Genomic DNA, 109462 nt, shown 5'->3' on the forward strand with positions numbered 1-109462 from the left:
AGCCGTCCCGGCCGCGCCGCCGCCCGCCGCTGTCGCGAAGGCCGCGCCGCCTCCTGCCGCTCCGGCGGCGCCCGCGGCCGCGGCTCCGGCCGGCGGCTCGCCGGCCGCCGCCCCGACCGCCACCATTCGCGTCGACCTGGACCGGGTCGACCGCCTGATCAACGCCGTCGGCGAGCTGGTCATCCAGCAGGCGATGCTGTCCCAGCGCGTGCTGGAAAGCGGCCTGGCTCGTTCGTCCAATGTGGTGCTTGGCCTGGAAGACCTCGAGCTGCTGACGCGCGAGATCCAGGACAGCGTCATGGCTATCCGCGCCCAGCCGGTGAAGAGCGTTTTCCAGCGCATGCCGCGCCTGGTCCGCGAGGTCGCCGACATGGTGGGCAAGCGCGTGAAGCTGGTCATGGAAGGCGAAGGCACCGAGGTCGACAAGACCGTCATCGAGCGCCTGACCGACCCGATCACCCACATGCTGCGCAACGCCATCGACCACGGGCTGGAGACGCCCGAAGGCCGGGCCGAAGCCGGCAAGCCGGCCGAGGGCGTGGTGCACATGCGCGCCCTGCACCGCGGCGGGCGCATCGTCATCGAGATTCAGGACGACGGCCGCGGCATCAACCGCCAGCGCGTGCGCGGCATCGCGGTCGAAAAGGGCCTGATCGCCGAGGATGCAGTGCTGTCGGATGAAGAAACCGACAACCTGATCTTCCTGCCCGGCTTTTCGACCGCCGAGACGATCTCGGACATCTCCGGCCGCGGCGTCGGCATGGACGTGGTCCGCCGCTCGATCCAGGGCCTGGGCGGCCGCATCTCCATCTCGTCCGAGCCCGGCAAGGGCTCCAAGTTCACCATGTCCCTGCCCCTGACCCTGGCGGTCCTGGACGGCATGGTGGTGACCGCCGCCGAGCAGACCCTGGTCGCGCCGCTGTCGACGATCATCGAGAGCCTGACCCCGCGCCCCGAGGACGTGCACTATGTCGGCGGCAAGGACGCGGTGATCCGCATCCGCGAGACCTTCGTGCCGCTGATCGACGTCGGCGTCTCGCTGGGCTTCCGCGACACCCCCACCGAACCCTCCCAGGGCGTCGCCGTCCTGGTCGAGAGCGAGGGCGGCGGCAAGGCGGCCCTGCTGGTCGAGGCGATCCAGGGCCAGCGCCAGGTCGTCATCAAGAGCCTGGAAGCCAACTACCAACAGATCGAGGGGATCGCGGCGGCGACCATCCTGGGTGACGGCCGCGTCGCCCTGATCCTCGACGTCGACGCCCTTGTGACCACGCAGCACCGGCGCAAGCCGGCGCCGCGCAGTGAGAAGCGAATGGCCGGATGAACATGTCCGAAACCCTCACCCAGACCGGCGCCGGCAGCCGGCGCGAACTGATCGCCTTCCGCATCGCCGACCAGGAATTCTGCGTCGATATCATGCAGGTGCGCGAAATCCGCGGCTGGACTCCGGCCACGCCCCTGCCGCGCACCCCGTCCTACATGAAGGGCGTGATCAACCTGCGCGGCGCGGTGCTGCCGATCGTCGACCTGGGCGCGCGCCTGGGCCTGACCACCAGCGAGCCCAGCGCCCGCCACGTGATCATGGTCGTCAACGTCGGGGGCCGCACGCTCGGCCTGCTGGTCGAAGCGGTGAGCGACATCATCAACGTCAGCGACGACATGGTGCAGCCGACTCCGGACGTCGCCTGCGACCAGGTGAAGACCTTCGTGAAAGGCCTGTTCGCCATCGACGGGCGCATGGTCAGCCTCATCTCGCTGGACCGCGTCCTGCCCGAAACCGAGGCGGAGGCCGCATGACGAGCCCGGTCGACACGCGCGCCAGGGGCGGCGCCGCGGCCGGATTGGTCGAAGGCGAGTTCCTGTTCACCGAGGACGATTTCAAGAAGATCGCCCAGATCCTGCACAGCCACGCGGGCATCGCCCTGGCCGAGGGCAAGGCGGCGCTGGTCTATTCGCGCCTGGCCAAGCGGCTGCGCTCGCTCGGCCTGCGCTCGTTCCGCGAATACTGCGCCCTGGTCGAAGACAAGCAGGGCGTGGACGAGCGCCAAGCCATGATGGCCGCCCTGACCACCAACGTGACCCGCTATTTCCGCGAGCCGCACCACTTCGACCACCTGCGCGACGTGATGATGCCCAAGCTGGCCGAGCGGGCCCGCAGGGGCGGCCGGGTGCGCCTGTGGTCCGCCGCCTGCTCGAACGGGCAGGAACCTTATTCGATGGCGATCACCGTCCTGGCGGCGCTGCCCGAGGCGGCGAAGCTGGACGTGAAGATCCTGGCCACCGACATCGACCCGAACATGGTCGCCGAGGGCAAGGCGGGCGTCTACCGCGAGGACGCGGTCGCCCCGGTGCCGCTCGAGCTGCGCCGCAAGTGGTTCAAGAAGGCGCCCGGCGGCTGGGAAGTGGCTGACGAACTGCGCGAGCTGGTCGCCTTCCGCGAACTCAACCTGATCGGCGATTGGCCGATGAAGGGCCGCTTCGACGTCATCTTCTGCCGCAACGTCGTGATCTATTTCGACGAGCCGACCCAAGAGCGCATCTGGAGCCGCTTCGCCCCGATGCTCGAGCCGGGCGGCGCGCTCTACATCGGCCACTCCGAGCGTGTCACAGGCCCGGCTGCGCAGCAGTTCGAGACCACCGGCCTGACGACCTATGCGCTGAAGGGAGCCGGGCGATGAGCATCGGCGTCCTGATCGTCGACGACAGCGCCACCATGCGCGGCCTGATCGCCGCAGCGCTGAAGCGCGACCCCGAGATCGAGGTCCTGGGCTTCGCAAACGACCCCATCGAAGCGCGCGAGCAGATCAAGAAGCTCAATCCCGACGTCGTGACCCTCGACATCGAGATGCCGAAGATGAACGGCCTCGACTTCCTTGAGAAGATCATGCGCCTGCGCCCGACGCCGGTGGTGATGGTTTCGACCCTGACCCAGGCCGGCGCGAACGTGACGCTGGAGGCCCTGGAGCTGGGCGCGGTCGACTGCGTCGGCAAGCCGGTCGGCGGCGTCACCGCCCAGGAGGCCTTCGCCGAGCTGACCCTTAAGGTGAAGGCGGCCGCCAAGGCGCGCGTGAAACCCTACAACGGCCCGGCCGCCCCGGTGGAACGCGACCGCGACTACCGCGCCTCGGACGTGATCCTGGCGATCGGCTCGTCGACCGGCGGGGTCGAGGCGCTGATGACCATCCTGGCGACCTTCCCCGAGACCTGCCCGCCCACCGTGATCACCCAGCACATGCCGGCGACCTTCACCAAGAGCTTCGCCGCGCGCCTTGACCGCATCTCGGGCGCGACCGTGACCGAGGCCAGGGACGGAGACCGGCTGCAGCAGGGCCACGTCTACATCGCCCCCGGCGGCGACATGCACATGGAGGTGACGTCCTCTTCCCACCCGGTGATCCGGCTGCGGGCCGGCGAGCCGGTGAACGGCCATCGCCCCTCGGTGGACGTGCTTTTCGACTCCGTCGCAAAGCTGAACCGGCCGAGCGTCGGCGTGATCCTGACCGGCATGGGCCGCGACGGGGCCGCCGGCCTGCTGGGCATGCGCAAGGCCGGCGCCCGGACCCTGGGCCAGGACGAGTCGTCCTGCGTGGTCTACGGCATGCCGCGCGTCGCCTTCGAGATGGGCGGCGTCGAGAAGCAGGTCGGCCTGACCCGCATGGGCCCCGCCATTCTGAACCTCTGCTCCGCCGCAGATATCCATAGGAGCGCCTGATGCCCGCCGCCGCCAGCATCAAAACCCTGATCGTCGACGATCAGCAGACCATGCGCTCGCTGATCCGCACCAGCCTCCAGGCCCTGGGCATCAACCAGACGCGCGAGGCGCCCGACGGCGAAGAAGCGTTGCGTCAGCTGATCGCGGCGCCCGCCAACCTGGTGATCACCGACTTCAACATGCCCAAGCTGGACGGGCTGGGCCTGCTGCGCGCGATCCGCGCCCACGGCCCGACCTCCAAGACCGCGGTCATCATGCTGACCGGGCGCGCCGACCGCGAGCTGGTGCAGCGCGCGGTGCAGTTCGGGGTCAACAACTACCTGGTGAAGCCCTTCACCACCCAGACTCTCAAAGAAAAGATCGAAGCGGTGTTCGGCCCCCTCACATGATCGTCGAGAACGTCTCAGGCAGGCCCGGAAAGCGGATCCATGTGGTGCAGGGAGAGCATCACATATCCAGCGATCCCGACGTCGTGCTCACCACGATCCTGGGATCGTGCGTGGCGGTGTGCATGCGCGACGCCAAGACCGGCGTGGGCGGCATGAACCATTTCCTGCTGCCGACAGGCAAGGCCGAGGGGCTGGACGAGGGCCGGCGCTACGGCGCCTACGCCATGGAACTGCTGATCAACGAACTACTGCGCTCGGGCGCGCGCCGCGACCGGCTTGAAGCCAAGCTGTTCGGCGGGGCTCGGATGTTCGGCGGACTGTCCGACGTGGGCGCCTCGAACGCCGCCTTCGCCGAGAAATTCCTGCGCGACGAAGGCATTCCCGTCGTCGGCTCGAGCCTGGGCGGGCTGTCGGCCCGCCGCGTCCAGTACTGGCCGACCACCGGGCGGGCGCAACAAAGGACCGTGACCGATAACGCGGAGCTAACCCGTCTGCGCGAACCTGTGGTGCGGACCCCTGCGCCGGTCGAGGACGAAGGGTCCGTGGAGCTGTTCTGATGAGCCATACCGCGACCGCCCGCGCCCCCGAGGTCCTGGCCTCGATCGCCCAGGAACTGGAGCACGCCGGGGAGCTGTGCGACCGGTTGGAAACGCTGGTCACCCAGCTCGTGCGCGCCAGCCGCGGCGAGCCGCTGGCCATCGCGCTGCACGAGGCCCAGACCCTGGACGTGCTGACCCAGCACCTGGCGGCCCTGGCGACCTTCACCCGCAAGCTCTCGGCCCAGGCCGAGAGCGACGCCTACGATCTGACCGACGCCGTGGCGGGCGTGACGCTCGGCGACCTGGCCAACCGGCTTGCACGGGTGACGCGCGAGGCGCCGGTCAGGTTCAAGTCCGCCGACGCCGGCGACCTGGATCTCTTCTGATACGGTGCGGCCATGGCCCTCGACCCAAAGATCCGGATCAACCTAGACCGTTCCGTGGTCCTGCTGGTCGAACAGAACTCGCAGGCCATGGACGCGCTGACCGCGATGTTTCGCGGCTTCGGGGTGCGCAAGCAGTTCAAGGCGGCGAGCGGCTCCGAGGCGATGCACATCGTCAAGACGCAGGAACTGGACCTGATCGTCAGCGACGCGTCGATGCCCGACATGGACGGCTACGATTTCGTCCGCTGGCTGCGGCGTGAGGCGCCGGAAGCCTCGCGCTTCACCCCGGTGATCATGCTGACCGGCCACGCGGCGCGCTCGATGGTCGAGAAGAGCCGCGATTCCGGAGCCAATTTCGTCGTCTCCCGCCCCTTCACGCCCGAGTTGCTGCTGCAGCGGGTGTTCTGGGTGGCCAAGGACGAACGTCAGATGGTGGTGGCCGAGGGCTATGTCGGCCCCGACCGCCGCTTCAAGAACATGGGCCCGCCCCTTGGCGTGAAGGGGCGGCGCAAGGATGACCTCTCGACTCACGTCGGCGCGGCCAAGGATCCGAACATGGATCAGTCGGACATCGACATGCTGCTCAAACCCATGAAGGCGCAACTGTGAGCGAAGCCGAATTCGTCAAGGTCAAGTACCGCTTGACCGAACAGGTCGCCCGGCCCGGCGGCATGACCGCGGGCATGGCCAGCGACCGCGCGCAACGCGAGCTGGCCGCCCATGCGGGCGACGCCATGAAGTCCATCGGCGCCATGATCGGCCGCCTCGAGGCCATGAGCCGCGAGCAGAACGTCTCGCTGGACACCGTCTATGGCGAGGCCTCGACGATCCTCGACGTCGCCGGCCTGTTCGACAAGCGCGTGCTCTGCGACGCCTGCTACAGCCTCTGCGAGCTGGTCGACCGCCAGCGGACCCACAGCCGGCTCGACTGGACCTCGATCACAGTGCACGTGAGCGCGCTGCGGCTGCTGTGGACCAAGGACGGCCAGGATCCGGCGACGCTGAAATCAGTGGTCGACGGCCTGTGGAGCATCACCGACCGCCTCAATCCGTGACGCGCACGGCCTTCGTTCGAAGGCCGCGAAGACTAGCCCGCAGGTTTGGCGTAACGCTGGCTGACCTTCTGTAGGCCGGCCAGGATCGCCTGGGTTCCGGCCGCATCGGCCGCACCCTCGGTGTGCAGCAGCAGGCGGAAGGCGCGCAGATGCACGGCCACCGCATTGGCGTCCCACCGCTCCTGTCCCTTCAGATAGTCCAGCAGGTCCGACAGGCTGATCAGGGCGGTGTCCACCGACTTCAGGCCGCAGACGCTCGGCACCCCGATCGGCTTGGCGACGATCGCATAGAGCTCGCCGGCCAGGGCCGCGTCATAGTCGGGACCGGCGCGGGCGGCGCAGGCCTCGGCCGCGTCCAGCACGCCCTGGAGCTCGGCCAGACAGTCTTTCTTGAGGCTCTCCAGTCCCTGCCCAGCCCGCTCCACCGCCTCGGACACCCGCATGCCGCCCGGCGTGCGCAAAAGCTTGGCCAGCTTCACCGGCGGCGTGAAGATCTTGACTGCGCTCATAGTTCCACAAGCCTCGTCTTCATCAGGCCGTCGATGACGTCCTGGTCCATGTTGGGGCTCTGCGCCTCGCCGATATCGCCCTGCAGGTCGTCGCGGCGGCGACCAACCATGCCCGGCGGCACGCCCTCGTTCTTGAAGCGGCGATCGGGGCCGACATAGGTGTCGCATTCGACGAACCGTCGGCCCTCCTTGGCGATCCAGATGATGCGCTCCAGCACCGCGATCGGGGTCAACGGCTTGACCATCACGAAGTGGGCGCCGCAGTCGCGGGCGCGGGCCACCGAGGTGCTCGGCGTATGGCCCGCCGTCAGCAGCACGGGCACGTAGCAGTTCGGCTCGATCTTGGAGCGGCGCAGCCACTCGACGAAATCATAGCCCTCGCCGCTCGCGCCCATGGCGTCGCAGACGATGAGATCGACCTCGACCTTGCCGATCGCGTCCTTGGCCTCGGCCACGCTCTCGCAGCGATGCAGGGTCTTCACGCCGAAGCCGGTCAGAATCTGGACGAGAATGCTCATCCCCATGCCGGACTCGTCGAGCACCAGCACGGAGGCGCGTTCAAGATTGAACCGGGCGCGGGAGTCTGGACTTAGACCCATGGGGTTCCCGACAGAAACGACTGCCGGAAAGCCTAGGCCTCCGTGGTTAATAAGAGTTTCCGCCCCTTCGGCTGCGACGATGCGCGCAGATCAGGGTCGCAGGTAGATCGGATTGCCGACCAGGGCGAGCTTACCGCCGGCGTCGCGCACGTCGATCCGCAACCAGCGGGGACGGCCGTCGGCGACCATTTCCACCGCCAAGGTCTGGTCTGCGGAGCTCAGCGCCAAGTCGCCGGCGGGCGCGGGGCCGTCGCCCGAGATCACGACGCGGCCGCCGGGCACGCCGACCACCCGCACCGAGAACTCGACCCTCGCCCCGGCCGGCGCGCGCAAGCTGTCGCCCATCTGCGCCTGTGCGCCGCCAGCGCGCGCCGTGACCTCCAGCAGCCGGTCGCGCGAACCGGCGACATCGATGAAGACATGGCCGGCGCGGATCGCGGCCAGGATCGCGGCCTGGCTCAGCTCCCCCGCGCGAACCACGGTGGTCGGGACGCCGATCGCCGGCGCCTTCGCGGGGTCAAGCGTGGCGTCGTGATTGTCGGACCCGCCGATCGCGGCGATCCGCAGGCCTTCATTCAGGCGCTTTTCCCAGAAGGCCATGCCCGACAGCGGCGGCTGGGTCGTCCCGCCGTTGATCACCTCGACCGCGGCGATGCGGGAATAGTCCGTGTTCGGGGCGGTCCAACCGCATCCCATGCAGAGCTCGCCCGACGGCAGGCCCGGATGGTTGATCGAGAGCAGGCCGCCGCTCGCTTCGGCCGCCTTTTGGATGTCCGCAAGCCCCGGTGCGCGCGGGCCGCCGAGCTGGAAGTCGACGAAGTCGGTGGGGCCAAGCAGGTTGGCGTGGCCGTAGAAGGTGGTGATCTCCCGGCCCGGCATGACCAGCAGATCGTCGTAGTAGGGGGCCAGTTCGCGCAACGCCTCGAAGTGCGAGGTGGTGTTGTGGTCGGTCAGGGCCACGAAATCCAGGCCGCGGGACACGGCGGCGTCGAGGGTCTTGAACACCGGACACGGGACCGTCACCCCCTTGCGCGACTTGCACGAGCCGTCGCTGTGGCCGGTGTGCATGTGCAGATCGCCGCGCCACCAGCGCTCGCCGCTAACGATCGGCTGCGCCCCGAAGCCCGCGAAGGGCGCTTCGGCGCGGTCGAGCCAGATCTTCGCGACATAGTCGGCGCGCGCGTCCTTGCGGATGTTCGGCGCCCCGAGGATCAGCTTCCACTCCCCCGCCGGCATGGCGCCCGGGAGGTACGAGGGCGTCGCATCGCTGGTCGAGACCGTGAAGCGGCTCTTGTTTCCGCCGCTCCAGCCGCGGAAGCGCTGGGGATCGCGCAGGCCGAGATCGATGACCGATTTCTGCTCGCGGCCGCCGTAGCTGAACTCGACGGTGATGCGCTCGATCCCTGGCGGAACCTTGAACGGCAACTCGGTATAGGTCTCGTGCGCCGCGCCGGTCAGAACGCCGGCCAGGATCTGGTCCGGGGCGCGGTCGGCGGCCCGCGCCACCGCGACGTCGAAAAAGATCGCCAGGACGACGAGGGCGGCCAGCACCGCCCCCGCCTTCAGGCCTTGCTGCAGGGTCCTGATCATCAGAACCGGTATAGCACGGCGGCCCGGAACGCACGGCCGAGCTCGGGCCGCGCCGTGCCGATGCGCGATCCGCCCTCCCCGCTGATGAACTGGCCGGCGCGGGGATTGCCCTCGGTCAGCCCGATCTCGTTGGTGAGGTTGGTTCCGTAGGCGTAGAGCGTCAGGGCGTCGGTGACGTTGTAGCGGACCTGGGCGTTGATCAGGTGGTAGGCGGGCAGGATCTGGGTTTGGGCCAGGTCGCCGTAACGCTTGCCGTAGTACTGAATGTCGAGCTCGGCGCGCAGCCTGCCGTCCAGCAGGTTGACGCCCGGCGTGATGCGGCCGCTGACCTTGGGCGTGCGGATCTGCATGGCGCCCGAGAAGTCGCGCTGGCGCAGGCAGTCGCCGGCCGGAGTCGGGGTGTCTCCCGGCAGGGGGCAAGCGCCGGCGACCTTGGCCACCCGCTCGTTGAAGATGAAATCGCCGACCCGCGGATCCTGGGCCGTGCCGGCGAAGCTGACGTCGAACCATTCGGTCGGGCGCACGACGCCTTCCAGTTCGACGCCGTAGGCGCGGGTGGACGCGAACTCGGTGCGGCTGATGAAGCTGTTGGTGGCGGCGTCGTATCGGGTCTCGCTGAAGCCCTGGCTGTCGAAGGCCGTGTAGAAGGCGGTGGCGTAGAGGCTGAAGCGGTCGCGCTCGACTTTCAGGCCGCCCTCGACCAGGTCGAAGCCCTGGGTGCGCGGGGCGGTGTTGGTCGGGTTGGTCAGGAAGTCGCCGATCGAGGGCAGGCGGAAGGCGCGCGTGTAGCGGCCGTAGACCGCGAAGTCCGGCGCGATCTCGTAGTTGAAGGCCAGCGCCCCGGACCAGCCGTCGAACTCGCGGTCATAGGGGACGTAGACGCCGGTCAGGCTGGGCACAGCGTCGTCGGCCGCGGTCGGCGACTGGCCGAGATTGAGGTTGGCGGTGTTCTCGTTGCGGCCCTCCAGCGTCACCTTCTCCCAGCGCAGGCCGAGATCGACGCGCAGCCTGTCGGTCAGGCGCCATTCGTCGGAGGCGTAGAGGGCGAAAGTCTTGGACTCGCCCATGGCGTGCTGCATGTGCGAGCCGTAGCGGGTGATCCCGTTCTCGGTCAGGGTCGAGATCACCTGGCCGGTCGGCCCCACCACCACCGCGTTCAGCAGCCGGGCATTGCTGCGCACGTCGATCAGGGCGAGGGCCCCGATGTGGAAGAACTCCTCCTCGACCTTGGCCGCGTAGACGCCGAAGGCGACGTCGTGCGACTGGCCGCCGACCTCGAACCGGCGCTGGAGACGCAGGTCGTTGACCCACTCGTCCAGGCTCATGTCCTGCTCGCGCATGGCCGCGTCGATGACCAGGCCGTTGCCGTTCTGGCCGGCCATGTCGAACACCTCGTTCGGGGCGTTCGCATAGCGGAACTGGATCGTGGATCCGGCAGGCTGGCCGGCCAGCGAGAACTGCGAGGCGCGGGTCGTCGCCGCCACCGCGGTGTTCGGCACCAGGGCCGCGCGGGTGATGTCGCTGGTGCGGTAGCGCAGGTTCTCGGCGAGCCGCCAGTCGCCGAGCTCGTACTTCACGCCGAGGGTATACTGGGTGAGCCTGGTCTGCGCCCCGCGGGTAGCGTCGAAATTGAACGGGCCGCGGTTGGTGCGGAAGGTCAGGCGGGCTGTGTCCGGACCGCTGAGCGTGCCGAAGTTAGGGTCGAGCCCGGGCATGCCCCGCGGGTCGCCGCTGGTGTCGTAGAGCACCGGGATCGGCAGGTAGAACATCACCTTGTCGTCGATGCGCTTGACGTTGAAGTCGATGGAGCCGCGCTCGAAGTCCTTGCCGATCGAGAAGCGCAGTTGGCCGCCCTCGTCCGGGCGGTAGCCGGGATCGCGCACGCCGTCGCTGACCCGATAGAAGCCGCCGAGGCCGAGCCGGAAGCCGGCCACCGGCCCGCCGACCCAGAAGTCGCCGCGATAGAGGCCGTAGTCGCCGACCTGGGCCTTCACCAGGCCCTCGAGCTGATCGCCGCCCTTGCGGGTGATGAAGTTGACCACGCCGCCCGGCGCGTAGGAGGCGAAGATCGAGGACGGGCCGCCGCGAACGGCCTCCATGCGCTGGACCGTCTCGTCCAGGCGCATCGAGAAGTCGGTGTTGAGGAAGCCCAGCCCGCCGTCGTGCTGGACCGGCAGGCCGTCCTCGTAGAGCGCGACGGTCGAATAGCCTTCCAGCGGGATGCCGCGGGCGCGGATGTTGGCGCCGACCTCGCCCCCCGAGGCCTCGACCCACAGGCCGGGCACGTTCTTGAGCGCCTCTGCGACGCTGACCGGCGACTGCAGCCGCAGCTTCTCCTCGCCAACGACGGTGATGGCGTAGCTGGCCTCGACTTTCTTCTGCGCCTCTATCCCGGCGCGCGCGGTGACGATGACCTCGTCGACCGTGGAGTCGGCGTCGGCGAATGCGGGCGCGGCGGTCGCGAACGCGGCGCTGGCGGCCGCGGCGAAGAGAACGGATTTCATGAGAATCGAGCCCCGGAGAACAGTCCTGGGCGGGGCTTTAGAGGCCGAACATATCGCTCCCGCGACGGATGGGCGTCGGCGGCACGACAGCTTTTCTGCCGTTTTGTTGCATGCGGTACGGCCACGGAACATCTTGCGCGCCTACCCGGACAGTGCGACCGATCGTGCGATTTTGGGGATTGCCGCCGCGGCGGCCCGACCATATTTACGTCGTAAGCAACAAATGGAGACGGCCATGGAAACGAGCCTGCAACTGCGCTCGCTGGTGAAGTCGAGCGGCGAACTGGAACTGTCGCTGGCCAAGGTTCCGCTCCCCGAACCGGCCGCTGACGAGGTGCTGGTCGAGATCCAGGCCGCGCCGATCAACCCCTCCGACCTCGGCCTGCTGCTCGGGCCCGCCGACGTCTCGCAGGTCAAGGTCGCTGGAGCAGGCGCCGATATGGTCGTCACCGCCCCGGTGCCCCAGCAGTTCATGCGCGCCCTCACCGCGCGGCTCGACGAGTCCATGCCGGTCGGCAACGAAGGCGCCGGCAAGGTGGTGGCCGCTGGGTCCTCGCCCGAGGCCCAGGCCCTGCTCGGCAAGCTCGTCGCCCTGATCGGCGGCGCCACCTACGCCCAGCACCGCATCGCAAAGGCCGCCGACGTCGTGCCGCTGCCCGAGGGCGCCACCGCCGCCGACGGCGCCTCGTGCTTCGTCAACCCGCTGACCGCGCTCGGCATGACCGAGACCATGCGCCGCGAGGGCCACACCGCCCTGGTCCACACCGCGGCGGCCTCGAACCTCGGCCAGATGCTCAACAAGATCTGCATCGCCGACGGCATCGGCCTGGTGAACATCGTGCGCAGCGCCGAGCAGGCGAAGATCCTCAAGGACATCGGCGCCAAGCACATCGTCGACTCGACCTCGCCGACCTTCATGGACGAACTGACCGACGCCATCGCCGAGACCGGCGCGACCATCGCTTTCGACGCCATTGGGGGCGGCAAGCTGGCTTCCCAGATCCTGTCGGCCATGGAGGTCGCCATCAACCGCAACGCGGCCGTCTACAGCCGCTACGGCTCTTCAGTGCACAAGCAGGTCTATATCTACGGCGGTCTCGACCTGCGCCCGACGGAACTGGCCCGCAGCTATGGCTTGGCCTGGGGCGTCTGCGGCTGGCTGCTGACCCCGTTCCTGATGAAGATCGGCCCCGACGCGGCCAAGCTGCGCGCGCGGGTGAGCGCCGAGCTGAAGACCACCTTCGCCAGCCACTACACGGCGGAGATCTCGCTGGCCGAGGTCCTGAAGCCCGAAGTCATCGCCGCCTATACCCGCAAGGCGACCGGCGAGAAGTACCTGATCGTCCCGACCAAGGACGCGTAGGTTTCATCCGATGGTGTCATCCCGGTTTCGCCGAAGGCGAAGACCGGGACCCATTGCCACCTGAGTCCGGAGGATGGGCGCAGCCGAGCCGCTTCCTGAGCCATCCGGTGTTCATGGGTCCCGGTCTTGCTGCGCAAACCGGGATGACACCCTCGGAATGCTGCACCCACGCCCTGCGGCATGGGTGCAGCATCAGCTGCGGTAAGCCGCTGTTTCTAGATCACTTTTCGTTGGTGAAGATCACCGTGCCGGAGGCGGCGAACATGCCGCCGACGCCGTGGGCGACGCTGATCTTGGCGCCTTCCACCTGGGCCGCCGCCGTGCCGCGCATCTGACGTACGCTCTCCTGCAGGGCGTACATGCCGTACATCCCCGAGTGCATGTAGGAGAGGCCGCCGCCGTTGGTGTTGAGCGGCAGCTTGCCGCCGATCGCGGTGTTGCGCTCGCGGATGAAGTCCTTGGCCTCGCCCGGCTTTACGAAGCCCAGGTCCTCCAGGCCGTAGAGCGGCAGGTGGGCGAAGGCGTCGTAGATCATCAGGTGATCGACGTCGGCGTGGCTGATCCCGGCCTCGTCGAACGCCTTCTTGCCCGAGATCTTGAAGGCCGTGGACGAGGTGAAATCGTACATCTGCGAGACCATCGGCGTCTCGACGCTCTCGCCCGTGCCGAGGATGTAGACCGGCTTCTGCGGGAAGTCCTTGGCCCGATCGGCGCTGGTCAGGATGAGCGCGCCGCCGCCGTCGGTGACGAGGCAGCACATCAGCATCCGGAACGGCCAGGCGATCATCGGCGAGTTCAGCACGTCGTCGACGGTGATCGGGTCCTTGAAACTGGCGCGCGGGTTTTTCGCGGCCCACTCGCGCTGAATCACCGCGACCGTGGCCAAGTCTTCCTCGGTCACCCCGTAGGTCTTCATGTAGCGAAGCACCGGAACGGTGAACATGGTCGGCGGCGAGGTGACGCCGAACGGCATCTCGAACTGGCCCATCAGGCTGGAGGGCGAGCGCGCCCAGCCGCCGGCCCCCACCCGCGAGCGGCCGGATTCGCCATGGGTTATCAGGATGGTCTTGGCGTGTCCGGCGGCGATGGCCGCGGCCGCATGGCGAACATGCAGCATGAACGAGCAGCCGCCGACGCTGGTGCCGTCCGCATAGGTCGGCTTGATGCCGAGATAGTGAGCGAGCTCGACCGGGCTGATGCCGGCGGTGGCCACGCCGTCGATGTCGGCCGGCGTCAGGCCGGCGTCAGCCATGGCGTTGAGGGCGGCGTCGGCGTGCAGGCCGATGACCGACACGTCCGGAATCTTGCCCAGCTTTGTGGTTTCCGCGGCCCCGACGACCGCGACGGATTTCTTCTGCATCTGGCTTGCTCCCGCTTACGCCGTGGCCGGTTGGAAGAAGGGCAGCGAGATGGTGTCGCTCATCTTCTCGAAGACGACCTCGAGCGGCATGTCGAGGACGAGGGCTTCAGGGGTCTGCGGACAGTTCACGATGTTGGTCATCATGGTCGGCCCTTCCTCGAGCTTCACCACCGCAATGGCATAGGGCTCGGTCCCCATGTCGGGGCGCGGCCGATGGTTGATGACATAGGACCAAAGCACCGCCTTGCCGCTGGCCTTGAAGACCTCGACGTCACGCGAGCCGGTCTTGGGGCAGAACGGACGCGGCGGGAAATAAGCCTCGCCGGTGGCCTTGTTGCGTTGGAGGAGCAGCTCGCCCCGGGCTGCGCCGTCCCAGAAATGCTGGGTTTCGGGCGTTGGTTCAGGCAGGATTCTCGCCATCCGAAATTCGTCCCTAATCTATCGTCGTTTGAAATGGCCCGCAGCGAAGCGGGCGCGGCAGCAAAGCCCGAGCGCGGGCGATTGTCGATCCTGACGCAAGGGAAAAAGCCGTGAGCGACCCCTACGACCTCGCCCGCTTCATCGACGCGCAAGGCCCGATGATCGCTACGGCGCGCGCCGAGCTGGAGGCTGGGCGCAAGCAGACGCACTGGATGTGGTTCGTCTTCCCCCAGCTCGCGGGGCTGGGCGCCAGCGCCATGGCCCAGCGCTACGCCATCGAGTCACAGGCCGAAGCGCTGGCCTATCTCGACCACCCGGTGCTCGGATCACGGCTGCGCGACCTGACCGAACTGGCCTGCGAAGCCAGCGGGTCGGCCCGCCATATCTTCGGCTCTCCCGACGACCTGAAGTTCCGCTCTTGTCTGACGCTGTTCAATGCGGTGGCGCCAAGCGAGACGGCCTTCCGCGACGCCTTGGCGCGGTTCTTCGGCGGCGAACGCGACCCGCTCACCCTGGCGATTCTGGAAAGGCCTGTCGAAACGCCGCCAGGCCCGGCGCGCTGAAGGCGACGACCCGGGTTCCCTCGAGGCGGCGGGCCCAGCCGCGGGCGTAGATGCGCTCCAGCAGCGCCTTGCCCAGCGCCCCGCCCATGTGGCTGCGGCGCACGCTCCAGTCCAGGCAGGCCTTGCAGAGCGGGCGACGGCCTCGGACGAGCCCCTGCGGCTCGACGCCAAAGGCGCGCATGAAGCCGGCGCCCTCGTCGCTGAGGCTCAGCGATCCTTCGCGATCCTCTATCAGGCCGCGGGCGGTCAGGCTGTCGAGCATGGCCACGCCCAGCTCGCCGGCCAGATGGTCGTAGCAGACCCTCGCCGTCCGCAGCGCTGGCTCGCGCGGGCCCGTGCGGGTGCGCAGCGCGCCATTGCGAGCGGCTAGCCCCGCCAAGTGCTCCAACAACTCGGCCACGTCCTCGCCCGCCAGGGCATAATAGGCGTGGCGGCCTTGGCGGCGCGGGACGACCAATCCGCCGTCGGCCAGCTTTGCTAGGTGCGAGCTCGCCGTTTGCGGCGTCACGCCGGCCTCCTGCGCCAGTTCGCCGGCGGTGAGGGCGCAGCCGCCCATCAGCGCGCTGATCATGTTGGCGCGGGCCGGATCACCGATCAGGGCGGCGAGGCGCGAGATGTCGGGTCCAAGCTTCATGAGGCGATCCTACCCCAAACCCTGGCTGCCATCATTCGACCGGCGTCGAAGCGTCGGCGCCCTTTGCGGACCTAGGAAGGGCGCCTCAACCGCCGAGGAACCCATGACCGTCACCTGCGCCATCCGCTACGTTATCGACCCGTTCCAGCGCGAGGCCTTCGAAGCCTATGCGCGCACCTGGCTGACCGTCATCCCCGCCTGCGGCGGCGACCTGGTCGGCTACTGGCTGCCACACGAGGGAACCGACAACATCGCCCACGCCATGATCTCGTTCCCGAGCCTGGCCGCCTACGAGGCCTATCGCGCGCGGCTGCGCGCCGATCCGGCCGGGGCGGCGAACTTCGCCCTGGCGCGCGAACGGCGCTTCATCCTTTCCGAGGAACGGACCTTCCTGACCCCGGTGACGTCGTGATCGCGGTGATCTTCGAAGGCGAGACCGCTGAGGGCCGGCGCGACGACTATCTGGACGAGGCGACCGTGCTGCGGCCTCTGCTGGACGGGATCGACGGCTTCCTCTCCATAGAGCGGTTCGAAAGCCTGACGACGCCAGGCAAGCTGCTGTCGCTGTCGTTCTGGCGGGACGAGGCGGCGGTGGCGGCTTGGCGGGGTCACCCGCGCCACCGCCAAGGCCAGGCCGTGGGCCGCGACGGGATCTTCGCGCGCTACCGCATCCGGGTGGCGAAAGTGGTGCGCGACTACGGACTGGAGGATCGCGACCAGGCGCCAGCCTAGTTCCTCAGACGGGCGAGGCGGCGAGCTTGCGGCGCTGGGTCGAGGCGAGGAGCTCGGCCCAGATGGCCGCCTCCAGGCCGCCTGCCGCCTTTGTCTCGGCGGCGGCGTGCAAGTCGATGAGCGCCGCGCGTAGGTCGCCGTTGGACGCCTTCAGAGCGCTAATCCGCAGGTCCTCGTCGGAGCCGACGACGAGCGCGGCGAAGTCGAGCCCGACCTCTCCGGCGCGCGCCAGCAACAGGCGGATCGCGCGGTTCTCCTCCACCAGGCGCGCGGCCATGCCGTCCCAGACCTCGGCGGCCATGCCGAGCAGCGCGGCCGATAAGCCAAGCGAGGAGGCGCGGTCGGCGGGGTGGACGTCCGGCATGGTGTTGCGCAGGGCGATGCCGGCGATCTCGGCCAGGACGGCGGGTACGGCGGGGATCATAGGCGTCCCATCACTTGCAGGGTGGCGCGGTCCTGGGCGTTCTGCAGCGCCCAGGGCGGATAGACGGTGATCGGCTCCCGGTTGCCGCCGTCGAGGAAGACGCGGGCCGAGGAGATCCAGATCGCCTGGCCCTTCACGCAGTTGAACAGCTCCCACCAGTGCAGGGCGGCGGGATCGGCTTTCAGGCCGCTGGCCTGCTCCCAGACCGCGATCGCCTCGGCGCGCGGCAGCAGGCCGCCGGCCATGCCCTGGCCGAACGACCAGACCGGATTGAAGCTCCAGCCCAGGTCCTCCAGCGGATCGCCCAGGTGGCACATCTCCCAGTCAAGGATCCCGTGGACGCCGCCCGCCTCGTCATAGAGGAAATTGCCGGTGCGGAAGTCGCCATGCACCACCCCGACCTTCTGGGCGGGCGGCGGCGGATTGGCGCGCAGCCAGCGGATCGCTGCGCGAGTGATCGGCAAGGGCTCGGCCTCGTCGTCGTCGAGCACCTTTTCCCAGTAGCTGAGTTCGCGGTCCCAGCAGGCGTCGGCGGCGACCGGCGGCATGACCTGCGTCAGGCCGAGCGCGGCCGCGTCGGCCTTGGCGATCTCGCCCAGGATGGTCCACTTGCGCTGGCCGAGCTGGGCCAGGGTCGAGACATAGGGCGGGCCGAACAGCAGCATCGGCGAAGCCTGATAGCCCGCGATTTCCTCGGCGATGAAGAACGGATGGTCGAGGGCGTCAGTCCCCTCCTCCAACCACAGCATCTCCGGGACTGGCACGGCGCTGCCGGCAAAGGCGCGATAGGCCTCGAACTCGATCCGCCGCTCGGTGTCGATCAGCGAGGCGGGCGGGTCGCGCCGCAGGATCAGCTTGCGCTCGCGCGCCACGCCCCCCTCCTGCCAGGTCAGGCGGAAGCGATAGGTCTCGCGCGAGGCGCCGCCGGAAATACGCGAGAGGTCGTGCACGGCGACCTCCGCCGCCTGCGGCATGCGCGCGGCGATGTAAGCGGCCAGACGGGGTTCCAACGCCATACGCCCGCTCAGTGCATCTTGAAGCGGATGGGCATCGTCTTGGGCCCGTTCACGAAGGTGGCGAGGCTCTGCTTGGGCTCGCCATTGAGCTCCAGGCTGTCCAGCCGCGGCAGCAGCTCCTCCCAGAGGATGCGCATCTCCATCTTGGCCAGGTGCTGGCCCAGGCAGAGGTGCGCGCCGTAGCCGAAGGCCAAGTGCTTGTTCGGCTTGCGGTCGATGCGGAACGCGGCCGGATCGTCGAACACCTCCTCGTCCCGGTTGCCCGAGGCGTAGCAGAGCATCATCCAGTCGTCCTTGGCGAGCCGGCGGCCGGCGAACTCAGTGTCCTCGGTGGCCGAGCGCATGAAGGTCTTCACCGGCGTGATCCAGCGGATGCTCTCGTCGACCAGGCCGGGGACCAGCGAGGGGTCGGCTTTCACCTTGGCCAGTTCGCCGGGATTGGCCGCCAGGCCCCAGAGCGCGCCGGCGGTCGAGGAGGAGGTGGTGTCGTGGCCGGCGGTGGCGACGATCATGTAGTAGCTCATCGCCTCCAGCTCGGAGATCGGCTGGCCGTCGATGGTGGAGTTGGCGATCACGCTGGCGACGTCGTCGCGCGGATTGGCCCGGCGGTCGGCCGACATCTTGGTGAAGTAGGCGTAGAAGTCGGCGATCACCCCATCGCGCATCAGGGATTCGATGTCCCGCTGCTGGCCGCCGTCGCGCGCCAGCTCCGGGTCGGCGGCGCCGAACAGCTCCTGGGTCAGGGTCAGCATCCGGGGCTCGTCCTCCTCCGGCACGCCCAGGATCTCCATGATCACGTGCAGCGGATAGCCGAGCGCCACCTCGCGCACGAAGTCGCACTCGCCGCCGGTGGCCGCCATCTTGTCGACGGCGCGCCGGGCGATGCCGCGGATGCGGTCCTCCAGCCCGCGCAGGTTCGGCGGCATGAACCAGGCCTGGGTCAAGGCGCGGTACTTCGGGTGATCGGGGGCGTCCATCTGCACCAGGCTGCGCACCAGATGCGGGCTGCCGCCCATCATCGCGCGAACCGCCGTGTCGGCCGCCTTGTTGGTGATGACCGTCGCCTTGTCGCCCGAATGGAACAGGGCGTTCTGCCGGCTGATCTCCAGGATGTCGGCATGCTTGGTCGCCACCCAGAAGGGCTCGAAGCCTTCGACCTCGGCGAGGCCGAACGGGTTGTTGGCCCGCAGCCATGCATAGGTGTCGTGAATACGGCCGTCGGCATAGGCCGTCGGATCGACCAGATTGACGGCGTGCTCGTCCGGAATGCGCGCGCTGGTGCTGCTCATCTCTCCCGTGCGCTCTTCACTGGTTCACGTCACGTAACCTTACGTGGCGTCAGCAAAAAGCGTCCTCCCTTGTCTTGTTATCTTTGTTCACTTGATAATGCCGCACGAGGCGACGTCGCAATACCGTCAATCGACGAAGACAAGATCGCCGACTGTTACAGAACGTCTGGGAGGACGCGTGCATGCTGACCAAGGCCGACGATTTTCCGATCCACCAGACGCCGGAGCCCATCGCCTATGCGGGCACTGACCGGAATTTCTACGACCGGTACTTCTTCAACGGCTACCAGCCGGACGGGACCGAATTTTTCGCCGCCGCCTTCGGCGTCTATCCCCAGCTCAACGTCACCGACGCCCACTTTTCGGTGATCCGCGACGGCGTCGAGCACTGCCTGCACGCCTCCAAGGTGATGCACATGGAGCGGCTGGACCTCGCCTGCGGCCCGATCCGCATCGAGGTGATCGAGCCGCTTCAGAAACTGAAGCTGATCGTCGAGCCGTCAAACGGCTTCGCCGCCGAGATCGTCTTCGAAGGCCGCTCGTTCCCCATCGAGGAACCGCGCTTCATGCGGCGGATCGGACCGCGGGCGTTCATGGACTACACCCGCCTGACCCAGAACGTGCGCTGCACCGGCTGGATCGAGGTGGACGGCGTGCGCAGGGAACTGGCCGCGGGGACCGTCGGCACCCGCGACCGCTCGTGGGGCGTGCGTCCGGTGGGCGCGCCGGACCCCCAGCCGCCCGTGCCAATGACCATCGGCGGCTTCTTCTGGCAGTGGACGCCGCTGAATTTCGCCGACCGCAGCATCTTCTTCCACGTCAACGCCGACAACGACGGCCGCCCCTGGAACACTCGCGCGGTGATCGCCCCGGACGGCGCCGGTCACGATGGCGTCTATGAGAGCGAGGGCGCGACCATGGACGAGGTGTCGCTGATCCCCGGCACCCGCCACGCACGGACCGGCACACTGAACGTGCCGCTGGCCCAGGGGGCCGCCAGCATCCGGTTCGAGCCGTTCCTGACCTTCCTGATGCGGGGCATCGGCTACGGCGCGCCGGCTTGGCGGCACGGCGGCTACAAGGGCGAACTGGTGATCGAACGCGAGGATATCGACCTGGCCGCCGTCGACATGGCCAGCCCGGAGAACGTGCACATCCAGGCGCTCAGCCATGTGACCCTGGCCCTGCCGGGAGAAGCGCCGATGAAGGGCATGGGCGTCTTCGAGCAGCTCATCGCCGGGCCTTACCGGCCATACGGGGTGTAGGGAAGCGAACCGCCTCCGCTCGCCCCCCAATCTGTGTCCTCCCGGAAAGCGCGCAGCGCTTGTCCGGGCCCCATGAACACCGAGTGGAGCAGGATGCAGCGCGGCCTCGCCATGCCTTGGAGCTCACGCGCGAACGGCCCCTGGTCTTGCGGCGCAAACCGGGATGACACTGGGGAGCGCCCCAACACCCGTTTGAACCAGCGCTTGCGCGGAGGGGCCGCCGCCTGCACACTCCCCGGCATTCAAGACCGCCCCCGGCGCAATTACGCGCGACTTTCGAAAGTTTGAGACTTTGACCGTTTCCAACCCCGCGGCGATTTCGGCCGCGCAGCCGGACGTCCTTGGTTCCGTGGACGCCCTGATCCAAGGGCTGGCCGGCGTCGGCTACATCGCATCGCGGCGCATCGCCACGGCCCTCTACATGGCCATCCACCTGCAGAAGCCGATCCTGGTCGAAGGCTCGGCGGGCGTGGGCAAGACCGAGCTGGCGCTGTCGACCGCCGCCCTGCTGGGCCAGCCGCTGATCCGCATGCAGTGCTACGAGGGGCTGGACGAGTCCAAGGCGCTGTACGAATGGAAGTACGGCAAGCAACTGCTGTATACTCAGATCCTCAAGGACCGGATGGGCGAGGCCCTGTCCGACGCCAAGGACATGGACGCCGCCATGGGCCGCCTGCACGGCATCGGCGACCTGTTCTTCTCCGAGCCCTTCCTCGAACCGCGCCCGCTGATGAAGGCGCTGAAGGAAGACGACGGCTGCGTCCTGCTGATCGACGAGATCGACAAGTCGGACGAGGCCTTCGAGGCCTTCCTGCTGGAGGTGCTGTCGGCCTATCAGGTCTCGATCCCCGAGCTGGGCGTGATCAAGGCCAGGACCCCACCGTTGGTCTTCCTGACCTCGAACAACATCCGCGACCTGGGCGACGCGCTGAAGCGGCGCTGCCTGCACCTGCACATCCCGCTGCCGGACGCAGACCTGGAACGCAAGATCGTCGCCAGCCGCGTGCCGGGCATCGAGCAGACCCTCACCGCCGGCCTGGTGAACTTCGTGCAGTCGTTGCGCACGCTGGACCTGCGCAAGTCGCCGTCCATCTCCGAGACGGTGGACTGGGCCCGCGCCCTGATCCTTCTGAACGCCGACAGCCTCAGCCCCGAGATCGTCCGCGACACCCTGAACGTGCTGCTGAAGTTCGAGCCGGACATCGCCGCGGTGGAGCCGCAGATCAGCGAGCTGCTCCGCCGCCCGGCGGCTTAGGTCCATGCAGAGCGCCATGGAGGACTTCTTCCGCGCGCTCCGGGCCGCGGACGTGAAGGTTTCGCCCGCCGAGGCCATCGACGCGCACCGGACCGTGGAAAAGGTCGGGTTCGCGGACCGGGAACTGTTCAAGGATGCGCTCTGTGCGACGCTCGCCAAGAGCGAGGACGAAGTCGAGCGCTTCGATGCGATCTTCGAGACCTTCTTCTCGCGCGACCAGCCGGACTTCGAGCCGCCGCCGCAAGGCCAGGGCGACCCGATGGACGGCCTGCCGCAAGGCGCCGAGGACTCCGAACTCGCCCGCATGCTGATGGAGGGCGATTCCGCGGGCCTGGCCCAGGCCATGGAGGAAGCCGCCGAACGCGCCCAGGTCTCGCAGATCCGGCTAACCACCCAGCGCTCACGCCTGACGCGGCGGCTGCTGGAAGAGATGGGCCTGGCGCAGATCGAGCAGATCATCGCCAACGCCCGGCGCCTGGACGGCGGCGGAGAAGGCGCCGATCGCCTGGAGGCCGGCAAGCGCCGCTTGGCCCAGGAAGCCCAGCGCTATGTCGAACGCCAGCACGAACTCTACGCCGCCGGCTCGGGCAAGATGCTGCGTGAGGAGATGCTGGCGAGGAAAGCGCTGAACGCCGAGGGCGGCATCGATCCGGTCGACCAGGCGATGATGCAGGCCCTGGTGAAGAAGATGGCCAAGCGGTTGGCCGACCGCTATTCGCGCCGCCGCAACCGCGCCCGCAAAGGCCACATGGACGTGCGCCGGACCCTGCGCAAATCCATGCCCTATGGCGGCATGCCGTTCGAGATCGTCTGGAAGACCGAGAAGATCGACAAGCCATCGATCATCTGCATCTGCGACGTGTCGAAGTCGGTGGCGGCCGCGGCCCAGTTCCTGCTGACCTTCCTCTATTCGCTGAACGAGGTGGTCGACCGGATGGAGGCCTACGCCTTCTCAGGCCGGCTGATCAGCGTGAACGACATTCTCGACGACGAGCATGTCGACGGGGCGATCTTCCAGGTGCTGCGCAAGATCGGCTTCCAACAGACCGACTATGGCAAGTCGCTGGAAGACTTCTGCGAGAACCACCTGGACCGGGTGGATCGGCACACCACCGTCATCTTCCTGGGCGATGGACGCTCGAACTACGCCGATCCGCGGCTGGACCTGATGGCGACGATCCACAACCGCGCCCGCTCGATCATCTGGCTCAATCCCGAGCCCGAGAGCTACTGGACACAGGGCGATAGCGTCATGCACCGCTACGAGCGGTTCTGCCATGTGGCCAAGACCTGCAACACGCTCGCGCAGCTAGAGCGGATCATCGAGGACGTGCTGCGCACCTACGTCCCACACTGAGCGGCGCAGGCGTTGGGCCTCGACCGCGCCGTAGGCCATGGCGGCCAGAAAGCCGAAATAGAGCACGTAGAGGCTGGCGACATAGCCGCGCCCCAGCAGGGTCGCGTCCGCCAGCTTGGCGGCGTGGCACAAGACCGTGAGGGCCTCGCAGGCCCAGGCCCCGATCAGCCAGCGGCGCGGATAGCGCCAAAGCAGAACGGTGACGAAGCAGAGCACGCCAGCATCGACAGCGGCTATGCCCCAGAGCGGCTGGCGCAGCCCACCATAGGCCTGGACCGCGGGACTGATGAAGAACGCCGCCAGGCTGGCGAGCGCCGTGGCGCGCTCCGGGCCGCCGCCCTTCCAGAGCACCCAGACGGTGACCGCCGCCGTGGCGATCCCGCCGATGAATTGAATGGGTGTGTCGAACATCGCGCCCCGCCGTACGCAGAGGACGGCGGGGCGCGCCCCCCGTCAAGCGGCCGAAACGACCGCTCGCAGCTCGGGCCGGGAGGTGTCGATCTGCGTCACCGGCTTGTCGGTCCCGGTGCCGTGCAGGGTGGTCGGGCGCACGCCCAGCTGAGGCGAGGCCTTCTCGAAGGCCGCGTGAGCGGCGACGGCGTGCTCGCGCGCCGCGCCCAGAGCGTCGATGGTGCGCGTCAAGGCGGCGACCGCTTCGTGACCCAGCACGGCCGAATAGTTGTGCTCGCGGCGCAGGGCGCTGGTCGTGGCGATCAGCAGGGCGGCCTTTTCGAGGGCGGCGTCGAGCGCGGCCTCGGTTTCGAACAGGGATGTGGCGATGGTCTGCGCCAGTTCGCGACGTTGCATGATGAGATCCTTCCTCCCCGGCTCGCGGCAAGGGATGGCTTGGCGTTGTCGGTTTCGATGGCTTGGGAAGCGCGCACCGTCAGCGCGGGAACCAGGCGTCGACGATCTGCATCAGGTGGCCGAGCTGGATGGCTATGCCGAGGCCGCCGATCAGCAGCGCGCCGGCCACCAGGGTGAACAGCATGGCGCTCAACAGTCTTCGCCAAGGGGAGGCCCCTGGGCCAGCCATCCCCAGGGCTGGGGGGGCTGTGCGTGCGCGGGCAACAAGACGAGCGCGATGCAGATAATCTCGCGCAGCAGATCGAGCTTCGTGAGATACGGGCTCATCTCGCGCGTCACCTGCAAGAGGTGATGCACCGTCTCCTTCTGTTGTCGGTCCTCCGCCAGGCTGTCGAATATCGCTTCCAGATCGCCCCAGGTGGACTGTGGCAGCTTGATCGCCGTGTGGGGCATGTGGCCCTCCTTTCGCGACCAAGCCGAGCACGTCGTCCAGGCTCTGCGGCAGGGGGAGCGGCGCCCCTACGTGATCATTACGTACATCGCCGACCAACATGCGCGCGGCGTCACGGCGGTTGGCGGCGCCGAGTTTGCGGATCGCCCGCTCGATGTGCTTGTCGACCGTGCGCGCCTCAAGCCCCAGCTCGCGGGCGATCTCCTTCGACTGGAGATGGCGGGCCACCCCCATGAGGCATTGACGCTCACGTGGGGTGAGCGAAGCCAGCCTGTCCATGACACCATCCCCCGGCCCCGTGGCCGGCCCCCGTCGGGCTTGCGCCGCCGCGCCTCCGCGAGACGCCCAGCGTCGCTTAACCCTTTCGGCGAGGCAAGCGAGGAGCCGTCACCAGCTGTCGATCCAGCGCAGCTTCTTCTCGGTCCGCACCGGCAACGGGGGAAGCGATTTCAGGCCCGCCAGCACCCAACGGCGGGTTTCTGCGGGGTCGATGACGTTGTCGAGCGAAGGGCTCATCGCCTGGGACAGCGCCTTGCCGCGCGCATAGGCCGCGGCCACCATCTCGTCGAACCGGGCCTTGCGCGCCGCCGGATCCTCGATCGCCGCCAGTTCGTTGCGATAGCCGAGCTTGACCGAGCCCTCCAGGCCCATGCCGCCGAACTCGCCGGTCGGCCAGGAGACGCAGAACATCGAGGCCTGATAGCTGCCGCCGGTCATGGCTATGGCGCCCAGGCCGTAGCTCTTGCGCAGGATCACTGAGAACAGCGGCACGGTCAGGTTCGCTCCGATCACGAACAGCCGCGAGCAGTGGCGGATCAGACCGGTCTTCTCCGCCTCCGGCCCGACCATGTTGCCCGGGGTGTCGGAGAGCGACAGCACCGGGATGTCGAAGGCCTCGCACAACTGCAGGAAGCGAGCGGCCTTGTCGGCGGCGTCGGAATCGATCGCCCCGCCCAGATGCTGCGGATTGTTGGCGAACACGCCGACCGGGCGGCCCTCGATGCGGATGAAGGCTGTCACCATCGCCAGGCCGAACCTCGGCCGCAGTTCCAGCATGGAGCCCTCGTCGGCGATCAGTTCGATCACCTTGCGGATATCGTAGACCCGCAGGCGGTTCTCCGGGATCGCGCCGCGCAGCAGGCGCTGGTCGGCGCACGACCAGTCCTTCACCGCCCCCTGGAAGTAGGACAGGTACTGCCGCGCCAAACGTACGGCGTGCGTCTCGTCGTCGGCGAGCACGTCGATGGTGCCGTTGGCCTGCATCACCTTGACCGGCCCGATTTCCTCGGGGCGGAAGACGCCAAGACCGCCGCCCTCGACCATGGCTGGGCCGCCCATGCCGAGCGCGGAGTCCCTGGTAGCGATGATCACGTCGCAGCAGCCGAGGATGGCGGCGTTGCCGGCGAAGCAGCGGCCGGACGAGATCCCGACCAGCGGCACAGCCCCGGAGAGCCGGCCCCAGAACTCGAAGCCGCGGATGAAGCCGCCGCCTTCAGTGTCGCCCGGCCGCCCGCCACCGCCCTCGGTGAAGAACACCGTCGGCAGCCGCCAGCGCGCGGCGATCTCGCTCATCCGGTCGAGCTTCTCGTGGTTGTGCGCGCCCTGGGTGCCGGCCAGGACGGTGTAGTCGTAGGCCATCACCGCGACGCGGGACTTCTCCTCTGGAAAGCGTTCGCCGTTGACCGAGCCCAGGCCCATGACCATGCCGTCGGCCGGGGTCTGCTCGATCAGCTCCTGGACCGTGTTGCGGCGGCGGCGCGCAGCCACGACCAGGGATCCGTATTCGGTGAAGCTGCCCGGATCGCAGAGGTCGTCGATATTTTCGCGTGTGGTGCGCTGGCCGGTCTTGCGCCGTCGCGCGACGGCGTCGGGCCGCGCCTCGTCGAGGGTCAGGCGCTGGCGCTCCAGCACCTCAGCGAGGTCGGGGCGGATGTGGTCGAGATCGACCGCTTCCTCGCCCTCGCCGCCTTCGTGCGCCACCTCGGCTGGCTCGACGAAGGCCAGGGCGTGATCCTCGAACACGGTATCGCCCTCGGCCACGGCGACGAGGCGCACGACCCCGGAGATGTCGGCGGCGATCACGTGCTCCATCTTCATGGCCTCCATGACGAAGAGCGGCTGGCCGGCGCGAACCTCTTCGCCCAGGGCGGCCATCACCCCGATCACCGTGCCTTGCAACGGCGCGCGGACAGCGCGCGTCCCCTGGGGCCCTTCCACCTCGTCAGCATCGTCGTCCAGGTCGGCCTGCGCCTTGCCGTGATGGAGGACGGCGAGCGGGTCGGAGGCGTCGATCCGGGCGCCAGCCCGCTTGGGCGCGCCTGCGGCCGCAACCTCGAAGTGCCGCGGCGCACGCGGCGATGCGACCGAGAGTTCGCCCATCGCCTCTTCGATGAAGCGGGTGTGGACATCGCCGACGACAACGGCGCGATGAGCCAGCAGGGTCTGAAGGAAGCCGATATTGGTCGCCACCCCAGCGATGCGAAACTCAGACAGGGCGCGGGCCGTCTTGGCCACGGCGGTCGCCAGGTCCGGCGCCTGGACGATCACCTTGGCCAGCAGCGAATCGAAACGCGCGCCAGTGCGGTAGCCGCTGTAGCCAAAGCCATCGACGCGCACCCCCGGACCGGACGGCGGCTCGTAGGCGGACAGCATCCCGCCCGACGGCTTGGCCGAGCCGTCCGCGGCCATGGTCTCCAGATTAACCCGCGCCTGGACCGCCACGCCGCGCGGCGGCGGGACCTCGTCCTGAAGCAGATGCAGGTCGGCCAGCGAGCCGCCGCGGGCGATCTCGATCTGCAGCCGCACGAGGTCCAGGCCGGTGACGGCCTCGGTCACCGTGTGCTCGACCTGCAGCCGTGGATTGGCCTCGATGAAGACGATGCGGTCGCCGTCGACCAGGAATTCCACCGTGCCGAGGCTGCGGTAGCGCGCAGCGCGGCCGAGGGCCATGGCGGCCTCGAACAGCCGCTCGCGCGTCTCGCGGGCCAGCATGGCGGCGGGCGCAATCTCGACCACCTTCTGCCGCTGGCGCTGCAGGCTGCATTCGCGGTCCCAGAGGTGGGAGACCACCTGGCCGTCACCGACGATCTGGACCTCGACGTGGCGTGCGCGGGGTAGGAATTCCTCGACATAGAGCGCGCCGTCGCCGAACGCGGCCCTGGCCTCCGAAGCGCAGCGCTCGAACGCCTCGTCCAGCTCATCGGGCGAATGGGCCAGGCGCATGCCGCGCCCGCCGCCGCCCGCCACAGCCTTGACCATCACCGCCCCGCCCGCGCCGAGGCTGGCCAGAAAGGCCTGCGCGCCCGCCAGACTGACCCCGCCGTCGCTCCCTGCCAGGACGGGCACGTCGCAGCGCGCAGCCAGGGCGCGGGCCGCGCCCTTGTCGCCGAAGAGATCAAGGGTCTCGGGATCAGGGCCGACGAAAGTCACGCCCGCCGCTGCGCAGGCGCGCGCGAAGGCCGCGTTCTCCGACAGGAAGCCGTAGCCCGGATGGATCGCATCGCAGGCGTGTTCGCGCGCGGCCGCCAGGATCGCCTCGGCGTCGAGATAGGCCGCAGGTCCCGCTAGGCCCAGCGCGTGGGCGGCGTCCGCCTGGCGGGTATGCAGCGAAGCCGCATCGTCGGTGGAAAACACCGCGAGGGTTTCAATCCCCATCTCGGCCGCCGTCCGGGCGATCCGGACAGCGATCTCGCCACGATTGGCGATGAGCAGCTTCTTCACGGGCGACATCCCCTCCAGGCTTTTCTTTCAGTCTGCCTGGGCGCCGCGGGGGACGTCTACGCCTGCCTGGACAAAAGCCCCTCGAAGAACGGCCGCACATAAAGCGCCGCGACCGTCTGGGGCGTGACACCGGGCGCCCAGTGGTGCAGCTCGGCGGCCGCATTAATCATCGCGGTCAGCATCTGGGCGCCGATATTCACATCGAGCGGACGCACCGAGCCGTCGGCGATGCCGTCCGAGATCAGCGAGGCGAAGCGGTCCGACAGCCGGTCGAACTGGGCGATCATCTGCGGCTGCAGCGCCTCGGGCGCAGAGCTCAACGCCGAGGCCCGCAGCAGGGGCACGTCGCCGGTCATCTGATGCTCGACCAGGGCCGAGGCGACCGTCGTCAGAACCTGGAGGCCGCTGGTGGCCACCTCCTCGGCCTGACGGATCGCGCGGCGCATGACTTCGAAGGTGCGCTCAAAACAAGCGACCACCAGTTCGTCCTTGGTGTCGTTGTGATGATAGAAGGCGCCCTTGGTGACGTTGAGCCGCGCCGAGATCTTTTCGACCGAGGCCCCGCGATAACCTTCCTCGTTGATCAGCTGGGTCGCGGCCCGCAGGAAGTGCTCGTTCGACGGAGCCTCCGCACCCTGGATCAGCTTGGGCAGGGCTACAGGGTTCCACGGCGCCCCCGGCGCGGCCAAGCCGTCGGCGGTGATCGACAGCACCCGCTGGGACACGCGTCCAAAGTCCTCAGGGTCGTGCCGCGGCAACCAGACCGGCGCCCAGAGCACCTCCGAGATCAGAATCTGCGCGCGTGCGCTGAGCGCGGTCTTCGACAGGCCGCGGCTCTCGCGCCCTTCCAGCAGCGCCCGCAGGCGGCGGAACATGTCGACATAGGCCGCATTGACCGGCGCGCAGTTCAGCGCGCGCACGTCGTTGAAGGCGACCAGCGGCGGCGTCTCGCCCAGACGGATACGGCGGCGCAGGTCGAAATAGGCGTCGAGGAACAACCGCAACCGCTCGCGCACGTCGCCGCCGGTGGCCGCCGCGGCGGCCACGGCGTTGTAGCGGTCGACGCCGTCGAGAAAGCAGGCCGAGGCCAACTCCTCCTTGTTCTTGAAGTAGTAGATGACGCCGGTCGGCACGAGCCCCAGGCGCGTCGCGACGTCCGCCAGCGTCATTCCCCGCACGCCCTTGCGGTTGAGCACGTCCACCGCCGAGACGATGATCGCGCTCTTGCGCTGCTCGAAGCGCCGGGTGGGCGCGCGCACGGTCGTCATTGCATCATGTACTCGGTTGCGAGGACGCCTCCCCGCGCCCTCGTCCTCACCATAGCAGGTTCGATCAGGCCGTCTTCAACAGCTCTGTGTCGATGGGGAGGCGTCGGATCCGCTTGCCGGTCGCCGCGAAGATCGCGTTGCACAGCGCCGGGAGCACTGGCGGCAGGGCCGGCTCCCCCAGCCCCGTCGGCGAATTGTCCGACTTGATGAAGTGGGTCTCGATCGGCGGCGCCTCGCCGATACGCATAAGGGGGTAGTCGCCGAAATTGCTCTCGACCGCTGCGCCGTTCTCGATGGTGATCTTCTGGTGAAGGGCGGCCGAGAGGCCGTCGAGCACCGAGCCCTCGATCTGGTTCAGCGCCCCCAGCGGGTTGATGACGTGACGGCCGATGTCGGCGGCGACCCACACCTTGACCAGTTTGACCGCCCCGCTCGCGGCGACCGCAACCTCGACCACTTCGGCGAAGTAACCGAGGTGGCTATAGTGGAAGGCGATGCCCATTCCGCCGCCCTTGGGCAGCTTGCGGCCCCAGCCCGACTTCTCGGCGGCCAGCTTGACGACCGCCGCCATGCGGCCGGCCGCGTAACCGGCCCCGCCCTCGCCGACCATCGGCTTGTCGCCCAGCAGCTTCAGGCGGAAGGCGACCGGGTCGGCGCCGGCTGCATGGGCCAGTTCGTCGATGAACGACTGCACTACGAAGGCGATCGCGTTCGAGCCCGGCGCGCGCAGCGGACCTGTCGGCACGCCGCATGGGATCATCGAGGAGTCGTAGCGGTAGTTGGCGAGGAACCGAGCCGGGAACTCGTTTGGCGACATGCCGGCGCTGCGCGCGAAGGTTCCGTTCTCGCCCAGGCTGACGAAATGGTCGTGCCAGCCGACGATTTCGCCCGAGGCGTTGACCCCGCCCTTGAGGAAGTGCCAGCCGGCCGGGCGATAGTAGTCGTGGCGCATGTCGTCTTCGCGCGTCCACAGCAGCTTGACCGGCGCGCCGGCCTGACGGGCGATCCAGGCGGCCTCGACCATGTAGTCGTTGGAAAGCCGCCGCCCGAACCCGCCGCCGCAGCGGATCAGGTGGATGGTGATCGCCTCGGGCGCGATGCCCAGGGTCTTGGCGACCAGTTGTCGGCCGGGCTCCGGGTTCTGGGTCGGGGCCCAGATCTCCAGCTTGCCGTCCTTGAAGTGCGCCGTGCAGTTCTGCGGCTCCAGATTGGCGTGCGAGATGAACGGATAGGCGTAGGCCGCCTCCACGGTCTTGGCCGCGCCGGCCAGAGCGGCGGCCACGTCGCCGTCGTTGCGCTCTGTCTTGCCCGGCGCCTTGGTGGAAAGCTCGACCGCACGCGCGTCGAAGCCCGCGCTCGACTGCTTGCCGGTCGGATGGTCGGCCCACTTCACCGCCAGCTTGTCGCGCCCCTTGCGCGCCGCCCACCAGCTCGTCGCGACCACCGCCACACCCGGCAGCAGGCCGTCGAGCGACTCGCCGCCCTCGACGACGAAGGCGTCCTTGACGCCCCTGACGCCCTTGGCCGCGGCGACATCGGCGCTCGCTACCTTCGCCCCAAACACCGGCGCCTTCTCGAAGGTCGCGAACAGCATGCCGGGCAGTGTCACGTCGATCCCAAACAGCGGCTTGCCGGTGACGATAGCGGCGGTGTCGACCTGACGCTTGGGCTGGCCGATGATCTTGTAGTCCTTGGGGTCCTTCAGCGGCACGGTCTTCAGGTCGGGGACCGGCGCGGTCGCCGCCTTCGCCGCCAGGGAGCCGTAGGTCGCCTTGCGGCCCGAGGCCTTGTGATGAACCACGCCCGAGGCGGTCGTGCATTCGCCGGCCGGAACACCCCAGCCCTGCGCCGCCGCCGCGACCAGCATCACGCGGGCCGCGGCGCCGACGCGGCGCAGCTCGTCCCAGTGCAGAGGCGTGGCCATGCTGCCGCCGGCGAACTGGCGGCCATAGGCGACCGGGTCGTTGTCGGCCTGCTGGGTGCGGACCGCCGACCAGTCGACGTCCAGCTCCTCGGCGATCAGCATCGGCAGCATGGTCTTGATGCCCTGGCCGATTTCCGGATTCTTGGCGACGATGGTCACCGTGTCGTCCGCCCCGACCCGCACATAGGCGTTCAGCTTGCCGCCTGCCGGCGCGGCCTCGCCCTTGCCGGCGACCGAGAACGAGATCACCAGGCCGGCGCCCGCCAGCACGTCGCGGCGCGAGGCCGAAGGCATCGATCCGTCAGCCATGGCCTTAAGCCTCCGCCTTCTGGCCAGAGGCCCGCTTAATCGCCGCCCGGATGCGAGTGTAGGTCGCGCAGCGGCAGATGTTTCCGCCCATCGCTTCGTCGATGTCGGCGTCGGTCGGCCTGGACTTGGCCTTGAGCAGAGCCGTCGCCGACATGATCTGGCCGGCCTGGCAGTATCCGCACTGGGCGACATCGAGCTCTGTCCAGGCGTCCTGAACCCGCTTGCCCACCGGGTCCGCCCCGACGCCTTCGATCGTCACGACCTTGGCCGCGCCCAGGCTTTCGACCGGCAGCGAGCAGGACCGCATCGGCGCGCCGTCCACATGCACCGTGCAGGCGCCGCACGCGCCGACGCCGCAACCGTACTTGGGCCCCAGCACCCCCAGGGTGTCGCGTAACACCCAGAGCAGCGGCGTATCGCCGTCGACATCGGCGGTCACGGCCTTGCCGTTCACGTTGAGCTTGAAGGCCATCGCCCGCCCTCCCCTGTTTGGCTGGAGCCTAATGGGCTGCGAGCGCTCACCGCAAGCGGAGGAAATCTAAAGCCCCGCCGGCGCGCACGTATCGGATAGACAGCTTTCGTTACAAAATAGACAGCATGAATTCTATGTAATGTGACGCATGAACTTTCGTTTACTTCCTTAAAAGTGCGTCATTACGTCGACTTAACAAGACTTCGCGGAAGCTCTCGCGCTATCTCCAAGTCATCGGCGGCCCGCACAGCCCCACAGACGAATTGGGAGAATTCAGATGTTCAAGCTCAGCAACACCATCGCCGGCCTCGCGACCCTGGCTCTGGCGACTGTCCCCGCGTTCGCCCTGACCACCGCCGCTCACGCCGCGCCGGCCGTCGTCAAGGTTTCGGATATCGACGTGACCTCGGCGCAAGGCGCCCAAGTCCTCGAACAGCGCATCAAGGTCGCCGCCCGCAAGGTCTGCACCGCACCGGCCAATCAAGGCGGCCTGTCCTACCGCAAGGCGTGCACCGACAGCGTGCGCGACGAAGTCCACGACGGCCTCGCCGCCCGCGACACCATGACGGCCAAGTCGCAAACCACCGAGATCGCGCGTCGCTGAGGTTTCCAGCCCCTCCCCGACCCGGCCCGCGCGAAAGGCCCGCCGTCCCCCGGCGGGCCTTTTCCTTTGCGCCGCCCCTCGGATCAGCGCGAGCCGGCAGCCTGCATTATGCGGTCGGACGACGGCCGGCCGGCCAGGCCCTCGGCGGGCGCCACGGTGATGTGCATCTCATCGCCGTGCATCGCGGCGGCGGGCTTGCGGCCTTCCACCAGCTTCACCTTGCGCAGTTGCGCCAGCAGGCTGCGGCCGTCCGGCCGACGCGCCATGCGCACCACGGCTTCGGCGGTCACATTGGCGGCGTCGGCGACAATGGCCGACGAGGCTGGCGAGGCGTCGGCCTCGAACGGAATCAGCCGCCGCGCGGCGCGGGTGGCCCGCGCGCTGGCCTGGGCCAGCCGCTCGAGCAGCGCCTGCGGGCTGAGCGGCGTCAGCTTAAGCGCACCGCCCGCGCCGGTCAGGGCGGCCGGAGATCCGCCCGGCCGATCGGGCGTGAAAAGGGTCAGGCCGCCGAGGCGCGTGGCGCGCAGCATCGGCTCGCCCAGGTCGTTCTTGTAGATGACGTCGCCGCGAGGCGCCGGGGACGGACGCAGCGCCCAGATCTCGGGGCTGTCCTCGAACTTCATGAAGACTCGCGTCTGGCTGCGATCCAGGACGAAGGCGTCGCCATCCTCGCTGACATAGCGCGCCACCGGCGGGCTGACGCGTCGGCCGGGGGCCGGGCGATCGCCGAACAGCCCCTCGCGCAGGGTCTGGGGGCCGGCGAGCGCGTACGACGGACAGCCGCCCCCCATCGCCGCGGCGAGCGCCGCGACGATGAGGGGCAGGTACGCTGACGCCGGTCTTTCGCTCACCATCGAGCTAGGCAGATGCCCGTTGAGTGGGGCGCTTTTTGGACGGGCGGCAAGCTTAGCCGGCCATGTACTGGCCACCGTTCAGCGACAGTGTCGATCCGGTCACATAGCCGGCGTGCTCGCCGGCCAGGAAGGCGACCATGTCGGCGATCTCCTCGCCCTTGCCCAGGCGGCCGACCGGAATTTGGCCAATGATCGAGGCCAGCACGTTCTCGGGCACCGCCTGAACCATCTCGGTGTCGATGTAGCCCGGACAGACGCAGTTGACCGTGACGCCCTTGCGGGCGTTCTCCAGGGCCAGCGCCTTGGTGAAGCCGATCACCCCGGCCTTGGCGGCCGAGTAGTTGGTCTGGCCCATCTGGCCCTTCTGGCCATTGATCGACGAGATATTGATCACCCGGCCCCAGCCGCGGTCGCGCATGCCTTCGATCACGTGACGCGTCATGTTGTAGACGCTGTCCATGTTCACCCGGATGACTTCCGACCACTGCTCGGGATCCATCTTGTGGAACACGCCGTCACGGGTGATGCCGGCGTTGTTGACCAGCACCTCGACGGGGCCGAGTTCTGCCTCGACGGCTGCGACCGCACGGCCACAATCCTCGAACACCCCGACATTGCCCTTCACGACCATGACGCCCAGCTCGGATGCGCAGGCCTGGGCGGCCTGCTCATTGCCCGAATAGCCGGCCGCCACCTTGAATCCGTCCGCCTTCAGCCGCTCGACGATCGCGCGGCCAATGCCGCGGGTTCCGCCAGTCACGAACGCCACTCTGCCCATCGGGCTTGCCTCCCATAGCTAAAGCTGGGGCGCCGGTTGGTCCGACGCTCCCTATACGGATCGTCAGACCGACTCGACGCACATGGCAACGCCCATGCCGCCACCGACACAGAGCGTCGCCAGCCCCTTCTTGGCGCCCGAACGTTTCATTTCGTGGACAAGGGTCGTGAGAATGCGCGCGCCCGAGGCGCCGATCGGGTGACCGATGGCGATGGCCCCGCCGTTCACGTTGACCTTGGCGGGATCGAGGCCGAGGTCGCGGACCACGCAGATCGACTGGGCCGCGAACGCCTCGTTCGATTCGACCAAGTCGAGGTCGCCGACGCTCCAGCCCGCCTTCTCAAGGGCCTTGCGGCTCGCCGGGATCGGACCGGTGCCCATGATCTCGGGCTCCACCCCGGCGTTGGCCCAGGAGGCGATGCGGGCCAGCGGCTTGAGACCGCGCTTGGCCGCTTCGTCGGCGCTCATCAGCACCAGCGCCGCGGCGCCGTCGTTCAGGCCCGAGGCGTTGGCGGCAGTCACCGAACCGTCCTTGGTGAAGGCCGGGCGCAGGCCCGATACGCTTTCGAGGGTCGCGCCGTGGCGGATGTACTCGTCCTGATCAACAATTGTATCGCCCTTGCGGCCCTTGATGGTCACGGGCGCGATCTCGGCGGTGAACTTGCCGGCCTTCTGGGCGGCCTCGGCCTTGTTCTGGCTCGCGACCGCGAACTTGTCCTGCTCCTCGCGGGTGATCTGCCAGCGGGCGGCGATGTTCTCGGCGGTCTGGCCCATGTGATAGCCGTGGAAGGCGTCCCACAGGCCGTCCTTGATCATGGTGTCGACCAGGGCCAGGTCGCCCATCTTCTGGCCTGAGCGCAGCTGCTGGGCATGCGGAGCCTGGCTCATGCTCTCCTGGCCGCCGGCGATGACGATGGCGGCCGAACCGTCGGCGATCTGCTGCGCACCAAGGGCAACGGCGCGCAGGCCCGAGCCGCAGAGCTGGTTCAAGCTCCAGGCCGGGCTCTCGACCGGAATACCCGCATTGACCGACGCCTGGCGCGCCGGGCCCTGGCCGGCGGCGGCCTGCAGCACCTGGCCCATGATCACTTCGCCGACGTCGGCGGCGGCGATGCCGGCCCGCTCGACCGCGGCCTGGATGGCGACCTTGCCCAACTCGTGGGCCGGGAGGCTTGAAAGCGCTCCATTGAACGAACCGACCGGGGTGCGGACGGCCGAGACGATAACGACGTCGCTCATGGCGTGCTCCTCAAGCTCCTTGGCTTTTTTCATCTATTGATAAAGGGCTGGATGAGAGCAAGGGGGCAAACTGGTTCGCCTTATCCGAACCTCGACTTTCCGAACGCGCTCGCATCCGCGATACTGCGGTGCAAGGATAAGAAGCCGCCGTGGGGGGCGGATTTCGATAAAGGATTTTGGGATGGCCGATACCCAGGGATCCGACGACGGACGCGTCGTCATCAAAAAGTATGCGAACCGGAGGCTCTATAACACCGCCTCCTCGTCCTACGTCACGCTCGAGCACCTGTCCGACATGGTCAAGCAGGGCGTCGACTTCGTGGTCTATGACGCCAAGACCAACGAGGATATCACCCGCACGGTCCTGACCCAGATCATCTTCGAGGAAGAGAGCCGCGAGGGACAGAACCTGCTGCCCATCCAGTTCCTGCGCCAGCTGATCGGCTTCTACGGCAACTCGATGCAGGCCTTCCTGCCGAGCTATCTGGAGCTGTCGCTCGCAACCTTCGCCGAGCAGCAGGAGCGCATGCGCGCCCAGTTCGCCAGCATCGGCCAGGGCAAGGGCCTAGGCGGCGCCTACGAGGACCAGATCCGCCAGAATCTCGCGATGTTCGACCGCGCGATGAAGATGTTCTCGCCCTTCGCCTACGCCCGGCCGGACGAGCCCGCCGCGCCCAAGGCCGCGCCGGAACCGGTGCCCGCCGCGCCGGCCGCCGACGAGACGCTCGACGTGCTGAAGCGGCAGATGGCCGAGATGCAGGCCCAGATCGAGAAGCTGGCCAAACGCTAGCTTAACCCGTCCGCGCTAGGGTTCCTGGTCATGACCTCGCCCATCGATCCCGCCCGCAGGTCCAACGCCGTGCGGCGCGTGCGCCGCTCGGACGATGCGGCTCGCGCCGACTCGGCCGACCGCAGCCTGCCGGTCGTCTACGAACCCGCCCCGCCGCCGGCTCCGGCGCCCGCCGCCCGGCCTGAAGCGGCCTACGCCGCCCACGTCCTCGGCCAGGACGGGCACAAGCGCGGCCTGCGCGGCGGCAAGGAGACGCTCGACAGCGCCCGCAACCTCTACAACAAGATCGAATATTCCGGCTCGGCCGACCGCCGCGCGCCCAAGGGCCGCGCCGCCAAGACCGAGGTCTAGCGGCTCAATAGGTGCTCCAGGCGCCGACGGTCGCGCCGAATTCGCCTCGGCGCGCATCGCCCCGGCGAATGAAGGCGTAGAGCCTTCCCCCGTCGCCGAAGTTCATTCCCAGGCTGGGATCGGAATCCACCTGCAGCAGCAGGCGCCAGTCGTCCAGCGCATCCTCAATGTCCTGCGGGACGTCCTCATCGCCGTCCGGATCCGGCAGCCCCCTAACCATGTGCTCGCAGATCAGAGGGAATCGTTCGCCCTGGATTTCGTCCGGATACCCGCCGACGCGATGAGCCGGTCCCTCCGGTTCCGGCGTCAGGAGATCCTCGATCCAGCCGCCGAACCCTCGATAGTCCACGCCCATCCAGTCGATGCTCGGAAGCGAATGGTGCGCCTGGAAACCGACGGGGCGCTCATCGAAAGCGGACCTTCCGGCTGCAACCGGCGCTCCGGGGGCCTGGACGCTGTACAGCACCGTGACCACGTCGGCGAAGCCGTGCCGCTCGCTGTCATAGAATGCGTAAATCCGCCCGACGTCCGGCAACCATTCCGCCCCCCCGGCGGCGCGCACCTCGGCAAGGTCGACTTGGCCCAGAAACGCCCGCTTGCCCCGAACGCCCGGCGGATGAACCGTGCCCGCCGGCAAGTCCGGATGGCCGCCAAGCTTGGAAAACCGCGGCTGGTCCACCGAGACAAGCATCAGCGCCGGCTCCGCTGCACCCTCCTGGCGCTCGCGCAGCTGCCCGATCCTGCCGGCAAGCTCAGGCTTCCTTTCGTTCGTGGCCCGCTCCGCCGCGGCCCAGCGCCGCCACAACAGGATCGCGCCAACCAGGACAATCAAAGCAACCAGCGCGAAAACCATGATCTCCCTCGACCTTAATTTTGACCGATCGAGCCAAGCTGAGCAGCAGCCAGGAGTCAAGAACATAAAGGGAACAGTCGCCCTCTAGCGCCCCTTCAGCCGCGCGAGCTCGGCCTCCAGCGCGGCCACCTTCCGCTCCAGGGCCCCCAGGCGGCCGGCCAGATCGCCCTGGCCCGGCACAGGCGTGGAGACCCCGGCGCGGTCGGCGACCTCGGCGGGGGGCACGCCCAGCAGGTCGGCGAAAATGCCTACCTCCTCGGCGGAAAGTTCCCGTTGGTCCTTGAAGGCGAGGGCGAGGTCGGCCTCGCTCATCCCCGCCGCGGCGGCCATGATACGAGGGTTCAAGCCGCGTTCGGCCAGTTTTTCCTCGAACCACTGGCGATCGAAGAACAGCGCCATCAGGGCCGGCCCGCTTGGCGCCGGTCTTGCTTAACGACGGGTGAATCCGCAGCCGCCAGGACATCCATGTTCGCCATCGCCACCCGCTTCTTCGATCTGGCCGTCGTCACCCTGATCTTCACGGCGCTCACCTAGGCGTCGTCGGGCCCGAAATCGACGTCGCGGCGGGCCGAGACGATGGTGACGATGAAGCCGGCCAGCACGTCCAGCAGCACCATCACCCCCAGCAGGAAGAAGGTCGAGGTGGCGAAGGCCGGCGCCAGCAGAAACTCCACCAGGCAGCCGATGAACAGCAGCATCGACAGGGCGTGATTGACGATCGCCGTGCGGCGGCTGGTCGTCGACTTCAGCATCTCGACGAACAGCACCACCAGTCCGGCCAGCAGCAGCAGGTCGCCCAGGGTGACCGGCCAGTCGACGCCGGTGCTCATGGCCAGTGTGAACAGCGGCTCGCTCATCCGGATCGCCGCCTCCTGCGAGCCGAAGCCGCCCGGCAGGGTCAGCGCGGCCAGATTGTAGGCGAGCACCGGCAGGGCCAGCAGCGGCAATGCGGCGAACATGACAACCCCTCCCCCTTCGGGATCGAGCAGGAGTCTCCGCTGCTTCTCCAGGCGCGACAAGGGTTTAGAACTCGTCGACCGCGCCCGGCAGGCGCGAGCGCGACTGCAGCCACATGACGCCGAACAGGTCCGAGAGCGAGGCCCACAGCCGGCCCAGATTGGTGTACTTCGACTGACCGGTCTGGCGGTGGCGGTGGTTCACCGGCCGGAAGTCGACCTTGTAGCCCTCGCGCAGCATCAGGGCCGGCAGATAGCGGTGGATGTGATCGAAGTAGGGCAGGCGCAGGAACGCCTCGCGGCGGAACGCCTTCAGGCCGCAACCGGTGTCGTTGGCGGTGTCCTTGAGCAGCTTCTTACGCACGCCGTTGCCGAACTTCGAGGCGAACTTCTTGGCGGCGCTGTCCTGGCGCTTCACCCGCTCGCCGCCGACCAGCACGAGATCGGCCGGGCCGGCGTTCAGGGCGTCGACCAGCTTGGGGCCGTCGGCGGGGTCGTTCTGGCCGTCGCCGTCCAGGGTGACGACCACATCGCCGCGGGCGGCCAGGATGCCGGTCCGGATCGAGCGGCTCTGACCGGAGTTCTTCGTGTGACCAAGCACCCGGAGCTGCGGAATCTCGGACTTCAGCGCAGTCAGCGCCGCGCGAGTGCCGTCGCGGCTCTTGTCGTCGACGAAGATCATCTCGTAATCGCGGCCGGCGAAGGCGGCGGCGATCTCGCGGGCGAGGTCGGGCGCCGCGCCCTCCTCGTCGAAGACGGGGACGACCACGGAAATGTCGGGCGTTGATTTGGCCATGCCCCTCCATAGCGGAAAATTCGCCGTGCGGATGCTATCAACGTGGCCATGAGTCTTCAGGCCTATTTGGACCGGTTCAGCCGGGGCTGGCGCGCGCCGGCCGTCGCCGCTCTGATCGCATTCCTGGCGGGCTTGCCCGGCGTCTTCGCCATGCCGCCGCTGGACCGTGACGAGAGCCGGTTTGCACAGGCCACCGCCCAGATGCTGGAGACCGGCGACTTCGTCGTCATCAAGTTCCAGGATCAGCCGCGTTTCAAGAAGCCGGTCGGCATCCACTGGCTTCAGGCGGCGAGCGTAGCGCTGACCTCAGACCCCGCCGACCGCGAAATCTGGGCCTATCGCCTGCCCTCGCTGCTCGGCGCCATGCTCGCCGCCGCCGCCTGCGCCTGGGGTGCGGCGGCCTTCTTCGGCGCGCCGACGGGGTTGGTGGCCGGCGCGATCCTCGGCTCGACCTTCCTGCTGTCGACCGAGGCCTTCATCGCCAAGACCGACGCGGTGCTAGCCGGGACCACGACCCTGGCGCTGGCGGCCTTGGCCCGGATCTACGCGGCCTCGCGCGATGGTCCGCCCGTCGGGCGCCTGACGCGGCTGCTGTTCTGGTTGGGGCTTTCGGTCTCGATCCTGGTCAAGGGGCCGGTCGGACTGATGGTCGTCGCCCTGACCGTGCTCGGCCTCTGGGCGTGGGACCGCCAGGGCGCCTGGTTGAAGAGCCTGGGCTGGATCTGGGGCCTGATCCTGCTGGCGGCGATCGTCGGGCCCTGGGCCAGCGCGGTCACCGTCGCCACCGATGGCGGCTTCTGGACCACCGCCTTCGGCGCCGACTTCGCACCCAAGCTGGTCGGCGGTCAGGAAAGCCACGGCGCGCCGCCCGGCTATCACACCCTGCTCACGCCTCTGCTGATCTTCCCGGGCACGCTGCTGCTGCCTGCCGCCCTGGCCCTGGCCTGGCGTGGACGCAACGAGCCGGGCGTGCGCTTCGCCGTCTGCTGGCTGGTTCCGGCCTTCATCGTCTTCGAGGCGACGCCGACCAAGCTCGTCCATTACACCCTGCCGACCTATGGCGCCCTGGCCTGGCTGATGGCCGCTGCGGTAATGCGGGCGCCGCTGGGCCGTGTGGTCCGCTGGTTGGGAATCGGGCTCTGCGCCTTCGTCGGCGTCGTCCTCGGCGCAGCGGTCTTCTATCTCTACGGCGAATACGGCGATCCCGGCGACCTACCCGCCACCGTCCTGACCGCGCTCCTCCTGGCCGCCGGCGGACTGAGCGGCGCCTATCTCACCTGGCGGCGCGATGCGGTCAGCGGCCTGGCCGCCGCCTGCGCCCTCACCGTCCTCGGCCACGGCGCCTTCGCAGGCCTGTTCGCACCGAACCTCGATCCGCTGTGGCTCTCCCAGCGCACGGAAAAGATGCTGGAGGACGCCCGCCTGCTGCCGCGCCAGGGCTTCATCGCCGCGCCCGTGGCGGTCGCCGGCTACGCCGAGCCTAGCCTGGTCTTCGCCCTCGGCACGCCCACCGACCTGGGCGACGTGCCCGAGGCCATCGCCGCCCTGGCGGACGAACGCCCGGCCGTAGTGGAAGGCCGTGAGCAAGCTCAGTTCGAAGCCGCCCTGAAGGCCGCGGGAATCAAGGCCCGCCAGATCGGCAAGGTCGAGGGCCTCGACTATTCCAACGGCGATGAGACGACTTTACGGATCTACGCTCCCGTCCCATCTGAGGCCCCATGACCCGCTTCATCGAAATCGTCGAGGTCGGCCCGCGCGACGGGCTGCAGAACGAAAAGGCCATCCTGGACGTCGGGCAGAAGCTCGACTTCATCGGCCGACTGCAGCGCGCCGGCGCCAGGCGGATGGAGGTCGTCTCCTTCGTCAATCCGAATCGTGTCCCGCAGATGGCCGGGGCGGAGGAGATCATGGCGGCCCTGCCCGCAGGTTCGGGCCTCTCGCGCATCGGCCTGGTGCTGAACATGCGCGGCTGGGAGCGGGCGGTCGCGGCTGGCTGCGACGAGGCCAATGTCGTGGTCTGCTCCTCCGACGGCTTCGGGATCCGCAATCAGGGCGCCAGCGTCGACGAACAGGTCGCCGCCATGCACGCCATCGCGCAGCGCCAGGCGAGCGAGGGCGGGCCACCCATCACCGTCACCTTCTCGACCGCCTTCGGCTGCCCGTTCGACGGCGAGGTGCCGATGGACCGCGTGGTCGGCCTGGCCCGCGAGGCGGCCGACGCCAAGGTGGCCGAGATCGCCCTGGCCGACACCATCGGCGTCGCCGATCCCTGGATGGTCCGCGCCCGCGTAGAGGCGGTTAAGGCCGTCATCGGCGACATCCCGCTGCGCCTGCATTTCCACGACACGCGCAACACGGGCTTGGCCAACGCCTATGCGGGCGTGGAGGCCGGGATCGACATCCTGGATGCGAGCTGCGGCGGCCTTGGCGGCTGCCCGTTCGCGCCGGCCGCGACCGGCAACATCGGGACCGAGGACCTGGTTTACATGCTGGAGCGGGCCGGTTTCGAGACCGGCTACGACATCGACGCCCTGATCGGGACGGCGCAGTGGATGTCGGGCGTACTCGACAAACCGATCGCCGCTTCGGTCAGCCGCGCCGGGACCTTCCCGCCCGCCTGACCCTCGAGGCGCTAGGCGGCGCGGCCGCGCACACGCCAGATCATCGGCCGGGCGATGGCCGTGCAGACGATGATCGGCGACAGCAGCAGGGCCAGCAGCCGCTCGCCCAGGCTCTCCGCCCGCTTGCGGAAATAGCGCGCCAGACCCACGCCCTTGTGGAACTCCACCTTCAGGGGGCTGGCGTGGCTGGTGTGGCCCAGGTGGATCACCTCGGCCTTCGGCTGGAAGAGCACAGCGCCGCCCTCCTGGCGCACGCGCCAGCAGAGGTCGACGTCTTCCACATGCAGGAAATAGCCTTCGTCGAAGCCCTGGACGGCCTCGAAATCCTCGCGGCGCATGCAGAAGCAGGCGCCGGAGATAGTCGGCACCGGAATGACCGCCTCGGGCGGCGCCTCGGATTCCCAATGGACCTCATACCGCCGCCAGGCCGGAATCCGGCGCGACAGGTGGCTGAGGCTCAGCAGGGCGCTGACCGGAGTGATGTCGCCGCGGCGGGCGCCGCGCTGCTCGGTCCGGTCGGCGTTCAGCACGCGGCCGCCGACCAGGGACGGCACCGGGCGGCCCTCGATGGCTCGCAGCAGTTCGGCCACGCAGCCCGGCTGCAGGAAAGCGTCGGGATTGAGGAAGACGACGACATCGCCGGCCGCAGTGCGGGCGCCGAGGTTGGCGCCGCGGGCGAACCCCACATTGCCCTGCCCCTGCACCAGCCGCACGCGCGCATCGCTGTCGGCCAGGCGCTTCAGGCGCGCGGCCTCCATTCGGGTCGACCCGTTGTCGACGACGACGAGTTCATCGACCAGGGCGTCGGCAAGCACGCATTCGATGCTCTGCTGCAGCGCCTCGCCAGTCATGTACACGACCATGACCACCGAGACGCTACGACGCGGTTTCAGGAAATCCTGAGCTGGTGCAGGCTCATAGGCGACGATCGGTGCGGCGATGCCGTTCATCCAGCCTCCCTTACCCGACCGCGCCCGCTTCGGGCGAAGCACCCCGAAGCGCTACCTGTCGTGCAACATCCGGCGGACTCGCCTCTAAGGCAAGCGCCTTGACGGCTTCGGCGATCGTCATGATCGATTGGCCCTCAGAACCGAAACGCCTCAACGCGACCTTGCCTTCCTCAGCTTCCCGACGGCCGACGACGGCGATGACCGGCGTCTTGGCGAGGCTGTGTTCGCGAATCTTGTAGTTGATCTTCTCGTTGCGCAGATCGGTCTCGACCCGCAGCCCCGCGGCGCTCAATTCTTGAGCCACCTTCAACGCATAATCATCCGCGTCTGACGTAATTGTGGCGACGACCACCTGCGTCGGCGCCAACCAGAGCGGAAATGCGCCGGCATAGTGCTCGATCAGCACGCCGATGAAGCGCTCCAGCGAGCCGCAGATCGCCCGGTGCAGCATGACCGGGCGCTGCTTGGAGCCGTCCTCGGCCGTGTATTCGGCGCCGAGACGGTCGGGCAGGACATAGTCGAGCTGGATCGTGCCGCACGTCCACGTCCGGCCGATGGAGTCCTTGAGGATCCAGTCGAGCTTGGGCGCATAGAAAGCGCCGTCGCCCTCGGCGATCACCGGCTCGACGCCGGCCTTGCGGGCCGCGGCCAGCATCTGCGCCTCGGCCTTGTCCCAGAACTCATCGCTGCCGGCGCGGATCTCGGGACGCGTAGCGAGGGCGATATGGTCGCGCTGCAGGCCGAAATCGCCGTGAATCGAGTTGGCCAGCTCGATGAACTTCGCCGTCTCCTCCTCGATCTGGTCCTCGCGGCAGAAGATGTGGGCGTCGTCCTGGGTAAAGGCCCGCACCCGCATCAAGCCATGCAGCGAACCGGACGGCTCATAACGGTGGCAAGCCCCGAACTCGGCCATGCGCAGCGGCAGGTCGCGATAGGACTTCTGACCGAACTTGAAGATCTGCACGTGGCCCGGGCAGTTCATCGGCTTCAGGGAGAGCTCCTCGCCCTCCTCCGTCTCGCAGACGAACATGTTGGGACGGTACTTTTCCCAGTGTCCCGACTTCTCCCAGAAGATCCGGTCCAAGACCTGCGGCGTACGCACTTCCTGGTAGCCGGCCGCTTCGAGGCGGCGGCGGACATAGGATTCCACCGTGCGCCACAGCGTCAGGCCCTTCTCGTGCCAGAACACCATGCCCTTGCCCTCTTCCTGCATGTGGAAGAGGTCCATGGCGCGGCCGATCTTGCGGTGGTCGCGACGCTCGGCTTCCTCCAGGCGGTGGAGGTGCGCCTCAAGGTCCGCCTCGCTTGCCCAGGCCGTGCCGTAGATGCGCTGGAGCTGGGCGTTGCGATGGTCGCCGCGCCAGTAGGCGCCGGCCACCTTCATCAGCTTGAAGGCTTTGCCGACGGCCTTCGTCGAGGGCAGGTGCGGGCCCAGGCACAGGTCCTTCCATTGCCCCTGGCGATAGACCGTGATCGTCTCGCTCTCGGGCAGGTCGGAAATGATCTGCGCCTTGTAGTCCTCGCCGATCGACTTGAAGTGGGCGATCGCTTCGTCGCGGTCCCACACCTCGCGCACGATCTTCTCGTCGCGATCGACGATCTCCTTCATGCGCTGCTCGATCGTCGCCAGGTCGTCCAGGCTGAACGGCGTCTCGCGCGCGAAGTCGTAATAGAAGCCGTCGTCGATGGCCGGGCCGATCGTGACCTGCGTGCCGGGGAACAGCTCCTGCACGGCCTCGGCCATGATGTGGCTCGCGTCGTGCCGGATGGTTTCGAGCGTCTCGGGGCTCTCGCGCGTCAGAATCTCGAAGGCGCCGCCCTTTTCGAGCGGGCGATCGAGGTCGCGCAGCTCGCCGTCGAGCTTCACCAGCACCGCCTTCTTCTCCAGCGATTTGGCGATGGAGGCGGCGACGTCTCGTCCCGAAACGCCGTCGTCGAACTGGCGCTTGGAACCGTCAGGGAAAATCAGATCGATCATGTCTCACACGTCCATGTCCGCGAGGCCGGCCCGTTTCCATCAGGAGCCTTGTCGCGCGGTTGGGGGACCGGGTCGTAGCCCGAAGCTCCCCAGGGATGACAGCGGCACAGCCGCCGGGTCGCGAGCCAGGAGCCGCGGCCGGGACCATGCAGGATCAGGGCCTCCGCCGCGTACTCCGAGCATGTCGGGAGGAACCGGCACTGGCGCCCGATCAGGGGCGAAAGCGTCAGCTTGTAGGCGCGCAATGCGCCGCGGACGCAGGTCTCGTAGAAAGTCATGCCGGCTCGCGGACGTGCGATTCAATCGCAGCGATTACGCTGAGCGATCCTTGGGATCAAGCCGCGCCGGCGCGGCTAGTTCGCTCCACGGCGCGGCGGACAGCCTCGGCCGCGGCCTCGAACGCCAGGAGCGTGGAGGTGTGGCGGGCGGGATAGTCCTTCACCGGGGCCAACATCGAGAGATCCGAAAAACGTCCTTCCGGCGCCTCTGCGCCAGCCTTGAGCATAGCACGGAACTGGTCACGGGCCATCTCGATCTCGGAAAGGCTGGCGCCGACGACGTTTGCGCCCAGCACCGCGGCTGACGCCTGGCCCAGGGCGCAGGCCTTCACGTCCTGCGCAAAGTCGACCACGCGGTCGCCCTCGACGCTCACATCGACGACCACGCGGCTGCCGCACAGCTTCGAGATCTTCTCGGAACTCGCGTCCGGCGCAGGCAGCCGCCCGAGCCGCGGCATGTTCGCCGCCAGCTTCAGGAGCCTGGCCGAGTAGAGGTCGTCGATCATGCCGCTGATGTAGGCGCTCCGCCCGCCGCGCGCCATTGGGCTTCCGCACGTTCCTTGAGCGCCTCGCTCATGGCCTCGAAGCCGCGATAGATCTTGCGACCCAGCCGCCGCGCCGCGGTCGGTCCGAGCAGGCCGCCGATCAGCTCGCCGTTTGAGAAGATCGTGCTGGCGACGTCCAGCTTCTCCAGCTCCAGGAATCGGGTGGTGGAGACCAGGCCGCCCATCATCTTCAGGCGCCAGTGGATCTGGTCATTGGGCACCCATTCCAGGACCGTCGGCTGGATGACCTGCGGCTTCTCGCCCTCCAGGGCCAGGGTCAAGGTCAGCTGGCCGCCGATGCGGATCTTCCCTTCGGCCTTGGGATAGAGCGGGTTCCACTCGTGCCAGCGGTCGAGGTCGTAAAGGATGTCCCAGACGGTCTCGATCGGCGCCTGCACGCCGATGCGGTGCTCGATCCGCACGCCGCTGGGCCCCGAGGTGCCGCCGCCCTTGAACTTGAAGCCCGCGCCTGCGGTGAACATGGAGCCTTGGTTGGTCTTGGGTCCGAGGGCCATCAGACAGTTTCCCTGATCCGCCAGGTCGCGCCGGACGGACCGTCCATCACCTCGATATTCAACGCGGTGAGCTCGTCGCGGATGCGGTCGGCGGCGGCCCAGTCCTTGGCCGCGCGGGCCTCGACGCGCTGGGCGATCAGGACCTCGACCTTTTCGCGCAGGTCGTCGGTGACGCCGGCCTGGAACCAGTCCTCCGGATCGCCGTGCAGGAAACCCAGCAGGTTGGCCGCGGCCAGCAGTTCGCCCTTGGCCTGGGCGCGGCCCTTCCCCGTCGCGGTCTCCAGCCTGGTCGCCAGGCCGAACAGCTCGGCGAAGGCGGCCGGGGTGTTCAGGTCGTCTTCCAGAGCGGCCATGAAAGCGGCCGGCGGGGCGACATCCTCGGCCTCGACCTCGCTGGAGCGCCGCAAAGCGCCATAGAGCCGATCGAGCGCCTTCTTCGACTGCTCGATAAGCTCGCCGGTCCATTCCAGCGGCGCGCGGTAGTGGCCGACCAGCAGCGCCCAGCGCAGCGCCTCGCCTGGCGCCTGGGAGATCAGGTCGTGAACCAGGGCGACATTGCCCAGGCTCTTGGACATCTTCTCGGCCGCCATGTTCAGGAAGCCGTTGTGCATCCAGTAGTTGGCGTAGCCGGTTCCGTGGTCGTGGCCAGCGCACACGCCCTGGGCCATCTCGTTCTCATGGTGCGGGAACAGCAGGTCGATCCCGCCGCCGTGGATGTCGATCGGCAGGCCCAGGGTCTTCTCGATCATCGCCGAGCATTCGATGTGCCAGCCGGGGCGGCCTGGGCCCCAGGGGCTTTCCCAGACCGGCTCGTTCGCCTTCGACGGCTTCCACAGCACGAAATCGGCCGGGTGCTGCTTGTAGGGCGCGACGTCGACGCGGGCGCCGGCGATCATGTCCTCCATCGGCTGGCGCGAGAGCTTGCCATAGTCGGCATAGGCCTGGGTATTGAAGAGCACGTGGCCCTCGGCCGCATAGGCCGCGTTGTTGCGCACGAGCTGACCGATCATCTCGATGATCGCGTCCATGGTCTGGGTCGCGCGCGGCTGCTCCGTCGGGCGCAGGGCGCCGAGCGTGGCCATGTCGTCGTTGTAGATGGCGAGGTAGCGGTCGGTGATGACGTCGATCGACACGCCCTCGTCAGCCGCCTTCTTGTTGATCTTGTCGTCCACGTCGGTGACGTTGGCCGCATAGATCACCGCATCTTCGCCGTAGACGTGGCGGAGCAGGCGGAACAGCACGTCGAACACCACCACGGGCCGGGCGTTGCCGATGTGAGCGTAGTTGTAGACGGTCGGCCCGCAGACATACATCGTCACCCGCGACGGATCCCGGGGAACGAAGGCTCGCTTTTCGCGGGCCATGGTGTCGTAGAGCGCGAGGGCCATCTGGGTCCTTCATGTTTTCTGGCGCCGCCCGATTCAAAAACTGACGCCGCGTAACGGTTGCCCCCAAAGGGGTTGGCCCCATATACATTCGGTCCGGCCTTGAGGCCACGGTTCCGTCCGTGCCTCTTCGAGGGCCGATTTAAGGGGTGGCACGCGTCATTTCCGGGGCCTTCGTCCCGGCGCAACTCAGGCCCCGGAAAGAAAACCGCTCACAGATGGACGCTCCCAGTCGCGACCGAACCCTGGTCGGAACCCCCGGCCTTGATCTTGAAGCCGTGAAGCGCCCGACGCGCGAAGAGGCTATGGAAGCCGTGCGCACGCTGATCGCGTGGGCCGGCGACGACCCCCGCCGGGAAGGCGTGATCGATACGCCCAAGCGCGTTGTCGACGCCTATGCCGAGTGGTTCGAGGGCTACCAGCTAGACCCGTCCAAGGAACTCTCGCGCACCTTCGAGGACGTGCAAGGCTATGACGACATCGTCATGCTGCGCGACATCGAGGTCGAGAGCCACTGCGAGCACCACATGGCTCCGTTCCTCGGCAAGGCCTATGTCGCCTACATGCCGACCAACCGGGTCGTCGGCATCTCCAAGCTGGCCAAGGTGGTCGAGATCTTCGCCCGCCGCCTGCAGACGCAGGAGACCATGACCCAGCAGATCGCCGACGCGATCACCGACAGCCTGCGTCCGGCCGGTGTGGCGATCCTCATCGACGCGGCCCACCAGTGCATGACCACCCGCGGCGTGCACCACCGCCACGTCTCGACCATCACCACCCAGTTCACGGGCGTGTTCAAGACCGACGCGACCCTGCGCCAGCGCTTCCTCGACTTCGTCAACAAGCGCTGAGCCGCATCAGGCCTTCTTCGGAAGGCTTGACAGCAACAGGTTGGCCGTGGCCTCGGGCGATCCCTCGCCCGTCAGCGCCACGGCCACAAAGGCCTGCTTTTCCAACGCATAAGCCACCATGGCCCGTGCACCGGGCATCCCGCCGGCGTGGCCGAGCCAGGTGTCGGTGGCGCTCGGGTCGGCCAGCTTCAGGTCGCTGACCATCACGCCCAGCCCATAGGACGAGGCCGGCGACACGTTCACCATCGGATAGAGCCTGGCGAACCGGCGGCGGGTCAGCTCCACGCCGTGGAGCCGGCTGGCCATCAGCGCGCGCCAGAACCGCACCACATCGGCCGACGAGGCCGAGACCGCCCCGGCCGCGTAGGGCGTGGTGACGTCGTCGTCTTCCGAAGCCGGATAGGCCATGTCCCGCGGGGTCTCGCGCGGCGCCAGGATCGTCGTCTCGCGCAGGTCGAGGCGTTCGATGATCCTGCCGGTAAGGGCCCTATCGTAAGGTTTTCCGTCCACCGCTTCTATGATCCTGCCGAGCAGGACATAGCCGGTGTTGCTGTAGGACCAGGCGCCGCCGGGACAGAACAGCGGCGGTCGCGCGGCCGCGACGGCGAGCAGGCGTTCAGGCGGCTTGTAGCCCCGCTCGGCGTGCAGGCCCGGATCCTCCTGGAACGAGTAGAGACCGCTGGTGTGGCCCAGCAGATCCTCGACAGTGATGAAGGCGGCGTTGGGCATGTCGGGCGCCCAGCGCGAGAGCTTGTCGTCCAGGGACAGCTTGCCCTCCTCGACCATCTGGAGGATCGCGGTCGCGGTGTAGGCCTTGCCGACGCTGGCCCAGAAGAAACGCTGCGGGAACGGCGCGTCATGCAGCGGCCCGGTCAGGGTCTGAGTCCATATCCCGCCGTCCGGGCGCGCGACGGCGGCGGTCAGGGCCTGGATCTTCATCTTGCCGGCGGCCGCGGAGAGCTTTTCCTCCAGCCCATCGTCGATCGCCGGCGCCAGGCGGACTGAGCCTGCCTTGGCCGCGGCTTCCAGCTGCCAATCTGCGAGCGGCGCGCGTAGCGGGGCGCCGGCATAGGCGACATGGCCCTTGCAGCGCAGTTTGGCCGGCTTGCGCGCCGCCAGGGCCTGGGCTGGAAGTCCGGCGGAGGCGACAGCGGCCAGTACGGTGCGACGGTCGAGGCTCATGCGGGCGCTCCCAGGGTTGCCGTCGCCACCGTTGGTCGCAAAGCGCGGCCATAGAATGGCGAGGTTCCCCCTAGCGCGGGCGCGCCTGCGCGCGCCATATGCGCGCCATGACCCAAGCGAGCTTTCCCACCGCCCCCGACAAGGCCGCGCTCGAACGCGGCGAGATCCTGAGCCCCCGGTTCGACGCAAACGGCCTGGTCGCCGTCGTCGCGACCCACGCTGAGACCGGCGAGGTGCTGATGTTCGCCCATATGAACGCCGAGGCCTTGGCCCGTACTCTGGAGCTGGGCGAGGCGGTGTATTTCAGCCGCTCCCGCAATGAGATCTGGCACAAGGGGGCGACCAGCGGGCAAATCCAGAAGATCGTCGAGATGCGGATCGACTGCGACCAGGATTGCATCTGGCTGAAGGTCCTGCCCCAGGGCGACGGCGGCGCCTGCCACGTCGGCTTCCGCTCGTGCTTCTACCGCGTGATCGAGGACGGCGCGCTGGTGGAACGCCCGTGAGCCCGGCCGAGGCCCTGCTCGGCTTCACCGCCGCCGCAGCGGTGCTGACCGTGCTGCCGGGCCTGGACACCGCGCTGGTGCTGCGCGCCGCGGCCGTCGAGGGGTCCAAGCGGGCGACGCTTGCGGGGCTCGGAATCGCGATCGGCTGCCTGGTCTGGGGCGCAGCCGCCGCCGTCGGGCTGGGGGCGCTGCTGGCGGCTTCGCACCTGGCCTTCACCCTGCTGAAGTGGGCCGGCGCGGCCTATCTGCTGTGGCTGGGGATCGGGCTGATCTCCAGGCCCCGCAAGACCTTCGACATGGAAGCGGTCGAAGGCGCGCCCATCGGCGACGACTTCGCCTGGATGCGCCGGGGCCTGACGACCAACCTGCTGAACCCGAAGATCGGGGTGTTCTACGTCTCGTTTCTTCCGCAGTTCATGGCGCAGGGCGTGCCGGCCGGGCCGTTCCTGTTCCTGCTGGCGGCGGTGCACGCGAGCATCGGCATGATCTGGTTCGCCCTGCTGATCGCGGCCATGGCCCCGATCGCGCGGACGCTGAAGCGCCCCGCGGTGGTGACCTGGCTGGATCGCCTGACGGGCGGCGTCTTCGTCGCCTTCGCCGCCCGCCTGGCGCTGGAAAAGGCCTAGGCCTCGATCAGCGCCGAGACGCCCGCCGCCTCCGGCTTCACACGGAAGGTCTTGAGGACCCGGGTCTCAAAAGTCCTCGAAACGATGGTCGAAACCGCCATCAGCTCGGCCTTCGCCTCCTCCCGCGACAGGGTCAGCAGCACGAAGCCCTTGGCGGCCTGATCGCAGAAGACCACCTCCTTCGCCGACTGGGCGTAGAGGTCGCCCAGCGAGAAGCTCTTCACCGTGTCGCCGCCGCCCGGACTGGTGACGCCGGTCGTGCCGAACTCGACGGCGACGCGGCGCGCCCCCTTGTCGTGCAGCTCGTTGGCCCAGAAGGCGTGGCTGTCGCCGGCCAACACGATGGCGTGGCCGCCGGAAGCCTTGATCGCGTCATAGACCCGCTCGCGGTCGGCGGGGTAGCCGTCCCACATGTCCAGGCCATAGGGCAGGTCGAGGGCGGCGAGGCGCTCGATCTGGCCGAGACGCTTGCGGGCGGACTCGGACTCCTTGGCCAGGATCTCGGCGGTGCGGGCCTCGCCAAACGCCGTCTTCAGGCTGGCGACCGGGATGTTGGCCATCAGCACCTCATTGCCCAGCACCTGCCACACCTGGCCGGCGGCGGCCGAGCGCTTGAGCCCCTCGGCGAGCCAGGCCTCCTGGACCTGCCCCATCATCTTGCGGCCGGGATCGGTCAGCTTCACGCGGAAAGCGTCAACCGCCGCCTGGTCGGCGCCCTCCGGCAGGTCGCGGTCATAGCGCAGCTGCTGGTCGCGGGCGGTCAGGCGCGTCTCCAGCATGAACAGGCTCATCAGGTCGCCGAACGAGAAGGACCGGTTGATCGCGGCCCCGCCGTCGGCCGGCTCGCGGATCGGCATCCATTCGTAATAGGCCTTGATCGCGCGCGCCTTGCGCTCGTTCCAATCGCCCTCGGTCTGCGGCTGGTGGTTCTGGGCGCCGGTCGAATAGCTGTCGTTGGCGGTCTCGTGATCGTCCCAGACGACGATCCAGGGCGCGCGGGCATGGGCGGCCTGGAGCTGGGGGTCGGACTTGTACTGGGCGTGGCGGACCCGATAGTCGGCCAGCGACAGGATCTCGCGCGGCGGATCGTGCGGGCGCTCGGCCGCCACCGCCGAGTCCATGCCGTAGGTCCCGGCGCCGCCGTATTCGTAGATGTAGTCGCCCAGGTGCAGCACCGCGTCGACGCGGGGCAGCTTGGCGATCGCCTCGTAGGCGTTGAAATAGCCGTTCGGGTAGAGGCTGCACGAGGCCACGGCCAGGACGACGTCCTTGGTCGGCCCCTTGGGCAGGGTGGCTGTGCGGCCCATCGGCGAGGTCGCGCCATTGGCCTTGAACTCGAAGCTGTAGGCGCGGGCGGCGTCGAGGCCGGCGACGTCGACCTTCACTGTCCAGTCGCGGTCCGGCCCGGTGACGCCCTGGCCGGACTTGGCGCCGCCGGCGCGGCGGTCGATCGGGTTCAGGGTCCAGGTATAGGCGATCTCGCCCGCGGTCGGATCGGCCGGAGTGATGCGGGTCCAGAGGATGACGCGGTCGGCCAGCGGATCGCCCGAGGCGACGCCATGCTTGAAGGCGACCTCGCCGACGTAGCGCGCGGCGGCCTGAGCGGCGGTGGGCGCGGCCGCGCCGAGGCCCAGCAGGGCCAGCGCCCGGCGTCGATTGATCTGCATGCGGATTTCCCCCTGAGCGGACTCGATGATCGGGTCTGCTCCTAGAGGAATTGCATGACGGTCCGATGTCCAGGCGTCCGCCCGCCCATCCCGGTGGAGGCTGGAACCTGCCGCAGCCCGGTTCCGAGCTCAGGCGGCGGCAAGGTCCCCCAGACCCTTCTGGTCCCAGCCCCCGCCGGGATGGACGTGCGGAGCGGCGCGCCGAGAGAGAGCGGGCGCCGGTCCGACGCGGGAGGCGGCGAGCTATCCAGGGGCCGCCTCCCGGTCATGGTGATCCTTTATCGTGGGGACGGTCGGATCACCGCAGAACCGCGTCCAGACCCGTTGGCCGAGGCGCAGCCCTGACTACTCGCGAACTTGCAGGCCGCCGGCCCGGACGGACGCATGACCCCCAGATCGGCGCGGGCCGAGGTCGCCAGGGCGATGGCGCCCGCGGCGAGGAACGAGGCGATCGAGAATCCGAGCGTGAGGTATTTCATGGCTTCGTTTCCTCCGTCGGCGGGGGAGCGCCGGCGCGTTCTTCTTGTTGAGAGTTTGTTTACGGAGAACAACGTTCGGCGCGCAGTTGCAGCGGCTGTCGACGGCCTGCGCAACCGTTGCAGGCCAGGGACGCAACCCTTGCGCTACCGCATGCAACCGTTGCATTTCATCGCGCAACCGTTGCATGCCCGGTTGCATTTCGGGGCGGCTGTGGGATCATCAGACCACCATGCATCTGGCCACCCCCTTCTCAGAGAAGCTGGACTTGGTCCTGAAGGCGCTCTCGATGAGCCGCGGACGGCTGGCGGCCGACCTTGGCGTGGACAAGTCGTTGGTCGGGCGCTGGGCGTCCGGCGCCGTGACCCCCTCGGCGCACAACCTGGAAAACCTCACCAAGCTGGTCGCCCAGCGGCGCACCGGGTTCACAATGCTGGACTGGGACCGAGACCTGGCGAGCCTGGCGCATGTCTTTGGAGTCGAGCCGGCGGTCACCCGGGTGGTCGAGCAGCCGGTGAACGGCGCGGCTCACGGCGGACTGCCGCTGCCGGGCATGGACCTGGTGCGGATGATGACCGAACGTCGGGCGGCCACCTATGAAGGCTTCTGGCGCAGCACCCGCCCGTCCATCGCCATGCCCGGCGAGATCTTCCACGACTACGGCATGATCCGCCGCGGTCCCGACGGGCTGCTCAACTTCAAGATGGGCGGCTCGGGCCTGCTGTTCGACGGCTGGATGATGCCGATCGAGGGCCAGCTGTTCGCCATCCTGTTCGACACCGTCGGCCAGACTCCGGTGTTCCTGATCTTCAACGGAGTGTCGCTGCACAAGGCGGTGCAGCTCGACGGCCTGATCCTGGCCGCCGCGCTCAACGCAGCGCGCACCCCCTCGTCCTATCCGGTGGTGCTGGAGCGGCTGGGCGACCTGACCGGCGATCGCGAGGCCGATGACGCCCATTGCGAGGAGTTGCTGAAGCTCGACACCGCCGCCACGCCCGAGAGCGCGCCAGAGGCCATGCGCAAGCACCTCATCCGCGATATCGGCCCCACCGCCGCCGAGACCGGGGCCGGCGAGTTGTTCCTGCTCTCCAGCTGGGCCAACAGCCTGTCGAAGGGCCTGTCTTCGGGCGGACATCTGCAAGGGTGAGCGAAAGCGACGTCGAGGACGACGACCTCGCCGCCGATCTCCCCGCAGGAGACATGGCCGCGCGGATCGTGACTGTGGCGCCGGAGGGCGCGGGCGGGCGGCTGGACAAGACCCTGGCCGAGCTGGTCGCCGACCTTTCCCGCGGACGCATCCAGGCGCTGCTGGCCCAGGGGCTGATCAGCCGCGAGGGGCGCCCGCTGTCCGACGCTTCGGCCAAGGCCCAGGCCGGCGACTATCAGATCCTGGTGCCGCCCCCCGCGCCCGCCGAGCCGCAGGCAGAGGACATCCCGCTGTCGATCCTCTACGAGGACGACGACCTGATCGTGGTCGACAAGGCGCCGGGCATGGCCGTGCATCCGGCGCCGGGCAGCGAGAGCGGCACCCTGGTCAACGCCCTGCTGCACCATTGCGGCGCCAGCCTGTCGGGCATCGGCGGGGTAGCGCGGCCCGGCATCGTGCACCGGATCGACAAGGAAACCTCCGGGGTGATGGTGGCGGCCAAGTCGGACGCCGCCCACCAGGGCCTGTCGAAGCTGTTTGCGACCCACGACATCGACCGCGTCTATGTGGCCCTGGTCCGCGGCGCCCCGCATCCAGCCCGCGGGACCATCGAGACGCGGCTCGGCCGCTCGCCGCACGACCGCAAGAAGATGGCGGTTCTGAAGAGCGGTGGCCGCGAGGCGGTCACGCACTATATGACCGAGCAGGTGTTCGGCCCGGCCGACAAGCCACAGGCGGCGCGGGTCTCGTGCACGCTGGAAACCGGCCGAACCCACCAGATCCGCGTACACATGGCCTCCAAGGGGACGCCGTGCCTGGGCGATCCTGTCTATGGCTCGGGCCCGCCGGCCGCGCCGGTGCGTGAGGCCCTCGCCGCATCGGGGCTGAAGCGCCAGGCGCTGCACGCCGCAGTGCTGGGGTTCATCCATCCCGTGACCGGCCAGGCTTTGCGGTTCGAAAGCCCTCTGCCCGCCGATATGGCGCAACTGCAAGCTAACCTGACAGCTTTGTAAGAAAGCTTGTGCCCAAGCCGCCTTGAAGGCGCCTACTTCCGTCTGTACAAATATCCGAGTTGAGCAGTCGGACTTTTGGGCCGTCGGTTTCTCCCAAGCCAGGCCCTTACGTCAGCCGCAACCAATACCTATCTGAAGGATTGGAGGGGGCGGACGTGTTCGCGCGCCGGTGCGCTGCGACCCGAAAGTCCGCCAAGTAAGAAAGGGGATACGTCCATGGCCGCCAACGCGCTCGCCGTGATGTCGCCGGAAGGCGGACTGAGCCGGTATCTGACTGAAATCCGCAAGTTTCCGATGCTCGCCAAGGACGAGGAATTCATGCTGGCCAAGGCCTGGCGTGAACACGAAGACTCGGAAGCCGCCCATAAGCTGGTCACCAGCCACCTTCGCCTGGTGGCCAAGATCGCCATGGGCTATCGCGGCTATGGCCTGCCGATCGGGGAAGTGATCTCCGAGGGCAATGTCGGCCTGATGCAGGCGGTGAAGAAGTTCGAGCCGGACAAGGGCTTCCGCCTGGCGACCTACGCCATGTGGTGGATCCGCGCCTCGATCCAGGAGTACATCCTGCGGTCCTGGAGCCTGGTGAAGATGGGCACCACCGCTGCGCAGAAGAAGCTGTTCTTCAACCTGCGCAAGGCCAAGAGCCAGATCAGCGCCTTCCAGGACGGGGACCTGCGCCCCGACCAGGTCAGCCAGATCGCCACCAAGCTGGGCGTGCTGGACGAAGAGGTCGTCTCGATGAACCGCCGGCTGTCGGGCCCCGACGCCTCGCTGAACGCGCCGCTGCGCGTGGACGGCGAGAGCGAGTGGCAGGACTGGCTGGAAGACGAGACCGCCGTCAGCCAGGAAACCTACGTCGCCGAGAACCAGGAACGCGGCGCGCGCATGACGCTGATGGAAGCGGCCATGAGCGAGCTGTCGGACCGCGAGCGGCATATCCTGACCGAACGCCGGCTGAAGGATAACCCGACCACCCTGGAGGATCTCGCCTCGGAATACGGCGTCAGCCGCGAGCGGGTGCGCCAGATCGAGGTGCGGGCGTTCGAGAAGCTGCAGAAGGCGGTCACCGCCGCGGCGCGCGAGAAGAACCTGATCGAAGCCTGACCGGCGTAATCAGAACGAACGAAGGCCCCGCAGCATCCTGCGGGGCCTTTTTCGTTGCGCGACGGGCTAGGCCGCCCGTTCCTTGCCCGGATCGTCCGGCGGCAGGAGGGCCAGCAGGCCCTGGGCGCGGCGGCCCATTTCAGCGGCGTCGAAGGTCTTCGCCTGGGCCACGTTCGCCAGATAGAGCTGGAAGTCGGTGGCCAGCCTCGCGAGCTTGGCGTCCTTGGTCACCGCCGCCCCGCGCTGCAGTTCGATCATCTGGGCCAGCAGGGCGCGCATCGCCTGGGTCGGATCCGTGGCGATCGCCGGAATCGCCGAGCGGACGATCTTCAGGGCCTGGAGGATGCGTTCGGCGTCGGGCGTGGCGCTGACGTCCGAGCGGCGCTTCAACGGGCCGCTGTAGTCGCCGGAATTGAATCGCCGCCGGTCGGGGCCGACATACTGCACCGCCTCGACCCAGTCGCGCGGATGCAAGGTCACTGCTTCCAGCCGGCGCAGCAGCTCCTTGGTGTTGTAGGGCTTGCGCAGGAATTCGTGCACCCCGGCGTCGCGGGCGGCGATGATCGCGCCGGCGGTCGCGGTGGCGGTCACCATGATCACCGGCGCCATGCGGCAGGCCGCGTCGGAGCGGCGCAGCTGGCGGGTGAACTCGACGCCGTCGACCTCGGTCCCGGCCAGTTCGACGAAAATGAGCTGGGGATTGACCTGACGGGCCGCCTCCAACCCCTTGCGGGTGGTGGGGGCATGCCAGATCTGCACCGGGGCGATGTTGCGCATCAGGTCCGCCAGCAGGCGCGCGCTGGCGTTGGCCGGATCGACGATCAGGACCCGCTGCATCAGCGGCGTCATGCGCTGAATCTGTTTCAGGTCTTCGTTGAACAAGGGCGGCGCTCGGAACTCCGGATTCCACGCAAACATGGACCGGACGTCCTTAAGAACGCCTTACGCCGCCCGTCGCCCTTTCGTCGCCGATCAGTCCTGGAACGGATCGCGGACCATGATGGTGTCGTCGCGCTGCGGGCTGGTCGAGACCATGGCCGCCGGAGCGCCGATCAGTTCCTCGACGCGGCGGACGTACTTCACCGCATTGGCCGGCAGGTCCTTCCACGAGGTGGCGCCGGCGGTGCTTTCGCTCCAGCCGTCCATCTCCTCATAAACCGGCTCCAGCGCCGACTGAGCCTTGAGGCCGGCGGGCAAGTAGTCGAGCACCTCGCCGTTCAGCCGGTAGCCGGTGCAGATCTTCAGTTTCGGCAGGCCGTCGAGCACGTCGAGCTTGGTGAGCGCGATGCCGTCGATGCCGTTCAGGGCCACCGACTGGCGCACCAGGGCCGCGTCGAACCAGCCGCAGCGGCGCGGACGGCCGGTGACGACGCCGAATTCCCGCCCCACCGTGCCCAGGTGCTGGCCGATCTCGTCGCTGAGCTCGGTCGGGAACGGGCCTTCGCCGACGCGGGTGGTGTAGGCCTTGACGATGCCGAGCACGAAGCCGGTGCCCTTCGGCCCCAGGCCCGAACCAGCCGCGGCCTGGCCGGCCACGGTGTTGGACGAGGTCACATAGGGATAGGTGCCGTGATCGACGTCCAGCAGCGCGCCCTGGGCGCCCTCGAACAGCACGCGCTTGCCCGACTTCACGATGCCGTCCAGCAGACGCCAGGCCGGCTGGGCGAAAGGCAGGACCTTGGGCGCGATCTCCTCGAGCGCGGCCAGCAGCTCGGCGCCGTCGTATTCCGGCAGGCCCAGGCCGCGGCGAAGCGGGGTGTGGTGGGCGAGCAGGCGGTCGATCTTGGCTTCCAGGGCGTCGCGGTCGGCCAGGTCGCCGAGGCGGATGGCGCGGCGCCCGACCTTGTCCTCATAGGCCGGGCCGATGCCGCGGCCAGTGGTGCCGATCTTGTTGACCGCGGCGGCCTCGCGCGCCTGGTCCAGGTCGCGGTGCAGCGGCAGGATCAGGGCGGCGTTGTCGGCCAGCACCAGCAGGTCCGGGGTGATCTCGATCCCCTGGGCGCCGATCTTGGCGATTTCTTCCAGCAGGTGCCACGGGTCGACGACGACCCCGTTGCCGACCACCGACAGCTTGCCCTGGACGACGCCCGAGGGCAGCAGGCTGAGCTTGTAGACCTGGTCGCCGACCACCAGGGTGTGGCCGGCGTTGTGGCCGCCCTGGAAACGCACGACGACGTCGGCGCGGTTGGACAGCCAGTCGACGAGCTTGCCCTTGCCCTCGTCGCCCCACTGGGCGCCGATCACGGTGACATTAGCCATTTGGGTACGATCTCCCGGCCTGCCGAGCGGGTCCGACCACGCCCTTCGACAGGCTCTCGGCGGGTGGACTGGATCGATTGTAGGAAGCGGTGGCGCGGCCTGAAGGCGGCGGCTTTCCGTTTCGCCGGGGGTAAACCAGCGGCGCGGGGCGGCGTCAACCCCCAGCCGAGAAGTTCAGGCGCGGCGAGGTCGCGGCGCGGCGCGGCTCGGCCTATGTAGGAAGGCTCTCCCCGCCCCTCTCGCCGATGGTGTTCTCAAGCATGAGCGTGACGATTTCCGACATCGAGGCCGCCGCCGCCCGACTGGCCGGCCATGCGGTCGAAACGCCGCTGATCGAGAGCCCCGCCCTGAACGAGCGCCTCGGCCGCCGCGTGCTGATCAAGCCCGAGACCTTGCAGCGGGTCGGGGCCTTCAAATTCCGCGGCGCCTATAACCGCCTGTCCCAGCTCTCGGCCGACGAACGCACCCGCGGAGTGGTCGCCTTCTCGTCGGGCAATCACGCGCAGGGCGTGGCGCTGGCGGCGCGACTGCTGGGCATGCCGGCCCTGATCGTCATGCCGTCCGACGCCCCGGCGGTGAAGGCGGAAGCCACGCGCGGCTATGGCGCCGAGATCAGGTTCTACGACCGCATGACCGAGAGCCGCGAGGCGATCGCCGCGGGTCTCGCCGCCGAGCGCGGGGCGGTGATCGTGCCCGCCTTCGACGATCCGGACGTCATCGCCGGCCAGGGTACGGCGGGCCTGGAGCTGGTGCGCCAGGCGAAGGCGCGCGGCGCAGAGCTCTCCGCCGTGCTGACCCCGATCGGCGGCGGCGGGCTGATCGCCGGCGTCTCGACGGCGGTGAAGGCGCTCTCGCCCTCCACCCAGGTGTTCGGCGTCGAACCGGCCGGTTACGACGACACCCTGCAGTCGCTGCGGGCCGGCGAGCGAATCGGCGTGAAGCCCGCGTTCCGCACCCTGTGCGACGCGCTGGAAAGCCCGGCGCCAGGCGTGATCACCTTCCCCATCGTCCAGAAGAACGTCAGCGACATCGCCGCGGTCGACGACGCCGAGGTGGCCCAGGCCGTACGCTACGCCTTCTCGGTCCTGAAGCTGGTGGTCGAGCCCGGCGGCTCGGTCGGCCTGGCCGCCCTGCTGGCCGGCAAGTTCGCATCGCTGCCGGAGGGGCCGGTCGGGCTGGTGCTGTCCGGCGGCAATGTCGATCCCGACCTCTTCGCGGCCCTCCTGCGGGGCGAGACCTGACGGCCCGCCCCGCCGCAAGCCTTCCCTAGAGCCGGTCCTCAGGCGTCGCGGTCGCGGCCCCCGGCGCTTCGCGTGGGGTGACGAGCTTGGCCAGCTTCGGTTTCAGCCAGTTCTCGAAGTCATCGACGAACTCGTAGACCACCGGCACCAGCACCAGCGACAGCAGGGTCGAAGTGATGAGGCCGCCGATCACCGCCACCGCCATAGGCTGACGGAACTCGGCGCCCTTCTCCAGGGCGAAGGCCGTCGGCAGCATGCCCGCGGCCATGGCCACGGTGGTCATGACGATCGGGCGGGCCCGCTCGCGGCAGGCTTCGATCAGGGCCTCGCGCTGGGGCATGCCCTCGCGTTCGCGCTCGATGGCGTACTCAACCAGCAGGATCGAGTTCTTCGCCGCCAGGCCCATCAGCATCAGGAAGCCGATCAGCGAGGGAATCGACAGCGACAGGTTGAAGATGAAGAGGCCGATGAAGGCGCCCCCCACAGCCAGCGGCAGCGCCGCCAGGATGACGATCGGCTTGAAGAAGCTGCGGAACAGCAGCACCAGAACGGCGAACATCAGGAAGACCGCGGTGGCGAAGGCCACCACGAAGCCGCCGAACATCTCGGCCATGGCCTCGGCGTCGCCGATGGCGCTGGGGGCGACCCCGGCCGGCAGCTTCTTCATGATCGGCAGCTGGTGGACCATCTGGGTCGCATCGCCCAGCTCCACCCCGTCGGCGAGTTCGGCCTGGACGGTCATCTGGCGCTGACGGTTCAGGCGGTCGATGCGCGCCGGACCCGCCTGGAACTCCACGTCGGCCACGGCGCCCAGCGTCGTCGACCCGCCCGAGGCGGTCGGCAGGCGCAGCTGGCGGACCTGCTCGATGTCGGCGCGGGCCGACTCCGGCAGGCGGATGCGGATCGGGATGCGCCGCTCGCCTTCGTTCATCTTCGGGATGTTGGCGTCGATATCGCCGACCGTGGCGACACGCGCGGCCTGGGCGATCGCCTGGACCGAGACCCCGAGGCGCGCCGCCTCGTCCGGCTTCGGCCGGATCACCAGTTCGGGACCGATCGGCGGGTTCTTCGGACGCGGATCGGTGACCCCGTTCAGGGTCCGCATCTGGCGTTCGAGCTCGAGGCTGGCCTGTTCAAGGGCCTTGGGATCGGAACCGGTGAGGATCTGCTCGAACCCCGCCGCGCCCTGTCCGTCCAGGAAGTTGAGCCGCACGTCCGGCACCGCGGCGATCTGAGCGCGGACGCGATCCTTGAGCTGATTGCCCGTGACCTTGCGGTCGCCGCGCAGCAATACGGTGATGGTGCCGTTGCGCAGGTCGCTGCCGCCGCCCCCGCCGCCGGGACCGAAGTTCGCCACGGTCGAGCCGACCTGGCTGAACACGCCGGTGACTTCCGGCTGGGCGACCATGACCCGGGTCGCCTGCTGCACCGCCCGCTCCATGTCGTCGATGGTCGCACCCGGCGGGCCCTGGACGTTGATGTAGACGTAGTCAGGGTCGCCCGGCGGCTGGAACCCCTTCGGCAGGAAGGCGATCATCGCCGCCGAGCAGACAAACAGCAGCAGCCCGGCGATGGAGGCGATGATCCGGTGCTCCAGCGCCCACTTCAGGGCGCTGGGATAGAAGCCCTCGAACGGCTTTTCCGGCCGCTCATGTACGGTCGGCTTGAGGAAGTAGGCCGCCATCAGCGGGGTCACCAGTCGGGCGACCAGCAGCGAGAACAACACCGCCACCGAGACGGTAAGGCCAAATTCCTTGAAGAACTGGCCGGGAATGCCCGGCATGAAGCTGACCGGCGTGAACACCACGACGATGGCGAAGGTGGTCGCCACCACCGCCAGGCCGATGGCGTCGGCGCCCTCCAGCGCGGCCTGGAAGGGCCGCATGCCGCGGGCCACCCGCTTTTCGATGTTCTCGATCTCGACGATGGCGTCGTCGACCAGAATGCCGATCACCAGGGTCAAGGCCAGCAGCGTCACCAGGTTCAGCGAGAACCCGGCCATCTTCATCACGAAGAAGGTGGGGATCAGCGAGATCGGCATAGCCAGCACGGTGATAGCGGTCGCCCGCCAGTCGCGCAGGAACAGCAGCACCACCAGGGCCGCCAGCACCATGCCTTCGAGCAGCACGTGCTGGGTGGCGCGGAAGTTGGCGCGGGTTTCGTCGACCGAGGCGTAGATCTTGGTGAACTTGACATTGGGATCGGCCTTGGCGATCTCGGCCAGCTTGGCGTTCACCCCGTCCTCGACGTCGACGTCGGACGATTCCTTGGTCTTGCTGACCTGGAAGCCAACCACCGGTCGATTGTTCAAGCGCGCGAAGCCGCGGGCCTCGGCCGAGCCCTCGCCGATATCGGCGACGTCGGTCAGACGCACGAACCCGCCGCCGCCGGTGGAAATGGTCATGGCTCGCAGCTGGGCGATGGTCTCGGCCGAGCCGAGCACGCGGACGGTCTGCTCGCGCCCCCCGACCTGGACGCGCCCGCCGGGGGCGTCCTGCTGGAAGGCCATCAGGGCGTTGTTCACCTCGGCCGCGGTCAGGCCGCGGGCGGCCAGCTTGTCAGGATCGATGACGACATTGATCTCGCGCGCGACGCCGCCGACCCGGCTAATCTGGGCGACGCCGCTGACGGTCTGCAGCTCGCGGGCGATCTTGTCGTCCACGTACCAGGAGAGTTGCTCGTCCGACATGGTCGGCGCTTCGACCGCGTAGGTGATGATCGGGAAGGCGTCGTCGATCTCGACCCGGGTGACGGTCGGTTCGTCGATGTCGCGCGGCAGGATCTGACGCGTCTGGTCGGTCTTGGCGCGAACCTCGTCGGTCTTCTTCTGGAGATCCTCGCCCATCTCGAACTGGATGGACGTGGTCGAAACACCCTGTGTCACCACCGACTGGATGTTCTTGACCCCGGTGATGCCCGACATGGCGTCTTCCACCGGCCGGGTGATCTGGGTTTCCATTTCCCCGGGGGCAGCGCCGCTCTGCGTCACCGTGACGGCGACGACCGGGAACTGGATGTTGGGGAACTGCTTAACCGCCAATCCCGAATAGGCGATCATGCCGGCGATCAGCAGGCCGATGAACAGCAGCGCGACCGGAACCGGGTTGCGGATCGCCCAGGCCGAGATCGGGAAGCCGGAGCCTCCGCCCTGATGGTCGCTCATTTGGCCCTCGCGGCGGGTTGGGCGGCCGTCGCGGCGGCCTCGACCGGCTTAACCAGATCACCGTCCAGCAGGAACGAGGCGGCGTTCTGCACCACGCGGGCGCCGGCCGGCGGACCCTTGACGATCTGCACGAGGCCCGAGCCGCGCTGGCCGGTCTGGACGGCGACGTGCTTCACGCGGTTGTCGGCGCCGACCACCATGACCGCAGCGCCGTTGGCGTCATAGCGGATCGCCGTCTCGGGCAGGGCCAGCGCCGACTCGCTGGCGTCGGCGAAGATCGCGCGGGCGAAGCCGCCGGCGCGGATGTCCGAGCGGACCGGCAGCAGGACGCGGACCTGGCCGAGCTTGGTCTGGGTGTCGATCTGCGGGCTGACGATACGAACCGTACCTTGCACCTGGCCGCCGCCGGGCAGGGTGACGGTCGCGGTCTGACCGACGCGGATGCGGGCGAGGTCGTCCTCGGCCATGTCGGCGGCCAGCTCCATGCGCCCGTCGCGGGCGAGGCGGAACCAGGGCGTGCCGCCGCCGGACGAAAGATCGCCCGGCCGCACGGTGCGCTCGAGGATCACGCCCGAGACCGGCGCCGCGACCGCGAGCTTGGCCAGCCGGGTCTTGAGGTCGCGCAGGTTCGCGCGGGCGGCCTGGGCCTGGAAGCGGCGTTGAGCGATCTGTTCCTGGGCGAGGACGCCCGTGCCGTCGAGGTCGGCGACGCGCTTGGCCTGGTCGTCCGCCTGGGCGGCCTGGGCCTCGGCCTGGGCGATCTGGGCTTCGAGCAGCGCGGGGTCGAGCTGCACCAGCACCTGGCCGGCGCGGACGGTGTCGCCGACGTCGGCGTTGACGCGCAGCACGCGGAAGCCGGTCACCTCGGCGGCGACGGCGGCCTCCTCACGCGGGCGCAACGTGCCCGAGGCGCTCAGCGCGCCGCTGATCGCGCGAGGCTCCAGCCGCACGACGGACACAGCCCGCGCCTGGGCGGCCGGGTCCTTCTTCGCCGGTTCCTTCTTGCCGCACGCCGATAGCGCCAGGGCGCAGGACAGGCCGGCGACGATGGCCAGAGAGGTCTTCTTGCGCGTCACGTTCAACGGGCCTCTTTGTTGGTCGGTGCGGACGCCAGCGGCCATCCGCCGCCGAGCGCCTTGTAGGTCTGGACCGCCCGGCGCAGGGCCTGCACCTGGGCGGCGGTCTCCTGGCTGCGGACGGAGCGCCAGGCCTGTTCGTTGTTGAGGGTGGTCTGCAGGTCGACCAGCCCGGCGACATAGCCCCGCTGGGAAGCCTTGTACGCACGCTCCGCGCGGGCCTCGCCCTCGTCGAGCAGTTGGACGCGACGGCGGTCGGCGGCCAACTGCACCAGCGAATTCTCGGCCTCGCCATAGGCGGTCTGCACGGCCTTCTCATAGGCGATGGCCGCCTGCTCGGTTCGGGCGTCCTGGGCCTTCACCTCGGAGAGCAGGCGCGGAATGTCGAGCACCGGCACCGAGACGTTGGCGCCGATCGTCCAGTTCTGGGTGGTGGCCGAGTAGCCCGGCTGCTCGCTCTTCTGCAGGCCGATGCCCGGCGTCAGCTTGAAGGTCGGGAAGAAGGCCAGCTTGGCGTAGTCGAGGCGGCCCAGGGCCGAAACCAGCATCGCCTCGGCGCGGCGCACGTCCGGCCGGCGAGCCAGCAGTTCGCCCGGCACCACGCCCGGCGGCTCCGGCGGGGTTCCGACGCTGGCGTCGACCGGCAGGTTGGCCGTGGGCTCGACGGCGCGGCCGACCAGGATCAGCAGGTTGCGGCGCTGGGCCTGCAACTCGGCTTCCAGCTGGGCGACGTTGCTGCGCGAGGCCGACAGGTCGCCGGCCACGCGGTCGGCCTCGGACGAAGCGGCCAGACCGCGCTGGGCGCGGATGTTGACGATCCGATAGAGCTCGGCCTGGATCTTCTCGGTGGCCCGCGCGTCCTCGAGCTGGATGGCCAGGCCGCGGGCCTGGAAATAGCCGTCTGCGACCGAGGCGGCCAGGCTGGCGCGAGCGGCCTCGTAGTCGAGGCGGGCGGCGGCCATCTCGGCGTTGGCGGCCCGGCGCGTCGCCCACAGGCGGCCGAAGAGATCGATTTCCCAGGAGACGTCGAAATTGGCGGAATAGTTCTTGCTGTCGCCGTCCGACGAGAAGCCCGGGATCGAGATCGCCGTCCCGTCGATCACCTTCTTCTTGGTGTCCGAGGCCGAGCCGACGGCCGCGCCCTGGGGCAGGAAGGCGGTCAGGGCGCCCGCCCGGGTGGCGCGCGCTTCGCGCAGGCGGGCCGCGGCGGTGCGCGCATCGGGGCTGGCGGCCAGGGCCTGGTCGACCAGCGTGTTAAGCTGGGGGTCGCCGAAGGCGGTCCACCAGGCGTCGAGGACGGCCGGATCGGCAGGCGTGGCGGGCGTCGGCGCCTCGTAGGCGGCCGGCAGGCGAGTGTCGGCCGCGCGCGTCGAGGCGCAGGCGGACACGGCAAGACACGCCAGGCCGACCAAGGATCTAGCCGCGAGTGAGACTGGTCGCATGTTCTCTTCGTCTTTACGGCTCACGCAGTCGCCCGCCGTATCGCCGGCGTGGGGAGGCGCGACGCGAACCATTGGTATCGGCCTCATCGTTCTTAGTCGCCGCAGCGTTTCACGTCGATTGCATAGACGAGACAATCGCACGTGGAACCGGGGCTGTGGCGCGCAGGCCGCAGAGCACTGGCGCACATCTTCGCCAACCACTAGGGTCCGCGCAATTCCAGCCCCATTTGAGTGATCTATGAAACACTTTCTCCTCGCTGGCGCCGCTGTCTGGGCCGTTTTCACCGCGCCAGCCCTGGCCGCCGATCTCGACCCCGCCAAGATCGCCGAGCACGTCAAGATTCTGGCCTCGGACGAATACGAAGGCCGCGGACCGGCCACCGCCGGCGAGACCAAGACCGTCGCCTACATTACCGAGCAATACAAAGCCGCCGGGTTGAAGCCGGGTGGAGATCTCGTGGACGGCCAGCGCAGCTGGACCCAGGACGTGCCGCTGGCCCGCTTCGAGAACAAGGGCCCGGTCGCGGTCAGCGTCACCGCCGCCGGCAAGGCGCAGACCTGGACCCAAGGCGAACAGATCGCCCTGCGCCCGGCTCAGAACGGGGCCGCGCGCGTCACCGTCAAAGACGCCCCGGTCGTCTTCGTCGGCTATGGCGTCAAGGCGCCCGAGCGCAACTGGGACGATTTCAAAGGCGCCGACCTGAAGGGCAAGATTGCCCTGGTGCTGGTCAACGACCCCGACTTCGAGACCGGCAAGGGCGACTTCGGCGGCAAGGCCATGACCTATTATGGCCGCTGGACCTACAAGTTCGAAGAAGCCGCGCGTCAGGGCGCCGTCGGCTTCCTGGTGATCCACGAGACCGCTCCGGCCTCGTACGGCTGGGCGACGGTCAAGAACTCGAACACCAACAGCCAGTTCGACATCATCCGCAAGAACCCCAGCGACGCCCACGCCCTGGTCGAAGGCTGGATCCAGCGCGACAACACCGTCGAACTGTTCAAGGCGGCCGGCCTGGATTTCGACGCGCTGAAGGCGCAGGCCCAGAGCCGCGAGTTCAAGCCGGTCGAGCTGAAGGGCGTGACCTTCTCGACCGATTACGCCGTCGATGTGCAGAAGATCGTCTCGAAGAACGTCGTCGGCATGGTCCCGGGCGCCAAGCGGCCGGGCGAGACCATCATCTACTCTTCGCACTGGGACCACATCGGCGTCGGCCTGCCGGACGCCAAGGGCGACAAGATCTACAACGGCGCCGTCGACAACGCCGACGGCGTCGCCACCATGATCGAGATCGGCCGCGCCTTCGCCAAGGGCCCGGCGCCGGAGCGTTCGGTGGTGTTCCTGGCGGTCACCGCCGAGGAAAAGGGCCTGCTGGGTTCGGAATACTATGCAGCCAACCCGCTCTACCCCGTCGCCACCACGGTCGCGAACATCAACATGGACGCGCTGTCGCCGACGGGCCCGGCCAAGGACTTCACCACCTCGGGCGACGCGGCCTCGACGCTGCAGGACGCGCTGATCGCCGTGGGCAAGGCCAAGGGCCGCTACTACACGCCCGATCCGCGCCCGGAAGCCGGCTCGTTCTTCCGTTCGGACCACTTCCCGTTCGCCAAGCGCGGCGTGCCCGCGATCTCGTTCGGTTCGGGTCGCGATCTGGTGAACGGCGGCCGCGCGGCCGGCGACGCCTTCGCCAAGGTCTACACCGCAGAGCGCTACCACCAGCCGGCCGACGAGTTCGACACCAGCTGGAACCTTGAAGGTATGGCCCAGGACGGCCAGCTGATGTTCGAACTGGGCCGCCAGCTCGCCAATTCGGCCACCTGGCCGGAATGGAAGGCCGGTTCGGAATTCAAGCAGACCCGGGACGCCACCGCGGCCCAGAGGAAGTAAAGCACACGAGGGAAGAGATGGCGCAGGCAGGCTTGATCCGTTCCGGGATCGGAGGGTGGACCTTCGAGCCCTGGCGCGGGGTTTTCTACCCGGACGACCTCAAGCAGAAGGACGAGCTGGCCTACGCCTCGCGTCATCTCACCTCGATCGAGATCAACTCGACCTACTATTCGAGCCAGAAGCCGCAGACCTTCGCCAAGTGGGCGGCGGCCACGCCCGACGGCTTCGTCTTCGCCATGAAGGCCTCGCGCTTCTGCACCAACCGGCGCGTGCTGGCCGAGGCGGGCGAGTCCATCGACAAGTTCCTGAACCAGGGCATCGTCGAGCTGGGCGACCGGCTCGGCCCGATCCTGTGGCAGTTCGCCCCGACCAAGAAGTTCGACCCGGACGACTTCGGGGCCTTCCTCGATCTGCTGCCGAAGTCGCACGGCGGCCTGGCCCTGCGCCACTGCGTCGAGGTGCGGAACGCCAGCTTCGTCGATCCGACCTTCGTGAAACTCTGCCGCGACCGCAACGTGGCGATCTGCCTGTCGGAGAACGAGCATTACCCGCTGATCTGCGACATCACCGCCGACTTCGTCTATTCGCGCCTGCTGATGGGGTCCGACGACATCCCGACCGGCTATGCGCCCAAGGACCTCGACCTCTGGGCCGAACGCTTCGGCCAGTATTCGAGGGGCCAGGTTCCCGGCGATCTTTCGCCCATCGACCGCACGGGCCCGGCGGAGGGCCCGCGCGAGACCTTCGTCTTCTTCATCCACGAGGGGAAGGTGCGGGCGCCGGCGGCCGCCCAGGAACTGCTGAAGCGGGTCAACAAGTAGTCCGGAACGCAAAAACGCCCCCGGCGCGAACCGGGGGCGTTGGATGCAAGAATGCGAATTCTTGGTTGCGGGCTTACGCGCCGCCGGGGAAGCGCATCGGCACCTTCACGACGCCGGTCTTCGAACCCATGGGCAGAGCGTCGGCCACGCACAGGGCGGCCTTGTCGAAGCCCTTGCCGGCCTTGCTGTCTTCCAGGACCTTGCAGCCCGACAGCTTGCCGCCGTCAGCGTTGCACTCGAGCATCACCACCGCGGCGTCGCGGGTGTTGGCGTGCTTGGTCAGGCACTTGGACATGCTTTCCTGGAAATCGGCCGCGGAAGTCGCGCCGGCGAACGCCAGGCTGAGAGCAAGACCGCCCCCGATCTTGATGAGATTTTTCATCGCCCCACTCCTTTCTAGATTAACGGACGCACTCCTCTATCGGGCATTCAGGTTAAAAGAATCTGATGGCGCAGAATTTGATTTGGTTAACGCCAAGTAAACTGCCGCATCACAATTATCGTGACTTTATATTTATTATACGAGGGAAGTCTGGAATTTCCGGACTTTCAGTGACGATTGGTTAGCAACCTCCCGGCATGGTGGCAGAAAGGCTATACGTAGTCGGGGGAAATTTAGGTGAAGCGCTTTCGGCTTGTCGACTTGCCGCTGATCGCGAAGATCGGCTTCGCGCCTGCTTTTGCACTGGTCATGCTGGCGCTGACCGCAGGCGGCGCAGTGATCATCCAACGCGGCCAGGCCAACGACCTTAAGCAGGTCGTGCATACGGATCTGCCCAACAGTCTGCGTCTGCAGAAGGTGTCCGAGCGGATCACCGCCGTTCACGGCCAACTCTACTTCCTGTTGACCCACCAGGCCGCTTCGATCGACACCGACAAGATCGAGGGCGATAGCCAGGCCATGCTGGCCGAGGTGGACGCCATCACCAAGGAAGTCCAGGCGATCGCCGCCAAGGCGCCGGCCTCGCAGAAGAAGTCCTTCGACGACCTGATCAAGGCCTTGAAGGGCACGCGCGACGCGCTGGACGTGATCGCCGCGATGATCTCCACCGACTTCGGCACCGCCGCCGGCTTCGCCGCCCCGTTCGAGCAGGAATACTCGAACATGACCGGCATGCTGAACAAGATCGTGGCGGCCAACAACGCCCTGACCGACGCCAACGCGAAGGCCAGCGAGGAGCGCTCCAGCGCCGCCCAGATGGTGACCATCGTCGCCGCCCTGGCCACCCTGCTGATCGCCGGCGCCCTGGCCTGGGCCCTGACCATGATGCTGCGCCGCGACGTCAAGCAGATCGCCGGCGCCACCGAGGCCCTGGCCCGCGGCGACAACGCCATCGATCTGGACAAGCTGGCCCGCAAGGACGAGCTGGGCGCGATCGTCTCTTCGCTGACGATCTTCCGCGACAACCAGCTTCACCTCGAAAAGCTGCGCGTCGAGCACGAGCAGACCGAGGCCGCAGCCGAGATCACCCGCCGCCAGAACGCCGAAGCCGCCGCGGCCATCGCCGAGGAACAGGCCATGGTGGTCAACTCGCTGGCCGAGGGCCTCGACAGCCTGGCCGCCGGCGACCTGACCTATCGCCTGGAACGCGAATTCCCGGGCGATTATCGCAAGCTGCGCGACGACTTCAACGCCGCCTCGGCCAAGCTGGAAGAAGCCATGAGCGCCATCGCCGGCGCCACCGCCTCGATCCAGTCGGGCGCGGGCGAGATCAGCACCTCGGCCGACGATCTGTCGCGCCGCACCGAGCATCAGGCCGCGACCCTGGAAGAGACCGCCGCCGCGCTCGACGAGATCACCGCCACCGTCAACAAGACCTCGGAAGGCGCCAGCCACGGCCGTGAGGCCGTCGCCTCGGCCAAGACCGACGCGGAGGAAGGCGGCCTGGTCGTCAGCCGCGCGATCGAGGCCATGGGCCAGATCGAATCCTCGGCCAAGCAGATCAGCCAGATCATCGGAGTGATCGACGAGATCGCCTTCCAGACCAACCTCCTGGCGCTGAACGCCGGGGTGGAAGCGGCCCGGGCCGGCGACGCCGGCAAGGGTTTCGCGGTCGTCGCCTCGGAAGTGCGGGCCCTGGCCCAGCGCTCGGCCGAAGCGGCCAAGGAGATCAAGACCCTGATCAGCGCCTCTTCGGCTCAGGTCAGCGAAGGCGTGAATCTGGTCGGCGAGACCGGCAAGGCGCTGGAGCGGATCGTCCGCCAGGTGGGCGAGATCTCCAACGTGGTCGGCGAGATCGCCGCCTCGGCGAAGGAAGAGGCCCTGGGCCTCGGCCAGGTGAACACCGCCGTCAACCAGATGGACCAGGTCACCCAGCAGAACGCCGCCATGGTCGAGCAGTCGACCGCCGCGAGCCGCGTGCTGGCCGACGAGGCCCAGGAACTGGCCCGTCTCGTCGCCCGCTTCAAGGTCACCGGCGGCGGGCTTCAGCACGCAGCGACCCGCAGCGCGGCTCCGAGCCGCTCGCGGCCGGCCCCCGCCCCGCAACAGCGGCTGGCGACCCGCGGCGCGACCGCCCTGGCCCCGGCCGCCCAGGCCGAAGAGGACAGCTGGGAAGAGTTCTAAGAGCTACAAGACGTCCAGGAACGGAAAGGGGTCGCCGTCGGCGGCCCCTTTTTCGTTGCGCCGCGCGCTTGACCTCCGCGGCGTCAGGGCAGCGCAATTCCCGGAACGCGGCCCCGGGGAGGCGCGAGCGATCATGGTTAACCGCACCTTAAGGCGGCGTGCGCCAACCATCGGGCATGCGCGCCCTTCCGCTCCTGCTGATCCTGACCCTGGGCCTCGCCGCCCCGGCCGGCGCGCAGCAGGGCCGCAAGCCCCCCACGCCGCCCACCACGGCGGCGGCTCCGTCTTCAGCGCCCGCCGCGCCCTTCTCTCCGATCGTCAGCCTGACGCCGTCGGGCGACGCCCAGCGCTGCCGCACGAGTTGCGCCAGCAGCTACTATTTCTGCCTGTCGACCGACGCGCCCGAAGACTGCTCGCCCAACTGGATGCAGTGCCGCAACGCCTGCGACGCGCCCAGCCGTCGACAGGTGATCAGCACGCTTCCACCACGCCCCTGACGAGATCGTTTGGCTTCGCGCCCGGCATGGCCGTAATATGACGGGCGTCACCTTTTCGAGTCAGAGAATGTCAGAAGTCGCCTATCTTCCCGTCGGCAAGCGCGAGCAGACCAAGGTCGCCAATCGCCTGGCGATATTGGACGCCGCCCGCGAGGTGTTCGGGGAGCTCGGCTACGAGACCGCGACGGTGCGCGACATCATCCGCCGCACCGGCCTGGCCGCAGGCACGTTCTACAACTACTTCAAATCCAAGGACGAGGTGTATGTCGCCCTGGCCAGCGAGGGCGCGCGCCAGTTCGCGCCGCTGCTGAAGGCCCAGCGCGCGCAGTCGGCGAACTGGGAAGAGTTCGTCCACGCCGCCATCGAGGCCTATTTCCTGTTCCTGGCCGACGCTCACAAGAGCTGGCTGGCCCAGCGGCCGCCGGGCGAGATGCAGCCCCACGTCCATGGCGAGACGCCCGAGATGACCGCGGTCTTCAACGAGGTGCGCGAGGCCATCGTCGACGAGATCGCCCGCGGCGGGGCGCCGGCCGCCGACCCCGATTACCTGGCGGCCGCCTGTATCGCCATCGCCCGCGAGGTTGGCGAGAAGATGATCGCCCGCCGCCCCATCGACACCAAGGGCGCCACCGAGTTCGCGGTCGCCATGATCCAGGGCGGCCTGAAGAGCCTGCCCAAGGCGGGGGGCTAGGCCAAGGTGGCCGACAGTTCGCTCGTCAGGTTCATCGCCAAGACCGTCCTGTCGCTGCCATCGCCGATTTTGCGGCTGCTGTCGGGCGGCGGGGTCACCTATCGCGGCGGGCGCACGCTGGATCCACGCTTCCAGTTCCTGACCGCTCAGGCTGCACGCATGCCCGCCCTGGCCACGATGAGCCCTGAGGCGGCTCGTAGAGCCTCTGCGGATGGGGCCAAGGTCTACGGCGGCCGCGCCGAGCCCGGCGTGACGGCCAGCGCCGCCACCCTGGTCGCCGAGGGTCGCAGCATCCCCGCGCGGGTCTACCGCCCCGACCGACAGGATCCGGAAGCCCCGGCGATCGTGTTCGCCCACTTCGGCGGCGGGGTGATCGGCGACCTCGACACCTGCCATGCCTTCTGCGGCCTGCTGGCCGGGATCGCCAGCGCGCCGGTGATCTCGGTCGACTACCGCCTGGCGCCCGAGCACCGATTCCCGGCCGGGCTTGAGGACGTGCTGGCCGCCTATCGGCACGTCCGCGACCATGCCGCCGATTTCGGCGCACCGGCCGGCCGCGCGGTGATCGGCGGGGACTCGATGGGCGGCAACTTCGCCGCCGTGGTCTGCCAGGAACTACGCCGCGCCGGCGAGCCGCAGCCTGACCTGCAGATCCTGATCTATCCGTGCGTGGACGTGGCCAGCGAGACGGCGTCCATGACCACCTATGCCGAGGCCTTCCCCCTGAGCCGGGCGACCATGGACTGGTTCATGGGCCACTACATGGGCCCAGGCGCCAATCCGGCCGATCCGCGGCTGTCGCCGATCCGCGAGCCGGACCTAGCGGGCCTGGCGCCTGCCGTGGTCGCCACCGCCGGCTTCGATCCGCTGGTCGACCAGGGCGAGGCCTATGCGCGGGCCTTGCAGGCTGCGGGCGTCCCGGTGGTCTATCGCTGCTACGACAGCCTGGCGCACGGCTTCACTGCGTTCACCGGCGCCGTCCCCTGTGCGGACGTCGCCTGTCGAGAGATTGCGGGCCTAGTCCGCGAAGGCCTGGAGGGACGGATTGCGCGCGCTGCTGGTTGAGGAATTGGCGCCCGACTACGGCGGCTGCGCCCTGAAGGAGATCGACACCCCCGCCCCCGGGCCGGGCGAGGTCCAGGTGCGCGTGAAGGCCGCGGCGGTGAACTTTCCCGACCTGCTCCAGACCCGCGGCGAGTACCAGCACAAGCCCGCCCTGCCCTTCATTCCCGGCATGGAGATCGCCGGCGAGGTCAGCGCCCTGAGCGAGGGCGTCAGCGCCTTCGCGGTCGGCGATCCCGTGGTCGGCGGGGCGCGGATCGGCGGGTTCTCCGAATACGCCGTCACCTACGCAGCGGGGCTGCGCCGCAAGCCTGACGGCCTCTCGTTCAGCCAGGCGGCGGGCTACGCCACCGCCTATCTGACCGCCTATGTCTCGCTGGTGCGCCGCGCCCGGCTCCAGGCCGGCGAGTGGGTGCTGGTGCATGGGGCGGCCGGGGGCGTGGGCCTGGCGGCCGTCGACCTCGCCAAACATCTCGGCGCCAAGGTGATCGCCGCCTCGGCCTCGGACGACAAGCTCGCCATCGTCCAGGCCGAATACGCGCCCGATGCGGTGGTCAATGTCAGCGGCGGCTTCCGCGAGAAGGTCAAGGAGATCACCGGCGGGCGCGGGGCCGACGTGATCTACGACCCCGTCGGCGGCGACGTGTTCGACGAGAGCACCCGCTGCATCGCCTTCGACGGCCGCCTGCTGGTGGTCGGCTTCGCCTCGGGTCGCCTGCCGGTGCTGCCGGTCAACATGGCGCTGATCAAGGGCTTCTCGGTGATGGGCGTGCGGGCCGGCGAATACGGCCGCCAGTTCCCCGAGAAGGGCGCCGAGAACCAGGCCGCCGTCTGGGGCCTGGCCGACAAGATGAAGCCCCGCGTCGACCGCGAATTCGCGCTCGCCGACTGGCGCGCGGCCTTCGATTCCCTGGCGCAGCGCAAGGTGGTGGGCAAGACCATCGTGCGGCCGGACCTCTGATGAGCGCCGGCAAGTCCCGCATCATGTATGTCGAGGACAAGTCGGGCGGCCTGACCGGCCCGGCGCGGGTCGGGCGGGTGTCGTTCTCCAAGTCCGGCCGCTCGCTGTCCTATGGCGGACGGACGTTCCAGTCGCTCGCCGGCCGGGGCTCCAAGGCCAACTATTTCGACGTCGAGACCGGCGACCACTACTGGATCTCCGGCCCCCGCAAGGATGGCGCTGACGGCCTCTACGGCGCGCTGACCACGCCCGACATGGTCGATGACGATGTCGCCGAGGAATACTGGGCGCAGGTGCGCGGCCTTGCCCGCCCTCCGACTTGATTCGCGCAACGTCGCGGCGATCCCCTATATGAACCTGGGCGCGCAGACGGAGACCTCGCCATGACCATCGAGCACGAGTACGAGCTGGAAGGCCTGAAGGCCGCCGGAAGCCTCGTGGCGCGCACCCTGGAAGCCATGGGCAAGGCGCTGGAGCCAGGCATCACCACGCGCGAGCTCGACCAGCTCGGCCGCAGGATGCTGGAGCTGGAGGGCGCCAATTCGGCGCCCGAGATCACCTACAACTTCCCCGGCGCGACCTGCATCTCGGTGGCCCCCGACTGCGCCCACGGCATTCCGGACGACCGCCGAATCGAGGCCGGCGCTTTGGTCAATATCGACGTCTCGGCCGAGCTGAACGGCTTCTTCGGCGATACCGGCGCCAGTTTCCCCGTTCCGCCCGTGAAACCGCAGATCGAGCGCCTGTGCCGCGACGGCCGCCGCGCCATGTGGGCGGGCATCCGCGCGGTGCGTCCGGGCGGCAAGCTCAACGAGATCGGCAAGGCCATCCAGGGCTTCGCCGACAAGAACGGCTACACCCTGGTCACGAACCTCGCCAGCCACGGGGTCGGCCGCTCGCTGCACGACGATCCGGGCGAGATCCCGACCTGGTGGGAGCCGCATGACCGCCGCCGCATCCACGAGGGCCTGGTCTTCACGATCGAGCCGTTCCTGTCGCTGGGCGCCGACTGGGTTGAAGAGGGCGACGACGGCTGGACCCTGACGCCGCCCGGCCATGAGCCGACCGTGCAGTACGAACATACCCTGGTCGCCACCCGCCGCGGGCCGGTGATCCTGACCCTCACCGCCTGAAACCTGGCTTTGGTGGTTGACTCGGGGTCTAGCCTCCCGTAGGAACCGCCGCTCAATTTTCGACCCGGAGCTAATCTCGTGAAGCGGACTTTCCAACCGTCCCGACTGGTGCGTGCTCGCCGTCACGGTTTCCGCGCGCGCATGGCGACCAAGAACGGCGCCAAAGTCGTGGCTCGCCGTCGCGCCAAGGGCCGCAAGCGCCTGACCGCCTAAGACGCGTCAGCGTCCTGACGACCAAGGTGTCGGCGTGACCGACGCCCCTCCCGTCATCGAACGCATAAAGAAGCGTTCGGACTTCCTCGCCGCCGCGCGGGCGCATTCGTGCGCCAAGGGCGCGGTGGTGATGCAGGCCCGCGATCGGGCCGACGATTCCCCCGTCATCCGCATCGGCTTCACCGCCACCCGCAAGGTCGGGGGCTCGGTCGTGCGCAATCGCGCCAAGCGCCGGATGCGCGCGGCGGCCCAGGCGATTCTGCCGCAGCTGGGAAAGCCCGGCTTTGACTATGTTTTGATCGCTCGCGGCGGCGCCCCGACCCGGGCATGGCCGCGTTTGCTTGACGATGTGAAAACCGCACTGATAAGCCTCGCGGCCGAAAGCGACAGCCCGTCCCGCGCCTAGCAGCGCGCCCCCACCTTCCTCGCCCCGAGCGCGCGTTCCCATGCAAGACAACAACAACCGCAACACGATCATCTTCGTGATCGCCGCGGTCGTCATCCTGATCGGCTACCAGTTCCTGGTGCTGGACCCGGCCACCAAGAAGCGCAACGCCGAGCTGGCGCAGCAGCGCGCCGCGGCGGCTTCGGCCCAGGCCAACGCCCCGAAGGGCGTGGCCGCGCCCGGCCTGCCCGGCGGTTCGGCTGCAACCGCGGTCGTCTCGCGCGGCCAGGCCGCCGCAGCCAGCCCGCGCGCGCCGATCGCCACCGAGGCCCTGGCGGGTTCGGTCTCGCTGCGCGGCGCGCGCATCGACGACCTCTATCTGAAGAACTACCGCACCACGGTCGAGAAGACCTCGCCGCCGGTGGAGCTGCTGCGCCCCGAGGGCGCACAGAACGCCTATTTCGCGGAGTTTGGCTGGACCGGCTCCAACCTGCCCGGCCTGCCGACCGCCGACACCGTCTGGCAGGTGGTCGAGGGCTCGACCCTGGCCCCCGGCAAGCCGCTGGTGCTGCGCACCTCGAACGGCCAGGGCCTGACCTTCACGCGCAAGATCGAAGTCGACGACAAGTTCATGTTCACGGTGACCGACACCGTGGCCAACACCGGCGCGACGTCGGTGACGCTGGCGCCCTACGCCTCGGTCCAGCGCCAGGGCATCCCCAACGATCGCCGCAACCAGATCGTCCACGAGGGCGCGATCGGCTGGCTGGGCGGCGAACTGCGCCAGGTGAAGTACGCCAAGTGGCTCAAGGAAGGCGGTCCGACCGTCTCGTCCACCGGCGGCTGGACCGGCATCACCGACAAGTACTGGCTGACCGCCCTGATCCCCGATCAGAAGGAGGCGATCCAGGGCCAGTACCGGGTGACCAAGTCCGGCTCGACCGACATCTATGAAGCCAATTTCGTCGGCCGCCCGCACATCATCCCGGCCGGCAAGCAGGTCGTGCAGACGACCCGCCTGTTCGCCGGCGCCAAGGTCGTGCCGCTGCTGAAAGACTATCAGGCCAAGCTGGCGGTCGAGCGCCTGGACCTGGCCGTCGACTGGGGGAACTTCTGGTTCATCACCCGGCCGATGTTCATGCTGCTGGAATTCTTCTTCCATCTGGTCGGCAACTTCGGCATCGCCATCCTGCTGCTGACCGTGACGGTGAAGCTGCTGTTCTTCCCGCTGGCCAACAAGAGCTACGAGTCGCTCACCAAGATGAAGAAGGTGCAGCCGCAGGTCGAAGCGCTGCGCACCAAATTCAAGGACGACCCGGCCAAGCAGCAGCAGGAGCTGATGGCCCTGTACCAGAAGGAAAAGATCAACCCGCTGACGGGCTGCCTGCCCATGCTGGTCCAGATCCCGGTCTTCTACGGCCTCTACAAGGTGCTGACCGTCACCATCGAAATGCGCCACGCGCCGTTCTTCGGCTGGATCCAGGACCTGTCGGCCAAGGACCCGCTGAGCATCTGGAACCTGTTCGGCCTGCTGCCGTACAATCCGGCGACCGTGCCGGTGATCGGGTCGGTGCTGAACTCCGACCTGCTGCACCTGGGCCCGCTGGCCCTGCTGTACGGCCTGACCATGTTCCTCTCGACGGCCATGAACCCGCCGCAGCCCGATCCGGTGCAGCAGAAGATCTTCCAGTTCATGCCGCTGATGTTCATGTTCATCATGGCCCCGTTCGCGGTCGGCCTGCTGATCTACTGGAGCTGGTCGAACATTCTGACCATCCTGCAGCAGTACGTGATCATGCGTCGGTTCAAGGTCGACAATCCGATCGACCAGATCATCGCCAAGCTGACGGGCAAGCCCAAGGAAGTCGGGTGACCGAAGAACCGCTCTACGACGAGGAGACGCTGGAGGCCGCGCGCGTGCTGTTCGCGCGGCAGGCCAGCTTCCTGATGGGGGCGGTCTCCATCGACGGCCTGCCGGCGGGCGACCTGCCGGAGGTCGCCTTTGCGGGCCGCTCGAACGTCGGCAAGTCCTCGCTGATCAACGCCCTCGTCGGCCACAAGCATCTGGCGCGCGCCTCCAACGAGCCGGGCCGCACTCGGGAGCTGAACTTCTTCGTACTGGACGACAAGCTGCGGCTGGTCGACCTGCCCGGCTACGGCTGGGCCAAGGCCTCGAAGGTCGCGGTGAAGAAGTTCCAGAACCTGGGCCGCGACTTCCTGCGCGGCCGCGCCAACCTCAAGCGCGCCTACCTGCTGATCGACGCCCGCCACGGGCTGAAGGAGGTCGACGAGGAGCCGATGGCCGCCTTCGACAAGGCCGCGGTGTCCTACCAGATCATCCTGACCAAGGCCGACAAGCTGAAGGTCTCCGAGGTCGAGGCTGTCCGCGCGCGCACCGAAGCGGCGATCCGCAAGCGACCGGCCGCCTTCCCGCGGGTGCTGGCCACCTCGTCGGAAAAGGGGACCGGCCTGCCCGAACTGCGGGCGGAGATCATGGCCGCCTGCGAAGTGACGCCCTGACACCCTGACGCGGGGTCAGTCTTTGCCCCGCCGCGCGTGCGTGGAACAAGGCGGGGGAGGAAACGTCAGGACCGCCCATGCTCTCCACCGCCGGCCGCACCGCCTACGACGCCGATCTGGACCTGTTCCGCGATCAGGTGCGCAAGTTCTTCGACAAGGAGCTCTATCCGCACCTCGACCGCTGGGAAGAGGCTGGGATCGTCGATCGCAGCTTCTGGAAGGCTTATGGCGAAGCTGGCCTCCTCTGCCCGCAGGTTCCGGCCGAATACGGCGGCCTGGGGCTGGATTACCGCTACAACGCCGTGATCGGCGAGGAGCTGTCCTATGCCGGCTCGTCGGCCGGCGTGACCCTGCAGTCGGACATCACCGTCGACTACATCATCAACTACGGCTCGGAAGACCAGAAGCAGCGCCTGCTGCCGGGCATGGTCTCGGGCGAGATCATCACCGCCATCGCCATGACGGAGCCGGGAACGGGCTCGGACCTGCAGGGCGTGAAAACCACCGCCATCCGCGACGGCAACCACTATGTCCTGAACGGCAGCAAGACCTACATCACCAACGGCCAGAACGCCGACGTGGTGATCGTGGTGGCCAAGACCGATCCCAGCCAGGGCTCCAAAGGCATCTCGCTGATCCTCGTCGAGCGGGGAACCGCAGGCTTCGAGCGCGGCCGCAACCTCGACAAGGTCGGCCAGAACTCGGCCGACACCTCCGAGCTGTTCTTCAACGACGTGCGCGTGCCGATCACCAACTGTCTGGGCGAGGAAGGCCGCGGCTTCGCCTATCTGATGAACCAGCTGGCCCAGGAGCGGCTGCAGATCGCCATCGCCGGCCAGGCCGGCGCCCAGCGCGCCTTCGACGAGGCTGTGAAGTTCACCAAGGAGCGCAAGGCCTTCGGCCAGGCGATCTTCGACTTCCAGAACACCCGCTTCACCCTGGCCGCGCTGAAGGCCAAGCTGCAGGCCGGGTGGGCGCACCTCGACTGGGCCATCAAGCGCCACGTGGCCGGCGAGTTGAACGCCGCCGAAGCCTCGGCCGCCAAGCTATTCCATACCGAACTCCAGTGGGAGGCCTGCGACACGGCGCTGCAGTTGCACGGCGGTGCCGGCTATATGAATGAGTATCCGATCGCCCGCCTCTGGCGTGACGCTCGCGTGCAGCGCATCTACGGCGGCACGAGCGAGATCATGAAGGAAGTGGTGGCTCGCAGCATCTGAGCGCGCGGAGCGTCGGGCAGGCGACAGCCAAGCTTCCAGCCTTGCCGTAGAGCTCGGCCGGATTGAGGATGCCGCCCATGACCGCTCACGCCGAACCGCCTGCGATCAGCATGGCCAATGTCCGCGCCGCAAGCCGCCTGCTGGGCGCGGTCGGCGCCGTGGACCTGGAGCGCCTCCTGCCGCACCTTCGGCCGGTCGAACTCGTGCGCGGCCAGGTGTTGTTCGAGCCGGGCGACGACGTGGTCGTCACGCACTTCCCGACCTTCCGGACCATGGTCTCGCTGCTGATCGTGACCCGCGACGGACACGAGGTCGAGGCGGCCACCATCGGGCGTGAGGGCGCGGTCGGCGGCATCGTCAGCGCCGGTTCCAAGCCCGCCTTCGGGCGCGGCGTGGTGATGATCGGCGGAAGCGCCCTGGCCGTGCCCACCGCGGCGCTGGAAACGATCAAGGACACATCGCCCCGGTTCGCCGAGCTGTTCTCGCGCTACGCCGATTCCCTGCTCGCCCAGATCATGCAGTCGGTGGCCTGCAACGCCCTGCATTCGGCCGAGGCGCGCTGCTGCCGCTGGCTGCTGGCCACTCATGACCGGGCTGGCGACAAGACCATTCAACTCACCCAGGAGGCGCTGGCCGAGATGCTGGGCGTCCAGCGCACCACCGTCACGGGCGTAATCCAGGCGCTGGAGACCAAGGGCTTGGTCCGCCACCGCCGCGGCGGGGTTGAGATCATCGACCGCGCTGGCCTCGAGCGCGCCTCCTGCGAATGCTACGCGGCGGTCGAGGGCCACTTCGCGCTGATGCTGCCCCAGGTCGCGCTCTAGAGTTTCTTCTGCGGATAGATCGTCTCGCCGCGCTCCAGCATGGCGACGAAGGCCTCGATCTTCTTCGCCCGCCCGCCAGGCGTCTTCATGTTGTGGGTGCGGAAGGCCAGGGCGAAGCGGTTCTGCTCGGTCAGCCTGGGCAGCATCGCGCTGGCCTTGGGGCTGGCGTCGATGGCCGCCTGCAGGTCGTCCGGGATCGCCAGGGCCCGGCCGCTGCCATAGGCGCGGTTCCAGCGGCCGTCGGCCTTGGCCGCCTCGACTTCCTTCAGCCCATGCTCGGTCATCCGCCCTTCGGCGATCAGCCGGGCGACGTTGTCGACGTTCTTCTGGCTCCAGATGCTCTTCCGGCCGCGCGGCGTGTAGCGCTGCAGGTAGCTCTGGGCGTCCAGGCTCTTACGCACCGCGTCGATCCAGCCCCAGCAGAGCGCAACGTCGATGGCCTCCAGCGGCGTGATGGAGGCCAGCCCCGAGCCGGTCTTGTAGATCCTGATCCAGACCTCGCGCTCGCCATCATGATGCCCGCCGAGCCAGGCGTAGAAGCTGTCGGCGTCGGCGAACTCCTGGACGTGGGCGGGATCGACCTCGATCGGCGCCATCAGGGGGCCTTCACGGTCTGGCCGCCCTTCATCACGAAGACCGGATGCTCCAGCACCGTCACGTCGGCCAGCGGATCGCCGGTGACGCCGATCAGGTCGCCATAGGCGCCGACGGCGATGCGCCCGACGTCCTTCTCCTGGCCCAGCGCCTGGGCGGCGTTGACGGTGGCCGCCTGGATCGCCTGCAACGGGGTCGCGCCGTAGCGGACCATCACCGCGAACTGCCGGGCGTTGTCGCCGTGCGGGTAGACGCCGGCGTCGGTGGAATAGATCTGCTTCACGCCGGCCTTCAGGCTCTTCTTGAAGTTCTGGCGCTGGATCTCGCCGATGTCGCGGTCCTTCTGCAGGTTCTCCTCCAGCACCCCGTTCTTCTTGCCCTCGGCCTGGGTGTAGTCGGTGTTGTAGATGTCCATGCCGAAATAGGTCCCGTGCTGGACCGCCAGCCTGATCCCCTCGTCGTCGACCAGGCTGGCGTGCTCGATGGTGTCGATCCCGGCCAGGATGGCGGCCTTGATCCCCGGCGCGCCGTGAGCGTGGGCGGCGACCTTCATGCCGGCCATGTGCGCCTCCTCGGCGACCGCCTTCATCTCGTCCAGCGTCATCTGCTGAGCGCCGGGCGCATCGCCCCGCGAGAACACCCCGCCGGTCGCGCAGATCTTGATCACCTGGGCGCCGTATTTGCGCAGGGTGCGGACGGACTTGCGCGCCTCGTCAGGGCTGTCGGCGTTGTAGGGCGCCTTCTGGTCCATGGAGGGCGGGAAGAAGGTCTCGTCGCAGTGGCCGCCGGTGGCCCCGAACGAATAGGCGGCGGTGACGATGCGCGGGCCCTGGATGAAGCCGCCTTCGATCGCCTCGCGCAAGCCGACGTCGCCATAGAAGGCCGACCCGACATTGCGCACCGTGGTGAAGCCGGCCTCCAGCGTATCCTTGGCGTGGCGCGTGCCGATCGCCGTCCAGAATGCGTCCGAGAACTGGTAGCCGGTGTAGCCGCCGTAGAGCGGCGAGATGGTCAGGTGGACATGCATGTCGATCAGGCCGGGCAGCAGGGTCACGCCCGGCAGGCTGATCTGACGCGCCCCCGCAGGCACCGCGTCGCCCTGGCGGCCGACAGAGACGATGCGGCCGTCGGTGATGATCACCATCGGCCTGTCGGCGACCTTGCCGGTCGCGGTGTCGACCAGGCGCGCTGCGCTGACCGCGACGGTTTCGGCCTGGGCCGGCAAGGCGAAGGCGGCCGCGCAGGCGGCGAGAAGGACGGCGCGCATGGATTCCCCCGGATATGCGGATCGTGCAGCGACGCTACCATGCAACGCGCGGTCGTCGAGGCGGTGACATGGGGGCCAGGGTCCGCTATCGGAGCGCCCGTAGCTGCCTGGAGGGCCGAAGCCTTGACCGACGACGCCGAAGAACAGGGCTGGGCCACCGCCAAGACCCTCGCCGAGGCTCTGCCCTACATCCAGATCTACGACCGCGAGGTCGTGACGATCAAATACGGCGGCCACGCGATGGGCGAGGAAAGCGTCGCCAAGCTGTTCGCAGCCGACGCCGTGCTGCTGAAGATGCTGGGCTGCCATCCGGTCGTGGTGCACGGCGGCGGACCGCAGATCTCGCGCATGCTCGACAAGGCGGGCGTGAAGTCGACCTTCATCGACGGCCTGCGCGTCACCGACGAAGCGACCATGGAAGTGGCCGAGATGGTGCTGTCGGGCGCCATCAACAAGGAAATCGCCAACTGGATCACGCTCGCCGGCGCCGAGGCCGACGTGCGCGGCGTGGGCTTGTCGGGCAAGGACGCCCGGCTGATCACGGTCGAGAAGGCGCACCGCACCAAGAAGGATCCCGACAGTCAGATCGAGCAGGTGGTCGACCTGGGCTTCGTGGGCGAGCCGACGCGGATCGACCCCAAGCTGATCGAGGCCCTGATCTACGCCGACGAGGACTACATCCCCGTCGTCGCGCCGATCGGCGTGTCCGATGAGGGCGAGACCTACAACATCAACGCCGACACCGTGGCCGGCGCCCTGGCTGGGGCGCTGAACGCCAAGCGCATGCTGCTGCTGACCGACGTGCGCGGCGTGCTGGACAAGAACGGCGAGCTCATCCGCCAGATGACCGTCGCCGAGGCGCAAGAAGCGATCGCCACGGGCGTGGCCACCGGCGGCATGATCCCCAAGCTCGAGACCGCCATCGCCGCAGTGCGCTCGGGCGTCGAGGCCGTGGTCATCCTGGACGGCCGGCGGCCGCACGCCATGCTGACCGAGCTCTTCACCGAGCACGGGTCGGGCACGCTCATCCGCGCATGAGTCCGGACCTCTCCCACGTCGACACCTGGCTCTTCGACCTGGACAACACCCTCTACCCCGAGGAGTCCGGGTTCATGCGGGAGGTCGAGGGCCGGATGACAGGCTTTGTCGAGAAGGTCACCGGCCTTCCGCGCGACGAGGCCTATGCGCTGCAGAAGAAGTACCTGGCCGAGCACGGCCTGACGCTGAAGGGTCTTATGCTGCATCACGGCGTCGACCCCGCCGATTTCCACGCCCTTTTCCACGACCTCTCGCTGGAAGTGCTGGCGCACGACGCCGAGCTGCTGGCGGCGCTGTCGAAACTGCCGGGCCGGCGTCTGATCTTCACCAACGCCGACGACGTCCACGCCGAACGGGTGCTGAAGCACCTGGGCCTGCGCGACCTGTTCGACGAGGTGTTCCATATCGCCTCGTTCGGTTTCGCCCCCAAGCCTGACCCGCTGGGCTTCCAGCGCATGATCGACGCCCATGGACTGGATCCTGCGGCCACCTCGTTCTTCGAGGACTCCGAGAAGAACCTGAAGCCAGCCGCCGATCTCGGCATGACCACCGTGCTGGTCGGCCCGCGGGCCGCCGCCTCCACCGCCCCATTCGTCCACCACCGCACCGCCAGGCTGACACCGTTCCTGGCCGGCGCGCGCCTGAAGGAAAGCAATTGATGTCCGACGACCTGAAGTCCGTGATCGAGGCCGCCTGGGAAGCCCGCGACGGCGTCAACACCAGCACCCAGGGCCAGGTGCGCGAAGCGGTCGAGGAAACGCTGAACCGTCTGGACTCCGGAACCCTGCGCGTCGCCTCGCGCGGCGAGGACGGCGTTTGGACCACCCACCAGTGGGCCAAGCAGGCGATCCTGCTGTCCTTCCGCCTGAACGCCAACCAGCTGATCGACGCCGACGCGCCGCATCCCTACTGGGACAAGATCCCGCTGAAGTTCACCGGCTGGGACGCCGCCCGCTTCGAGGCCGCCGGCTTCCGCGCCGTGCCCGGCTGCGTCGTGCGCCGCGGGGCCCACATCGCCAAGGGCGTGATCATGACCCCGTCGTTCGTGAACATCGGCGCCTATGTCGACGAAGGCACCATGGTCGACACCTGGGCGACCGTCGGCTCCTGCGCCCAGATCGGCAAGAACGTCCACCTGTCGGGCGGCGCGGGCATCGGCGGGGTGCTGGAGCCCCTGCAGGCCAACCCGACCATCATCGAAGACAACTGCTTCATCGGCGCCCGCTCGGAAGTCGCCGAAGGCGTGATCGTGCGCGAGGGCAGCGTGCTGTCCATGGGCACCTTCATCACCTCGACCACCCGCATCGTCGATCGCAAGACCGGCGAGGTCTTCATGGGCGAGGTGCCGCCCTATTCGGTGATCATGCCCGGCTCCATGCCCAGCCCGTTCGGCGAGGGCCTGCCCTCGATCAACTGCGCGGTCATCGTCAAGACCGTCGACGAGCGCACCCGCGCCAAGACCTCGATCAACGAACTGCTGCGCGACTAGACGCCGGCGATTCGCCGCCCCTGCGCTTGCAGGAGGCCCTCTTGCACGCCCCGGCCGCGCCCTGCGGACCGGGGCGTCGTCTTTTCCGCGCCACCGCGACCGTCATCCACAGGAAAAGACCCCATCGATACCCTTAAACGGCGATTAACTATAGCATTCGCTTCTCGCGATACTTTGGTGAAGATAGTTTCTCCAACGACGCGATCATCACGCGGCAAACGAAAGCAACATCCTTAACGTAACACCGGGAAAGTTCGGAGCCCGTTGTTATTTCAGGACATTGAGCTTTGCCGAAATGACTGCGATCGAGCCGGATTAACTTTAACGCGGGGCGCCCGGACCATGAACCCAGCGCTATCCATCGCCGCTGCCGCGGCCGTCGCCGACGATCTGCCATCGGACCGTTCCGCGTCCGAGGCGGCGACCTGGAACGAGCCCACGCCGGGCTATCTGGAACAGGACGCCATGCGGTTCTTCTACCGCTGGGGCGGCCATCTCTCAGCCACGCTGATCCGGGTGCGGTCGCGCTTCGACGGCGACCTGGACCAGTACCTGCTCTATCTCGTCTTCCTGCTCGCCGAGATCTCGGAGTCGCTGCCGCGCGGGCCGCGGCCGCCGCAGACCTTCCGCCGCCGCCGCGGGCTCAACGCGCTCAGCCTCTCTGACATTACGCAGATCCCGCGGGAGACCACCCGCCGCAAGCTTCTGGCCCTTGTGGACCGCGGCCTGCTGGTGCGCCAGGACGACGGGCTCTTCACGCTGGGCGAAGGCTACGATGTCGATCAGTTCTTCACCGACCTGAAGCCGCTGTTCTGGGACGCGGTGCGCCTGGAGACAAATCCGGTCTGAGTGGATCGGACTTTGCTCAAGCCTCCTAGAAGTCCGGGCATTTTCTCCGTCGAACCGGCGCCCCGCTCTGGCGGAAAATGCTCTAGACGCCGACCCCTTTCCCTATTCGATGCCGTCCAGCCGCCGCCACAGATTGCGGATCGCCAGGGCCCGCATGGCGGCGTCGTCGGTCTCCAGCACCGGCATGCCCAGCTTTTGCAGACAGTCGTTCAGGGCCAGCGGCTCATGCCGCGACAGGCGCATGCCCTTGCGCCGCGCCACCGCCTGGAACCTGCGCCAGACGCACTCCACGCCCGAGGCCGCATTCGCCGCGCCGACCGGCAACAGGCCGGTTTGCAACACGCGGTGAAAAGCGACCAGGGTCGCGCCGCGGCACAGCTTGGTCGCCAGGACGGCGAATTCGCCCTCATCCATCGGATCGACTGAGATGTCCTCGCTGGCCGCGCCGCCGAACAGCGTCGCGGGGCTGGCCGAGCGCACAAAGGCGCTGAGCGCCACGTTGCCGCGGTCGTCGACGAACGCGTACTGCATGACATGCTGGCGGCCGTCCGCCGCCACCGACCTGACAGCGAAGTAGAGATGATCGCTGGCGGAGACCTGGTGCGGACCGCGCGGCGCCGAAGCCTGGACGGGAATCTGCGTTCCGCGAATAACGCCGCCACGCTCAAGAATATCGATGATATCATCAATCTTCTGGGCGGGAGTTTTAACCGGCTTCTTCTTAAAAATATTGAACATGAATCGAAGCCTCGGAACGCGGATGAGGCATATTTCTTGAAGGGGCGTCCCAGGTCGATACAGATGCTTCCCAAATCGGGATGGTAAACCGATATTAAGTACCCCATTCTGGGCGAAGACTATTGACCGCCGACGACTCAAGGCCATTGCCCCCGGCGGCCCGCGCCTTTACCAGCGAGCCATGCTCGATCCCGTCGCCCTCACCCAGGAACTCATCCGCCGCCCGTCGGTGACCCCGGCCGACGAAGGCGCCATGGACCTTGTCCAGAAGACGCTGGAGACGCTGGGCTTTTCCTGCCGGCGCATGAAGTTCGGCGACATCGAGAACCTCTACGCCCGCTACGGCGCCGCCAGCCCGAACCTCTGCTTCGCAGGGCATACCGACGTGGTGCCGGTGGGCGACGCCGAAGCTTGGAGCCGCGAGGCCTTCGCCGCGGAGATCGTCGACGGCATGCTGATCGGCCGGGGGGCGGTCGACATGAAGAGCGCGGTGGCCGCCTTCGCCGCCGCCGCCGCCAAGGCCATCGCCGCCGGCGAGGTGAAGGGCTCCCTCTCCTTCCTGATCACCGGCGACGAGGAAGGCGTGGCCACCCACGGCACCAAGATGGTCGTCGAAGCCCTGGCGGCCGAGGGCGAGGTGATCGACCACTGCGTGGTCGGCGAGCCCTCCAGCGCCGAGACCTTCGGCGACATGATCAAGATCGGCCGCCGCGGCTCGATCAACGTCTGGATCACGGTCGACGGCCGCCAGGGCCACGTGGCCTATCCGCATCGCGCGGCCAATCCGGTGCCGGTCCTGATCGACCTGCTTGGCCGGCTGCAGAATCACGTGCTGGACGACGGCTATACCGGCTTCCAGCCCTCGAACCTGGAAGTCACTACGGTCGATGTCGGCAATGGCGCCACCAACGTCATCCCGGCCCAGGCCAAGGCGCGGCTCAATATCCGCTTCAATCCCGCCCACAAGGGCGCCGAGCTCGCCGCCTGGATCGAGGGCGAGGCGGCGAGGTCGCGCGAAGGGTTCTCCGGGAAGATCACGGTCGAGCCGGTGATCAGCGGCGAGGCCTTCCTGACCGAGCCGGGCGCCTTCACCGACGTCGTGGCCGGCGCTGTACTGGATGTGGCTGGCGCCGCCCCGGAGCTGTCGACCACTGGCGGAACCTCGGACGCCCGCTTCATCCGCGCCCTCTGCCCGGTGGTGGAGCTGGGCCTGGTCGGCAAGACCATGCACGCGGTCGACGAGCGCGCGCCGGTCCAGGAGATCCACGACCTGCAACGGGTGTATGAACGGCTGATCAGCCGCTATTTCACAGCGTTCGGATAGACCTTTCTCCTTCTCCCTTCCCTTGAAGGGGAGGGAGAATTCAGTACTTCACCCCGGTGAGATAAAGCCCGTCGGCCGGCGCCACAGGACCGCAGGCTTTCCGGTCCTTGGCCTCCAGGGCCGCGCGCACGTCGCCTGCGCTCCAGCGCCCGATTCCGGCCTCGGCCAGGGTGCCGGTCATCGAACGAACCTGGCGGTGCAGGAACGAGCGCGAGGCGAACTCCAGCAGGATGTACTCGCCCTCGCGCCAGGCCCTGGCCACATCCAGGGTCTTCATCGGCGACTTCGCCTGGCATTGCATGTGTCGGAAGGTGGTGAAGTCGTGGTGGCCGATGAGGGCCTGGGCCGCCGCGTGCATCGCGTCGGCGTCCAGCGGCTTCTTCACGTGCCAGACCCGGCCGCGATCGAGGGCCGGCGGCGCCTTGCGGTTGAGGATGCGGTAGATGTAGCGCCGCTCGGTCGCCGAGAAACGCGCATGCCAGTCACCCGTCGCGACCTCGGCCTCCAGCACCGCGATCGGCTCCGGCACGAGATAGGCGTTCATCGCATCGCGCACGACCTCGGGCCGCCACTCGCGCTCGAGGTCGATGTGGATGACCTGGCCGGTGGCGTGGACGCCGGTGTCGGTGCGGCCCGCCGCCTGCAGCCGCAGTTCCTGCCCGCTGAACGCCTTCACCGCGCGCTCGATCGAGCCCTGGACGGAGGGCAGCTCGTCCTGGGCCTGGAAGCCCTTGTAGGGCCGCCCGTCGTACTCGATGGTCAGCTTGTAGCGCGGCATCAGGAAAGATCGGTCCCGGCCGCCACCGCGGCGCCGCGCAGGAAGGCCTCGGCGTCCTGCGGGCCCTTGCCCTCGCGCTGGACGCGCAGCAGCCGCACCGCGCCCTCGCCGCAGGCCACCAGCAGGGCGTCGTCCAGCACGCGGCCAGCCGGCCCCTCGCCGTCCTCCACCTGCGACAGCAGCGCCTTCACCCGCACCGGCCCCTTGGCGGTCGGCAGCTCGAACCAGGCGCCTGGGAAGGGCGAGAGGCCGCGGATCTTGTGGTCGACCTCGCTCGCCGGTCGGCTCCAGCCGATGCGCGCCTCCCTCGGGCGGATCTTCTTGGCGTAGGTCAGACCCTCCTCGGCCTGGGCGACCGCCCTCGCCTCCCCGGCCTCGACGGCGGCCATGGTGCGCGCCAGCAGGGCCGCTCCGACCTGCGCCAGGCGGTCGTGCAGGGTCCCGGCGGTCTCCAGGGCGTCGATGCGCACGGTCTCCGAGGCCAGCACCGGCCCCTCGTCCAGGCCCTCGGTCATCTGCATGACCTCGACCCCGGTCACCTTGTCGCCGGCCATGATCGCCCGCTGGATCGGGGCCGCGCCGCGCCAGCGCGGCAGCAGCGAGGCGTGGAGATTGAAGCAGCCGAGCCGAGGCGCATCGAGCACGGCGGCCGGCAGGATCTGGCCGAACGCCACCACCACCCCGGCGTCGAGGTCCAGCGCGGCAAGGGCCTCGACCTCGGCCGGATCGCGCATCGAGGCCGGCGTGCGGACGGGAATTCCGTGCTCCTGCGCATAGGCGTGAACCGCCGACGGCTTCAGGACCTGGCCGCGCCCGCGCGGCGCCGGCGGCTGCGAATAGACGCAGGCGACCTCATGGCCGGCCGCGACAAGGGCGTCCAGCGCAGCTACGGCGAAATCCGGGGTTCCAAGAAAGGCGATACGCATCAAAACTGCATGTAGCGGGGGACGACGAAATTAGGAACCTTGAGCCAAGCTTCGCCGTTCAGCCTCGCATTCGGGAAAAGGGAGAATTCTCATCATGCGTAAACTCGTGATCGTCGCCATCGCCGCCGCCGGCCTGACGCTGGCCGCCTGCTCGCAGGCCACCCAGGACTCCGCCAAGGCCACCGCCGATCAGGCCGCCGCCGACGCCCAGGCCGCCGCCGACAAGGCTAAGGCCGACGCCGAAGCGGCCGCCAGCACCGTGGCGACCGAGACCAAGGACGCGGCCGCCGACGCCAGCGCCATGGCCAAGGAAGCCGGGGCCGACGCCAAGGCTGCGGCCAAGGATGTCGCCGCCGACGCCAAGGCCGCCGTGCACGAAGCGACCGCGCCGGAAAAGAAGTAGGACCGGGACCGACGTCGCGCCGGCCGAGCCGCTGGCGCGACGTCTCCTTCGCATGTTCGACACCTACGCTGAACCGCTCCGATCCAGGCTTGCGGCCCTGCGCCGTCTGATCCTGGACACGGCCGCGTCCACGCCTGGCGTCGGGGCCGTGGAAGAGGCGCTGAAGTGGGGCCAGCCCAGTTTCCTGACGCGCACCGGCAGCACGATCCGCATCGACGCAGTCAGGGGCTCAGCCGACCGCTACGCGCTCTACGTCCACTGCCAGACTGATCTGCTGGCCACGTTTCGCGACATCTATGGCGAGCGCCTGATCTACGAGGGCAAGCGCGCGCTCGTCTTCGACACGGCCGCGCCGCTCGACGAAGAAGCCGTCAGCCACTGCGTGGCCCTGGCCCTCACCTACCACTCCCGCAAGCGCGCCCACTGAAAGGCGCGAAAGGTCGTCAGGCCGCGCGGGCCTGTTTCTTCACCTTGGCGACCGCGCGGTCGCGTTTCAGGCGCGACAGGTGGTCGATGAACAGCACGCCCTCCAGGTGGTCCATCTCGTGCTGGATGCAGACCGCGAACAGCCCCTCGGCGTCCTCGATCACCTCATCGCCCTGATAGTTCAGATACTTCAGCTTCACGCGGGCCGGCCGCTCGACCTCGTCATAGATCTCGGGAATCGACAGGCAGCCCTCTTCGTAGGGCGCGGTGTCTTCCGAGGCCCAGAGGATCTCGGGATTGACGAAGTAGCGCGGCGCCTTCTCCTCGTCCGGGCCGGCCAGGTCCATGACGATGACCCGCTTGGGCACGCCGATCTGGATGGCGGCCAAGCCGATGCCTGGCGCGTCGTACATCGTCTCCAGCATGTCATCCATCAGCGCGCGCAGGTCGTCGTCGACCTTGTCGACAGGCTGCGAGACCTGTTTCAGCACGGGGTTGGGAACGACGAGAATTTCGCGGATAGCCATGAGAACGCAGGTAGGTCAGCGCCCCTTTGCCGTCAAGGCGGCGAGACGCCCCGCCTCCGGCGCCTCGGGGTCGGCCGCCAGCTTGGCGAGAGGCCGAATCCCGGTCTCGACGGGCGAGAGCTCGGCCAGGTCCTTGCCCTCGTGGTCGACCTTCAGGTCCTCGAACCGGCGGGCCTGAGTCATGACCTGGGTCTCCAGCGAGCCGACGAACTGGTTGTAGCGGCTCACCGCCGCCTCCAGCGCCTTGCCGACCGACGAAGCGTGGCCGCCCATCACCGACAGGCGCTTGTAAAGTTCGCGCCCCAGCTTGGATATCTCCTGGGCGTTGGCCGCCTGCTCCTCCACCCGCCAGCCATAGACCACCGCCTTGCAGAGCGCGAACAGCGTGGTCGGGGTGACGACCAGCACGCGCCGGTCCATGGCCTCGGTCATCAGGTCGGGCGCGCGCTCCAGCGCCGCGGCGAGGAAGCTGTCGCCGGGGATGAACATCGCCACGAAGTCGGGCGAGCCCTGGTTGAACTGGTCCCAATAGGCCTTGGCCGACAGGCCCTGCATGTGCGCGCGCACGCTCTGGGCGTGGCGAAGATAGGCCGCCTCGCGGCTGGCCTCGTCCGGTGCGTCCTGGGCTTCGAGGAAGGCGTTCAGCGAGCACTTGGCGTCGATCACGAACACCGCCCCGCCCGGCAGGCGCACGGTGACGTCGGGACGGCGGCGCCCCTCCTCGCTGTCGGTCGAGGTCTGCTCGTCGAAGTCGTAGCGATTGTGCAGGCCCGCGGCCTCCAGCACGTTGCGCAGTGTCTGTTCGCCCCAGCGGCCCTGGACCCCGGCCCCGCGGCGCAGGGCGGCCGACAGCTTGCGCGCCTCGGCCTGTGTGGCGCTGGACGCCTGCAGCAGTTGGTTGATCTGTTCCTTGAGCCCGCCCGTCTCTTCGGCGCGGGTCTTTTCGACCGCCACCACCTGCTCCTGGAACTTGGCCAGGGTCTCGGCGACGGGCTTCAGCTGGGCCTCCAACCGCGCCTGGGCGAGCTGTTCTCTATTATGGAAGGTCTCGTCGGCGCGCTTCATCACCTGCTCGGCGATGGCGGCCGCGGCCTGACTCTGCAGGAAGGCGGCGTTCTTTTCCTCCTGCTCCTCGAGCACCTGCAGGCGGGCGGCCGCCTGCTGCAGCTCGTAGACCCGCGCCTCGGCCCGGGCGGCGCGGCCGCGCTCCATCAACGCCCAGGCCAACATGGGGATCGCCGCCAGCAGGGCGGCCAGGAGCGCGAGCAGAATGGAGTCGGGGTTCATGCTCCGTTCTTATACGGAGTCGGGGGCGCGAGCTAGGCGCGGGCCGAGCCAAGGCTCAGGCCAAAAAAAAGCCGGGCCAGAAGGCCCGGCAGTTCATTAGGGAGGAAACGCCCAGGAAGGGCAGAAGCGGCAGCGCCGCCTCACAATTCGACTGTATACGGTGCGACGCACAAAACAACAAGCGATTTTATGCGCCGAGCATCACATTTTCTGAAAGCGCCGAAAAATTACGTTACAAATCAGTGAGATTTAATTCCCCAACCCGAGAATTCGGATTGCTGCATCGCACAATGACATGATACCGACGTTCGGCGCCGCGGCGAGAAGGCGCTGGCGCAAAAGCCATTCGTCACCTAAAAGCGCGCGCTTCCCCAAATAGGCGCCCTCAAAGCCAAATCAATGTCGCTCCGCAACATCGCCATCATCGCCCACGTCGACCACGGCAAGACTACCCTGGTCGACCAGCTGCTAGCTCAATCGGGCGTCTTCCGAGCCAATGAGGCGACGGTCGAGCGCGCCATGGACTCCAACGACCAGGAGCGCGAACGCGGGATCACCATCCTCGCCAAGTGCACCAGCGTTCTCTGGAGCGGTAAGGCGGGCGAGACCCGCATCAACATCATCGACACCCCCGGCCACGCCGATTTCGGCGGCGAGGTGGAGCGGATCCTCGGCATGGTGGACGGCTGCGTCCTCCTGGTGGACGCCGAAGAAGGCGTCATGCCCCAGACCAAGTTCGTGCTGGGCAAGGCGCTGAAGATGGGCCTGCGCCCGATCCTCTGCCTCAACAAGGTCGACCGCGCCCACGCCGATCCGGACCGTGTGCTGAACGACGCCTTCGACCTCTTCGCCGCCATGGGCGCGACCGACGAGCAGCTCGACTTCCCGCACATCTACGCGTCGGGCAAGAACGGCTGGGCGACGATGGATCTGGCCCAGCCCAACGACAATCTCGGCCCGCTGTTCGACCTGATCGTCGACCACGTGCCGCCGCCGAGGGCCGAGGCTCGCAAGGAAGAGCCCTTCCAGATGCTGTCGGTGCTGATCGAAAGCGACCCGTTCCTGGGCCGCCTGCTGACCGGCCGCATCGAGGCCGGCAAGGCCGTTCCCGGCTTGGCCATCAAGGCCTTGTCGCGCGACGGCAAGGAAATCGAGCGTGGCCGCATCACCAAGGTGCTGGCCTTCCGCGGCCTTAAGCGCCAGCCGATCGACGGCGGCGCCGAAGCCGGCGACATCGTCGCGATCGCGGGTCTGTCGAAGGCCACCGTGGCCGATACGCTATGCGCCATGGAAGTCGCCGACGCCCTGCCGGCGCAACCGATCGACCCGCCGACCATTTCCATGACCGTGTCCGTCAACGACAGCCCGCTGGCGGGCCGCGAGGGCGACAAGGTGCAGAGCCGTGTCATCCGCGACCGTCTGCTGAAGGAAGCCGAGTCCAACGTGGCCATCCGGGTGACCGAAACCAGTGAGAAGGACGCCTACGAGGTGGCCGGCCGCGGCGAGCTTCAGCTCGGCGTGCTGATCGAGGGCATGCGCCGCGAGGGCTTCGAGGTTTCCATCAGCCGTCCGCGCGTGGTCTTCCAGACCGACCCGGAAACCGGCCAGCGCCTGGAGCCGATCGAAGACGTGATGATCGACGTCGACGACGAGTTCACCGGCATCGTCATCGAGAAGCTGTCCGCCCGCAAGGCGGAGCTGAAGGACATGGGTCCGTCCGGCGCCGGCAAGACCCGGATCAGCCTGATGAGCCCGTCGCGCTCGCTGATCGGCTACCAGGGCGAATTCCTGACCGACACCCGCGGCTCGGGCGTGCTGAACCGCGTGTTCAGCCACTACGAGCCCTACAAGGGCGCCATCGACGCGGGCCGCAAGGGCGTGCTCGTCTCCAACTCCGACGGCGAAACGGCGGCCTATGCCCTGTGGAACCTGGAGGAGCGGGGCACCATGTTCGTCGGCGCCGGCGAAAAGACCTATCAGGGCATGATCATCGGCGAGAACTCGCGGTCCGACGACCTCGACGTCAACCCGATGAAGGCCAAGCAGCTGACCAACGTCCGCGCCTCCGGCAAGGACGAGGCGGTGCGCCTGACCCCGCCCCGCCGCATGACCCTCGAACAGGCCATCGCCTATATCGAGGAAGACGAGCTGGTCGAGGTGACGCCGAAGTCGATCCGCCTGCGCAAGCAGGTGCTGAACCCCTCCTTCCGCAAGCGCCGCACCAAGGAGGAGTAGTGGACGAGGCGACGGCCGCGAACAAACCGAGTTCCAGCCGTCAGGCCGCACGCGAGCGGGCGTTCCGCCTGCTCGCCGTTACGGTCACCGCCCTGTTCCTCGCCTTCGCCGCCCTTGGCGGCGCCTTCTTCTGGTACGACCGCGCCACCGGCCTGCTGACCCACGCCCATCAGGTACGGGCCGAGATCGAAGGCCTGCGACAGTCGCTGACCGAAGCCGAATCGGCCCAGCGCGCCTACGTCCTTACCGGCCGGGCGCGATTCTCCGACCAGGTCGCAACCGCCAGCGCCGACGCCCGGCGGCGCTACGGTCTTCTCCAAACCCTGACCGCCGACAATCCGCAGCAACAGGCGCGTCTCTCGCGCCTGCGCGCGCTGATGGACACGCGCCTGTCGGTCATCGACCAGACCATGGCCGCGCGCCGCGCCGGCGCGTCGGTCGCGGCCATCCGCATCATCCTGAAGGGTGAAGGCATCGCGGCGATGGACGGCGTGCACCGCATCGCCGCCGAGCTGGAGACCGAGGAAAAACGGCTGGAGGCGGCCCGCATCCGTCAGGTGAACGTCGTGCGGCGGGTGATCGTCGCATCGCTGCTGATCTTCGCGGCGCTACTGGCCCTGCTGTTCTTCAAGGCGCTGCGCGACATCAGCCTCGACCGTGAAGCCGAAGCCGACATCTCCGAGCAGCTCCGCCGCCTGCTGGCCGACCGCGACCTGCTGCTGGCCGAGGTCAATCATCGGGTGAAGAACTCCCTGCAGCAGATCGCCAGCGTCGTGCGCCTGCAGGCGCGCGCGGTCGAGCAGCCTGAAGCCCGCGAGGCGCTGGACAAGACCCTGGATCGGATCATCGCCGTCGGCCGCGTTCACGAGCAGCTCTATACCGCGAGCGACGGCGTGGGCGCCTTCGACGCGGGCCGCTACGCCGAAGGTCTTGCGCGCGACCTGATCGACTCGCTGGGCCGCGAGGACATCGAGCTCCTGACCCAGGTCGAGCCCGTCATGCTGGACGTGCGCCACGCCGTTCCGCTGGCCCTGATCCTCAACGAATTGATCACCAACGCCTTGAAGTACGGCTGTCCGGCCGATAGGCGGTCAAGAATCACGGTCGCGCTCGGAACCGAGGGCGAACTTCTCCGTTTGAGCGTCGCCGACGATGGCGATGGCCTGCCCAACGCCTTCTCGCCGGCGGCGAGCAAAAGCCTGGGCATGCGGGCCATCGAAGCGTTGGCGAGGCAGCTTGGGGGAAGCTTCGAGATCGAGCAGCCGAAGGCCGGCGCACGCTTTGCGGTGGTCTTCCCACGGAGTGTTTGACGCTTTGCGTATCATGGTCGTCGAAGACGATGCGCTGATCGCGCTCGACATTGTCAGCCTGCTCGAGGACATGGGCCACGAAGTGGTCGCCGAGGCGTCGGACGCGCGCAACGCCCTGGCCCTGGCGCAGGGCGACCGCCCCGACCTCGCCCTGGTCGACGTGCGCCTGGCGCGCGACAGCGACGGCGGCGTCCTGGCCCAGACCCTCTACGACCAGCTCGGCGTGCGCTCGCTATTCCTTTCCGGCTCGATCACCGAGGATTTCCGCCGCAACATGGCGCCGATCAACCCTGTGGGGTTCATCGACAAGCCCCTGACCCGCCGCTCCCTGCGCGAGGCCCTGGCGACCGTCGGCTAAGCCTCAGCGCCCGCGCGTCTCGATACTGACCACCGCCGACATGCCGGGTCGCAGGCGCGCAGCGGCGTCCTGACCGCCGTCGATCGAAATCCGCACCGGCAGGCGCTGGACCACCTTGGTGAAGTTGCCGGTCGCGTTGTCGGGCTTGATCACCGCAAACTCCGAGCCGGTGGCCGGTCCGATCCGCTCGACGCGGCCTGTCAACTTCGCCCCAGGCAGGGCGTCGACGCGCACCGAGACCGGCTCGCCGACCCTCACGTCCTTCATCTGGGTCTCCTTGAAGTTGGCGGTGATCCAGACGCCGGGCGGCGCCATGCCCATCAGCTGCGTGCCCGGGGCGACGTACTGCCCGACCCGCACCCCGACCTCGCCGACCTGGCCGTCGCTCGGCGCGGCGATACGGGTGTTGGAGAGGTCGATCTGGGCCAGCTTCAGGCTGGCCTCGGCGCGGGCCACCGCCGCCTCCAGCGCCGCCCGGTTGACGCCCACGCTCGTCAGGTCCTCCTGGGCCACTCGCCCCTGGGCCTGGCTCTGGCTGACCGAGGCCTGGGCCTGCTGCACCGCCAGCCGCAGGCGGTCGAGCTCGGTCGGGGCCAGCCAGCCCTTGGCGACCAGCGGTTCGGCGCGGCGGAAGTCGGCCTGAGCCTTGGCGAGGGCGGCCCGCGCGCTGGTCTCCTGCGCGCCGACCAGGCTGACATTGGCCTGGCCGCGGCGGCGCTGCTGATCCCAATTGGCGAGATTGGCCTTCTGGGCGGCCAGATCCGCCGTCGCCTGATCGACCTTCTCGCGATAGTTCCGGTCGTCGATGACCACCAGCGGCTGGCCCGCCTTCACCGCCATGAAGTCCTTGACCAGCACTTCTGTGACGTAGCCGTCCAGCTTGGGGCTGATGATGGTGACCGCCCCACGGACATAGGCGTTGTCGGTGCTCTGCACGCCGCTGTCGAACGGCGGCAGTCGCCAGGCGAACAGAACCAGCAGCACGCCGCCGACCGCCGCGGCGGCGATCGGTACGGCGGCGCGCGACCAGGGGCGGCGGCTGGGGACGGGGTCGGTCTGGGCGGTCTCGGTCAAGTCAGGCGGCCTTCGTGACAAGAGCTTGCGCGGCCTTGGCGCGCGCATCCTCGCGCAGTCGCAAGGCCAGGAGATAGACGAAGACGACCAGCGACAGCACGCCGATCACCCGGAAGACGTCGGCATAGGCGAGCACCGTCGCTTCACGCGTCGCGACCTGGCCCAGCACCACCAGCCCCTCGCCCTGGCGCAGGATCGGGTCGGTCAGCACCCCGCCATAGGCGCCGGCGTACTGGCGCGCGCGCAGGGCCACCTGCGGGTCGGTCAGCACCAGCCGCTCGACGATCTGGGCCGAATAGGCCTTTTCCCGCACGGTCATCAGCGTGCCCAGGAAGGCAGAGCCTGCCAGGGCGCCCAGGCTTTGCCCGGCGCCGAAGATCACTGCGAACGAGACGATGAATTCCTGACCCTGGCGCAGGGCGCGGCTGAAGCCCGCCAGCATGGCGGCCGGCAGGAACAGCGCGCTGGCGAACGCGATCAGACCCTGGCTCAGATACATCTGCTCGGGCCGGGTCAGGTTGGTGACGCGGGCGTCCCAGAACGCGGCCGCCGCGATCAGCAGCAGGGCGATCAGGGCAGGCGTCGAGACCCGCGCTGGATTGATGGTCATCGCCACTCCGACCACGCCGGCCAGCGTCGCCCAGAACATCACCCAGGACAGGCCGTGCATCTGGTCGTTGTTCATGCCCATGGCCTGCAGGAAGCCGAAGGCGCCGACGCCCTGCTCGGACAGCACGATGCGGAACAGCAGGATGATCACCACCAGCCGCAGCATGTCGGCGCTGGACAGCCACCGAACATGCAGCAGCGGCTGCTCGCGATGCAGCTCGACCAGCACCGCGGCCGCCAGCAGTACGATCGCCGCCGCCAGGGCCCAGCCCAGCCACGGCGCGTCGAACCACCAGACGAAGCGCCCTTGCGAAAGCACGGCGCACAGGAGGGCGATGCCCGGCGCGAACAGGGCGAAGGTGAGGAAGTCCCGCGCCTGGAACATCTTCATCCGCGGCACGGGCGGCAGGCGCACCAGGTTCACCGCCGCCAGGCAGAGCAGGCTGAGCCCGATCTCCAGCAGATAGAGCCCGTGCCACTGGCCGATCTCCAGCAGGTCCGACGAGACCAGACGCGACAGCGGCGCGGCCAGCTGGCTCCAGCCGACACCGAGCGCGATGCCCATCGGCCGGCGCGCCTCGGGCACGGCGTTGATCATGTAGAGCAGGGCCAGGGTCGACAGCGCCGTCGCCGCTACGCCCGACGCCGCCCGCACCGCGATGGCCGAGCGCAGGTCGTCGGTGAAGAGGTGCGCCACCGCGACCAGGATGAAGAGGCCGAGCCCGATGTCGCCGAACAGCCGGATGCCGAACTGGAAGCGGAACTTGATCGCCAGCAGGGCGATGGTGGCGTTGGTGGCGGTGTAGGCCGTCGCAAGCCAGGCCGCCTCGCTGGGATAGGCGCCGAGCGAGCCCTGGATCCAGGGCAGGTTGTTGTTGACCAGGTTGAAGCCCAGCCCCTGAGTCAGGCCGAGCAGCATCGAGATCCCGCCGTAGGTCAGGGCGCGCGCCCAGACGGATTTCGGCGGCCCCCCCATGCGTCCTATGCCTCTCTCTCGACCAAGCTAGAACACGCGCTCCATCCAGACGTCACAACGCGCATAGTCGCTGGGGGGTCGCATCTCGGGCGTCAGGTCGACGAACCCCATGGCGCGATAGAGGCCGATCGCCGGCGCGAGACTGGAATTGGTCTCCAGATAGAGCCGGGGCGCGCCGGCCCGGACCGCCTCGTCGATGCACGCCTGCATCAGCGACCGGCCGAGGCCTGTTCCGCGCGCCGCCTCGGCCACCGTCATCTTCGCGACCTCGAAGCCGCCGCCTTCCATGGCGATCAGCGCCACGCAGCCGATCGCCTCTCCGTCCTGCTCGGCCATGAAGATACGGCCGCCCTTGGCCAGAATCTGGCCGGCCGGGTCGTCCAGCACGACGCGGTCCTTCGCCTCGATGGCGAAGTGTTTGGAGATCCAGGCTTCGTTCAGCGTGCGCCAGGCCTCGGCGTGGCGCGGCTCGAAAGGCACGATCCGCATGAGCGAGATATCCCGCCGCCAGCCGTGCCCGAGCAAGTCCCGATCGTCGGATCGGGACTTGCTCACGCAACTTTGAATCTGGACCATTTTTTGCGCCGAACCGGCGCCCACTTCGGCGAAAAATGGTCTAGGCAAGTTTCATGGCCAATCCGATCTTCGCAAACCTGCCCACCACCATCTTCGAGGAGATGTCCGGCCTCGCGCGCGAACTGGGCGCGATCAACCTGGGCCAGGGCTTTCCGGACGATCCCGGCCCGGCCGCGGTGCGCCAGAAGGCGGCCGACGCCGTGCTGAACGGCTACAACCAGTATCCGCCCATGGCCGGCCTGCCCGAGCTGCGCGAGGCGGTCGCCGCCCACTATCGCCGCGCCCAGGGCCTCGACCTCGACTGGAAGAGCGAGGTCACCATCACCTCGGGCGCGACCGAGGCGCTGGCCGCCGCTTTCCTCGGGCTGATCCAGCCAGGCGACGAGGTGGTGGTGTTCCAGCCGCTCTACGACGCCTACCTGCCGTTGATCCGCCGCGCGGGCGGCGTGGCCCGGCTGGTCACCCTGCAGCCGCCGCATTGGCGCTTCGACCGCGCCATGCTGGAGGCCGCCTTCACCCCGCGCACCCGGTTCGTGGTGTTGAACAACCCGATCAACCCGGCCGGCGCCGTGCTTCCGGCCGAGGACCTCGCCCTGCTGGCGGAATTCTGCGTCGCCCACGACGCGGTGGCGATCTGCGACGAGGTCTGGGAGCAGGTGATCTTCGACGGCGCCCGCCACGTCCCGCTCATGGCCCTGCCGGGCATGCGCGAGCGCACGGTGAAGATCGGCTCGGCCGGGAAGATGTTCGGCCTCACCGGCTGGAAGGTCGGCTTCCTCTGCGCCGGCGCCGAGCTGAGCCGCGCGCTGGCCCGCACCCACCAGTTCCTGACGTTCACCACCCCGCCCAACCTGCAGGCCGCCGTGGCCTGGGGCCTGGAGAACAGCGGCGGCTGGTTCGAGGAGATGCCGGCCAGCCTCCAGCGTTCGCGCGACCGGCTGGCGCAGGGCCTGAAGCGGGAAGGCTTCGTCACCCTGCCGGCCCAGGGCACCTATTTCCTCAACATCGACCTGCCGGCCTCGGGCGTCGCCGAGGACGACCGCGCCTTCGCCCTGCGCGCGGTCAAGGACGCTGGCGTCGCCAGCATCCCGGTCTCGGCGCTCTACGAGCAGGACCACGTGCGCACGATCCTGCGGCTGTGCCTGGCCAAGGCGGACGCCACCCTGGACGAGGGCGTCGCCCGGCTCGCCAAGGCGCGGGAGCTTTCCCGGTCTGGTTAACGTTCTCGCTGGGAAAGAACCCGGATACCGCACAGGTTGTCTGGGTTTTCTGCGCTCGGGGCCTTGAGTCTATCCTGGGGCGAGAGCGTTTCGAGAGGATCCGGAAATGCACCTGCGAGTGAGACAGGCCGTGGCGGGCGGGGTCGCCCTGGCGATCGGCGTTTCGGCGCTGGGCGGCGCGGCCCAAGCCCACGACTACCGTTACCGTGGCGAGTACGCGCCGCGCGCCCACGTCCCCTACGGGCCTGCAGATCCCTGCGCGCGACAAGCGGCGCAGCGCCGTCTCGGCTGGGGCATCGTTGGCCTGCTGGCCGGCGGCCTGGCCGGCGGCGCAGCGGCGGGCGCGGGCGTGGTGGCCGAAGGCGCGGGCCTTGGCGGCCTGGTCGGCGCCCTGGCGGGCGGCAAGGCAGGCTCCAGCTCGGCGGCCTGCGGTACGGCGGCCCTGGCCGCCCGCGCGGGCAACTATCCGCCCTTCGACCAGCCCTATGGCCAAGCCTACGGCTACGGCCCGGGCTACGGCGCCGATCCCTACCCTCAGGGCGGCTATCAGCAAGACGGCTATTATCAGCAGGGCGGCTACGCCCACCCGACCTACGCCTATGGCGGCCCCCAGCCGGTGACCTACTACGAGTACCGCCGGGTCTACCGCTCCTATCCCGCCCCCGGCCCCTGCTGCCAGCCGGCCCAACCGCCGGTCGCCTATTACGAGCAGGGCCCGCAACAGGGCGGCTACTACTCGCAAGGCCCGCAATACGCCCCGGCCGAACCTCATTATGGGCCGCAGCAGCCGGCCTACGGCCCCGAGGACCGCGACGGCCCGCCGCCGTCCTATGGTCCGCCGCCGGAATACCGTCCGGCGCCGCAACCACCGGTGATCTACTGATCTGAATTGAAAAGGCCGCCCCGACGGGCGGCCTTTTTGTTGGTCAGGAGGTCGAGCCGCCGTCGATGACGATGGTCTGGCCGGTCATCCAGCCTCCGGCCTTGGAGGCCAGGAACACCGCGCCCCCGGCGATATCGTCCGGCTCGCCCAAACGGCGCAGCGGCGTGCCTGAGGAGGCGCGCTTCTCGCCCTCCGGCGTGTCCCACAGCGCCTTGGCGAAGTCGGTCTTCACCAGGCCCGGCGCGATGCAGTTGACCCGGATGTTGTCGGGCGACAGCTCCTGGGCGAGGTTGCGCGCCAGCTGCATGTCAGCTGCCTTGGAGATGGCGTAGGCGCCGATCACCGAGGTGCCGCGCAGGCCGCCGATCGACGAGATGATGACGATCGAGCCGTCCTTCCGCTCGCGCATCTCCGGGGCGACCATATTGATCAGCCAGTTGTTGGCGATGACGTTGTTCTCGAGAATCTTGCGGAATTGATCGTCGGCGATGCCGCTCATCGGCCCGTAATAGGGGTTCGAGGCGGCGTTGCAGACCAGGATGTCGACCTTGCCGAACGCCTTGCGGGTCTCGTCGACCAGGTTCTGAAGGTCGTCCTTGGAGGATATATTGGCCGGCACGGCGATGGCCGCGCCCGGATGGCGGGCGTTGATCTCGGCAGCGACCTCGTCGCACGGGCCGGCCTTGCGCGACGAGATCGTCACCTTCGCGCCGTGCTCGGCCATCCGCTCGGCGATCGCCTTGCCGATGCCGCGCGAGGATCCGGTGATGATCGCGACCTTGCCCGTCAGGTCGAACAGTTCGCCCATGGCGCTTCCTTCCAAACATGTGTTTGATTTTGTCGTCGCCATTTGCCGCAGCGGCAGACGTCGGGTCAAGCGTCCGGATCGAAGACCACAGGGGCGGTCAGCACCGCACGCAGGCCTGGCGCGCCGTCCTGATAGTCGAGCACTCCATGCAGCTGGGCGACCATGGCGTTCATCATGCGGGTGCCGAAGCCCTGGCCGGGGCCGTGGCGGCCCTTGCCGCGGTCGGCGACCGCAACGCGGAGCCGCCCGTCGCCCTGCGAGAGCGAGATGTCGATCGGCCCGGGCCGTCCGCCGTAGGCGTATTTGTTCGCATTGATCACCAGCTCGGTGATGATCAGGCCCAGGGTCACCGCGCGGTCGGTCGGCGTCGCCACCGGCGCCAGGTCCAGCGCGACCTGCCCCTCCCATTCCGGCCCCATCGAGGCGGCCATGTCCTCGACCAGCTCCTCGATATAGCGCGCCAGATCGACGCTCTCGATCTGGTCGGCGCGATAGAGGCGGCGATGGACCAGGGCGACCGCCGACAGCCGCCGGCGCGCCTCCTCGAAGCTCTCCTTCAGCTCGTCGCTGTCCGAGGCGCGGGCCTGCAGGCCCAGAAAGCTGGAGACCAGCTGCAGGCTGTTCTGCACCCGGTGGTTCACCTCGCGCAGCAGCAGCTCCTTCTGCTCGATCAGGCCTTCCTTCTCGATCAGGGTCTCCGAGAGCCGGGCGTTAAGCTCGCGCATGCGCCGCCCCTGGCGCACTTCCAGGATCGCGCGGCGCAAGTGGCCCGCTCGCTCGACCTCGCCCGCGCTCCAGGGCCGCGAGCGGCCATGCACCGCCTCGCTCCAGGCCTCGAACGAAGCGCGCGGCGTCAGCACCCCGTCGGGGCCGGCGGCCAGTTTATGCGGATTGCCAGCCCAGTTGATCTCCTCGACCTGCTCGGCCCGGAACCAGATGATGATAAACGGCTCGTCGCGCGACACCACCGTCCCCAGCAGGCCGCTCGCTGCTTCCCGGAAGGCTTCGGCCGGCGGATAGGCCAGGGGTAGGCGGCTGGTTTCGAACTGATCGCCTGCAGTCTCCATCAGCCAGACGGCCAGGTCGCGGATCGCCGTTTCCGGCGGGCAGCTTCCGGCCTGCAGCATCTCGCCGCCCCGCATCACCGCCACGCCGTCGGCGTTAAGGGCCCGGACCAGATCCGGCGTGACTTCGCGCAGGCCCTCGTCCAGCGACGGCGCACGCGCCAACAGGCCGACGATCTCGTCTTCGAGGCTGCGCAGGCGCAGGCGCTCGCGCAGGGTCTCGGCTTCCTCCTTGGCCTTGATCTGGCGGGCGAGCCCTCCGGCCAAGGCCCGGCAGGCGACTCGAATGTCATAGGGCAGCAGCATCGGAATCGCGTGGTGACAGGCGACCAGCCCCCAGAGCGCCCCGTCCTTGACGATGGAGATCGATGCCGAGGCCCCTACACCCATGTTGCGCATGTACTGCATGTGCACGGGCGAGACGCTGCGCAGCGCGCAGTCGCTCATGTCCAGCGGCGCTTCGGTCCAGGCGGGGCGCAGCGGCGCCGGCGCATAGCCGATATCCGGGATCACCCGGACCAGGTTGCGCAGATAGAGCGCCCGGGCCTGGCGCGGGATGTCCGAGCCGGGGAAACGGTGGTTCAGGAACGACGGCAGATGGGGCGCGCGGTCCTCGGCCAGCACCGCCCCGGCGTCGTCGTCCAGGAAGCGGTAGATCATCACCCGGTCGAAGCCGGTGATCCGGCGGAACTCCACCGCCGCCCGCTCGCACAGGCTCTTCAGATTGGCCGCGCGCTCGAAAGCCAGGCCAGCCGCCTCCAGCGCCCCCAGAATGGCCGAGGACGAGGCCGGCGTCGGCGGGCCCGGTTCCGCCTCGACCAGGACCCGCTCGCCGTCCATCTGGACGTGGACGTCGAAGGCGCGGCCTCCCGCCTGGACCTGGCCGGCGAAGCCGCCGCTGGCCGCCGATTCGGTGATGCGCGCGATTCGCCCGGCGACCTCGTCGCCCAGCAAGCGGCCGAGCGCCGCGCCCTGCCAGTCCTGCACGCCCAGCAGGGTCTCGACCGGCCCGGCGCCATGGCTGACCGTCAGGTTGTCCCGGTCGGCCACCAGCAACATGCCGTGGGGCTGGATCGAGCCTGGAATGTGGATCGGCTCGCGATCGCAGGATGTCAGGTCGACCATCCCCTCGGCTTCGACGCTCATGACCCGCTCCCATCCAGCAGCACCTGTTCGGCGTGGGCGAAGCCCATCACCCCGCCGCGCGCCGCGGCCTGGCCCAGGGCCTCGTCCTGCGCCGGGCATTCGCGCTCGAGCACCGCCAGGAACGACCGCCAAGCCTGGCCGGTCCGCTCGCCATAGGGGTCGAGAAAGCCGAGACCGCTCATGTCCAGGCCCGCGCGCTCGGCGTGCTTGCGGATCACCTTGCCGCCCAGGCTCGAGCCTTCCAGCACGTACATCAGGCCCAGAGCCTCGGCGCGGCCCGCCGGCCGCGGCGCGGCGGTCGGCGCAGGCGCAGTCGCGCCCAGCGCCGCCAGATCGGCGTCGAGAACCAGGCTGCGCCGCCGGTCGTCGAAGTCGAGGCCGTCCAGATCGGCCAGCCAGGGCGCCAACTCGCGCTCCATGCCGGCATGCAGACGATGAAACGCGGCCGCCAGGGTCCTCCGCTGCTCGACCGACCCAAGTTTCGACAGCATGTCGAGCCGCTCTTCCAGCCGCTCATGCGCCGGCCGCGTGGCCTCGCGCAGCCTTTCCAGCACGCTCAAACTCATCGATGCTCCAATCGGCTTACCGACGGCGCATAGGCGCACATGGCTGGCCGGTCTGTCTGGAGCTCGACACTACGAGGCGATGAAACGGCTTGTCGATGCGGCTGGGACCGATAGCGTGACGTCATGCCCGAGTTTCGCGACATCGCCCTGCCCGACGCCACCCTGCGCTGCGCCTTCGAGGGCCAGGGCCCGCTGGTCGTCATGGTCCACGGTTTTCCTGAGAGCTGGTACAGCTGGCGCCACCAGATGGGGCCGGTCGCCCAGGCGGGCTTCACCGCCTGCGCCATCGACGTGCGCGGCTACGGCGGCTCGTCCAAACCGCATCCGGTCGAAGCCTACGACATGGAGCACATGACCGGCGATGTCGCCGCCCTGATCGAGGCGCTCAGTCCCGATTCGCCGGCCGTGCTGGTCGGCCACGACTGGGGCGCGCCGATCGTCTGGAACACCGCCCTGACCCGGCCCGACCGCGTGCGGGCCGTCGCCGGCCTGTCAGTCCCCTACACCGGCGTTCCCAAGCGGCCGTTCAGCGACATGATCGAGGCGGTGTTCACCAGCCGCGGCAAGTTCTTCTACCAGGCCTGGTTCCAGAACATCGGCCCGGCCGAGGCCGAGCTGGAGGCCGACGTCCGCGGCGCCCTGCGCAAGTTCTACTACGCCATCAGCGGCGACGCTCCGGACGGCGCCTGGCCCAAAGACAAGACCCACGGTCAAAGCCTGCTGGAGGGCCTCGTCGACCCTGAGCCGTTCCCCGCGTGGCTGACGGCGGCCGACCTCGACTACTACGTGGACGAGTTCGAGCGCTCGGGGTTCCGGGGCCCGCTCAACCGCTATCGCAATCACCAGCGCGACTTCGAGTTTCTGCGCGGCTTCGAGGGCCGCAGGATCGAGCAGCCCGCCCTCTTCGTCGGCGGCGAGCGCGACCTTGTGCTGTCCATGCTGGGCAAGGGCGACCTGATGGCGATCATGGGCGCCGAGATGCCGAACCTGCGGGGCGCCGACATCCTGCCGGGCTGCGGCCACTGGACCCAGCAGGAACGTCCGGCCGAGGTGAACGCCCGCCTGATCCCCTGGCTGAAATCGCTCTGACCTTCGCCGCCTGCGAAGGCTGACTGCGGGGAACACGCATTGCGCGCAGGGCTCGGCGGGGCGAGCCTTCGCCCATGTCCGAAACCGCCCTGCTGCTCGCCGGCGCCGGCCTCCTGGCCGGGACGATGAACGCCCTGGCGGGCGGCGGCTCATTCGTCACCCTGCCGGCCCTGATCGCCGCCGGAGTCCCGTCGGTGGCGGCCAACGCCACCAGCACAGTCGCCCTCTATCCCGGCGGCCTGGCCAGCGCCTGGGTCTATCGCGGAGGCCTCGGCCAGGTGGCGGGCGTTCCGGTTAGGCCGATGCTGGCCGTCACCCTGGCCGGCGGGCTGGTCGGCGCGTTGTTGCTGCTCTGGACGCCGTCCTCGGCCTTCGACGCCATCCTGCCCTGGCTGCTGCTGACCGCGACCCTGGCCCTGGCCTTCGGGCCCAGGGTCGCCCCCTGGCTCCAACGCCGCGCGCGACTGGGCGCGGGGCCGATCCTCGTCCTTCAGTTCGGCCTCGGCGTCTACGGCGGCTACTTCGGCGGCGCGGTCGGGCTGATGATGATGGCCGCCTGGAGCCTGCTGGCCGGTGCGGACCTCAAGGCGCTAAATCCGGCCCGGACGCTGATGGTCAGCGCCGCCAACACCGTCGCCGTGGTCTGCTTCGCCATCGCCGGGGCCGTGCGCTGGCGCGAGGCGCTGATCATGGGCGCGGCGGCCGTGGTCGGCGGATATCTGGGCGCGCACCTCGGCCGTCGGCTCGACCCGCGGCTGGTCCGCGCCGCCACCATCGCCCTCTCGGTCGCCATGACCGCGGTCTTCTTCGTTCGCGCCGCGCGTTGAATTTCGGAGCGGTTGCGGGCGGAAAGCCGCGTCGCGCTTTTCCTCAACCCGCCTAGTCGCAGCGACGGTAGCTCCCGGAATCCAGGTGCAGATGATCCCTGTGCGCGGCGTTGTAGTCGGGGCTCAGCACCATGTGGAACGCCTTGCAGCCGCCGTCGCGAACGCGGCGCAGGAAGACCCCACGGTCGTCCTGCCCGCCGAACTGGTTCAGCACCCGCACCCGCCGGCCGCTCGCCGTGGTGAAGCCGCCGACGTCCAGGGCGTTGGCGAAGGCGTGCTGGCTGCGCGGACCACCGGCGCGCCCGTACATGTTGCGACAGGCATAGGTCCCCATGTGATCGACCCTCGCCAGTGGTTCGCCCAGCACCTCGCGCGCCGCCGGCCGCAGCGTCTGGCGGTCCCACAGGGCGTAGGCCAGGGCCTGTCGGCAGGTCATGACCGGCCTGGCTGGCGACAGCGGCGTCGTCCCGCCGGTGAGCCGCACCGCGTCGAGCTGACTGCAGCCGCCGCCCTGTTGCGGCGGGCTCTCGACGAACCGCACCCCGGCCTCGTGCAGGGTCGCGCGGCAGAGCGCCGGATCAGAGGCGGCGCGATCGAGCTGCCAGCCGGTGGCCAGGCCCGGCGGGTCGGCCAGCCGCAGCGGCTTCCAGGGCAGGTCCTGGCGCGGCGCATGGGCGTTCGCCCACAGCACCACCGCCGCGGCCGCCAGCAGCACGTCGAGCAGCCCCGCCCAAGACGCACCCCACATCACGCGCCGTGACGGAAAGGCGATCAGGCGCACGCGCTTTCCTTCCCCAGGGGCGCCGCCCTATGGTCACGCCGTTGTCGGGAGGCGTGCATGAAACTCATTGGTCGAATCGCTCTGGGCCTGGTCGCGGTCGTTCTGCTGCTGGCGGTGATAGTCGGGGTCCGAACGGCGACCTACAAGGCGCCCGCCGGCGTGGACCTCTCGAAGGTGAAACTGGCGCCGGCGGTGGCGATCGACACCAGCCAGGCCGCCCAGCACCTGTCGCAGGCGGTCCAGTTCCAGACTGTCAGCCACCAGGACAAGGCCGAGAACCAGTACGGCGAATGGGACAAGCTGCACGCCTGGCTGCAGGCGACCTATCCCGCCGCCCACGCGGCCATGACCCGCGAGATCGTCGCCGATCACACCCTGGTCTACACCTGGAAGGGATCGGACCCGAGCCTGCCCCCGGCCGTGCTGATGGCCCACCAGGACGTGGTGCCGGTGACGCCGGGCACCGAGGGCGACTGGAAACATCCACCGTTCGGCGGCGTCATCGCCGAGGGCGCGGTCTGGGGCCGAGGCTCGATCGACGACAAGGGTTCGCTCGTCACCCTGTTCGAGGGCGCCGAGGCCCTGGCCAAGACAGGCTTCAAGCCGCGGCGCACCCTGATCATCGTCTCCGGCCATGACGAAGAAGCCGGCGGGACCGGCGCCCAGGCCGTCGCCGATCTCTTCAAGTCGCGCGGGATCAAGGCCCAGTTCGTGCTCGACGAGGGTATGGCGGTGATCACCGACAACCCGCTGACCGGCGGCCAGGTGGCGCTGATCGGCATCGCCGAGAAGGGCTATGCGACCCTCAAGGTCACGGCCGAGGCGACCGGCGGCCACTCGTCGGCCCCGCCTGCCGATTCCGGCGGGGTCGTCACCCTGGCCAAGGCCGTGACCGCCATCGCTGCGGACCAGGCCCCGCTGAAGCTGGACGGCCCGGGCGGCATGATGATGGAGACCCTGGCCCCCCAGGGCGCCTTCCCGATCCGCATGGCCATGGCCAACCGCTGGCTGTTCGAGCCGCTGATCCTCAAGCAGGCCGCCGCCACCCCCGCCGGCGCGGCCATGCTGCACACCACCATCGCCCCGACCATGCTGAAAGGCAGCCCCAAGGAGAACGTCCTGCCGCAGGACGCCACCGCCTGGATCAACTACCGCATCGCGCCGGGCGATTCGTCGGCCGCCGTATTGGCCCGCGCCAAGGCCGCGACCGCCGGCCTGCCGCTGGTCTTTTCCTGGGACCGCAAGCCGAACGAGCCTTCGCCCGTCTCCTCGACCACGTCCGAGGCCTGGAAGATGGTCGCCGCCCTGGCCGCCGACACCTCCAAGAGCCCGGTTGCGCCCAGCCTGGTCACCGCCGGCACCGACAGCCGTTACCTGACCGGCGTCGCCGACGACGTCTACCGCTTCCAGCCGATGACCTTCTCGCTGGAGACCATCAAGATGATCCACGGCACCAACGAGCATATGAGCCTGCAGAACCTGGAACGCGCCGTGCAATTCTACGCCCGGCTGATCGCCACCAGCGCTGGTTGAACCGCGCCTTCGCCGCATCGACAAGCCGCGCGGTTTGGGACACATCGGCCCATTGCTCGAACCGCGCGGACCACGACCTGAATGCTGAACTGGATCTACACGACCCTGGGCGAGGCCTGGGGTCCGCTGCGGCTCTTCAACTCGTTCTTCTTCCTCTCCGGGATGGGGTTCGCGACCTGCGCCCTGGCGACCTGGATCCTGCTGCCGCGGCTGTGGTCGATGCTGCCGACCGACCGCGGCCGCGCCTTCGCGGTCAACGCCGACCAGAGCGTCGGCAAGCCGGTCAGCGCAGGCCTGATCTTCATCAGCCTGTTCTGCGTGGCCTCGTTGATCTTCATTCCGATCACTGCGCGGCCGCTGCTGACCGTGCCCTTCATGCTGGCGGCCCTGGTCGTCGGCTATCTGGACGACCGCAGAGGCGGCTTCAGCGAGTACCAGCTGGCGGTGATGGACGCGGCCATCGCCCTGGGCGCGGCCACGGTGATATGCGGCTTCCAGCCGGTCGATATCTGGCTGCCGCTCTGGAAGGGCGGCCTGACCCTGGCGCCCTGGATCGCCATTCCCCTGGCCGCCGGGGTGATCTGGCTGTCGATCAACGCCACCAACTGCTCGGACGGGGTCGACGGCGTCTCCGGCAGTCTCAGCGGCGTGGCGATCATCATCCTGGGCGGGCTGCTCTACACGGTGATCGGCAACGAGGCGGTGGCCTCGCACCTGCGCATCCCGGTCAATCGCGACGGCGCCAACTGGGCGATCATGGCCTTCCTGATGGTCGGCTGCATCGCCGGCTACCTCTGGTACAACGCCCCGCCCAGTCAGGTGCT

General features: G+C 68.5%; 112 protein-coding genes and 1 pseudogene (1 of these 113 cut by a window edge). 59 read left to right on the forward strand and 54 right to left on the reverse strand.

Translation table 11 applies throughout. The features are described from left to right. From ACE3T2_RS12140 to ACE3T2_RS12180, 9 genes are all read left to right on the forward strand, one after another. Nucleotides 1-1321 (forward strand): chemotaxis protein CheA (locus tag ACE3T2_RS12140; protein WP_374657656.1); only part of this gene is annotated, 1321 nt, incomplete at its 5' end. Between the two features lie 2 nt (nucleotides 1322-1323). Then, on the forward strand, nucleotides 1324-1794 hold the full coding sequence (locus ACE3T2_RS12145; protein ID WP_374657658.1) for a chemotaxis protein CheW: 471 nt from the start codon (nucleotides 1324-1326) through the stop codon (nucleotides 1792-1794). Continuing rightward, nucleotides 1791-2675: a protein-glutamate O-methyltransferase CheR gene (locus ACE3T2_RS12150; RefSeq protein ID WP_374657660.1), complete on the forward strand. Its 885-nt coding sequence runs from the start codon at nucleotides 1791-1793 to the stop codon at nucleotides 2673-2675. Before ACE3T2_RS12145 ends, ACE3T2_RS12150 begins: the two co-directional genes overlap by 4 nt. Beyond that, nucleotides 2672-3709: a chemotaxis response regulator protein-glutamate methylesterase gene (locus ACE3T2_RS12155; RefSeq protein ID WP_374657662.1), complete on the forward strand. Its 1038-nt coding sequence runs from the start codon at nucleotides 2672-2674 to the stop codon at nucleotides 3707-3709. Before ACE3T2_RS12150 ends, ACE3T2_RS12155 begins: the two co-directional genes overlap by 4 nt. Further along, on the forward strand, nucleotides 3709-4098 hold the full coding sequence (locus tag ACE3T2_RS12160) for a response regulator (protein WP_374534304.1): 390 nt from the start codon (nucleotides 3709-3711) through the stop codon (nucleotides 4096-4098). The genes ACE3T2_RS12155 and ACE3T2_RS12160 overlap by 1 nt, the downstream gene beginning before the upstream one ends. Further along, nucleotides 4095-4655, forward strand: a complete 561-nt coding sequence (locus ACE3T2_RS12165) for a chemotaxis protein CheD (protein WP_374657664.1) — start codon at nucleotides 4095-4097, stop codon at nucleotides 4653-4655. Before ACE3T2_RS12160 ends, ACE3T2_RS12165 begins: the two co-directional genes overlap by 4 nt. Further along, nucleotides 4655-5023 (forward strand): hypothetical protein, encoded by a 369-nt coding sequence (locus ACE3T2_RS12170; RefSeq protein ID WP_374657666.1) that lies wholly within the window; start codon nucleotides 4655-4657, stop codon nucleotides 5021-5023. The genes ACE3T2_RS12165 and ACE3T2_RS12170 overlap by 1 nt, the downstream gene beginning before the upstream one ends. Nucleotides 5024-5035: 12 nt before the next feature. After that, nucleotides 5036-5632 (forward strand): response regulator, encoded by a 597-nt coding sequence (locus ACE3T2_RS12175; protein ID WP_374657668.1) that lies wholly within the window; start codon nucleotides 5036-5038, stop codon nucleotides 5630-5632. Then, nucleotides 5629-6078: a hypothetical protein gene (locus tag ACE3T2_RS12180; protein WP_374657670.1), complete on the forward strand. Its 450-nt coding sequence runs from the start codon at nucleotides 5629-5631 to the stop codon at nucleotides 6076-6078. Before ACE3T2_RS12175 ends, ACE3T2_RS12180 begins: the two co-directional genes overlap by 4 nt. A 32-nt stretch (nucleotides 6079-6110) precedes the next feature. On the opposite strand, the gene ACE3T2_RS12185 is transcribed toward ACE3T2_RS12180, so the two are convergent. From ACE3T2_RS12185 to ACE3T2_RS12200, 4 genes are all read right to left on the reverse strand, one after another. After that, on the reverse strand, nucleotides 6111-6587 hold the full coding sequence (locus tag ACE3T2_RS12185; RefSeq protein WP_374657672.1) for a hypothetical protein: 477 nt from the start codon (nucleotides 6585-6587) through the stop codon (nucleotides 6111-6113). Further along, complete coding sequence (locus tag ACE3T2_RS12190; RefSeq protein ID WP_374657673.1) at nucleotides 6584-7186, reverse strand: two-component system response regulator; 603 nt, start codon at nucleotides 7184-7186, stop codon at nucleotides 6584-6586. Before ACE3T2_RS12190 ends, ACE3T2_RS12185 begins: the two co-directional genes overlap by 4 nt. 90 nt (nucleotides 7187-7276) lie before the next feature. Next, on the reverse strand, nucleotides 7277-8776 hold the full coding sequence (locus ACE3T2_RS12195) for a CehA/McbA family metallohydrolase (protein WP_374657674.1): 1500 nt from the start codon (nucleotides 8774-8776) through the stop codon (nucleotides 7277-7279). Then, nucleotides 8776-11280 (reverse strand): TonB-dependent receptor, encoded by a 2505-nt coding sequence (locus ACE3T2_RS12200; protein ID WP_374657676.1) that lies wholly within the window; start codon nucleotides 11278-11280, stop codon nucleotides 8776-8778. The genes ACE3T2_RS12195 and ACE3T2_RS12200 overlap by 1 nt, the downstream gene beginning before the upstream one ends. A gap of 235 nt (nucleotides 11281-11515) precedes the next feature. Here ACE3T2_RS12200 and ACE3T2_RS12205 point away from each other — a divergent pair, with 235 nt between their 5' ends. After that, nucleotides 11516-12643 carry a zinc-binding dehydrogenase gene (locus tag ACE3T2_RS12205; protein WP_374657677.1) on the forward strand — a complete coding sequence of 376 codons (1128 nt, stop codon included), beginning with the start codon at nucleotides 11516-11518 and terminating at the stop codon, nucleotides 12641-12643. A gap of 220 nt (nucleotides 12644-12863) precedes the next feature. Here ACE3T2_RS12205 and ACE3T2_RS12210 read toward each other — a convergent pair whose 3' ends face one another. Both ACE3T2_RS12210 and ACE3T2_RS12215 read right to left on the reverse strand, forming a co-directional pair. Then, nucleotides 12864-14003 (reverse strand): hypothetical protein, encoded by a 1140-nt coding sequence (locus tag ACE3T2_RS12210; protein ID WP_374657679.1) that lies wholly within the window; start codon nucleotides 14001-14003, stop codon nucleotides 12864-12866. A gap of 15 nt (nucleotides 14004-14018) precedes the next feature. Beyond that, entirely contained in the window at nucleotides 14019-14423 is a 405-nt protein-coding gene (locus tag ACE3T2_RS12215; RefSeq protein WP_374657681.1) for a Zn-ribbon domain-containing OB-fold protein, read from the reverse strand. A gap of 110 nt (nucleotides 14424-14533) precedes the next feature. On the opposite strand from ACE3T2_RS12215, the gene ACE3T2_RS12220 reads away from it, so the two are divergent. Further along, complete coding sequence (locus ACE3T2_RS12220) at nucleotides 14534-14986, forward strand: DUF1810 domain-containing protein (RefSeq protein ID WP_374657683.1); 453 nt, start codon at nucleotides 14534-14536, stop codon at nucleotides 14984-14986. On the opposite strand, the gene ACE3T2_RS12225 is transcribed toward ACE3T2_RS12220, so the two are convergent. Next, nucleotides 14931-15620, reverse strand: a complete 690-nt coding sequence (locus tag ACE3T2_RS12225; protein WP_374657685.1) for an ArsR/SmtB family transcription factor — start codon at nucleotides 15618-15620, stop codon at nucleotides 14931-14933. The two genes, ACE3T2_RS12220 and ACE3T2_RS12225, sit on opposite strands and share 56 nt — an antisense overlap. A 103-nt stretch (nucleotides 15621-15723) precedes the next feature. Between ACE3T2_RS12225 and ACE3T2_RS12230 the strand changes: the two genes are divergently transcribed. Together ACE3T2_RS12230 and ACE3T2_RS12235 are read left to right on the forward strand one after the other, a co-directional pair. Then, nucleotides 15724-16032: an NIPSNAP family protein gene (locus ACE3T2_RS12230; RefSeq protein WP_374657687.1), complete on the forward strand. Its 309-nt coding sequence runs from the start codon at nucleotides 15724-15726 to the stop codon at nucleotides 16030-16032. Continuing rightward, a complete protein-coding gene (locus ACE3T2_RS12235) occupies nucleotides 16029-16352 on the forward strand; it encodes an antibiotic biosynthesis monooxygenase (protein WP_374657689.1) in 324 nt (107 codons plus the stop codon). The genes ACE3T2_RS12230 and ACE3T2_RS12235 overlap by 4 nt, the downstream gene beginning before the upstream one ends. A 4-nt stretch (nucleotides 16353-16356) precedes the next feature. Here ACE3T2_RS12235 and ACE3T2_RS12240 read toward each other — a convergent pair whose 3' ends face one another. From ACE3T2_RS12240 to ACE3T2_RS12250, 3 genes are read right to left on the reverse strand one after another with little or no spacing between them, the layout of a single operon-like run. After that, on the reverse strand, nucleotides 16357-16776 hold the full coding sequence (locus ACE3T2_RS12240) for a hypothetical protein (protein WP_374657691.1): 420 nt from the start codon (nucleotides 16774-16776) through the stop codon (nucleotides 16357-16359). Beyond that, nucleotides 16773-17792, reverse strand: a complete 1020-nt coding sequence (locus ACE3T2_RS12245) for a phosphotransferase family protein (protein ID WP_374657693.1) — start codon at nucleotides 17790-17792, stop codon at nucleotides 16773-16775. Before ACE3T2_RS12245 ends, ACE3T2_RS12240 begins: the two co-directional genes overlap by 4 nt. A gap of 8 nt (nucleotides 17793-17800) precedes the next feature. Further along, entirely contained in the window at nucleotides 17801-19081 is a 1281-nt protein-coding gene (locus ACE3T2_RS12250) for a cytochrome P450 (RefSeq protein WP_374657695.1), read from the reverse strand. Nucleotides 19082-19263: 182 nt separating this feature from the next. Between ACE3T2_RS12250 and ACE3T2_RS12255 the strand changes: the two genes are divergently transcribed. From ACE3T2_RS12255 to ACE3T2_RS12265, 3 genes are all read left to right on the forward strand, one after another. Continuing rightward, nucleotides 19264-20346 (forward strand): hypothetical protein, encoded by a 1083-nt coding sequence (locus ACE3T2_RS12255; protein WP_374657697.1) that lies wholly within the window; start codon nucleotides 19264-19266, stop codon nucleotides 20344-20346. A gap of 292 nt (nucleotides 20347-20638) precedes the next feature. Next, the gene (locus tag ACE3T2_RS12260; protein WP_374657699.1) at nucleotides 20639-21601 is read left to right on the forward strand and encodes an AAA family ATPase; all 963 of its coding nucleotides are present in this window, start codon (nucleotides 20639-20641) and stop codon (nucleotides 21599-21601) included. Between the two features lie 4 nt (nucleotides 21602-21605). After that, nucleotides 21606-22958 carry a VWA domain-containing protein gene (locus tag ACE3T2_RS12265; RefSeq protein WP_374657701.1) on the forward strand — a complete coding sequence of 451 codons (1353 nt, stop codon included), beginning with the start codon at nucleotides 21606-21608 and terminating at the stop codon, nucleotides 22956-22958. On the opposite strand, the gene ACE3T2_RS12270 is transcribed toward ACE3T2_RS12265, so the two are convergent. From ACE3T2_RS12270 to ACE3T2_RS12305, 8 genes and pseudogenes are all read right to left on the reverse strand, one after another. Beyond that, complete coding sequence (locus ACE3T2_RS12270) at nucleotides 22911-23369, reverse strand: hypothetical protein (protein ID WP_374657703.1); 459 nt, start codon at nucleotides 23367-23369, stop codon at nucleotides 22911-22913. The genes ACE3T2_RS12265 and ACE3T2_RS12270 overlap by 48 nt on opposite strands. Nucleotides 23370-23411: 42 nt before the next feature. Further along, nucleotides 23412-23765 carry a hypothetical protein gene (locus ACE3T2_RS12275; protein WP_374657705.1) on the reverse strand — a complete coding sequence of 118 codons (354 nt, stop codon included), beginning with the start codon at nucleotides 23763-23765 and terminating at the stop codon, nucleotides 23412-23414. Between the two features lie 189 nt (nucleotides 23766-23954). Then, nucleotides 23955-24218, reverse strand: a complete 264-nt coding sequence (locus ACE3T2_RS12280; protein WP_374657707.1) for a hypothetical protein — start codon at nucleotides 24216-24218, stop codon at nucleotides 23955-23957. A 109-nt stretch (nucleotides 24219-24327) separates the two neighbouring features. Then, nucleotides 24328-24495: pseudogene (locus ACE3T2_RS12285) on the reverse strand (response regulator transcription factor); the annotation flags it as partial. Nucleotides 24496-24603: 108 nt separating this feature from the next. Continuing rightward, a complete protein-coding gene (locus ACE3T2_RS12290; RefSeq protein WP_374657709.1) occupies nucleotides 24604-27945 on the reverse strand; it encodes a carboxyl transferase domain-containing protein in 3342 nt (1113 codons plus the stop codon). A gap of 47 nt (nucleotides 27946-27992) precedes the next feature. Beyond that, complete coding sequence (locus ACE3T2_RS12295) at nucleotides 27993-29204, reverse strand: TetR/AcrR family transcriptional regulator (protein ID WP_374657711.1); 1212 nt, start codon at nucleotides 29202-29204, stop codon at nucleotides 27993-27995. A 64-nt stretch (nucleotides 29205-29268) separates the two neighbouring features. Next, nucleotides 29269-31437 carry a molybdopterin cofactor-binding domain-containing protein gene (locus tag ACE3T2_RS12300; protein WP_374657713.1) on the reverse strand — a complete coding sequence of 723 codons (2169 nt, stop codon included), beginning with the start codon at nucleotides 31435-31437 and terminating at the stop codon, nucleotides 29269-29271. A 4-nt stretch (nucleotides 31438-31441) separates the two neighbouring features. Next, a complete protein-coding gene (locus ACE3T2_RS12305; protein ID WP_374657715.1) occupies nucleotides 31442-31909 on the reverse strand; it encodes a (2Fe-2S)-binding protein in 468 nt (155 codons plus the stop codon). A 277-nt stretch (nucleotides 31910-32186) separates the two neighbouring features. Here ACE3T2_RS12305 and ACE3T2_RS12310 point away from each other — a divergent pair, with 277 nt between their 5' ends. After that, on the forward strand, nucleotides 32187-32513 hold the full coding sequence (locus ACE3T2_RS12310) for a UrcA family protein (protein ID WP_374657717.1): 327 nt from the start codon (nucleotides 32187-32189) through the stop codon (nucleotides 32511-32513). A gap of 83 nt (nucleotides 32514-32596) precedes the next feature. Here ACE3T2_RS12310 and ACE3T2_RS12315 read toward each other — a convergent pair whose 3' ends face one another. The 3 genes from ACE3T2_RS12315 to ACE3T2_RS12325 form a co-directional block, all read right to left on the reverse strand. After that, nucleotides 32597-33367, reverse strand: coding sequence for a DUF4908 domain-containing protein (locus ACE3T2_RS12315; protein WP_374657719.1), 771 nt, complete (start codon nucleotides 33365-33367; stop codon nucleotides 32597-32599). A gap of 52 nt (nucleotides 33368-33419) precedes the next feature. After that, the gene (locus ACE3T2_RS12320) at nucleotides 33420-34145 is read right to left on the reverse strand and encodes a beta-ketoacyl-ACP reductase (RefSeq protein ID WP_374657721.1); all 726 of its coding nucleotides are present in this window, start codon (nucleotides 34143-34145) and stop codon (nucleotides 33420-33422) included. A gap of 63 nt (nucleotides 34146-34208) precedes the next feature. Then, entirely contained in the window at nucleotides 34209-35384 is a 1176-nt protein-coding gene (locus ACE3T2_RS12325) for an acetyl-CoA C-acetyltransferase (RefSeq protein ID WP_374657723.1), read from the reverse strand. A 181-nt stretch (nucleotides 35385-35565) separates the two neighbouring features. Between ACE3T2_RS12325 and phaR the strand changes: the two genes are divergently transcribed. Together phaR and ACE3T2_RS12335 are read left to right on the forward strand one after the other, a co-directional pair. Continuing rightward, complete coding sequence (phaR, locus tag ACE3T2_RS12330) at nucleotides 35566-36174, forward strand: polyhydroxyalkanoate synthesis repressor PhaR (protein WP_374657725.1); 609 nt, start codon at nucleotides 35566-35568, stop codon at nucleotides 36172-36174. Between the two features lie 30 nt (nucleotides 36175-36204). Further along, a complete protein-coding gene (locus tag ACE3T2_RS12335) occupies nucleotides 36205-36525 on the forward strand; it encodes a hypothetical protein (protein ID WP_374657727.1) in 321 nt (106 codons plus the stop codon). A 4-nt stretch (nucleotides 36526-36529) separates the two neighbouring features. Here ACE3T2_RS12335 and ACE3T2_RS12340 read toward each other — a convergent pair whose 3' ends face one another. The 4 genes from ACE3T2_RS12340 to ACE3T2_RS12355 all read right to left on the reverse strand — a co-directional run bounded on the left by ACE3T2_RS12340 (nucleotide 36530) and on the right by ACE3T2_RS12355 (nucleotide 39130). Then, nucleotides 36530-37378, reverse strand: coding sequence for a DUF1963 domain-containing protein (locus ACE3T2_RS12340; RefSeq protein ID WP_374657729.1), 849 nt, complete (start codon nucleotides 37376-37378; stop codon nucleotides 36530-36532). 84 nt (nucleotides 37379-37462) lie between these two features. After that, entirely contained in the window at nucleotides 37463-37777 is a 315-nt protein-coding gene (locus ACE3T2_RS12345; protein WP_374657731.1) for a DNA-binding protein, read from the reverse strand. A 131-nt stretch (nucleotides 37778-37908) separates the two neighbouring features. Next, a complete protein-coding gene (locus ACE3T2_RS12350) occupies nucleotides 37909-38337 on the reverse strand; it encodes a hypothetical protein (RefSeq protein WP_374657733.1) in 429 nt (142 codons plus the stop codon). 64 nt (nucleotides 38338-38401) lie between these two features. Next, complete coding sequence (locus tag ACE3T2_RS12355; protein ID WP_374657735.1) at nucleotides 38402-39130, reverse strand: glycosyltransferase family 2 protein; 729 nt, start codon at nucleotides 39128-39130, stop codon at nucleotides 38402-38404. A gap of 48 nt (nucleotides 39131-39178) precedes the next feature. On the opposite strand from ACE3T2_RS12355, the gene ACE3T2_RS12360 reads away from it, so the two are divergent. Together ACE3T2_RS12360 and ACE3T2_RS12365 are read left to right on the forward strand one after the other, a co-directional pair. Further along, nucleotides 39179-40852: an ArnT family glycosyltransferase gene (locus ACE3T2_RS12360; protein ID WP_374657892.1), complete on the forward strand. Its 1674-nt coding sequence runs from the start codon at nucleotides 39179-39181 to the stop codon at nucleotides 40850-40852. Continuing rightward, the gene (locus tag ACE3T2_RS12365; protein ID WP_374657737.1) at nucleotides 40849-41751 is read left to right on the forward strand and encodes a hydroxymethylglutaryl-CoA lyase; all 903 of its coding nucleotides are present in this window, start codon (nucleotides 40849-40851) and stop codon (nucleotides 41749-41751) included. Before ACE3T2_RS12360 ends, ACE3T2_RS12365 begins: the two co-directional genes overlap by 4 nt. Before the next feature lie 11 nt (nucleotides 41752-41762). Here the strand turns inward: ACE3T2_RS12365 and ACE3T2_RS12370 are convergent, their stop codons facing one another. The 6 genes from ACE3T2_RS12370 to cysS are packed head-to-tail and all read right to left on the reverse strand — an operon-like array spanning nucleotide 41763 to nucleotide 47405. Continuing rightward, on the reverse strand, nucleotides 41763-42701 hold the full coding sequence (locus ACE3T2_RS12370; protein ID WP_374657739.1) for a glycosyltransferase family 2 protein: 939 nt from the start codon (nucleotides 42699-42701) through the stop codon (nucleotides 41763-41765). 10 nt (nucleotides 42702-42711) lie between these two features. Beyond that, nucleotides 42712-44679, reverse strand: coding sequence for a threonine--tRNA ligase (gene thrS, locus ACE3T2_RS12375; protein ID WP_374657741.1), 1968 nt, complete (start codon nucleotides 44677-44679; stop codon nucleotides 42712-42714). Further along, nucleotides 44676-44957: a membrane protein insertion efficiency factor YidD gene (gene yidD, locus ACE3T2_RS12380; RefSeq protein ID WP_374657743.1), complete on the reverse strand. Its 282-nt coding sequence runs from the start codon at nucleotides 44955-44957 to the stop codon at nucleotides 44676-44678. Before yidD ends, thrS begins: the two co-directional genes overlap by 4 nt. 56 nt (nucleotides 44958-45013) lie before the next feature. Further along, nucleotides 45014-45463, reverse strand: coding sequence for an iron-sulfur cluster assembly scaffold protein (locus ACE3T2_RS12385; RefSeq protein ID WP_374657894.1), 450 nt, complete (start codon nucleotides 45461-45463; stop codon nucleotides 45014-45016). Then, on the reverse strand, nucleotides 45460-46017 hold the full coding sequence (locus ACE3T2_RS12390) for an SRPBCC family protein (RefSeq protein WP_374657745.1): 558 nt from the start codon (nucleotides 46015-46017) through the stop codon (nucleotides 45460-45462). The genes ACE3T2_RS12385 and ACE3T2_RS12390 overlap by 4 nt, the downstream gene beginning before the upstream one ends. Next, nucleotides 46017-47405, reverse strand: a complete 1389-nt coding sequence (gene cysS / locus ACE3T2_RS12395) for a cysteine--tRNA ligase (protein WP_374657747.1) — start codon at nucleotides 47403-47405, stop codon at nucleotides 46017-46019. Before cysS ends, ACE3T2_RS12390 begins: the two co-directional genes overlap by 1 nt. Before the next feature lie 215 nt (nucleotides 47406-47620). Here cysS and folE point away from each other — a divergent pair, with 215 nt between their 5' ends. Beyond that, nucleotides 47621-48253, forward strand: a complete 633-nt coding sequence (gene folE, locus ACE3T2_RS12400) for a GTP cyclohydrolase I FolE (RefSeq protein ID WP_374657749.1) — start codon at nucleotides 47621-47623, stop codon at nucleotides 48251-48253. 6 nt (nucleotides 48254-48259) lie between these two features. On the opposite strand, the gene ACE3T2_RS12405 is transcribed toward folE, so the two are convergent. After that, nucleotides 48260-49435: a serine hydrolase domain-containing protein gene (locus ACE3T2_RS12405; protein WP_374657751.1), complete on the reverse strand. Its 1176-nt coding sequence runs from the start codon at nucleotides 49433-49435 to the stop codon at nucleotides 48260-48262. Nucleotides 49436-49542: 107 nt separating this feature from the next. Here ACE3T2_RS12405 and hisI point away from each other — a divergent pair, with 107 nt between their 5' ends. Further along, entirely contained in the window at nucleotides 49543-49941 is a 399-nt protein-coding gene (hisI, locus tag ACE3T2_RS12410) for a phosphoribosyl-AMP cyclohydrolase (protein ID WP_374657753.1), read from the forward strand. After that, nucleotides 49938-50567 (forward strand): LysE family translocator, encoded by a 630-nt coding sequence (locus ACE3T2_RS12415; protein ID WP_374657755.1) that lies wholly within the window; start codon nucleotides 49938-49940, stop codon nucleotides 50565-50567. The genes hisI and ACE3T2_RS12415 overlap by 4 nt, the downstream gene beginning before the upstream one ends. Here the strand turns inward: ACE3T2_RS12415 and ACE3T2_RS12420 are convergent. Together ACE3T2_RS12420 and ACE3T2_RS12425 are read right to left on the reverse strand one after the other, a co-directional pair. Further along, nucleotides 50564-52234, reverse strand: a complete 1671-nt coding sequence (locus ACE3T2_RS12420) for an alkaline phosphatase (RefSeq protein ID WP_374657757.1) — start codon at nucleotides 52232-52234, stop codon at nucleotides 50564-50566. The two genes, ACE3T2_RS12415 and ACE3T2_RS12420, sit on opposite strands and share 4 nt — an antisense overlap. A gap of 278 nt (nucleotides 52235-52512) precedes the next feature. Continuing rightward, a complete protein-coding gene (locus tag ACE3T2_RS12425; RefSeq protein WP_374657759.1) occupies nucleotides 52513-52713 on the reverse strand; it encodes a hypothetical protein in 201 nt (66 codons plus the stop codon). A gap of 230 nt (nucleotides 52714-52943) precedes the next feature. Here ACE3T2_RS12425 and ACE3T2_RS12430 point away from each other — a divergent pair, with 230 nt between their 5' ends. The 3 genes from ACE3T2_RS12430 to rpoH all read left to right on the forward strand — a co-directional run bounded on the left by ACE3T2_RS12430 (nucleotide 52944) and on the right by rpoH (nucleotide 55975). Further along, complete coding sequence (locus ACE3T2_RS12430) at nucleotides 52944-53858, forward strand: helix-turn-helix domain-containing protein (RefSeq protein WP_374657761.1); 915 nt, start codon at nucleotides 52944-52946, stop codon at nucleotides 53856-53858. 53 nt (nucleotides 53859-53911) lie between these two features. Beyond that, a complete protein-coding gene (locus tag ACE3T2_RS12435) occupies nucleotides 53912-54871 on the forward strand; it encodes an RluA family pseudouridine synthase (RefSeq protein ID WP_374657896.1) in 960 nt (319 codons plus the stop codon). A 216-nt stretch (nucleotides 54872-55087) separates the two neighbouring features. Continuing rightward, complete coding sequence (gene rpoH / locus ACE3T2_RS12440) at nucleotides 55088-55975, forward strand: RNA polymerase sigma factor RpoH (protein WP_374657763.1); 888 nt, start codon at nucleotides 55088-55090, stop codon at nucleotides 55973-55975. A 66-nt stretch (nucleotides 55976-56041) separates the two neighbouring features. On the opposite strand, the gene ACE3T2_RS12445 is transcribed toward rpoH, so the two are convergent. Both ACE3T2_RS12445 and ACE3T2_RS12450 read right to left on the reverse strand, forming a co-directional pair. Next, on the reverse strand, nucleotides 56042-56857 hold the full coding sequence (locus ACE3T2_RS12445; protein ID WP_374657765.1) for a PleD family two-component system response regulator: 816 nt from the start codon (nucleotides 56855-56857) through the stop codon (nucleotides 56042-56044). A 90-nt stretch (nucleotides 56858-56947) separates the two neighbouring features. Continuing rightward, nucleotides 56948-58234, reverse strand: a complete 1287-nt coding sequence (locus ACE3T2_RS12450) for an adenylosuccinate synthase (protein ID WP_374657767.1) — start codon at nucleotides 58232-58234, stop codon at nucleotides 56948-56950. Nucleotides 58235-58494: 260 nt separating this feature from the next. Between ACE3T2_RS12450 and ACE3T2_RS12455 the strand changes: the two genes are divergently transcribed. Then, nucleotides 58495-59475 carry a threonine/serine dehydratase gene (locus ACE3T2_RS12455; protein ID WP_374657769.1) on the forward strand — a complete coding sequence of 327 codons (981 nt, stop codon included), beginning with the start codon at nucleotides 58495-58497 and terminating at the stop codon, nucleotides 59473-59475. 25 nt (nucleotides 59476-59500) lie between these two features. Here the strand turns inward: ACE3T2_RS12455 and ACE3T2_RS12460 are convergent, their stop codons facing one another. The 3 genes from ACE3T2_RS12460 to ACE3T2_RS12470 are packed head-to-tail and all read right to left on the reverse strand — an operon-like array spanning nucleotide 59501 to nucleotide 65102. Next, nucleotides 59501-62638, reverse strand: a complete 3138-nt coding sequence (locus tag ACE3T2_RS12460; protein ID WP_374657771.1) for an efflux RND transporter permease subunit — start codon at nucleotides 62636-62638, stop codon at nucleotides 59501-59503. Next, the gene (locus tag ACE3T2_RS12465; RefSeq protein ID WP_374657773.1) at nucleotides 62635-63714 is read right to left on the reverse strand and encodes an efflux RND transporter periplasmic adaptor subunit; all 1080 of its coding nucleotides are present in this window, start codon (nucleotides 63712-63714) and stop codon (nucleotides 62635-62637) included. The genes ACE3T2_RS12460 and ACE3T2_RS12465 overlap by 4 nt, the downstream gene beginning before the upstream one ends. 2 nt (nucleotides 63715-63716) lie before the next feature. After that, nucleotides 63717-65102 carry a TolC family protein gene (locus ACE3T2_RS12470; protein ID WP_374657775.1) on the reverse strand — a complete coding sequence of 462 codons (1386 nt, stop codon included), beginning with the start codon at nucleotides 65100-65102 and terminating at the stop codon, nucleotides 63717-63719. A 292-nt stretch (nucleotides 65103-65394) separates the two neighbouring features. Between ACE3T2_RS12470 and ACE3T2_RS12475 the strand changes: the two genes are divergently transcribed. Continuing rightward, entirely contained in the window at nucleotides 65395-67044 is a 1650-nt protein-coding gene (locus ACE3T2_RS12475; protein ID WP_374657777.1) for a M28 family metallopeptidase, read from the forward strand. A gap of 32 nt (nucleotides 67045-67076) precedes the next feature. After that, a complete protein-coding gene (locus ACE3T2_RS12480; RefSeq protein WP_374657779.1) occupies nucleotides 67077-67865 on the forward strand; it encodes a DUF72 domain-containing protein in 789 nt (262 codons plus the stop codon). Between the two features lie 73 nt (nucleotides 67866-67938). On the opposite strand, the gene ACE3T2_RS12485 is transcribed toward ACE3T2_RS12480, so the two are convergent. Next, nucleotides 67939-68247 (reverse strand): hypothetical protein, encoded by a 309-nt coding sequence (locus ACE3T2_RS12485; RefSeq protein WP_374657781.1) that lies wholly within the window; start codon nucleotides 68245-68247, stop codon nucleotides 67939-67941. 237 nt (nucleotides 68248-68484) lie between these two features. Here ACE3T2_RS12485 and ACE3T2_RS12490 point away from each other — a divergent pair, with 237 nt between their 5' ends. The 13 genes from ACE3T2_RS12490 to ACE3T2_RS12550 all read left to right on the forward strand — a co-directional run bounded on the left by ACE3T2_RS12490 (nucleotide 68485) and on the right by ACE3T2_RS12550 (nucleotide 79937). Continuing rightward, nucleotides 68485-70431, forward strand: a complete 1947-nt coding sequence (locus tag ACE3T2_RS12490) for a methyl-accepting chemotaxis protein (RefSeq protein ID WP_374657783.1) — start codon at nucleotides 68485-68487, stop codon at nucleotides 70429-70431. A gap of 176 nt (nucleotides 70432-70607) precedes the next feature. Beyond that, a complete protein-coding gene (locus ACE3T2_RS12495; protein ID WP_374657785.1) occupies nucleotides 70608-70928 on the forward strand; it encodes a hypothetical protein in 321 nt (106 codons plus the stop codon). Between the two features lie 67 nt (nucleotides 70929-70995). Next, the gene (locus tag ACE3T2_RS12500) at nucleotides 70996-71619 is read left to right on the forward strand and encodes a TetR/AcrR family transcriptional regulator (RefSeq protein WP_374657787.1); all 624 of its coding nucleotides are present in this window, start codon (nucleotides 70996-70998) and stop codon (nucleotides 71617-71619) included. Nucleotides 71620-71625: 6 nt separating this feature from the next. Further along, nucleotides 71626-72684, forward strand: coding sequence for an alpha/beta hydrolase (locus ACE3T2_RS12505; RefSeq protein ID WP_374657789.1), 1059 nt, complete (start codon nucleotides 71626-71628; stop codon nucleotides 72682-72684). Further along, nucleotides 72665-73642: an NADPH:quinone oxidoreductase family protein gene (locus ACE3T2_RS12510; RefSeq protein ID WP_374657791.1), complete on the forward strand. Its 978-nt coding sequence runs from the start codon at nucleotides 72665-72667 to the stop codon at nucleotides 73640-73642. Before ACE3T2_RS12505 ends, ACE3T2_RS12510 begins: the two co-directional genes overlap by 20 nt. After that, complete coding sequence (locus ACE3T2_RS12515) at nucleotides 73642-73965, forward strand: 1-deoxy-D-xylulose-5-phosphate synthase (RefSeq protein ID WP_374657793.1); 324 nt, start codon at nucleotides 73642-73644, stop codon at nucleotides 73963-73965. The genes ACE3T2_RS12510 and ACE3T2_RS12515 overlap by 1 nt, the downstream gene beginning before the upstream one ends. A gap of 60 nt (nucleotides 73966-74025) precedes the next feature. Next, nucleotides 74026-74775: a type I methionyl aminopeptidase gene (map, locus tag ACE3T2_RS12520; RefSeq protein ID WP_374657795.1), complete on the forward strand. Its 750-nt coding sequence runs from the start codon at nucleotides 74026-74028 to the stop codon at nucleotides 74773-74775. Between the two features lie 78 nt (nucleotides 74776-74853). After that, on the forward strand, nucleotides 74854-74988 hold the full coding sequence (rpmH, locus tag ACE3T2_RS12525) for a 50S ribosomal protein L34 (RefSeq protein ID WP_374534891.1): 135 nt from the start codon (nucleotides 74854-74856) through the stop codon (nucleotides 74986-74988). Nucleotides 74989-75022: 34 nt separating this feature from the next. Further along, complete coding sequence (gene rnpA / locus ACE3T2_RS12530; protein WP_374657797.1) at nucleotides 75023-75394, forward strand: ribonuclease P protein component; 372 nt, start codon at nucleotides 75023-75025, stop codon at nucleotides 75392-75394. Between the two features lie 40 nt (nucleotides 75395-75434). Beyond that, nucleotides 75435-77246, forward strand: a complete 1812-nt coding sequence (gene yidC, locus ACE3T2_RS12535) for a membrane protein insertase YidC (protein WP_374657799.1) — start codon at nucleotides 75435-75437, stop codon at nucleotides 77244-77246. Beyond that, nucleotides 77243-77893: a ribosome biogenesis GTP-binding protein YihA/YsxC gene (gene yihA, locus ACE3T2_RS12540; RefSeq protein WP_374657801.1), complete on the forward strand. Its 651-nt coding sequence runs from the start codon at nucleotides 77243-77245 to the stop codon at nucleotides 77891-77893. Before yidC ends, yihA begins: the two co-directional genes overlap by 4 nt. Before the next feature lie 77 nt (nucleotides 77894-77970). Continuing rightward, nucleotides 77971-79113 (forward strand): acyl-CoA dehydrogenase family protein, encoded by a 1143-nt coding sequence (locus ACE3T2_RS12545; protein ID WP_374657803.1) that lies wholly within the window; start codon nucleotides 77971-77973, stop codon nucleotides 79111-79113. 77 nt (nucleotides 79114-79190) lie between these two features. Then, entirely contained in the window at nucleotides 79191-79937 is a 747-nt protein-coding gene (locus tag ACE3T2_RS12550; protein ID WP_374657805.1) for a Crp/Fnr family transcriptional regulator, read from the forward strand. Here the strand turns inward: ACE3T2_RS12550 and ACE3T2_RS12555 are convergent. Together ACE3T2_RS12555 and ACE3T2_RS12560 are read right to left on the reverse strand one after the other, a co-directional pair. After that, nucleotides 79934-80533 (reverse strand): YdeI family protein, encoded by a 600-nt coding sequence (locus ACE3T2_RS12555; protein ID WP_374657807.1) that lies wholly within the window; start codon nucleotides 80531-80533, stop codon nucleotides 79934-79936. The genes ACE3T2_RS12550 and ACE3T2_RS12555 overlap by 4 nt on opposite strands. Continuing rightward, a complete protein-coding gene (locus ACE3T2_RS12560; protein WP_374657809.1) occupies nucleotides 80533-81798 on the reverse strand; it encodes an amidohydrolase family protein in 1266 nt (421 codons plus the stop codon). Before ACE3T2_RS12560 ends, ACE3T2_RS12555 begins: the two co-directional genes overlap by 1 nt. Nucleotides 81799-81921: 123 nt before the next feature. Here ACE3T2_RS12560 and argB point away from each other — a divergent pair, with 123 nt between their 5' ends. The 4 genes from argB to ACE3T2_RS12580 all read left to right on the forward strand — a co-directional run bounded on the left by argB (nucleotide 81922) and on the right by ACE3T2_RS12580 (nucleotide 85174). Then, nucleotides 81922-82836: an acetylglutamate kinase gene (argB, locus tag ACE3T2_RS12565; protein WP_374657811.1), complete on the forward strand. Its 915-nt coding sequence runs from the start codon at nucleotides 81922-81924 to the stop codon at nucleotides 82834-82836. Further along, nucleotides 82833-83495, forward strand: a complete 663-nt coding sequence (locus tag ACE3T2_RS12570) for a pyrimidine 5'-nucleotidase (protein ID WP_374657813.1) — start codon at nucleotides 82833-82835, stop codon at nucleotides 83493-83495. Before argB ends, ACE3T2_RS12570 begins: the two co-directional genes overlap by 4 nt. Next, nucleotides 83495-84325: a 2,3,4,5-tetrahydropyridine-2,6-dicarboxylate N-succinyltransferase gene (gene dapD / locus ACE3T2_RS12575; RefSeq protein ID WP_374657815.1), complete on the forward strand. Its 831-nt coding sequence runs from the start codon at nucleotides 83495-83497 to the stop codon at nucleotides 84323-84325. Before ACE3T2_RS12570 ends, dapD begins: the two co-directional genes overlap by 1 nt. Before the next feature lie 342 nt (nucleotides 84326-84667). After that, on the forward strand, nucleotides 84668-85174 hold the full coding sequence (locus ACE3T2_RS12580; RefSeq protein ID WP_374657817.1) for a hypothetical protein: 507 nt from the start codon (nucleotides 84668-84670) through the stop codon (nucleotides 85172-85174). 102 nt (nucleotides 85175-85276) lie between these two features. Here ACE3T2_RS12580 and ACE3T2_RS12585 read toward each other — a convergent pair whose 3' ends face one another. After that, entirely contained in the window at nucleotides 85277-85912 is a 636-nt protein-coding gene (locus ACE3T2_RS12585; RefSeq protein ID WP_374657819.1) for a hypothetical protein, read from the reverse strand. Nucleotides 85913-86093: 181 nt separating this feature from the next. Between ACE3T2_RS12585 and dapE the strand changes: the two genes are divergently transcribed. Beyond that, nucleotides 86094-87236: a succinyl-diaminopimelate desuccinylase gene (dapE, locus tag ACE3T2_RS12590; protein WP_374657821.1), complete on the forward strand. Its 1143-nt coding sequence runs from the start codon at nucleotides 86094-86096 to the stop codon at nucleotides 87234-87236. Between the two features lie 40 nt (nucleotides 87237-87276). On the opposite strand, the gene truA is transcribed toward dapE, so the two are convergent. Beyond that, entirely contained in the window at nucleotides 87277-88014 is a 738-nt protein-coding gene (truA, locus tag ACE3T2_RS12595) for a tRNA pseudouridine(38-40) synthase TruA (protein WP_374657823.1), read from the reverse strand. Further along, a complete protein-coding gene (gene fmt / locus ACE3T2_RS12600) occupies nucleotides 88014-88940 on the reverse strand; it encodes a methionyl-tRNA formyltransferase (protein ID WP_374657825.1) in 927 nt (308 codons plus the stop codon). The genes truA and fmt overlap by 1 nt, the downstream gene beginning before the upstream one ends. Before the next feature lie 94 nt (nucleotides 88941-89034). On the opposite strand from fmt, the gene ACE3T2_RS12605 reads away from it, so the two are divergent. Beyond that, nucleotides 89035-89343 carry a hypothetical protein gene (locus ACE3T2_RS12605; RefSeq protein WP_374657827.1) on the forward strand — a complete coding sequence of 103 codons (309 nt, stop codon included), beginning with the start codon at nucleotides 89035-89037 and terminating at the stop codon, nucleotides 89341-89343. Between the two features lie 52 nt (nucleotides 89344-89395). Further along, complete coding sequence (locus ACE3T2_RS12610) at nucleotides 89396-89770, forward strand: DUF1801 domain-containing protein (RefSeq protein ID WP_374657829.1); 375 nt, start codon at nucleotides 89396-89398, stop codon at nucleotides 89768-89770. A gap of 16 nt (nucleotides 89771-89786) precedes the next feature. Here the strand turns inward: ACE3T2_RS12610 and def are convergent, their stop codons facing one another. Then, nucleotides 89787-90296: a peptide deformylase gene (def, locus tag ACE3T2_RS12615; RefSeq protein ID WP_374657831.1), complete on the reverse strand. Its 510-nt coding sequence runs from the start codon at nucleotides 90294-90296 to the stop codon at nucleotides 89787-89789. Nucleotides 90297-90311: 15 nt separating this feature from the next. Continuing rightward, the gene (locus tag ACE3T2_RS12620; protein WP_374657833.1) at nucleotides 90312-91583 is read right to left on the reverse strand and encodes a DNA recombination protein RmuC; all 1272 of its coding nucleotides are present in this window, start codon (nucleotides 91581-91583) and stop codon (nucleotides 90312-90314) included. A gap of 399 nt (nucleotides 91584-91982) precedes the next feature. Between ACE3T2_RS12620 and typA the strand changes: the two genes are divergently transcribed. Genes typA through ACE3T2_RS12635 form a run of 3 tightly spaced genes read left to right on the forward strand, consistent with a single transcriptional unit; the run spans nucleotide 91983 to nucleotide 95486 of the window. Beyond that, the gene (gene typA, locus ACE3T2_RS12625; protein ID WP_374657835.1) at nucleotides 91983-93818 is read left to right on the forward strand and encodes a translational GTPase TypA; all 1836 of its coding nucleotides are present in this window, start codon (nucleotides 91983-91985) and stop codon (nucleotides 93816-93818) included. Next, a complete protein-coding gene (locus ACE3T2_RS12630) occupies nucleotides 93818-95128 on the forward strand; it encodes a sensor histidine kinase (protein WP_374657837.1) in 1311 nt (436 codons plus the stop codon). The genes typA and ACE3T2_RS12630 overlap by 1 nt, the downstream gene beginning before the upstream one ends. 13 nt (nucleotides 95129-95141) lie before the next feature. Further along, nucleotides 95142-95486: a response regulator gene (locus ACE3T2_RS12635; protein WP_374657898.1), complete on the forward strand. Its 345-nt coding sequence runs from the start codon at nucleotides 95142-95144 to the stop codon at nucleotides 95484-95486. 3 nt (nucleotides 95487-95489) lie between these two features. Here ACE3T2_RS12635 and ACE3T2_RS12640 read toward each other — a convergent pair whose 3' ends face one another. The 3 genes from ACE3T2_RS12640 to ACE3T2_RS12650 are packed head-to-tail and all read right to left on the reverse strand — an operon-like array spanning nucleotide 95490 to nucleotide 98721. Continuing rightward, the gene (locus ACE3T2_RS12640; protein ID WP_374657839.1) at nucleotides 95490-96560 is read right to left on the reverse strand and encodes an HlyD family secretion protein; all 1071 of its coding nucleotides are present in this window, start codon (nucleotides 96558-96560) and stop codon (nucleotides 95490-95492) included. 1 nt (nucleotide 96561) lies between these two features. Beyond that, nucleotides 96562-98145 (reverse strand): transporter, encoded by a 1584-nt coding sequence (locus tag ACE3T2_RS12645; protein ID WP_374657841.1) that lies wholly within the window; start codon nucleotides 98143-98145, stop codon nucleotides 96562-96564. A gap of 27 nt (nucleotides 98146-98172) precedes the next feature. After that, nucleotides 98173-98721, reverse strand: a complete 549-nt coding sequence (locus ACE3T2_RS12650) for a GNAT family N-acetyltransferase (RefSeq protein ID WP_374657843.1) — start codon at nucleotides 98719-98721, stop codon at nucleotides 98173-98175. Nucleotides 98722-98774: 53 nt separating this feature from the next. Here ACE3T2_RS12650 and ACE3T2_RS12655 point away from each other — a divergent pair, with 53 nt between their 5' ends. Both ACE3T2_RS12655 and ACE3T2_RS12660 read left to right on the forward strand, forming a co-directional pair. Then, nucleotides 98775-99941 (forward strand): aminotransferase, encoded by a 1167-nt coding sequence (locus tag ACE3T2_RS12655; RefSeq protein WP_374657845.1) that lies wholly within the window; start codon nucleotides 98775-98777, stop codon nucleotides 99939-99941. A 106-nt stretch (nucleotides 99942-100047) separates the two neighbouring features. Continuing rightward, nucleotides 100048-100824, forward strand: coding sequence for a hypothetical protein (locus tag ACE3T2_RS12660; RefSeq protein ID WP_374657847.1), 777 nt, complete (start codon nucleotides 100048-100050; stop codon nucleotides 100822-100824). A 43-nt stretch (nucleotides 100825-100867) separates the two neighbouring features. Here the strand turns inward: ACE3T2_RS12660 and ACE3T2_RS12665 are convergent, their stop codons facing one another. The 3 genes from ACE3T2_RS12665 to ACE3T2_RS12675 all read right to left on the reverse strand — a co-directional run bounded on the left by ACE3T2_RS12665 (nucleotide 100868) and on the right by ACE3T2_RS12675 (nucleotide 104408). Beyond that, nucleotides 100868-101632: an SDR family oxidoreductase gene (locus ACE3T2_RS12665; RefSeq protein ID WP_374657849.1), complete on the reverse strand. Its 765-nt coding sequence runs from the start codon at nucleotides 101630-101632 to the stop codon at nucleotides 100868-100870. Nucleotides 101633-101697: 65 nt separating this feature from the next. Then, on the reverse strand, nucleotides 101698-103842 hold the full coding sequence (locus tag ACE3T2_RS12670; RefSeq protein ID WP_374657851.1) for a histidine kinase dimerization/phosphoacceptor domain -containing protein: 2145 nt from the start codon (nucleotides 103840-103842) through the stop codon (nucleotides 101698-101700). Then, the gene (locus ACE3T2_RS12675) at nucleotides 103839-104408 is read right to left on the reverse strand and encodes a biliverdin-producing heme oxygenase (protein WP_374657853.1); all 570 of its coding nucleotides are present in this window, start codon (nucleotides 104406-104408) and stop codon (nucleotides 103839-103841) included. The genes ACE3T2_RS12670 and ACE3T2_RS12675 overlap by 4 nt, the downstream gene beginning before the upstream one ends. A gap of 123 nt (nucleotides 104409-104531) precedes the next feature. Between ACE3T2_RS12675 and ACE3T2_RS12680 the strand changes: the two genes are divergently transcribed. Further along, entirely contained in the window at nucleotides 104532-105497 is a 966-nt protein-coding gene (locus ACE3T2_RS12680) for an alpha/beta fold hydrolase (RefSeq protein ID WP_374657855.1), read from the forward strand. A 74-nt stretch (nucleotides 105498-105571) separates the two neighbouring features. Beyond that, nucleotides 105572-106324 carry a sulfite exporter TauE/SafE family protein gene (locus ACE3T2_RS12685; protein ID WP_374657857.1) on the forward strand — a complete coding sequence of 251 codons (753 nt, stop codon included), beginning with the start codon at nucleotides 105572-105574 and terminating at the stop codon, nucleotides 106322-106324. A 52-nt stretch (nucleotides 106325-106376) separates the two neighbouring features. Here the strand turns inward: ACE3T2_RS12685 and ACE3T2_RS12690 are convergent, their stop codons facing one another. Further along, entirely contained in the window at nucleotides 106377-107105 is a 729-nt protein-coding gene (locus ACE3T2_RS12690; RefSeq protein WP_374657859.1) for an extensin family protein, read from the reverse strand. 57 nt (nucleotides 107106-107162) lie between these two features. Between ACE3T2_RS12690 and ACE3T2_RS12695 the strand changes: the two genes are divergently transcribed. Both ACE3T2_RS12695 and ACE3T2_RS12700 read left to right on the forward strand, forming a co-directional pair. Beyond that, on the forward strand, nucleotides 107163-108638 hold the full coding sequence (locus tag ACE3T2_RS12695) for a M20 family peptidase (RefSeq protein WP_374657861.1): 1476 nt from the start codon (nucleotides 107163-107165) through the stop codon (nucleotides 108636-108638). A gap of 81 nt (nucleotides 108639-108719) precedes the next feature. Beyond that, a protein-coding gene (locus tag ACE3T2_RS12700) for a hypothetical protein (RefSeq protein ID WP_374657863.1) crosses the window boundary here: on the forward strand, nucleotides 108720-109462 show its 5' portion. It continues 304 nt past the right edge of the window; 743 of the gene's 1047 nt are visible here — the first part of the coding sequence; the start codon lies at nucleotides 108720-108722; its stop codon lies beyond the right edge, outside the window.

Origin of the sequence: Phenylobacterium sp., from assembly GCF_041919955.1 — a bacterium.
Lineage (GTDB): Bacteria > Pseudomonadota > Alphaproteobacteria > Caulobacterales > Caulobacteraceae > Phenylobacterium.

Excerpts from the sequence above, each read along its gene's own strand:
- rpoH (WP_374657763.1), top strand. The coding sequence starts at position 55,088 with ATGGCCGCCAACGCGCTCGCCGTGATGTCGCCGGAAGGCGGACTGAGC.
- ACE3T2_RS12515 (WP_374657793.1), top strand. The coding sequence starts at position 73,642 with ATGAGCGCCGGCAAGTCCCGCATCATGTATGTCGAGGACAAGTCGGGC.
- dapD (WP_374657815.1), top strand. The coding sequence starts at position 83,495 with ATGTCCGACGACCTGAAGTCCGTGATCGAGGCCGCCTGGGAAGCCCGC.
- ACE3T2_RS12655 (WP_374657845.1), top strand. The coding sequence starts at position 98,775 with ATGGCCAATCCGATCTTCGCAAACCTGCCCACCACCATCTTCGAGGAG.
- ACE3T2_RS12280 (WP_374657707.1), bottom strand. The coding sequence starts at position 24,218 with ATGCCCCACACGGCGATCAAGCTGCCACAGTCCACCTGGGGCGATCTG.
- yidD (WP_374657743.1), bottom strand. The coding sequence starts at position 44,957 with ATGACTTTCTACGAGACCTGCGTCCGCGGCGCATTGCGCGCCTACAAG.
- map (WP_374657795.1), top strand. The coding sequence starts at position 74,026 with ATGACCATCGAGCACGAGTACGAGCTGGAAGGCCTGAAGGCCGCCGGA.
- hisI (WP_374657753.1), top strand. The coding sequence starts at position 49,543 with ATGACCCAAGCGAGCTTTCCCACCGCCCCCGACAAGGCCGCGCTCGAA.
- ACE3T2_RS12335 (WP_374657727.1), top strand. The coding sequence starts at position 36,205 with ATGACCTCGCCCATCGATCCCGCCCGCAGGTCCAACGCCGTGCGGCGC.
- ACE3T2_RS12420 (WP_374657757.1), bottom strand. The coding sequence starts at position 52,234 with ATGCAGATCAATCGACGCCGGGCGCTGGCCCTGCTGGGCCTCGGCGCG.
- ACE3T2_RS12570 (WP_374657813.1), top strand. The coding sequence starts at position 82,833 with ATGAGTCCGGACCTCTCCCACGTCGACACCTGGCTCTTCGACCTGGAC.
- ACE3T2_RS12665 (WP_374657849.1), bottom strand. The coding sequence starts at position 101,632 with ATGGGCGAACTGTTCGACCTGACGGGCAAGGTCGCGATCATCACCGGA.
- fmt (WP_374657825.1), bottom strand. The coding sequence starts at position 88,940 with ATGCGTATCGCCTTTCTTGGAACCCCGGATTTCGCCGTAGCTGCGCTG.
- ACE3T2_RS12240 (WP_374657691.1), bottom strand. The coding sequence starts at position 16,776 with ATGATCCCCGCCGTACCCGCCGTCCTGGCCGAGATCGCCGGCATCGCC.
- ACE3T2_RS12195 (WP_374657674.1), bottom strand. The coding sequence starts at position 8,776 with ATGATCAGGACCCTGCAGCAAGGCCTGAAGGCGGGGGCGGTGCTGGCC.
- ACE3T2_RS12650 (WP_374657843.1), bottom strand. The coding sequence starts at position 98,721 with ATGGTCCAGATTCAAAGTTGCGTGAGCAAGTCCCGATCCGACGATCGG.
- ACE3T2_RS12425 (WP_374657759.1), bottom strand. The coding sequence starts at position 52,713 with ATGAAATACCTCACGCTCGGATTCTCGATCGCCTCGTTCCTCGCCGCG.
- ACE3T2_RS12295 (WP_374657711.1), bottom strand. The coding sequence starts at position 29,204 with ATGACGACCGTGCGCGCGCCCACCCGGCGCTTCGAGCAGCGCAAGAGC.
- ACE3T2_RS12155 (WP_374657662.1), top strand. The coding sequence starts at position 2,672 with ATGAGCATCGGCGTCCTGATCGTCGACGACAGCGCCACCATGCGCGGC.
- ACE3T2_RS12255 (WP_374657697.1), top strand. The coding sequence starts at position 19,264 with ATGCTGACCAAGGCCGACGATTTTCCGATCCACCAGACGCCGGAGCCC.
- ACE3T2_RS12215 (WP_374657681.1), bottom strand. The coding sequence starts at position 14,423 with ATGGCGAGAATCCTGCCTGAACCAACGCCCGAAACCCAGCATTTCTGG.
- ACE3T2_RS12500 (WP_374657787.1), top strand. The coding sequence starts at position 70,996 with ATGTCAGAAGTCGCCTATCTTCCCGTCGGCAAGCGCGAGCAGACCAAG.
- ACE3T2_RS12560 (WP_374657809.1), bottom strand. The coding sequence starts at position 81,798 with ATGCGCGCCGTCCTTCTCGCCGCCTGCGCGGCCGCCTTCGCCTTGCCG.
- ACE3T2_RS12680 (WP_374657855.1), top strand. The coding sequence starts at position 104,532 with ATGCCCGAGTTTCGCGACATCGCCCTGCCCGACGCCACCCTGCGCTGC.
- truA (WP_374657823.1), bottom strand. The coding sequence starts at position 88,014 with ATGCCGCGCTACAAGCTGACCATCGAGTACGACGGGCGGCCCTACAAG.
- ACE3T2_RS12610 (WP_374657829.1), top strand. The coding sequence starts at position 89,396 with ATGTTCGACACCTACGCTGAACCGCTCCGATCCAGGCTTGCGGCCCTG.
- ACE3T2_RS12585 (WP_374657819.1), bottom strand. The coding sequence starts at position 85,912 with ATGTTCAATATTTTTAAGAAGAAGCCGGTTAAAACTCCCGCCCAGAAG.
- ACE3T2_RS12225 (WP_374657685.1), bottom strand. The coding sequence starts at position 15,620 with ATGAAGCTTGGACCCGACATCTCGCGCCTCGCCGCCCTGATCGGTGAT.
- ACE3T2_RS12185 (WP_374657672.1), bottom strand. The coding sequence starts at position 6,587 with ATGAGCGCAGTCAAGATCTTCACGCCGCCGGTGAAGCTGGCCAAGCTT.
- ACE3T2_RS12660 (WP_374657847.1), top strand. The coding sequence starts at position 100,048 with ATGCACCTGCGAGTGAGACAGGCCGTGGCGGGCGGGGTCGCCCTGGCG.
- dapE (WP_374657821.1), top strand. The coding sequence starts at position 86,094 with ATGCTCGATCCCGTCGCCCTCACCCAGGAACTCATCCGCCGCCCGTCG.
- ACE3T2_RS12370 (WP_374657739.1), bottom strand. The coding sequence starts at position 42,701 with ATGAACGGCATCGCCGCACCGATCGTCGCCTATGAGCCTGCACCAGCT.
- ACE3T2_RS12545 (WP_374657803.1), top strand. The coding sequence starts at position 77,971 with ATGCTCTCCACCGCCGGCCGCACCGCCTACGACGCCGATCTGGACCTG.
- folE (WP_374657749.1), top strand. The coding sequence starts at position 47,621 with ATGGACGCTCCCAGTCGCGACCGAACCCTGGTCGGAACCCCCGGCCTT.
- ACE3T2_RS12200 (WP_374657676.1), bottom strand. The coding sequence starts at position 11,280 with ATGAAATCCGTTCTCTTCGCCGCGGCCGCCAGCGCCGCGTTCGCGACC.
- ACE3T2_RS12460 (WP_374657771.1), bottom strand. The coding sequence starts at position 62,638 with ATGAGCGACCATCAGGGCGGAGGCTCCGGCTTCCCGATCTCGGCCTGG.
- typA (WP_374657835.1), top strand. The coding sequence starts at position 91,983 with ATGTCGCTCCGCAACATCGCCATCATCGCCCACGTCGACCACGGCAAG.
- ACE3T2_RS12485 (WP_374657781.1), bottom strand. The coding sequence starts at position 68,247 with ATGAAAAATCTCATCAAGATCGGGGGCGGTCTTGCTCTCAGCCTGGCG.
- ACE3T2_RS12670 (WP_374657851.1), bottom strand. The coding sequence starts at position 103,842 with ATGAGCGTCGAAGCCGAGGGGATGGTCGACCTGACATCCTGCGATCGC.
- ACE3T2_RS12245 (WP_374657693.1), bottom strand. The coding sequence starts at position 17,792 with ATGGCGTTGGAACCCCGTCTGGCCGCTTACATCGCCGCGCGCATGCCG.
- phaR (WP_374657725.1), top strand. The coding sequence starts at position 35,566 with ATGGCCGATACCCAGGGATCCGACGACGGACGCGTCGTCATCAAAAAG.
- ACE3T2_RS12265 (WP_374657701.1), top strand. The coding sequence starts at position 21,606 with ATGCAGAGCGCCATGGAGGACTTCTTCCGCGCGCTCCGGGCCGCGGAC.
- ACE3T2_RS12290 (WP_374657709.1), bottom strand. The coding sequence starts at position 27,945 with ATGTCGCCCGTGAAGAAGCTGCTCATCGCCAATCGTGGCGAGATCGCT.
- ACE3T2_RS12165 (WP_374657664.1), top strand. The coding sequence starts at position 4,095 with ATGATCGTCGAGAACGTCTCAGGCAGGCCCGGAAAGCGGATCCATGTG.
- ACE3T2_RS12360 (WP_374657892.1), top strand. The coding sequence starts at position 39,179 with ATGAGTCTTCAGGCCTATTTGGACCGGTTCAGCCGGGGCTGGCGCGCG.
- ACE3T2_RS12405 (WP_374657751.1), bottom strand. The coding sequence starts at position 49,435 with ATGAGCCTCGACCGTCGCACCGTACTGGCCGCTGTCGCCTCCGCCGGA.
- ACE3T2_RS12450 (WP_374657767.1), bottom strand. The coding sequence starts at position 58,234 with ATGGCTAATGTCACCGTGATCGGCGCCCAGTGGGGCGACGAGGGCAAG.
- ACE3T2_RS12145 (WP_374657658.1), top strand. The coding sequence starts at position 1,324 with ATGTCCGAAACCCTCACCCAGACCGGCGCCGGCAGCCGGCGCGAACTG.
- ACE3T2_RS12645 (WP_374657841.1), bottom strand. The coding sequence starts at position 98,145 with ATGGGGGGGCCGCCGAAATCCGTCTGGGCGCGCGCCCTGACCTACGGC.
- ACE3T2_RS12430 (WP_374657761.1), top strand. The coding sequence starts at position 52,944 with ATGCATCTGGCCACCCCCTTCTCAGAGAAGCTGGACTTGGTCCTGAAG.
- ACE3T2_RS12270 (WP_374657703.1), bottom strand. The coding sequence starts at position 23,369 with ATGTTCGACACACCCATTCAATTCATCGGCGGGATCGCCACGGCGGCG.
- ACE3T2_RS12580 (WP_374657817.1), top strand. The coding sequence starts at position 84,668 with ATGAACCCAGCGCTATCCATCGCCGCTGCCGCGGCCGTCGCCGACGAT.
- thrS (WP_374657741.1), bottom strand. The coding sequence starts at position 44,679 with ATGATCGATCTGATTTTCCCTGACGGTTCCAAGCGCCAGTTCGACGAC.
- ACE3T2_RS12350 (WP_374657733.1), bottom strand. The coding sequence starts at position 38,337 with ATGTTCGCCGCATTGCCGCTGCTGGCCCTGCCGGTGCTCGCCTACAAT.
- ACE3T2_RS12365 (WP_374657737.1), top strand. The coding sequence starts at position 40,849 with ATGACCCGCTTCATCGAAATCGTCGAGGTCGGCCCGCGCGACGGGCTG.
- ACE3T2_RS12495 (WP_374657785.1), top strand. The coding sequence starts at position 70,608 with ATGCGCGCCCTTCCGCTCCTGCTGATCCTGACCCTGGGCCTCGCCGCC.
- ACE3T2_RS12305 (WP_374657715.1), bottom strand. The coding sequence starts at position 31,909 with ATGGCCTTCAAGCTCAACGTGAACGGCAAGGCCGTGACCGCCGATGTC.
- ACE3T2_RS12160 (WP_374534304.1), top strand. The coding sequence starts at position 3,709 with ATGCCCGCCGCCGCCAGCATCAAAACCCTGATCGTCGACGATCAGCAG.
- ACE3T2_RS12345 (WP_374657731.1), bottom strand. The coding sequence starts at position 37,777 with ATGGCGCTGTTCTTCGATCGCCAGTGGTTCGAGGAAAAACTGGCCGAA.
- ACE3T2_RS12390 (WP_374657745.1), bottom strand. The coding sequence starts at position 46,017 with ATGGCCCTCGGACCCAAGACCAACCAAGGCTCCATGTTCACCGCAGGC.
- ACE3T2_RS12325 (WP_374657723.1), bottom strand. The coding sequence starts at position 35,384 with ATGAGCGACGTCGTTATCGTCTCGGCCGTCCGCACCCCGGTCGGTTCG.
- ACE3T2_RS12175 (WP_374657668.1), top strand. The coding sequence starts at position 5,036 with ATGGCCCTCGACCCAAAGATCCGGATCAACCTAGACCGTTCCGTGGTC.
- ACE3T2_RS12550 (WP_374657805.1), top strand. The coding sequence starts at position 79,191 with ATGACCGCTCACGCCGAACCGCCTGCGATCAGCATGGCCAATGTCCGC.
- ACE3T2_RS12275 (WP_374657705.1), bottom strand. The coding sequence starts at position 23,765 with ATGCAACGTCGCGAACTGGCGCAGACCATCGCCACATCCCTGTTCGAA.
- ACE3T2_RS12205 (WP_374657677.1), top strand. The coding sequence starts at position 11,516 with ATGGAAACGAGCCTGCAACTGCGCTCGCTGGTGAAGTCGAGCGGCGAA.
- ACE3T2_RS12555 (WP_374657807.1), bottom strand. The coding sequence starts at position 80,533 with ATGGCGCCGATCGAGGTCGATCCCGCCCACGTCCAGGAGTTCGCCGAC.
- ACE3T2_RS12210 (WP_374657679.1), bottom strand. The coding sequence starts at position 14,003 with ATGCAGAAGAAATCCGTCGCGGTCGTCGGGGCCGCGGAAACCACAAAG.
- ACE3T2_RS12355 (WP_374657735.1), bottom strand. The coding sequence starts at position 39,130 with ATGGCCAAATCAACGCCCGACATTTCCGTGGTCGTCCCCGTCTTCGAC.
- ACE3T2_RS12170 (WP_374657666.1), top strand. The coding sequence starts at position 4,655 with ATGAGCCATACCGCGACCGCCCGCGCCCCCGAGGTCCTGGCCTCGATC.
- ACE3T2_RS12675 (WP_374657853.1), bottom strand. The coding sequence starts at position 104,408 with ATGAGTTTGAGCGTGCTGGAAAGGCTGCGCGAGGCCACGCGGCCGGCG.
- ACE3T2_RS12695 (WP_374657861.1), top strand. The coding sequence starts at position 107,163 with ATGAAACTCATTGGTCGAATCGCTCTGGGCCTGGTCGCGGTCGTTCTG.
- ACE3T2_RS12605 (WP_374657827.1), top strand. The coding sequence starts at position 89,035 with ATGCGTAAACTCGTGATCGTCGCCATCGCCGCCGCCGGCCTGACGCTG.
- ACE3T2_RS12685 (WP_374657857.1), top strand. The coding sequence starts at position 105,572 with ATGTCCGAAACCGCCCTGCTGCTCGCCGGCGCCGGCCTCCTGGCCGGG.
- ACE3T2_RS12635 (WP_374657898.1), top strand. The coding sequence starts at position 95,142 with ATGGTCGTCGAAGACGATGCGCTGATCGCGCTCGACATTGTCAGCCTG.
- ACE3T2_RS12310 (WP_374657717.1), top strand. The coding sequence starts at position 32,187 with ATGTTCAAGCTCAGCAACACCATCGCCGGCCTCGCGACCCTGGCTCTG.
- ACE3T2_RS12475 (WP_374657777.1), top strand. The coding sequence starts at position 65,395 with ATGAAACACTTTCTCCTCGCTGGCGCCGCTGTCTGGGCCGTTTTCACC.
- ACE3T2_RS12620 (WP_374657833.1), bottom strand. The coding sequence starts at position 91,583 with ATGAACCCCGACTCCATTCTGCTCGCGCTCCTGGCCGCCCTGCTGGCG.
- ACE3T2_RS12150 (WP_374657660.1), top strand. The coding sequence starts at position 1,791 with ATGACGAGCCCGGTCGACACGCGCGCCAGGGGCGGCGCCGCGGCCGGA.
- ACE3T2_RS12320 (WP_374657721.1), bottom strand. The coding sequence starts at position 34,145 with ATGGGCAGAGTGGCGTTCGTGACTGGCGGAACCCGCGGCATTGGCCGC.
- ACE3T2_RS12340 (WP_374657729.1), bottom strand. The coding sequence starts at position 37,378 with ATGGTTTTCGCGCTGGTTGCTTTGATTGTCCTGGTTGGCGCGATCCTG.
- cysS (WP_374657747.1), bottom strand. The coding sequence starts at position 47,405 with ATGGCCCTCGCGCTCTACGACACCATGGCCCGCGAAAAGCGAGCCTTC.
- ACE3T2_RS12300 (WP_374657713.1), bottom strand. The coding sequence starts at position 31,437 with ATGGCTGACGGATCGATGCCTTCGGCCTCGCGCCGCGACGTGCTGGCG.
- ACE3T2_RS12385 (WP_374657894.1), bottom strand. The coding sequence starts at position 45,463 with ATGATCGACGACCTCTACTCGGCCAGGCTCCTGAAGCTGGCGGCGAAC.
- ACE3T2_RS12315 (WP_374657719.1), bottom strand. The coding sequence starts at position 33,367 with ATGGTGAGCGAAAGACCGGCGTCAGCGTACCTGCCCCTCATCGTCGCG.
- def (WP_374657831.1), bottom strand. The coding sequence starts at position 90,296 with ATGGCTATCCGCGAAATTCTCGTCGTTCCCAACCCCGTGCTGAAACAG.
- yidC (WP_374657799.1), top strand. The coding sequence starts at position 75,435 with ATGCAAGACAACAACAACCGCAACACGATCATCTTCGTGATCGCCGCG.
- ACE3T2_RS12455 (WP_374657769.1), top strand. The coding sequence starts at position 58,495 with ATGAGCGTGACGATTTCCGACATCGAGGCCGCCGCCGCCCGACTGGCC.
- ACE3T2_RS12230 (WP_374657687.1), top strand. The coding sequence starts at position 15,724 with ATGACCGTCACCTGCGCCATCCGCTACGTTATCGACCCGTTCCAGCGC.
- ACE3T2_RS12190 (WP_374657673.1), bottom strand. The coding sequence starts at position 7,186 with ATGGGTCTAAGTCCAGACTCCCGCGCCCGGTTCAATCTTGAACGCGCC.
- ACE3T2_RS12250 (WP_374657695.1), bottom strand. The coding sequence starts at position 19,081 with ATGAGCAGCACCAGCGCGCGCATTCCGGACGAGCACGCCGTCAATCTG.
- ACE3T2_RS12435 (WP_374657896.1), top strand. The coding sequence starts at position 53,912 with ATGGCCGCGCGGATCGTGACTGTGGCGCCGGAGGGCGCGGGCGGGCGG.